Source organism: Burkholderia sp. Ax-1719 (genome assembly GCF_011753055.1).
In the GTDB taxonomy this organism is placed as follows: Bacteria; Pseudomonadota; Gammaproteobacteria; order Burkholderiales; family Burkholderiaceae; genus Paraburkholderia.
This window is the reverse complement of the sequence record NZ_VWWJ01000002.1, coordinates 461373-556858: the sequence shown is the minus strand read 5'-3', so window position 1 is coordinate 556858 and position 95486 is coordinate 461373. Positions and strand designations below refer to the sequence as shown.

Below are 95486 nucleotides of genomic sequence, written 5' to 3'. Positions count from 1 at the left end.
CTGGTGCTGATCGTGTTCCTGCCGCCTCTGCTGATGGACGGCGCCTACTTCTTCGTATGGGCCGACTTCAAGCGCCATATCACGCCGATCCTGCTGTTCGCGATTGGCGCGGTGGCGTTTACGACCTGGGCCGTCGGTCTTGTCGCGCACTGGGTTGTGCCCACGCTGCCCTGGGCCGTGTGCTTCGCGCTGGGCGCGGTGGTCTCGCCGCCCGACGCCGTCGCCGCACGCGCCGTGCTGGAGCGCCTCGCGCTGCCGCGCCGGATAATGGTGCTGCTCGAAGGCGAAAGCCTGCTCAACGACGCCGCCGGGCTGGTGCTGTTTCGCCTGGCCGTCGCTGCCGCACTCACGGGCGCGTTCAGCACCTCGGGCGCGGTGCTGAGTTTCGCGGGCCTCGCCCTTGGCGGTGTTGCGATCGGCTGGCTGATCGGCTATCTCGTCGTCAACCTGCTGCGCCTGCTGGAGGACGACTATCTGATCATCACGGTTGCCGTCTGTGCAGGCTGGTTCAGCTACATCGCGGGCGACATGGCGGGCGTGTCGAGCGTGATTTCCACAGTCACCTGCGGCATGTATCTGGGCTGGCATCAGCACGAAGTCCTGAGCGCACGCGTGCGCATGCGCGGCACCGCGTTCTGGCAAGTGATGGTCTTCGTGCTGGAGGCGATGGTGTTCGTGCTGATCGGGCTGTCGCTGCGCGGCGTGATCGTGCGCCTGGGCGGCGCGGGCGAAGCGCTCGCGCAGCTTGGCCCCGCTGCGCTGGCCGTGGTCGCGGCCGTGGTGCTCTCGCGCTGCGTCTGGACCTTCGGGCTCGAAGGCATCCGCACCGTGTTGCACCGCCTCGCGCCACGCCGGGTGCTGTGCGGCGATTTTCGCGCGGCGGCTGTGGTCAGCTGGGCCGGCATGCGCGGCGTGGTCACGCTGGCGATCGCGCTCACGCTACCCGAAAGCCTGCCGGGGCGCGACCTGATCCTGTTCGCCGCGTTCGCAGTGATCCTTTTCACGGTGCTGCTGCAAGGCGTGACGATCGGCCCGCTGATCCGTCTGGTGCGGCCGTTGCAGGACGCCCAGGCGGGCGCGGCGTATCTGAACGAACCGCAGGTCTGGGCGCGCCTGCTCGCCGTGCAGTTCGAGACGATCAAGCCACTCGTGCACGGGCCGGACGGCAGCGTCATCCACCCGCGCCTGCTGGAGCAATACACCTATCGCGCCACGCTTTCGCAGCAATTCGAACATGCGCCGAGCCTGCCCGTGGACGTGCGAACCGCGCACTATGACGTGGTGCTGGCCGCCGTGCGCGCTGGCCGCGCGGAAATCCTGCGCATGCACCGCGCGGGCCTCATCAGCGATGAAATGCTGCACGAAGTCGAACACGATCTCGACCTCGAAGAACTGGGCGCCGAACACGCGCGCGGCTAGGGCGCGGCCAGGTTTTCGTACCGCGCGTACGCATTCTGGCGGCGTTGCCGTCCTTATCCGTTAAAATTGCGCCACGCGCGGCGCGAATGTCCTCACGATCAGCGCCGCCCGATCCATTCCTGCCGCCTCAACGCGGCATCCGCCCCACCCGGGGCGCGAGACCCAGCATGACGAATACACCCACCGCTACGTCCTTCAGCGCGCTTTCGCTCGCTCCCGCCACGCTCGAGAACCTCAACCGGCTCGGCTATGTCGAGATGACGCCGATCCAGGCCGCCAGCCTGCCGATCGCGCTCGCCGGTCACGATCTCATCGCGCAGGCAAAAACGGGCAGCGGCAAGACCGCGGCCTTCTCGCTCGCGCTGCTCGCGAAGCTCGATGTGCGCCGCCTCGACGTCCAGGCGATGATCCTGTGCCCCACGCGCGAACTGGCCGACCAGGTCGCCACGGAAATCCGCCGCCTTGCGCGCGCCGAAGAAAACGTCAAAGTGCTGACGCTGTGCGGCGGCACGCCGATGAAACCGCAGACCGCCAGCCTCGAACACGGCGCGCACATCATCGTCGGCACGCCGGGCCGCATCATGGATCACCTGGAGCGCGGCATCCTCTCGCTTGACGCGCTCAATACGCTGGTGCTCGACGAAGCGGACCGCATGCTCGACATGGGTTTCCATGACGACATCGCCAAGGTCGCGCGCCAGTGCCCAAAGGAACGCCAGACGCTGCTGTTCTCGGCGACATACCCCGAAGGCATCGCCAAGCTGAGCCAGCAGTTCCTGCGCAACCCGAAGGAAGTGAAGCTCGAAGAGCATCACGACGACAGCAAGATCCGCCAGCGCTTCTACGAAGTCGAAGAAAACGACCGCCTGCACGTGGTCGGCCAGTTGCTCAACCACTTCCGTCCGGTCAGCACGATTGCGTTCTGCAACACCAAGCAGCAGTGCCGCGACCTGCTCGACGTGCTGCGCGCGCAGGGCTTTCACGCACTCGCGCTGCACGGCGAACTCGACCAGCGCGATCGCGATCAGGTGCTGATCCAGTTCGCCAACCGTAGCTGTTCGGTGCTGGTGGCAACCGACGTGGCCGCGCGCGGCCTCGATATCGCGCAACTGGAAGCGGTCATCAACGTCGACGTCACGCCCGACCCCGAAGTCTACGTGCACCGCATCGGCCGCACGGGCCGCGCCGATCAGGACGGCTGGGCGCTATCGCTGGCGACCATGAACGAAATGGGCCGCGTGGGCGGCATCGAGCAGGCGCTCAAGCGCGAAGTCGAATGGCATCCGGTCGCCGAACTGACGCCCGCCAGCAACGAACCGCTGCTGCCGCCGATGGAAACCGTGCAGATTCTGGGCGGCAAGAAGGAAAAGATCCGTCCCGGCGACGTGCTGGGCGCGCTCACGGGCGAAGCCGGCTTCACCGGCGCGCAGATCGGCAAGATCAACGTGACGGACTTCTCGACCTATGTGGCGGTGGAACGCAGCATCGCTAAAAATGCGGTGCGCAAGCTCAACGCCGGCAAGGTAAAGGGCAAGAAGGTGCGTGCGCGCCTGATGGAAGAGTAAAAGCGCTTAAATGCGTCTTATGCGCGGCTGACGCTTCAAACGAAGCTCAGCCGCGCGGCAACACCAGTTCGAAAATCGAGCCACCCACGGCCGAACTGCGATAGACCGCCTGGCCGCCATGCGCGAGCGCAATGGCGCGCACCACCGACAAACCCAGCCCCGACCCACCGAACTTGCGTGAACGCGAGGCATCGGCGCGCGTGAACGGTTCGAACACCTGTTGCGCGAATTCGGGCGCGAGACCCGGCCCATCGTCCTCCACGCCCAGCGCGAACATCGATTCGTCCAGCACGAGTGCAATGCGCAGCCTGCCCGGCACCGCGTAACGGCGCGCATTGTCCAGCAAGGCGAGCAGCGCCTGGCGGATGCGCGCGCCATCGCAGGCGACCACCACATCGGCGAGATCGACTTCCACCGCGAAACCCGCCTCGTGCAGCGTATCGCTCACCGAATCGACGGCATGACGGATTTCGACGTCGATACGCGTAGGCTCCACGCGCATCTCCAGCCGCCCGATGTCCTGCAGCGTGACGATATGCAGATCGTCGACCAGTCGCGTCAGCCCTTCGACCTGAAACAGCAGACCGCGAATCTGCGCTTCATCAGGCTTGAACACGCCATCCTTCATACCTTGCAGACGCCCGCGCAGAATCGTGAGCGGCGTGCGCAATTCGTGCGCGATGGCCGCATTCCACGCGGTCATATCGCTGGTCATGCGTTGCAGGCGCACCGCCATGGCGTTGAAATCGTCGACCAGATGCGCGGTTTCGCCCAGCGACCGGTCGCCCGGCAACGCACGCGCTTCGAGATCGCCTGCCGCGATGCGGCGCGCGCTTTCGGCGAGCGAATTGAGCGGCGCGAGAATGCGCCGCGCGAGCCGCGAAGCGATCACCACCGCGACCACGAGACCGATCAGCAGCAGAATCGCGAAGATCAGATAGTCGCGCGGATCGGGGATGAAGAGATCGTCGGGCGTCAGCGGACCGGACGGCGGCGCGAAAAGATAGAGCAGCCCGTAGATCACAATCGAGCCGACGAACGCGATGAGCATCGTGATGCTCGACACCAGCCCCATCGACAGAACAATCTGGCGGCCCAGCCGCCCGCGCTCTTTCTTCACGATGCGGCCAGCCGGTAGCCTACGCCGCGCACGACGGTGATGATGTCGGCGGCGCCGGCCTTGTCGAGCTTCTTGCGCAGATTGCTCACGTGGCTGTCGACGGTGCGCTCCAGGGCATCGCCGCCCGGCAGGCAGGCGTCGATCAGTTCGGCGCGCGTGAAAACGCGGTTGGGCCACTTGGCCATATGGGTGAGGACGCGGAATTCGGTGAGCGTGAGCGCGAGTTGCACGTTTCCGGCACCGGCTGTATCCGTCGCGCTGCGTACGCTGGCGACGTAGCTTTCGGTATCGATTTCGAGGCGGCCTACGCGCAGCACGCTTTCGGCGCGCGCGACGCCGGTGCGGCGCAGGACTGCGCCGATACGCGCCACCACTTCGACGGGATTGAAGGGCTTGACGACGTAGTCATCCGCGCCGATGCGCAGGCCCTGCAGACGGTCGATGTCCTGATCGAGCGCGGTGACGATTACCACCGGCGTATCACCGCGGCGGCGCAGCTCGGCGAGCACTTCCCAGCCGTCCTTGCCGGGCATCTTGATGTCGAGGAGCACGAGATCGGGCTTGAGCAGCGGCTGCACGTCGAGCGCGGCCTGGCCGTTGTTGACCTGATAGGTGCGGTAGCCTTCGCGGCTGAGGTAGGCGTCGAGAATCTCGGCGATTTCAGGTTCGTCTTCGGCGATCAGGATCAGCGCGTTCATGGTTCGTCGCGGGTGCGCGGCTTTGGGGATAGCGAATCGTGAACGTGTGCCGGCTGTCGGGCAATGTTCTCCATTGAATCTCCATCATAGCTTAATAGTTTGGGGTGGTTTTTTTTGGGGTTGGATTGGTGGGGGGTGTCGCGTTTTCTTGTTGTGGTGTCGGTCTATTAGCGTTGCCCCTGTGCGGGGCGGCACCTACTTTTCTTTGCCGCGGCAAAGAAAAGATAGGCAAAAGAAAGCCGCTCACACCGCTAATCTGACGCCGTCCACCACTAATCGTTTGACAGAGTGGTGACGGGGCATTGCTCGCACCACTCGCCCAATAACGAAGTGACAAGGCAGTCATTCATCCCGTTGCTCGCTGCGCTCGCAACGGTTGGGTCTGCAAAGGAAGGCGCAAACCACGGGTGTTAGCTATACCCCACGGGGCGCCTGCGCCCCCGGATGTGCGGGCGTTGCCACTCTCTTATTAGGCGCGTGGTGCGGGCGCTGCCCGGGCACCACTCTGTTTTATAGGCTGTAGATGTACTGCGAAGCACTGGCGGCGTGAGCGGCTTTCTTTGCCTACTTTCTTTGCCGCCGCAAAGAAAGTAGGTGCCGCCCCGCACAGGGGCAACGCTTGCATACCATAAGCAAATCAAGGAAACGCCAAAACCCCACGAACAACGACCCTGAAGCGAGCATTTCCCCACCAGCCAGCGACGCCGCCGGCGCGCCTTTTTCCGCCCATCCAGCGCGCGCAAGCCGCGCCCTCAACAAAACGTCCACACAAAATCCATCGTCCTCGAACGACGCAGCCTCACGATCCATGCTCTGCCATACCGCCAGTCCGGATACCTCAAGCAGACATGAATACACCGAAGATCAGAAAAACCGTCGCAGCCCTGCTGGCTATCACGGCGCTCACGGCCTGCAACCGCAGCCAGAACACCACGCCTCAAAACGCAGCCACACCACAAGTCAGCGTCCTCAAACTGCACCCTCAACCAGTGGCAGTCACAGCGGAATTGCCTGGCCGCATCGTCGCCTTCCTCGAAGCGGAAGTCCGCCCGCAAGTCGGCGGCGTCATCCAGCAGCGTCTGTTCACGGAAGGCGGCGAAGTCAAAGCCGGCCAGCCGCTCTATCAGATCGATCCAGCCAGCTACCGCGCCGCACGCGACAGCGCCGAAGCCGCGCTGCAACGCGCCCAGGCCGCTATTCCGTCGGCTCAGGCAAAAGCCGACCGCAATCAGGCACTGATCAAGCAGAACGCCATCAGCCGTCAGGATTACGAAGAAGCCATCGACGCGCTCGCTCAAGCCCGCGCCAACGTCGCTTCCGCCAAAGCGTCGCTCGAAACCGCCCGCATCGATCTCGATCGCACGACGATCCGCGCGCCCATTTCCGGCCGCATCGACCGCTCGTCGCTCACGCCCGGCGCGCTCGTGAGCGCAAGCCAGAGCACCGCGCTCACGACGATCCATCAGATCGACCGCGTCAATATCGATCTCACGCAGTCGAGCGCAAATCTGCTCGATCTCCGCGAGGCTATCGACGCTGGCCGCGTCGTCACGACGAATGGCAGCGTGCCAGTCAAACTCAAGCTCGAAAACGGCGCGACTTATCCGCTTGATGGCCGCCTCGAATTCGGCGAATCGAGTGTCGCGACCGGCACCGGCACTTACACGTTGCGCGCCACCGTGCCCAATCCGCGCCGGCTGCTGCTGCCTGGCATGTACGTGCGCGCGATCGTCGAGGAAGGCACGGTGCCGCAGGCATATCTGCTGCCGCAACGCGCCGTGAGCCGCAATACGCGCGGCGAAGCCACTGCGCTACTCGTGCGCGGCGGCAAGGTCGAGGAAGTCGAACTCGCAGGCGCTCGCGAGCACGGCAACGACTGGCTCGTTACGCAAGGTCTGCACGAAGGCGATGCGCTGATCGTCGAAGGCAGCCAGCAGGCGCGGGTGGGCGACGCCGTCGCCGCCACCGAAGTGACGCTCGACGCCGCCACCGGCAAGGTGCGTGCGCTGCCTGCGGCCAAAGCCAATAGCACCGCAGCAGACGCCAAAGAGCCTGCGAAACCCACGCAAAGGAGCTGAACGCCATCATGTCGGCATTTTTTATCAGGCGCCCCGTGTTCGCGTGGGTGCTCGCCATCGCCGTGATGCTCGCGGGCGTGCTGGCGCTCAAGCGCCTGCCCGTCGCACAGTATCCCGAGATCGCGCCCACCACGATTTCGATTTCCGCGACCTACGCGGGTGCGGACGCCCAGACCATCGAAAACTCGGTCACGCGCGTGATCGAGCAAGGTCTCACCGGTCTCGACAATCTGCTCTATATGTCCGCGAGTTCGGACGCTTCGGGCGAGGTCGAAATCCGCCTCACCTTCAGCAATAGCGCCAATGCCGATGTCGCGCAGATGCAGGTGCAGAACAAGCTGCAACTGGTCACCGCGCAACTGCCCTCGGTCGTGCAGAGCACCGGCCTCACCGTGACCAAATCGTCGGCCAGTTTTCTGATGGTCGTGGGCTTTGTCTCGACCAACGGCAAGCTCAGTTCGATCGATCTCGACGACTACGTGGGCAGCACGCTGCAGGATCAGATCCGTCGCGTGCCGGGCGTAGGCAACACGCAGTTGTTCGGTTCGAGCTACGCCATGCGGATCTGGCTCGACCCGGCGAAACTCCAGCAATACGCGCTGATGCCCGGCGACGTGGAGACCGCGCTGCGCGCACAGAATGCGCAGGTCGCGGCAGGCCAACTGGGCGCGCAGCCCGCGCGGCCCGGCCAGCAGCTCAACGCCACGGTCACGGCGCAAAGCCGCCTGCAAAGCGTTGCGCAGTTCGAAGACGTCATCGTCAAGAGCGCAACCGACGGCGCCGTGGTACGCCTCAAAGACGTCGCGCGCGTCGAGCTGGGCGCGGAAAACTACACCTACGCGTCGACCTATAACGGCAAGCCGGCGTCATCGCTGGGCGTGATGCTTGCCACGGGCGCAAACGCCATCGACACCGCCAAGGGCATCAAGACGCTGATCGGCTCGCTCAAGAGCACGCTGCCCGCGGGCGTCGAGGTGGTCTATCCGTACGACACCACGCCCTTCGTCGCGCTCTCGATCCACGAGGTCGTCAAGACGCTGTTCGAAGCCATCGTGCTCGTGTTCATCGTTATGCTGGTGTTCCTGCAGAACGTGCGCGCGACGCTGATTCCCACGCTGGCGATTCCGGTTGTGCTGCTCGGGACCTTCGGCGTGCTCGCCGTGTTCGGCTACTCGATCAACACGCTCACCATGTTCGCGATGGTGCTCGCCATCGGCCTGCTGGTGGACGACGCCATCGTCGTGGTGGAAAACGTCGAACGCGTCATGACCGAGGAAAACCTGGAGCCGCGCGAGGCCACGCTCAAGTCGATGCGCGAGATTACGGGGGCGCTGATCGGCATCGCCACGGTGCTTTCCGCCGTATTCGTGCCGATGGCGTTCTCGTCCGGCTCGACGGGCACGATCTATCGTCAGTTTTCAGTGACCATCGTTACGGCGATGCTGCTTTCGGTGGCCGTCGCGCTGATCCTCACGCCCGCGCTGTGCGCGACGATCCTGCGTCGCACGCAAGGGCAAGGGCACGGCCACGGCCACGGCGCGCAGCGCGGCTTCGCGGGCTGGTTCAACCGTCATTTCGAGCGCGGTTCGAACGCCTATCGCAACGGCGTGTCCGGCATGCTCGGGCGCGGCAAGCGCTTTCTGGCGATCTTCGTCGCGCTGGTGGTGGCAATGGGCTGGATGTTCATGCGCCTGCCCAGCTCGTTCCTGCCCGTCGAGGATCAGGGCATCCTGCTGACCGCCGTGCAATTGCCGCCCGGCGCGATGAACGCCCGCACCCAGGACGTGCTCAAACGCGTGACCGATTACTACCTGCACGACGAAAAGGACGCCGTGGAAGGCGTGATGGCGATCGAGGGCTACGGCTTCGGCGGCTCGGGACAGAACGCGGGCATGGTGTTCGTGCGCCTGAAGGACTTCGACCAGCGCAAATCCGCGAATCTCTCTGCGCAGGAAGTGGCGCAGCGCGCGAGCGCAGCCTTCGCCGCCATCGGCGATGCGCAGGTCTATGCGCTGCTGCCGCCCGCCATCGACGGCATGGGCAATTCGAACGGCTTCGACTTCTATTTGCAGGACACCAATGGCGCGGGACGCGAAAAGCTGCTTCAGATACGCGACAAGCTACTCGCCGCAGCGGCGCAAAACCCTGCGCTGGCCAACACGCGCCCGACAGGTCAGGAGCCTACGCCGCAGTTCGCCGTGGCGATCGATCAGGCCAAGGCCAGTTCACTCGGCCTGAGTCTCGCCGATATCAACCAGACGCTCTCGGTCGCATGGGGCAGCGACTACGTGAACGACTTTATCGACCGTGGCCGCGTGAAGCGCGTCTATGTGCAGTCCGATGCGGATTTCCGCATGCAGCCGCGCGACCTCGACAACTGGCACGTGCGCAACGCCAGCAACGAGATGGTGCCGTTCGGCGCATTCGCGCGCGGGCACTGGACCTTCGGCCCGACGCGGCTGGAACGGTACAACGGCAACTCGGCGCTGGAGATCCAGGGCGAGGCCGCGCCGGGCGTGAGTTCCGGCACAGCGATGCACGAGATCGACAAGCTGGTTGCAGCGCTGCCGCCGGGCTTTCATCACGAGTGGACCGGTCTTTCCTACGAGGAACGGCTCGCGGGCGATCAGGCGGCCGCCCTTTACGCGATCTCTGTGCTAGTGGTGTTCCTGTGCCTGGCCGCGCTCTACGAGAGCTGGTCGATCCCGTTCGCGGTCATGCTCACCGTGCCGGTCGGCATGGCGGGCGCGCTGCTGGCCGCGATGCTGTGCGGCCAGACCAATGACGTCTACTTCAAGGTGGGTCTGCTCACGACCATCGGGCTTGCAGCCAAGAACGCGATCCTGATCGTCGAGTTTGCGCTGGAGCGTGAGGCGCATGGCGCGAGCCTGATCGAAGCGACGCTCGACGCCGCGCGCCAGCGTCTGCGTCCGATTTTGATGACGTCGTTCGCCTTCATTCTCGGCGTCGCGCCGCTGGCCGTCGCGACGGGCGCGGGCTCGGGCGCGCAAAACGCGATCGGCATCGGCGTGATGGGCGGCATGCTCGCGGCCACGGTGCTGGGTATTTTCTTCGCGCCGCTGCTCTATGTGGCGGTCCGTATGGCTTTCAAGGGCAAGCGCACATGAACGCATTTCAACGCTTCATCATGAATCCCGGCGCGCTCACCGGCACGCTGACTGGCACGCTCGTCGGCGCGCTGCTCGCCGGTTGCGCGGTCGGTCCCGACTACCGCGCGCCGCAGGCGGATGCGCCCGCGCAATGGCGCACCACGCAAGCGGCCTCTGCCTCTACGCCTGCGACCCTCGCCGACGATCCCGCCGATCTCCAGCGGTGGTGGACGCGCCTGAACGACCCGCTGCTAGACGCCCTCGTGCGCGAAGCGGTCGCGGGCAATCTCGACGTGGCGACGGCCACCGCCCGCGTGCTCGAAGCCCGCGCCGTGCTGCGACAGGCAGGCGGCGCGCTCTATCCTTCGCTGAACGCCACGGGCGGCTTCACGCGCTCCGGTGCGGGCAGCAGCGCTGTCACAACAGGCAGCACCGGCAGCGCGACATCCACCACAACAGGCACGCTCGGTTCCAGCGGCCCGACCAACCTCTTCCAGGCAGGCTTCGACGCCAGTTGGGAAATCGATATCTTCGGCGCGAACCGACGCGCGCTGGAGGCCGCGCGCGACAGTTACGACGCCGCGCAGTGGGACCGACGCACGGCGCTGCTCACGCTGATCGGCGACGTCACCACGCGCTATGTTCAGGCGCGCGGCTACCAGGCGCGTCTCGCGCTCGCCCGCGAGACGGCGATCTCGCAGCAGGAAACCGCCCGCCTCACGCGCGTGCGCTATCAGGCGGGCGCGACGTCGGGCCTGGACGCCGCCAACGCCGCGGGCGAAGCGCAATCGACGCTCGCCACCATCCCGGCGCTCGAAGCCAGCTACGCGCAGACCGTGCATAGCCTCGCGGTGCTTACGGGCCGCACGCCGGACGCGCTGATCGAACGCATGGAAGCCCCTGCGAACGCCACCCCGCCCGTGCCCGCCCCCGCGCTGCCGGTGGCGCGCGGCGTGCCCGCCGACACGCTGCTCGCGCGTCCCGACGTGCGTGCCGCCGAACGCCGTTACGCGCAATACACGGCGCGCGTCGGCCAGGCCGAAGCCGCGCGCTACCCGCGCGTGACGCTCACCGGTTCGCTCAGCACCTCGGGCACGCAGTTCGGCGACCTCGCGCGGCATTCGTCGATTGGCTGGTCGATCGGCCCTTCAGTGACGATTCCGCTATTCGACGCGGGCCGTCTGAAAGCCGCCGTCGATATCGCCGACGCACAGCGCGAGCAATATCTGATCGCGTATCGCTCGGCGGTGCTGACGGCCCTCACCGATGTCGAGAACGCCAGCGTATCCCTGTCCCGCGAAACCGAGCGCACACAAAGCCTCCAGCTTTCCGCCGATGCCTACGGCGAGGCCGCGAAGCTTGCGCATGCGCGCTACGAATCGGGATCGACGGGTTTTCTCGACGTGCTGACCGCCGACCGCTCGCTGTATTCGGCGCAGGACACGCTGATCCAGAGCCGCGTGAGCGTGACGACCGATTACATCGCCTTGAACAAAGCGCTGGGCGGCGGCTGGGATGGCGACGCGGATACGCTAACTCGCTGAACGCTCAGGCCGGTTCAACGACAGGCGCCGCGTGCAGCGTGGGCGCGTGGCGCAACAGCTCGAAGATCGCGGCGACCATGCGCTCGCCATCACGCACGAAATCCAGCCGCTGCGGCACGAGCAGACTATCGCGGATCAACCCCGTGACCTGCGCGTGCAGCAACGCGGCGGCGAGGCGCACATCGAGCGTCGGCGGCAACTGATCGCGGCGCTTCGCATTCATGAGCCCACGCTCGAGATTCGCCACGCCTTCGCGTGCGTATTCACGCATGCGACCTGCCACGCTGGCCATCTCATCGACCAGTTCGCAACGATTGAAGACGATCTCGAACACGCGCCGCCTTCGCGCGTCGCATTGCGCATCATGCAGACAAACGAGAATCGCGCGCTGCATCGCGGCAAGCGGCTCCGGCGCAAGCGGATCGACGAAAGCGCCGATCAACTCTTCCAGCGGCAAACGCGTGCGTTCCAGCAGCGCTTCGAGCAGATCGGCCTTGTTGCGGAAGTGCCCATAGATCGCGCCGCGCGTGAGACAAGCTGCATCGGCGATATCGGCGAGTGTGGTGTGCGAAACGCCGTGGCGTGCGAACAAAGTTTCGGCACTATCCAGCAGACGGCTGCGCGTTTCCAGCGCGGCTTCCCTCGTGCGCTTCGCCATCAGCTTGCGCTTAACTGTGCGGGAATGCGATTGGGCGCGGGATCGTTTTCGCCCTGCAAAATGCAGGCCGTGCCTCCCGGCGTGTACATGCTGACCACGCAACGATTGCACGAAGTGCAGCCCGAGGCCGCATTCGCCTCGCGGCGCAAGCGCGCGACGAAACCCGGTTCGTACAGCAGCGCGCGCGCCATCGCCACGGCGTCGAAACCTTCCTCCATCGCCTGCGCCACATTCACCGCCGAACGCACGCCGCCCAGATAGGCGAGCGGCAGCGTGACGGCCTCGCGCACCTTGCGCGAATGCTCAAGAAAATACATCTCGCGAAAGCCGTCGAAGCGCGGTTCCGTGAACTTTTGCACATGCATCGCCATGCGGACAATGGGATTCGACACGTTCGCGCGCGCCTCATTCGGCAACGGACTGCCGAACAGTTGCCACACCGATTCGACGTTCATACCGCCGCTCAGCACGAGCATATGCGCACCTTCAGCTTCGAGCAGTTGCGCGATTTCAGCGGCGTCTTTTGCGTTGCCGCCGCCCTTCACGCCTTCGGTGACGCCGATCTTGCACAGCACTGCGCAGTCACGGCCGACCGCGTCCAGTACGCGGCGCAACACACGTAGCGGAAACAGCGCGCGTTGCGCGGCGTTGCCGCCATAGGCGTCGTCGCGATGGTTATAGAGCGGCGAGAGAAACTGGCTGAGCAAATAGCCGTGGCCCATGTGGATTTCGACGGCGTCGAAACCGGCCTCGCGAGCGTGACGGGCGGCCTGGGCGAATTGCGCGGCGCAGGCGTCCATATCGCGTTCGGACATTGCCTGCTTGAAGAAGCGGCCGCTCATCAGGCCGACTTTATTTAGCCCTCCGGATGCGCTTAAAGGACGGCGAGTCGAGAGTTCCGGAAGGAAGGTAAAGCAGCCGCCGTGGGTGATCTGCGCGCTGGCCGCTGCGCCGTGGCGATGAACGGCATCGGTGAGCGCACGGAATGGCGCGAGCGTGCTGCCATCGAGTTGCGCCTGATCGACGAAGGTGCGGGCGTCCGGGCTCACTGCGCAGTAGGCCACGGTGGTGAGTGCCGCGCCTCCGGCAGCGACGTTTTCGTGGAGCTTCAGCAAGGCTTGCGAAGGGACGCCTCGCGGCGTCATGCCCTCGTTGGTCGCCGATTTGATGAAGCGGTTGCGCAGGGTTAGTGGGCCTATCTGGAGTGGGCTGAAGGCCCTGACGATGGGGCTTGCGGGCGTTGGCCCACTCTCTGGCTTCATGTTGCGCTCGCGGTGTGGTAGTCGTCCGGGCCCCAGTAGGCGCGCATGCTGGTGATCTTGCCTTCGGCGTTGAATTCCATGACGTCGGTGACGTCGATGTGGGCCGGGCCTTGCTCGCTCTGGATGTGGACTTTGAAGGTGATGGTGGCGGCGTTTGAGTGGGAGCCGCGCGGGGGCGCTATGAGTTCGAGGCGTGCGCCTAAGTTTGTCGCGTGGGTGTAGAAGGCTTTTATTTCTTCGATGCCGTGTTTTTTAGGGGTGCCTACCGGGTCTTCTATCGTAGCCTCTGCGGCGAATAGCGCTATTACGCGTTGGGCGTCGCCTGCGTTGAATGCTGCTATGTATTCTTCGAGGGCTGATTTCATTTTGTTCATTTTGGTATCCTTATGTTTTTGGTTGGTGTTCGGGGGGTGTTGGCATTTCCTTGTTAGCGTGTCGGTCTATTAGTGTTGCCCCTGTGCGGGGCGGCACCTACTTTTCTTTGCCGCGGCAAAGAAAAGTAGGCAAAAGAAAGCCGCTCACACCGCTAATCTGACGCCGTCCACCACTAATCGTTTGACAGAGTGGTGACTGGGCATTGCTCGCACCACTTGCCCAATAACGAAGTGACAAAGCAGTCATACATCCCGTTGCTCGCTGCGCGCGCAACGGTTGGGTACGCGAGGGAAGGCGCAAACCTGCGGTTTGCGTTATGCCCTACGGGGCGCTTGCGCCCCCGGATGTGTGGGCGTTTCCACTCTGTTGTGGGGCGAGTGATGCGGGCGCTGCCCGGGCGCCACTCCGCTATAAGGCTGTAGATGTACCGCGAAGCACTGGCGGTTTAAGCGGCTTTCTTTTCCCCCCTTTTCTTTGCCGCTGCAAAGAAAAGGGGGTGCCGCCCCGCACAGGGGCAACCCTGGCATACCGAAGACAAATCAAGGAAATGCCAAGACCAGCATAAAACCAACAAAAAATCAACGCGCGGTATACCCACCATCAATAACAAGTTCCGCCCCAGTAACATACCGCCCCGCAGGAGAAACCAGATAAAGAATCCCAGCAGCAATATCCTGCGGATCACCGATTTTAGCCATTGGCACCATCAACTTCATCTGCCCAAAGATCTGCTCAGGATCGCCCAGCTTCTGAAATGCCTCCTCCAGCAAAGGCGTCCGAATAAACCCAGGATGCACCGAATTAGCCCGAATATTCTGCGCCGCATAAAGCATGGCATCGGTTTTAGCCATCAAGCGCACCGCGCCCTTCGAAGCATGATAAGCCGGCACATCCGGTCCACCCACCAGCCCATACATCGAGGAGACATTCACGATCGCCCCACCACCCGCCTCCTGCAAAGCAGGAATCGCATGCTTGGTGCAAAGAAAAACACCCGTCACATTCACATCCATCACAGCACGCCACTGCTCAAGCGACATCTGATGCGTAGGTAAATTAGCCCCTTCAATACCGGCGTTGTTCACCAGCGCATCAAGCCTTCCAAACCTCGCGACAATCTCCCCAAACACACGCTGAACCTCAGCTTCCTGAGTAACATCGAGCTTCCAGAAATACGCCTTCCCGCCCGCCGCCACAATTTCGGCCGCCAGTTCCTCACCATGCGGCGACACATCCAGCACCGCCACAGCAGCGCCCGCCGATGCCAATGTACGCGCCGTCTGCGCGCCAATACCACGCGCTGCGCCCGTAATTGCGGCCACTTTGCCGCTCATGTCGAATAGCTGTTGCGTGATTGCCTGCAGGTTGCTCATGCTGTCTCCTTGTCGTTATGTTCGGTGCTCTCAACGCCTTTATCGGCGTGAAGATCGGCCAGAAAATCCAGGCACTCGCGATTGAAATAGTCGCGGTGCTCCACCATTACCCAGTGTCCGCAGCGATTCATCAGCACGAAGCGCGCGTCCTCGCAGTGTTCGAGGAAATGCATCGCGCCGCTCACCGGATTGAAGCGGTCATTGGTGCCCCAGAAACCCAGCACCGGGCAGCGCAGTTCCGCCAGTCGCTCCGTGAGATTGGGCACGCGCATCGTAGAAAGCACTTCGGGCGGTTGCGTTTCGCACACTTTCAGGCGTTCTTCCACCAGCGCGTCGGTGACGAGCGCACGGTCGTGCACCAGCAGTTCCAGCAGATAACGCATCGTCTGCCGGTTCATCTGACGATTGGTGAACAACGTCACCATCTTCTGGATGCCTTCCATGCGGAAGTAGGTCTCGCGCTCCTCCACGCCGCCCGGCGCCATCATGATCAGCGCCGCCACGTCGTCCGGGTAGTCGAGCGCGTACTTGAGCGCGATCGCGCCGCCCAGCGAATTGCCGAGCAGCGTGGCGCGGCCCACGCCCAGCGCGTTCAATTGCGCGCGCAATGCCACGACGAAATAGTCGAGCGTGTAGTGCGCATCGGCCGGTTTCGACGATGCGCCGTAGCCGGGCAGGTCCACCACGATAACGCGGTATCCAGCCGCTGCGAACTGCGGATAGTTATGGCGGAAATTGCTGATGCCGCTCGCACCCGGGCCGCTGCCGTGGATAAATACCACGGGCTCGCCGCTGCCGGCTTCGAAATGATGCAGTTTCAGGCCGCCGGGGGCATCGGTGAAAGCGCCAATGGCACCAGCGGGCAAGGCAGTGTTCGAGGTCATGCGCGCATGTCTCCTGATTTTGCGGATCGTTCTCGATCGTTTGCGTGACCGGATCTCGGGCGCGTCTTCGCGGAACCGGTCTGTGGTCGATCATCAAGGGCGCGAGCACGCGCCGCATCGTCTTTTCAGACTAAGAAGCCACCCGGGCTTTTCTCTACCATCGGCCTCGGTCCTTCTTTCCACGGAGTCAGGCCATGACAAGTTTCGATTTGAGCGGCAGTTTCAGCGGTAAAACCGTGCTCGTGACGGGCGGCACGCGCGGCATCGGCGCAGCCATCGCGCAGGCGTTTCGTCTTGCTGGCGCAATCGTCTATGTCTGCGGTCGCAGCGTGCCCGATACCGCTCAGGACATCACTCCCAACCCGCTCCGCGTCATCGCCGCCGATGTGCGCGATATCGACGCCATTGACGCCCTTATCACCCGTATCGAAGCCGAAACCGGCCGTCTCGACGTGGTCGTAAGCAACGCGGGCGGCGCGCCTTTCGCGCTCGCCGCGCAAGCTTCACCGCGCTTTACGGAGTCCGTGATCCGCTTGAACCTGATCGCGCCGCTCTGGCTCGCGCAGCGCGCCAACGCCGTAATGCAGCGCCAGGCCGAGGGCGGCGTGCTGCTGTTTGTCGGCAGCGTGAGCGCTTTGCGTGCGTCGCCCGGAACCGCCGCTTATGGCGCGGCCAAGGCGGGTGTGCTCAACGCTGTGCGCTCGCTCGCAGTGGAATGGGCGCCCAAGGTGCGCGTAGCCGCCGTCAGCCCCAGCCTCGTGCAAACCGATTCGGCCACCGCCGACCACGTCGGCGAAGAAGGTCTGCAGGCAGCGGCGGCGACCGTGCCCGCCGGACGTCTCGCCACGCCCGACGACGTCGCACATGCGTGTCTCTTTCTCGCTTCCGGCTACGCGTCATATGCATCGGGCGCGAATCTCGTGCTGGAAGGCGGCGGCGAAGTGCCTGCCTTTCTCTCGGCGACTTCCGCAGGCAAGGTCTTCGAGCGTGCATAAGCACACGTCAATGGTCAGCACTGCAAAACCGGACTGAGGGGAATCAGCTAGTCCGTTTTGACGATTCTCGCCGCACGCGTGGCCCCTAACCTCTGAGCACCTGAACGCCACTGCAACGCCACAACGAAGCCACAACAAAACCACAACGGAGCCTCAGAGGAGACGCAATGAGAATCGACACCCCGCGCGCATTACGCCCCATCAACGCCGCCTGCCGGCTCGCGCTCGCAGCGGCATGCGTGAGCGCTGCGGCTCCGGCCTGGGCGGGCGACACGATCGCGTTCGGCGCGGACACCACGCTCGACTACAACTTCACGATCGGCTATGGACTGGGCATGCGGACGCGCGCGCCGAGCGGCAATTTGCTGGCGCCGGACAACATCAATGGCGACGACGGCGATCGCAATTTCAAGTCCGGCAAGCTGATGCAGAATCAGGCCAATATCCTCGGCGAAGTCAATCTGAAGCACGACGACTGGGGCGTCTTCGTGCGTGCCGATGCGTTCTACGATCAGGTCTACCATCGCCCGAATTACAACGACGCGCCGGATACCGTGAATCACTCGGGCGTCTACAACCAGTTCACCGGTGACACCAGCTATTGGGCCGGCGCGCGTCCGCAACTGCTTGCGGCCTATGCGTACAACACCTTCCACATCGGCAAGACCAACCTCAATGTGAAGGTGGGCGATCAGGTGCTGGCATGGGGCGAAAGCGTGTTCTTCCCGAATATCGCAGGCGCGCAAGGCCCTGCGGACGCCACCAAATCGTATGTCGCCGGGGCCGAAGTGAAGGACATTCTGCTGCCCGTTCCGCAGATTTCGGCGCAATGGCAGCTGGCCAATAATTTCAGCGTGCTCGGTTACTGGCAATTCGCGTTCGAGCACAACGATCTCACTGCGCCGGGCAGCTATTTCAGCTATTCGGATATCACGGGACCGGGCGCGCAATTCCTCATCGGGCCAGGCGGCACGCTGATTCCGCGCGGCGCGGACATCAAGCCGAACAATAACGATCAATGGGGTATTGGCGCGCGCTGGCGTGTATTCGGCGATACGGAAATCGGCGCGTATTACCTGCACTACAACGACATGAATCCGAGCGTTGTATTCAGCTATTACCCAACGCTCCAGTATCAGCAAAAGTATTTCGATCACATCAAGCTCACAGGCCTGAGCTTTTCGACCGAAGCAGCGGGCGTGAATATCGCAGGCGAAACGTCGTATCGCCAGGGCGCGGCCGTGCTCGTGAATGCGCCCACCGGCGCGACGGCCACGCGTGGCGATGTCTGGCAATCGAATCTCTCGGCGATCTATTCGATCGGGCCGACCTTCCTCGCCGCATCACAAACGCTGGTCGCGGAAGTCTCGTATGTGCACACCGGCAACGTCACACCCGTCAACGGTTCGACCACGCTTGCGAACACCCGCAACGCCGCCGCTTTTGAAGTGGCCTGGACGCTCAGCTACAAGAACGTGTTTAACGGCTGGGATATGGACGTGCCGCTCACCTATTCCGATGACTTCACTGGCACAACGGCACTGTCCGGCGCACTCGGTTCGCTCACTGGCGTGGGCGACCATCGTGTGACGGTAGGCGTCGATTTCACGCGCCTCTCGAATCTCAAACTCTCGCTCGTCTACGCGAAGTTCCTGGGCACGCCGAATCCCACCCTGCGCCCGCTCGCGGATCGCGATTATGTTCTCGCCACCGCTACGTACTCCTTCTGAATACCGCCGTATTTTCACTGCAAGAGGAATGGTCATGAGCAGAACCCTTCATCACGCCCTGCAAGTCTGCGCCCTCGCAGCAGGCGTTGCGCTTGCCGCCGGATCGCTGGCGAAAACCAGCGCCGCGGATCTCGCCAAACTCGACAGCACGCTCACGCCAATGGGCGCCGAGCGCGCCGGCAATGCGGACGGCAGCATCCCCGCCTGGACCGGCAAATACGTAGGCGCGCCCGCAGGCGTCAACTACAAACCCGGTGAGCGCTACCCTGATCCTTACGCGAGCGACAAGCCGCTCTTTACTATCACCGCGCAAAACATGCAGCAATATGCGGCCCGTCTGACCGACGGCGAAAAAGCGCTCTTCAAGAAGTATCCGGATACCTTCAAGATCACGGTGTATCCGAGCCATCGCGACTTCGCCTATCCGGACGCCGTGTACAAGGCTATCCAGACCTACGCGCCCAATACGGTGATGACGAAGGACCAGAACGGCCTGAAGGATTTCCCGCCCGTCACACCGTTCCCGGTGCCAAAGACCGGCGTGGAGGCAATGTGGAATTTGCGTTTCGCTTCGATGATCGAATCGGAAAACGCCACCTACGATCAGGCCGTGGTTTATCCGGACGGCAATATCGCCTGGGGCAAAGTCCAATATTCGATCTACGGACCGCGCGCCACGGTGCCCTTCCAGTCCGACAACAAGCTCAATGGCCGCAGCTTCTTCCGCCAGACCACGATGCTGCCGCTTTCGGATCGCGGCACCATTATTACGGGCTACGAAATGTGGGATCAGGAAGGCTCGGACACGCGTCGCACATGGTCGTATAACCCCGGCACGCGGCGTGTGCGCCAGTCGCCTGAATTTGGTTTCGATCAGCCGGAAGGCCCGGGCGGCTTCCGCACCGTGGACGACGACCGTCTCTTCAACGGCTCGGGCGAGCGTTACGACTGGAAGATCGCGGGCAAGCGCGAAATCTACGTGCCGTACGACAACTACCGCATGATGGACCCGTCGATCAAATATACGACGCTGCTTACCAAGGGGCATGAAGACATGCAGACCATGCGCTTCGAGCTGCATCGCGTGTGGGTGCTCGAAGCCACGCTCAAGTCCGGCTACCGCCATCAGTACGCCAAGCGCGTGCTGTATCTCGACGAAGACACCTGGAACGCCGTGGCCGCCGACAACTACGACGCACGCGGCACGCTCTGGCGCACCAACTTTGCGCCCACGCTCTACGCGTTCGATGCGAAGACGTTTTATTCGACCTCGGTGTTCTATCACGACCTGATTTCGGGTGCGTATTACGCGGACCGACTGACCAATCAGGAGCCGATGCCGAACCTCACGCCCACCACGCAAACCAACGAGGCGTACTACTCGCCCGATGCAATTCGCGGCGACGGCGTCTAGGTCTCGCCCTGCGTTCAACACGCCCGCCTGCCATCGCGCACGGCGGGCGCTCTCCTCTTTTCATCCGATTCCATTGCCATGACTTCAGCCCAACTCGCCGCGCTGGGCGACGCGCTCTACGCTGCCTGGCGCGAGCGCGCGCCCATCGCGCCACTCACTTCGCGCCTGAACGCCCTGCCGCTCGCCGACGCGTACCGCATCCAGCAGCACTACATCGCGCGCCGCGTCGCGGCTGGCGAAACCGTGGTGGGCAAGAAGATCGGCGTGACGAGCCAGGCCGTGCAGGACATGCTCGACGTGCGCCAGCCCGACTTCGGCATGCTGCTCTCCGGCATGCACCACGAGAGTGGCGCGGCGATTCGCGCCGATACGCTGATCCAGCCGCGCGCCGAAGGTGAAATCGCTTTCTATCTGCGCCGTGATCTGCGCGGGCCGGGCGTTGACCGTACTGAAGTGCTGGATGCCACCGAAGCAGTGGGCGCGTGCTTCGAAATCGTCGATTCGCGTATCCGCGACTGGGCCATCCGCATCGGCGACACCGTGGCAGACAACGCATCGAGCGGCGTTTATGTGCTCGGCCCCGAGCGCGTTCCCCCACATGCCGTCGATCTGGCCGCGTGTCAGATGCGTATCGAGAAAAACGGCGCAAATGCTGGCGAAGGCGTAGGCGCGGCCGCGCTGGGCCATCCCGCCGACGCCGTGGCGTGGCTTGCCAACACCTTAGGCGAACTGGGTATGCCCTTGCTTGCGGGCGAAGTCGTGCTATCCGGTGCGCTTGCCGCGCTGATTCCCGTCACAGCAGGCGACCGTCTTTCAATGCGTATCGAAGGAATCGGCGGCTGTGAGGTGAGCTTCGTCTGATTCACGGCTATGCAATTAGCTATCCGAATGATCTGAAAACTGCTTCAACAAGGACATCCCATGAGCAAGATTCCATGCGCGCTGATCGGCCCCGGCAATATCGGCACCGATCTGCTCTACAAATTGCGCCGCAGCAACGTACTTGATCCAGTATGGATGGTTGGCGTCGATCCCTCCTCCGAAGGACTCGCCCGCGCCCAGGCGCTCGGCCTCAAGACTACCGCCGATGGTATTGACGGGCTGATTCCGCATCTACAGGCGGACGGCATCCGCATCGCTTTCGACGCGACTTCCGCCTACGTCCACAAAGAGCACTCCGACAAACTCACCGCGCACGGCGTGCGTGTGATCGACCTGACGCCGGCCGCAATCGGCCCGTTCTGCGTGCCGCCCGTGAACCTGGGCGAGCATCTGGCCGATACGCTCAACGTCAACATGGTCACCTGCGGCGGCCAGGCGACGATCCCCATCGTGCACGCCGTGGCACGTGTGCAGCCGGTGGCTTATGGAGAAATCGTCGCCACGGTGTCGTCGCGCTCGGTGGGCCCCGGCACGCGCAAGAACATCGACGAATTCACGCGCACCACGGCGCGCGCCATCGAAACGGTGGGCGGCGCCCAGCGCGGCAAGGCGATCATCGTCATCAATCCCGCCGAGCCGCCGCTCATCATGCGCGACACCATCCATTGCCTGACCGTCGATGAGCCGGACGTCGAAGCCATCGCGGCATCGGTGCAGAAGATGGTCGAGGAAGTGCAGCGTTACGTGCCCGGTTACACCCTAAAAAACGGCCCCGTATTCGATGGCAAGCGCGTGTCCGTATTCATGGAAGTCGCGGGGCTGGGCGATTATCTGCCGCGCTACGCGGGCAATCTCGACATCATGACCGCCGCCGCTGCGCGCACGGGCGAAGTATTCGCTGAGCAGATGCTGGCCGCCGTTTAAATCGCGACACCGCACATAAGGAAACACGATGCAGAACATCACAGCGCACCCGCTCGCCGGCCGGCGCATCACCGTGCACGACATGACGCTGCGCGACGGCATGCACCCCAAGCGCCACCAGATCTCGCTCGACCAGATGCGCGCCATCGCGCGCGGACTTGACGCCGCGGGCGTACCGCTCATTGAAGTCACGCACGGCGACGGCCTGGGCGGCGCATCGGTTAACTACGGCTTTCCCGCTGAAAGCGACGAAGCCTACCTGGAAGCCGTGATCGGCGAATTGAAGCAGGCGAAAGTGTCGGCGCTGCTGCTGCCTGGCATCGGCACGGTCGATCATCTGCGCATGGCGCACAGCCTGGGCGTGAACACGATCCGCGTGGCGACGCATTGCACGGAAGCCGATGTCTCCGGACAGCACATTGGCCTCGCGCGCGAACTGGGCATGGACACCGTAGGCTTTCTGATGATGGCGCATATGGCGCCGCCCGAGTTGCTGGTGGAACAGGCCAGGCTGATGGAATCGTATGGTGCGAACTGCATCTACATCACCGATTCCGCAGGCTATATGCTGCCCGACGACGTGCGTGCGCGTCTGGTTCCTGTGCGTGAAGCGCTGCGCCCCGAGACTGAATTGGGCTTTCACGGCCACCACAACCTGGCGATGGGCATCGCCAATTCACTCGCGGCAATCGAAGCGGGCGCGTGCCGGATCGACGCCGCCGCTGCGGGACTGGGCGCGGGCGCAGGCAACACGCCGATGGAAGTCTTCGTGGCCGTGTGCGAGCGTATGGGCATCGAAACGGGCGTGGACGTATTCGCGATTTCCGACGTCGCCGAAGACCTCGTGCTGCCGATCATGGACGCACCGATCCGCATCGACCGCGATGCGCTGACGCTGGGATACGCGGGGGTGTATTCGTCGTTCCTGCTGTTCGCCAAGCGTGCGGAGGCGAAATACGGCGTCCCGGCGCGCGATATTCTCGTTGAGATGGGACGTCAGCGTCTGGTGGGTGGGCAGGAAGACATGATTGAGGATACGGCGATGACGCTGGCGCGCGAGCGTGGGGTGAGCCGCGCGGCCTGATTATTTTCTGGGGTTTGCTATTTTTCTGGACGTGCGCTGTCGCAGGATGGCGCGCGTTTTTGTGTTTCCTTTTCGCTATTCATATCGATGAAACGAACTTTGCTTGCGTTGAAGGTGGCTGGCGCCTCGATATTCATTGGGCTCGCGGCGGCGGGCAGCGTTTGCGCGCAGGAAGCCATACCTTCTACCGATACGGATCACCCTATTCACATGCAGCATATCCAGAACCTGCGTGACCTGGGCGGCATCGTCGCCGCCGATGGCAAGGTGATTGCGCCGGGTCGGCTTTATCGTAGCGGGAATCCCGCGCTGGGCACGCCTGATGATTTCGCCAGGCTGGACGCCATGCATCTGGATGATGTGGTGGATTTTCGCGCCGCCAGCGAGAAGACGTCTGCTGAGGCTGCGTTTGGTGAGCGCTTTCCGTGGCGCGCTGATCCAGTGCTGGCCGGCGATCTCTCGCCCGGGGCTATTGTGCCAATGCTCAAGCGGTCTACGCCTGCGCAGATGAAGCGGTTTATGGTTGATTTGTATCGGCAGTTTCCTGAGGTTTATCAGGACCAGTTTGCGCGGTTTTTGAGGCTCGCGGAGGCGGATCGGACTTTGCTTTATCACTGCACCGCTGGGAAAGATCGGACTGGGTTTGCTACGGTGTTGTTGCTATCGGCGTTGGGGGTGGATCGGGCGACTATTGTCACGAATTATCTGGAATCTAATCGGGAGAATGCTGGGTTTAATGCGCAGGTGTTGGTGCAGTTGCAGAAGATTGGTGTTGGCGCTGACGTTGCAAGGCCGTTGCTTGAGGTCGATGCTGACTATATTGGGGCGGCGATTGAAGTGATCGATACGCGGTATGGTGGTATGCAGCAGTATTTGCGGAAGGTGCTGCATGTGGATACTGATAAGATCCGGCGGAATTACCTGGTTGGTGGGCAGGTTTATGCTAAGTAGTGTCGCGTTTCCTGATTAAATGCCGGTGCGTACGCTCCGGCCACAAGAGCTACGATTACAAGAACCCGAGCGGGAAATATGGCTCGTCTATGATCTCGTTCGGGCGCGTCAACGCAATTTTCAGATCACCTCGGGGGCAGCTTGCCGGAAGCTCCCCAGATGCTCTGACCAGAGTGTAATAGTTTCATCAGCATTCCTGGAGCACAATCGGCCATGCACATTGCCCTTCCCTTTGTCACCCGACCATCGTCTCCAACGGGGAAATCAGAGTAGATCAGCGGCTTCACCGGCATGGTGCCGCGAATCTCTACACTAACAGCGGGCATGCGCTCTCCAAGATCGACCGTATTCTGCTCCATGATATTGATCCAGGGACGACCAGCCGTGTCAACTGACTTTGGAAAACCTTCGTATCCTGGCTCCTCACATTTAGTCAGGTACCTATATTTTCTAGGTTTCTTTTCCGTTGCCAGATAACAAATTCCTAAATAACCATAGAATCTATATCCAGTCCTCCTACCGCTGGCGACATCGATTTCGTATCCATTGCGATCCACGACCCAATACACGTAAACCTCGTTCTGACGATCGTACGGGAGATACGAGGGCGAAAGATCGGGGTCGGCACTCTCGTGTCTTGCAGTTATTCCAAAAAAGGCACGAAATGGAACCACGCCCTTCCATGGAGACAAATCATCTAAGGAGATGTAGTCGCTTTTTCTAACAGGTATCGATGGATGACCAGACGAAGCTGGAATCGTATCCACTATATCCTCGTCGTTCGCTCGATAAAATTTATCACACGCGTATGAACGACTTCCGGCAGCCGAAGCGCCAATTGCATGGCGTAGGAAAAGCACGCAAGTCATTTCGACGGACTTATTGCCTATAACAATATCATTAATATTAATAGATTGCGCGTCAGCTTGAGCGCACGAAATTGCTACAAATATCGCAATTGCCAGCCGCCAAAATAGTTGATAATTTTTCATAATAAATTAATCCGAAAGCTATTCACCCTTTGCCGTTATGTGCATGTGCGTGTCATGTGGCTCTACCCAGTTCACCCATGGCGTATAGATAGCACCATGCAACGTTTCACTATCGCCGTTCAATTCTGCATAGAGCTTCGCCAGCATTTGTCCACCCGAACTTGTCGGAAACGGGTGGAGTCGATCCGCCGCACCATGATTGCGGATGGTAAAACGAATGCCCTCCAGAGAGTCATCAAAGCTCGTGACATCCAGTCCGTCCCCCATCTTGTGCAAACGCGAGCCAAGCATCGGACGCCACGAACTAGAGAGGCCGAGTTTGTCGATATGCAATCGCCACGCCGCCTTCAGAACCGCAGCGAAGGTGCGGGGCGATGTGCGGCGAATAGCTTGTTGAACTGTCGTGTCGTCACTCGTATTAATAGCGTTAGCAAGTGCCCTTGCGCCAAATGCAAGCGTAATTCCGAGGTTGGGAATCTCTATCGTAAACGACGCCATCGAACGGGAACCGGCACCAGCAGCGTAAATCGGCGCGAGCGTAGCACGCCAGTCGACGGCTACGGTTTCTACATTCCCTGCAACCTGTGGCGGCGCAGCCACTACGACGGGAATCGTTACCGTGGGCGATGAACTACCCACAGTAACAGGTCCGATGTAGACATGCGGGCCTTCCGAGTGAGGCGCCACAGTAGCTGCCGGCGCAGACACGGTGGCAGAGGGCGGATGCGCAGCAAGAAGATTCGGCACGCCACCTGCAAGTGCGTTGCGTGAGATCGTTTCAGGAGGGCAGAGCCTGCCGATGTCGGCGTCTGTAAACTCGTGACTGACCTTTCGCCAAAGGTCACCTGTTAGAAAGCCATAATACTCATCGGCCGACGCTGTTTTGACAGTCAACGTGTTTTCCGAAGGAACCGATGGAAGATCATTTCTCGCTCTAAACTCTTCCTGCACGTCTGATCTGAGTTCAAAAATGTGAACCTTACTGTGCGCGGCGTCAGGAACGGTCCAAGGGAAGAGCTGAAAATTTCTATGGTAACTAAACGCATCATTTGCAATATGCAATGCGATCCGCCTTACACCATCTGGAATATGAACGACCTCCAAAGTATGCACAGATCGTTTTCCGTCGTGCAATGACTGCGTATAAGTTCGGTCGGGAAATTCTTTGTACGCGCCCGACAAAGGATATATTACCCTCTTCGTATCGGCATCAACCACAACATATGGAAGCCGCTTCAAAAACGAGGCTGAATCTGTCACTCCTCTCCTCGAACTATCATTCGGATGTACCGCTGCGTATATAAGATTTGCATCCAGATCATCTCTCGGCGCACAATAGACGACAAAAGTCACAAGTCGGTGAATAACCGTTACGCTCTGAGTCGGCATGTTCGCCCCACTAGACATTGAACCAATGGGGCCTTGTGTAGAAGCAGTCATTTTTCAACCTTCTGAATTATCTACATCGCAGCAACTGTCTGGTGGGATGCCGCTGTCATTCTTTTCATCCTGTAACTGGTGCGGATGTAATTTCACCTTCTGCGCCCTCCCAGTCCAGATCCGCTCGGTCAACCCGTTCTCATCGGTGCGGCCATACCACATCGAACCGTTTTCTGCTTCGAGTCGATATGGATAGTTTTTAAGAATGGCTCCACTGGTATCCCGGACGGTAAATTGCGCGCTGTAGTCTTTGTCGCCTGGCAGATCAGGCAACGGTGTACGCATCGACTCCTTACCTTTTTTCTGGATCGTAATGACCTTAAAGAACAGGTCAAATGGGGCACCGAGCGTAATATTGCCGTCTTTGATCTGGATGAACGCACCGCCGCATTCAAGGATGATTTCTTTCGCCGCTGCTACGTGGACCTTGCCGTTGACGCTTGCGATCGATACATCCCTGTCAGCGGTAAGAGACATCGGACCGTTCTGGGCCTGCACATCGACGGGCCCCTTGCCTGCAAAAACTTTGAGACCAGCCCGCGCAAACAGCGATGCCTTTTCACCGGCCGCGACTGTAAAGCGCTTCAATACGCTCCAATCGGCATTCTTTCCTGCCACCGCGTTAACGTTGTCCTGTGCCGCGAACTGGATACCTTGCCCCGCCACGAGCGCGACCGATGCGGGCGTGCTCATGAGCAGCCCCGGTTTCTTCAGACCGTCCAGATCTTCCTTCATCTGACGCTGTGCTTCGGTGTCGGCGGGTTCGGCCTTCGCGCTGCCGGCACACGTCGCAAGCGCCTTTGCGGTTGTCAGCGCGCTCTCAAGCTGCGCGATGGTCTCCTGCATGTCGAGCTGCTTGCCGGTCGCTGCGGGGCGATCGTAGGCGGTCACCATCACGCCTTTGCCAGCCCTCAGTGCCCCCCAGCCGGAAGACCTCAGCTCATAGCCTTCACCGCGGTATTCGAGCTTGTTATTGACGAGGTAGCCAAGATTCAGTTGCGATTTACCCGAGTGCTCCGTGCTAAGCTTCGCACCTTCCTGACCCGACCAGTCCTCAAAGCGCAGTTTGTTGTTTTTCTGCGTGCGGATCATGTTGCGCGAGAGCCATCGCCGGTCACTCGTCACGAGGTCGCTCGCCTGTGAATGGTGGTAGAAGCCGCTGATTTCGGGCTTATCCGGGTCCCCATCTCTGAATGTGATTATTGCCTCGTCATGATCCAGCGCGACGAAGTGCATGCCGGTTTGCAGTTTCCCGGCGAAGGGCTTCGCCAAACGCAGCCGCACGCTCTCACCCCCCTTCGGCCAAACGCCGAAGTCGGCGTCCAGCCGTACTATGTAATACCCCGCTGAATTCAGGTAGCCGTAGGCGTATTTATCAGGACTGCAAACCCGTGCCGAGAGCGTACCGCCGATTTTCGCCCACTTCATCGGTTCGAGCTGGAGAAGGAAGCGGCGATCGGCAGGGATCGCCTTGTATGTATTGGAGTAAGCCTTGTCACGTGCACCGCTGTGTGTGATCTCAACGATTACCTGCCCCTGCAAAGCGTCAGGCAGCACGATATCGGTTTCGAGGACACGCGCGCAATGCAGCGACAGCACGTTACTCCCACCCTCGTAGATCACCTGGCGCGCGAGTGCGGCCTCGTGGCGCAACTGCGCTTCCCGCTTCGCACCTTGCTGATCGAGGTGGCCGGTGCCGTAAATGTAAGGCTGGCCGTAGGTCGTGGGATCCTGCGGGGCGATGTTCGCAGTATCCCTGAAGCGCTCCCACGCGCTTTCCGGGTTGTAGTCCGCGACTATGAACGACTGCGGCACAATCTCAGTGTGCGTTTTTAACGCCGTGACTGCTTCCATTCCACCTGCTTCGAGCCCAGCCGCTTCACGGTACGGCACGATGAGGCGCGGGTCGTAGACATAGTGATCGATGTCGTCACCAAAGACGATATGGTCGCCGTGCTTCGTCTCGACCGTGTAACAATAAATGCCGGCCTTCTCCATGAGCATGTGCACATAATCGAAATCCGACATCTGGTATTGGAAACGCCACAGCACCTTGGGATAGCTGCCTCGCAGGCGGAATAGCATCTGATGATCACGGATGCCGTGGGCGCGCAGAATTTTCTGGATAATCTGCGGGATGGAGAGGTGCTGGAAGACCTGAGTATTGGTGCCTGCTTGAAGCCGTCCGAAGTGCGACTTGAGAGCCAACTCGTACTGCGTATAGTCTTTCGTGGTCTTCATCATCGAGAAACGTTCGATGTAGCCCGAGAACGTTCTCGTCATGCCGTCATCTGCGACAATCCTGAATGTTGCATCGCGGTTCAAATAGTCAGCGCGTGCAAGCTGCTGCGGATGCGTCAACGTAATGCGCACTGCAACCGGTGCGCCCATCTTCTCAGTGGCTTCGAATGACACAACTGAAAGCAGTGCCGCGCTTTCGATTCCGGGAATATTCAGGAAATGCGGCTGCCTGCCCGGTATGGCTTGAAGCGCGTCTTGCAGGTCCGCCATAGGCTGGCCTCCTCGCTTGGGTTCTGGAGACGCGGCCCGACACATCAGGACTGCAAAGGTTGGGTACGGCCGCGCTGCGGGGCCAGTTCAGCCCGTCAACGCTTTTACCCTCACGAGCCCCTGCTAATCAATACAGCAATGCCCGAAAATCTATCAACCATTGCCACAGCGCAACATCTCGAGACGAGAAGCTGTTTCCCAGTGGATCAGTGTTAGTCGATCTTCCGATGGATTCCATGGCGTGGCTGGCCCTAGGCAACCACTCGTCTAAAGTGTTGCTTATGCCCCCGCACACCTGTTGCCTATGTCTCCGGTCCATACACCGCGGCAAAGAAAGTAAGTGCCGCCCCGCACAGGGGCAACACTCGCAAACCACTAACAAATCAAGGAAATGCCAACACCAAAAAAATCACCCCTCAAAAACATGATGCAACGGCGGCACAACACCGCCCTCTCTCACAGTAATCTCAAACACCTTCCTCAACCGACTAGAAGGCCGCACATCTCCAGCATCCAGATAAAACTGCCCATACCAATCCCGCATCTGATAAAGCGGCCCATCCCCCTCACAAAGCAGCGGATTATCGATCCGCGTCTTGCTATCCCAGATCGCCACATCCTCATAAAACGCCGCCTGCGCCTGCTCCACATAAGCCCGCGCAATCTCCAGATTCTGTTCCTCCGAGACACCCGGAATCTTCTTCACCATCACCCCATAGCGCAGCTCAAAGCTATTCATATCAATCGGCACATGGCAATTCAAAAGAATCGAATGAATCGGATGCCCACCGCTTTGGCCAGTCATTTCGGTGATGTGATAAGCCGGTCCAAAGTATGTCGATAGCGCAACAAGCTCATCCCCACCCAACCGTTCGCTGCGCCCCACCAGCAATTGCGTCGCCTTATGATCCTCGAATAGATTCGCAAAGTAATCGACCGGCGCGCCATGCACAGTCGCAAAATGCGCCATATCCGAGATGTTATCCACCAGCTCGCGACAATTCGTGCCGATCACCATCTTGTCGACGATCCAGTCCGACCACTCATCGGATTCGCAAGCTGGAATCGAGGGAATCGCAACATCATCAGGCGGCGCCGCGCCTTCCGGATCGTGCCAGACGAACAGCAAATGATTTTGCACACACGTATGCCACGCACCGATCTTCGCTTTGGGCGGAATACGCTTGCAATAGGGAATCGACTGGCATTGCCCGTCACCGTCCCATTGCCAGCCATGAAACGGGCACACGAGCGTGTCACCTTCTACGCGGCCGGTGGAGAGATCCGCGCCCATATGCGGACAAAATCCATCGACGATACGGATACGTCCGCTCGAATCGGCGAATGCGGCAAGGCGGCGGCCAAATACGTTGAGCGTATGCGGCTGGCCGTCCTGATAGTCGCTCGCGAGGCCCAGGCAATGCCAGCCTCGCGCGTAGCGCTGCACGAGCGGCTGGGCTTCAATCTTGTACGGACGTGCGGACATGGTTCTCCTCCTGTTTGAATGGAACGTGGGGCTCCTGCCACGTTAGTCGGGCAGCGCACGCCATTCATCGTCCCGACGGACTAGGGACGAACGAGGAGATATTCCAGATGAGCCGGATGGTGCCGCGATGGGCTCATGCCATCAGTCGTCGCAGGTGATGTCCTGCTTGCGCACCACGATGATGACCGGATAAGTGCCGTGCTCAAGCTCGACGCGCGCCACCACGGTGGTCGTGGTCGGGTCGCTGTCGTCGTACACGCTCACCTTGTCCTTGCGCAGATTGACGAGGCCTACGCAGCGTGTGGCGTGCCCGTCGTCGTCCACCTGGCAGTCGATCTGGTGGTCCGAGAAATAACGGTAGCGGTCACGCTCCGGCAGTGCGAGATATTCGCGCATGCTGGCCGCCGCGCCGCCCACGCCGCTCACACGGCCAATCGAGCATTCCTGTTGCGGGGCGGCGGCGTCGCTCGCGGTTTGTGCCTGCGCGAGCGGGCTGGCCGCGACAACCAGTGCGGCAAATGCCGAGGCGAAGAGAATTTTCATAGCGCGAATAACGGTAATCGAAGCAAAGCCCCGATTCTAGCCGGATCGCGCCACGATGGCCGTCAGTTCCGCAGTGGTCAGGACCGCGCCTGCGCCACCGCCGCGCCGCGCAACGCCGCCTGACTTCCTTGCACCGCGCGCCGCTCGGCACGCTCGACGCCCAGCCAGGCGGCCAGTGCCGGCAGCAGGAACACCGCGCCAAACAGGTTCACAAGGAACATGAAAGCCAGCAGCACGCCCATATCCACCTGGAATTTCAGCGCCGATCCCGCCCACGTTCCCACGCCGATAAACATCGTCACCGCCGTGAAAAGCGCCGCCGTGCCGCGCTGGCGCATCGCCGCGCCGAAAGCTTCGGGCAGGCTCGCCCCGGCGCGCAGTTCGTGCTGCAAGCGCTCGTACAGATAGATGCCGTAATCGACGCCCACGCCAACGCCCAGCGTAATGACGGGCAGTGTCGCCACCTTCAGGCCGATCCCCAGCCACGCCATCACCGCATTACAGAGAATCGAAACCAGGGTGAGCGGCACGATGATGCACAGCACGGCGCGCCACGAGCGGAACGTGACAAAGCACAGCAGCGCAATCGCACCGAAGATCGACAGCAGCATCGCGATTTCCGCATCGGCGACCGCCTCGTTGGTGGCCGCCATCACGCCCACATTGCCGCCCGCCAGGCGAAAGGCCACGCCCTGCGTCTCGTCCTCGGCGGCGAAGCGCTTGATTTCATCGACGATATGCGCGATGGTGCGGCCTTCGTGATTGTCGGTGTAGATCAGCACCTGGATCGCCTGGCAGTTCTCCGTATTCATGCCATTGTCCGGGTCGAACGCGCCCGCGCCTTGCGTGAGGCCGTCACTCGAACGCGGCAGCGCGGCCCAGCGCGGATTGCCCTCGTTGAAGGCGGCAATCGACACCTTCGCCAGCGACGGCACGCTCACCACCGACTGGACGCCCGCCACGCCGCGCATCTGCATTTCGAAGCGCTCGATCGCGCTCATTACCGGGTAATGCAGGCAGGCATCGTCATAACCTTGCGTTTCGACGATCACGGCGAGCGCATCCACGCCGATGTTGTACTGGCTCGTGATGCGCGCGTTATCCAGGTTGTAACGCGATGTCGCGCGCAGCTCGGGCGCGCCCGATCCAATATCGCCAATCTGCAGCGCACGCGACGCCTGCGCGCCAAACGCGAGCAAACCCAGCGCCACCGCAAACACGCCAAGCGCCGGCAGCGGCCGCGCGAATACGCCAAAGCGCGCCCAGCCGTCCGCCTTGCCGCCGTTCTGACGCTGCGCCACACGGCGCTGCGCATGCGCCAGCGCGCCGCGTTCGAGCCGCGTATAGGAAAGCAGGATCGGCAGGAACACCTTGTTGGTGACGATCATCAGCAGCACGCCCAGGCAGGCGGTAATGCCCAGCTCGCGCACGATATCGATGCGAATCCGCATGATGACCATGAAGCCCAGTGCATTCGTGAGCAACGCCACGGTGCCCGGCACGAACAGCTTGCGGAAAGCATCGCGCGCCGCATCCGCCGACGATAAGCCGGTGGCGAGCGCCTGTTTCCAGGCGTTCGTCATCTGCACCGCATGCGAAACGCCAATCGAGAAGATCAGGAACGGCACCAGAATCGACATCGGATCGATGCCCAGACCCAGCATCGGCAGCGCGCCCAGCAGCCACACCACCGGCAGCAGCGCGACGCACAACGCGAGCGCCGTGGTGCGCCACGAACGCGTGTAGGCGAGCAGCAGCACGGCCGTAATCGCAAACGCAATGCCGAAAAACACCATCACACCCGCAATGCCGGCCTCCACATCGCCCACCAGCTTGGCAAAGCCGATGATGTCGACCTCGACATTCTGGCTCGCGTAGCGCGTGCGAATCTGCTCCAGCTGCTTCGCCACCGCGCTGTAATCGAGCCGCTTGCCCGTCACCGGATCGGTCTCGCGCAGTTCCGCGCGAATCAGCGCTGCTTTCAGGTCGTTGCTGACGAGGCGGCCGATCTGTCCCGAGCGCGCCACATTGCGGCGCACCTTGGCGAGATCGTCGGGATTATTGCTGCTGAACTGTCCGGGCACCACCACGTCGCCGCGAAAACCCGCTTCGGTCACTTCCGTGTAGCGCACATTGGGCGTGAAAAGCGAGAACACGCGCGAGCGGTTCACGCCGGGAATGAAGAACACATCATCGGTCGCGTGGCGCAGCGCATCCATGAAGGGCTCGTTGTAGATATCGCCCTGCCCCTTCCAGCGCAGGCTCACCAGCACCGTATTCGCGCCCGGAAAAGCGCTGGCGTAGCGGTTGAACACCTGCATATAGGGGTGTTCCATTGGGATCATCTTGTTGAATCCCGGATCGAGCCGCAGCCGCGTGGCCGAGTAGCCGAAGGCGGCAGTCAGCGCCACGCAGAGTGTAAGCAGCACGAGGCGATGGCGCATGATCGCGCTGGCGCAGCGATCCACGAAACGCGCGAGCGAGGAAGTGCGGGGAGTAGCGGTCATGGGCAAGCCTTTTATTTCGCAGTACGATTCGGTTGATGACGACGAGGAGGCGTCAGGATGGCGCGTTGGTCTTCGCTACGGACACGGGCAGCGTCCAGCGCATCACGCCCGCTTCGCCCGCTACGAGCAGATGACCCTGGCCTTCATTTAGCACGGCCGCCAGGCTTTGCACGCCGCCCGCCTTACGTACGACGTAATGCGCGCCGCCATCGCTCGAAGTAACGATCGCGCCGCCCTGACCGACCAGCACGAGCGGGCCGCCCGGCAACTGCGTCGCGCCGAAATACGAGGTGCCCACGCCGCTATCGATATGTACCCACGTCTGCCCATCGTCATCCGAGCGCAGCACGTTGCCGCGCATGCCATAGGCAAGCCACGCATGCGCGCCCAGCGGCAACACGCCGAACAGTGAGCCCGCGTATGGCGAGGCGCGCTTTTCCCAGTTCGCGCCATCGTCGTTCGACACCAGCAGCGTGCCGGTCTCGCCCGCGATCACCACATGACCTTCGGAATCTCCCGCGATAGCGTTTAGATGCCGGTCATCCGCAGGCGTTTTTTGTGCGCTCCACGTCGCGCCTTCGTCGTGCGATACGAGCAACTGCCCGAAGCTGCCCACCACGAAAAGCGGTCCATTGGCGCGTCCCCAGACTGCCAACAACGGGTCGGAATGCCGATGATCGAAACGTACTTCCTGCCAGTGCTCACCGCCATCGACGGTACGCACGATCCAGCCGTCGTGCCCCACAGCTACGCCCACGCGCGGCGAAACGAAGAACACCTCCGTCAGCGTCGACGCTTCATCGGGCGTGATGGCGGCGCGGCGCCAGCTTGCGCCCGCATCATCGCTAAGCAGGATCACGCCGCGCTCGCCCACCGCGACGGTGCGCGCCCCTGCCTGCGCCAGACCGTTGATCTGCAGCCGGTTGGCCGCAATGGTGCTCGCGGGAAACGCGGGTAAAGGGCGCGGCGCAAACGCGAAGAGCGCCGCGCCCAGCACCGCCGCCGACATCACCAGGCCCGGCAACGAATTTTTCATGGGTGTCTCCTCGATGTTGTCGTGTGCTGCTTTTTTGTGGCGCGCAGCGTTTTATGCGGGAATCTCGAACAGCGCCGCCGCACCCATCCCGCCGCCGATGCACATTGTCACCACGGCCAGGCGCGCGCCGCGCCGCCGCCCTTCGATCAGCGCGTGCATCGTCATTCGCGCCCCCGACATGCCGAACGGATGCCCGAGCGAAATAGCTCCGCCATTCACGTTAAGCCGCTCCATCGGGATACCTAACTGATCGCGACAGTAAATCGCCTGGCAGGCAAATGCCTCATTGAGTTCCCAGAGACCGATATCGCTCACGTTCAAGCGATGTCTCTCAAGCAGACGCGGCACGGCGAATACGGGGCCGATGCCCATTTCGTCGGCTTCGCAGCCCGCCACGGCCAGTCCGCGAAAGATGCCCAGCGGTGCCAGGCCGCGCGCGCGGGCGCTTTGCGCGCTCATCACCACCACGGCGGCCGCGCCATCCGAAAGCTGCGAGGCATTGCCTGCCGTGATGTATTCACCTTGCGTCACGGCTTCGCCGCCACTCCAGACCGGTTTGAGCACCGCGAGGCTTTCGGCGCTGGTATCGGCGCGATTGCATTCGTCGCGGGTGGCGCACAGGTCTTCGTGCCCCGTGACGTTACCTTCCTTGTCGAACAGCGCACGACGCACATCCATCGACACGATTTCCGCGTCGAAGCGCCCTGCCGCCTGTGCTGCCGCCGTGCGCCGCTGGCTTTCCAGCGCAAACGCGTCCTGGTCCGCGCGGCTGATGCCATAGCGGCGCGACACCACTTCGGCGGTTTCGATCATCGCCATATAAGCGGCGGGTTGTTGCGCGAGCACGCTTTCGGCCCGTGCGCGATAGCTGTTTTTATGGCGATTCTGCGTGAGCGTGATCGATTCCACCCCGCCCGCCACGACGATATCGGCGTCGCCGCACGCAATGCTGCGCGCCGCCACCGCAATCGACATCAGCCCCGACGAACACATGCGGTCGAGCGCCATGCCCGGCACGCTGGCCGGCAGCCCCGCCGCAATTGCCGAAAGCCTTCCGATGTTGTAGCCCTGGGTGCCCTGCTGGGCGGCGCAACCCATGATGACGTCATCGATCTCGCGACCTTCCAGGCCCGCGCGCGCCACCGCCTCGCGCACCACATGGCCGCCCAGCGCCGGCGCTTCGGTATCGTTGAAAGCGCCCCTAAAGGCCTTGCCGATGGGCGTGCGCGCCACCGAAACAATCACGGCTTCGTTCATCGAATGCTTTCCTGTTGCGATTCAGATCGCGTTGAAATCAGAGGTATCAGAAGTAATAACGGCTGATCGTATCGGCGACGCAACCCGGCTTGGCTTCGCCTTCGATCTCTACGGTCACGCGTATCCAGGCCTGCACGCCGCCCTCGATCGCCTCCGCGCGCAGCAGTTCGCCCACGCCGCGCACGCGCGCGCCCACCCGCACCGGCGCGGGAAAGCGCACACGATCGCAGCCGTAATTCACGCCCATGCGCGCGCCGTCGATGCGCACGATCTGCGGCAGAAAATAGTTGACGAGCGAGAGCGTGAGATATCCATGCGCAATACAGCCGCCAAACGGGCCGCTGCACGCGCGTTCGGGATCGACATGGACCCATTGATGATCGAGCGTGGCATCGGCGAACTGGCCGATGCGCGCCTGATCGATCGCGAACCACGGACTCGCGCCCAGGTGTTCGCCCACGGCATCGATCAGCGCGCCCGGCTGCGCGAACACGCGCGCCGGAACGCTTGCCACGTTGAAGTCGAGCGTCTCCATCATGCGTGCTGGCTGCTCACGGAGAGCACTTCGCCGGTGAGATACGACGCGTAGTCGCTTGCGAGGAACACCATCACGTTTGCCACCTCCCAGACTTCGGCGGCGCGCCCAAACGCTTCGCGCGACGCCAGTTGTTCGAGCAGATCGGCCGGGGCCGACTTCTTCAGAAAATCGTGTAGCGCGATGCTGGGCGCCACCGCATTGATGCGCACGCCGAAAGACGCAGCTTCCAGCGCCGCGCAGCGCGTGAGCGCCATCACCCCGGCCTTGGCCGCCGCATAGTGCGCCTGTTCGGCCTGCGCGCGCCAGCCCAGCACGGAAGCGTTATTGACGATGGTGCCGCGCCCGCGCGCCTGCATCGGCGGCAGCATGGCGCGCATCATGCGGAACGTGCCGGTGAGGCTAATGTCGAGCACGCGCGACCATTGCGCATCGTCCATATCGACTAGGCGGCACGACCCGCCCAGGCCCGCGTTATTGATGAGCACGTCCACGCCGCCCGTCTGCGCTTCGGCGAAGGCCACGAGCGCCTGCACCTGGGCTTCGTTCGACACATCGCAAATCTGGCCGTGGATGGCGGCGAGGCCGGTTTCGTCGCGTAATCGTGCGACGGCATCGTTCAGTCGCTTTTCGTGGATATCGGAGACGATCAGCGCGCGGCAGCCCTCTTCCGCGCAGCGCTTCGCAGCGGCGAAACCGATGCCCGCGCCAGCGGCGGCGGTAATCAGCACGGCCTTGCCTTCGAGCAGTTGATGGCCCGCCACATAGGGCGGCGCGATGGCGAGACGATGTTCTGCGTTCATGCTTGACCTCGTGGTTCCCTGGGCATGCCGAGCCCACGCTCGGCCATGATGTTGAGCTGGATTTCGTTGGTGCCGGCATAAATGGTGTCGGCGCGCGAAAACAGGAAAACGCCTTGAAGGCGACTGCGTTTCGTCATTTCCGCCCCGTTGCTGGCGACATCGACAAAATTCGCCTGATCGCCCAGCACGTCCATTGCCAGTTGCCCTAGATCACGATGCCAGTTCGACCAGTAGTACTTATAAATAAGCGCCGATTTGTCCTGTACGGCGGAAGCGCCTTGTGTGCCTGGTGTGCCTTCTACGCCCAGCATGCGCAACGCGTTGTGGCGCATGATGCGCAGCCCTGCCCATGCCCGCGCGATGCGCGCGCGAATCGATGCATCGCCATCCACCCCGGCTTCCTTCGCCGCCTCGATCACCCAGTCCAGTTCGCGGATGAACTGCATTTGCTGGCCTAGCGTAGAGATGCCGCGCTCGAAACCCAACAGCGTCATGGCGATACGCCAGCCGTCGCCGGGCTGGCCGACAAGATCGGCGGCTTCGGCGCGTGCGCCGTCGAAAAAAACTTCGTTGAATTCCGCGCCGCCGTTCATCTGGCGGATTGGCCGGATCTCTACGCCTGGCTGTTCGAGTGGCACGAGGAAAAAGGACAAGCCCTTGTTGCCGCGCGATTGCGCATCGCTGCGTGCGAGCACGAAGATCCATCCGGAATCGTGCGCCAGCGAGGTCCAGACTTTCTGGCCGTCGATACGCCACGCGCCGTCCGGCTGACGTTCAGCACGCGTGCGCACGTTGGCGAGATCCGAACCCGCGCCTGGCTCCGAATAGCCCTGGCACCAGAACTGCGTGCCCGCGAGAATACCGGGCAGAAAGCGCGCGCACTGGTCTGCGCTGCCGCATGCAATCAGCGTCGGCCCTAACAGCCCTTCGCCGATATGACCCATGCGACCCGGGCCGCCCGCGCGCGCATATTCCTCATGGAAGATCACCTGATCTGCCACGCTCCAGCCGCGTCCGCCCGCCTCCACCGGCCAGCCGAGTCCGGTCCAGCCGCCCGCGGCAAGTTCGCGCTCCCAGTCCTTGCGCAGTTCGGGAAACGCGTCTTCGTCGCCGGGGCCGCCGCGATAGCGCAGGCAGGCGAATGCGCCGCACAGATGCGCCTCCATCCATGCGGCAATGTCCTCGCGCAAACGGGCTTCGCGTTCGCGCGCGTCATCCAGCTTTACGTCGTTGCGTGCGTTCATGCGAATGCTCCTGCAAGCGTGGTGTCACGATCCATCACATGACTGGCAAGCCAGCCGAGCATCCCGGGCGTCGAACCGAATAGCGCTCCACTGGCCTGAGCGCGCTTGAAATAAAGCTGTGGATCGTACTCCCAGGTAAATCCCACCCCGCCATGTAGCTGGATTGCTTCCTGGGCGCAGAACCGCAGGGCATCGTTCGCGCTGGATTTAGCAACGGCGATATCGGCAAATTCGACGTCGGTGAGCGCGTTCTGCGCGGCGTCCCAGCCCGCCGCCGCGCCCAGCACCGCCGAGCGCGCGGCTTCCACGGCGACGAGCATTTCTGCGCAACGATGCTTGACCGCCTGAAACGAGGCGATCGGACGCCCGAACTGCACGCGCTCCGAGGTGTAGGCGAGCGTCAGATCCAGGCATTGCTGCGCGCCGCCCAGTTGTTCGGCGGCCAGCGCCAGTGCGGCGAACCATGCTGCGCGGGTGAGCGCAGCACGCATGGTCTCGCCTTGAGCCAGGCACGCGTGGCACGCGACGCTCACCGCCTCCAGTTCGATGCAAGCAAAAGGCCGTGTCGCGTCGAGCGTCGGCAAGGGCTTGCGCGAAACGCCAGCCTGGCTGGTCTCAACCGCGAATAGCGCAATATCGCCGCCCACGCGCGCGGGCACGAGCAGCAGATCGGCCATGACGCCGTCGATGACCGCGCTAAGCGTGCCGCTCAGGGTGTAGCCCTGCGCCGTTTCTTGCGCTTCGATGGGCCACGCCTGCGCATTCGCTACGTCAAACGGCGCGGTGCGCGCGAGCGCCAGCGTCGCACGCGTTTCCCCCGCCGCGATGCGGGCGAGCCAGCGCACGGTCTCCTCGCTCTCGCCATCGTCGCGCAGACATTGCGTCAAGGCCTGCGCGGCCAGCACAGCCGTGCCAAAGTAAGGCACGCACGCCAGCCGTCGCCCTATCTGCTCCATCAACAGCACCAGTGCCGTTGCGCCCAATCCCGCACCGCCCGCCTGCTCCGGTACGCTCAAGCCGCACCAGCCCAATTCCCCGGCCATCGTCTGCCAGAGCGCGGCGTCATAGCCCGCGTGGCGTTCGATGGCACGGCGCACCTCGGCGGAGGCGCTCTGTTGCGCCAGCACCTCGGCGGCGCTGTCGCGGATCAGCACCGCTTCTTCGCTCAGGACGAGATCCATAGCCTCAGCTTCCGTAGACGCGCTGCGCCGGGCACGCCTGCGCCAGCAGATCCTTGACCGCAACGCCGACTTCAGCAGCGGGCCAGCGCGCGCCACGATCCACGCGCGGCCCGGTTCTCCAGCCTTCGGCCACGGCGATCATGCCGCCCGCCACCTCAAACACCTGGCCCGTCACTTCGCCCGACGCCTCGCTCGCCAGCCACACGACCAGCGGCGCAACGTTGGCCGGATCGAAGGCGTCGAAGCTGCCGTCCTCAGGCTTCTTCATCATCTGCGCGAACACGGTTTCGGTCATCGCCGTGCGCGCCGAGGGCGCGAGCGCGTTCACGCTCACGCCATAGCGCTGTAATTCGGCGGCCTGCATCAGAGTGAGCGCCGCGATGCCTGCCTTGGCCGCGCCATAGTTCGACTGGCCGATGGAGCCTTGCAGGCCCGCGCCAGAACTGGTGTTGACGATGCGCGCCGCTACCGGCGTGCCCGCCTTTGCCGCATCGCGCCAGCCGCGTGCGAGAATCTGCGCGAGACAAAAGTGGCCGCGCAGATGGACGTTCATGACCGTGTCCCAATCGTCTTCGGTCATGCTCGTGAACATGCGGTCGCGGCATACGCCCGCATTGTTCACCAGCGCGTGCACCGTGCCGAATGTCACCTGCGCGGCATCGACGATGCGTTGCGCGGTGTCCATGCGCGTGATGTCGTCGGCGTTGGCGAGCGCGCGTCCACCTGCATGCGCGATCTCTTCGCAGACTGCTTGCGCCGCATCGGCGCGCAGATCGTTGACCACCACCGCAGCGCCCTGTTCTGCGAGTGCAAGCGCATACGCGCGCCCCAATCCCCCGCCCGCACCCGTGACGATCACGGTGCGTTCCTTGCAGATTCCCATACCTGACCTCTTGCTTTTAGCGTTCAAAGTCGCTCGATAATCGTTACGTTCGCGAGTCCGCCGCCTTCACACATCGTCTGGAGTCCGTACCGTCCGCTCGTGCGTTCCAGCTCATGGAGCAGCGTCGTCATCAAACGCGCGCCCGTCGCACCGAGCGGATGACCGAGTGCGATTGCGCCCCCGTTAGGGTTGGTGCGCGCGGCGTCGTAGCCCGTTTCCGCGAGCCACGCCAGCGCCACCGAGGCAAACGCTTCGTTGATCTCCACGATATCGATATCGTTCATCGACAAACCGGCCTTCTTCAGAGCGTGACGCGTGGCCGGAATCGGTGCGGTAAGCATCCAGAGCGGGTCGTCGCCCAGCACGCTCAGATGATGGATACGCGCGCGCGGCACGAGTCCATAGCGGCGCAAGGCGTCTTCAGAAACGATCAGCAGGGCGGCAGCCGCATCGCAGGTCTGGCTCGATACCGCTGCCGTGAGCGAACCGCCCGGCATCAGGGGCTCCAGCGACGCCATTTTCTCCAGCGAGGTATCGGGCCGAGGCGTCTCGTCGTGCGAGAGGCCAAAGCACGGTGCGATCTCGCGTTCGAAGCGCTTCGCCTCGATGGCGGCGACTGCACGCCGGTGGCTCTCCAGCGCATAACGCTCCATCGCATCGCGCGAGACATTCCAGTGATCGGCGATACGCTGGGCCGCGTCAAACTGCGAAACCGGCGCGTCGCCAAATCGCGCGCGCCAGCCCGCGCTGCCCGAAAACGGATCGCTGAAACCCAGCGGCGCCGCTGCCGTCATCGCCGATGAAATCGGAATCTGCGTCATGGTCTGCACGCCGCCCGCGATCACTACGTCCTGCACGCCGCTCATCACGGCTTGCGCCGCGAAATGCACGGCCTGTTGCGACGATCCGCACTGGCGGTCCACGGTCACGCCCGGCACGGTGAGCGGCAAACCCGCAGCAAGCCAGCAGGTGCGCGCGATGTTGCCCGCGAGTGGGCCGAGGGTGTCCACGCAGCCGAACACCACGTCGTCATAGTCTGCGGCGGGAATGGCGTTGCGCGCCACCAGTCCTTTCAATACGAAGCCGCCGAGATCGGCCGCATGCACCCCGGCGAGCGCGCCCTTGCGGCGGCCGGTGGGCGTACGCAGCGCATCGACGATATAGGCTTGTTTCATGGTCACTCCTGTACGAACGTGCTGGCTGGTCCGATCGATGCGCGCGCATCGATCACCGTGCGCGCGACGCGTTCGCGGTGGTAGGTGGCGTCGCCCCAGTTGCCGGCCAGCGCCCAGATGCGCTTGACGAATATCTGCAGATCCAGCTCCCAGGTGTAGCCCATCGCGCCGTGAACCTGGATCGCGTGGCGTGCTGCGAGTTGTGCCGCCGACAAGGCTGCGAGCTTCGCGTGCGAGACATGGAGCGCGCGTTGCGGGTCGTCGGTGGCAAGTGCGCAAGCCGCGCGATAGACCACTGGCCGCGCGAACTCGTAGCGGATCGCGACATCGGCAAGCAGATGTTTGACGGCCTGATACGCGCCGATAGGCTTGCCGAACTGTTTGCGCTGCGAGGTGTAGTCGATAGCGGCGTCCAGCACGCGCTGCGTGAGGCCGAGCAGTTGCGCGGCCACGGAGAACGCGCCGTGATCGAGCATGAGATCGAGCAAGGGCGCTGCGTTGGAGGCGTCGGCGATACGTGTCGATGCATCGGGCGTCCAATCGAGCGAGAACAAGCGCCGCGACGGGTCCACGCTTTCCACAGCGCGATGCGAGCAGGCCGAGGGCGCCAGGCGGTGCAATTCGCCATCGCGTTCGCACAGCAGGACGTGGGCAACATGCGCGTCCGCCACATACGGATTCACCGGATGCGACAGCGCCACCCGCGCGCCGCCTGTCGCGATCTGCGCAAGCAAGGTATCGCGCCAGTCGCTCGCAGGCAGCCGTTGCAGCAACGCCACGGAGACGAAAGCGGTATCTATCAGCGGATCGGGACCGCCAAAGTAACCCCAGGTCTGCGCAAGCAGCGCCCATTCCATCGCGCTCAAGCCCAGACCGCCCTGCGCCTGCGGCACCGACACCGCTGTCATGCCCTGCTCCGCAAGCTGCGCCCAGTGCCGCTCCGAGCGGCCAGTTTCGCTCTCCCACAATTCGCGGATCAGTTCCGGCGTGAGCTCGGTCATCAGGAAGCGGCGGGCGCCGTCGGCGAGCGCTTCCTGGTCTTCGTCGAATGAAAAGTCCATTTTTTCTTCAGGAATCCATATCGAATTGAATATCGGGTTATCCGCTTGTTGTGCGACGCCCTAGCCGCGCGGCATACCCAGCATGCGCTCGGCGACGATATTGCGCTGGATCTCGTTGGTGCCCGCGTAAATCGGCCCAGCCTGCGCGAAGAGGAAGCCGTCGAGCCAATGACCCATGCGCGCACGCTCGCCTGCGCTTTGCGGCACGATTTCGGCCTGCGCGCCAAGGATGTCCAGCGCCGTCTGATGCATGCGCAAGTCCAGTTCCGACCAGAACACCTTGTTGGTGCTCGATTCCGCGCCAATATGACCGCCCTTGTGCAGGCGGCTCGCCGTCATATAGGTCGAGAGCGCATAGGCCTGTGCGTCCATCCACGCAGCGCTTACCCGTTCACGCAGCGATGGATCGCGCTGCGCCGCTTCAGGATGGGCCAGCAGCAGATCGCGCAGCGCCTCGGCGGTGCGCTGGAAGCGCGCGGGCGAACGCAACATCAGACCGCGCTCGAAACCCGCCGTCGCCATCGCCACATGCCAGCCCATGCCTTCGCCGGCGATGCGGTTCGCCGCGGGCACACGCACATCGTCGAAAAAGATTTCCGCAAAGCCGGTCTGCCCGTTCAACTGGCGGATCGGGCGCACCGTCACACCCGGCGCATTGAGCGGCACCATCAAGAACGTCAGGCCGTGATGGCGCGTGGATTGCGGATCGCTGCGAAAGAGGCCAAACAGCCAGTCCGCCCAGACCGCGCGCGTCGACCAGATTTTCTGACCGTTCAGAATGTAGTCGTCGCCGTCACGCAGCGCGCTTGCGCGGATCGCGGCCATATCCGATCCCGCATTTGGTTCGGACCAGCCCTGTGCCCAGACGTGCTCGCCCGAAGCCATCGCAGGGAGAAAGCGCGCTTTCTGCTCGTCGGTGCCGAATTCCATCAGCGTGGGTCCGAGCAGGAAAATGCCGTTCTGGTTCACGCGCATGGGGGCATCGGCGCGCCAGTACTCCTCTTCGAAGATCAACCACTCGATCAGATCGCAGCCTCGCCCGCCCAGTTCGCGTGGCCAGGTGACCATGCTCCAACGGCCCGAATGCAGTGTGCGCTCCCATTCTCGATGCGCGGCGAAGCCCGCTTGCGTATCGAAACTCGGTAGCGGATCGCGCGGCACGTGATCGGCGAGCCACGCGCGGATTTCCGCGCGAAAGGCCTGTTGTTGCGGCGTATAGTCGAGCTTCATGCGCGGCCCTCGGCTAGCGTACGAGCGTCGTCGAACTGCGCAGCGCGCTTTTCCACGAAGGCGCTGCGTGCTTCGGTCGAATCGTTGGTCATATAGGCCTGCAAGGTGAAGCCCTGTTCCCAGCGGTATTTATCTTCGAGGTCGCCGTCTTCCACGCCGTTGAGCGCTTCCTTGGCAAGCGCGAGCATTGCACCGCTTTTCCCGGCGATGCGCTGTGCGAGTTCGAGCGTCGCTTCGCGCAACTGCTCGCGCGACACCACACGCTCCACAGCACCCAGACGCCACGCCTCGTCTGCGCTCACCATGTCTCCGGTGAAATACATCGCACGCACCTTCTGGACTCCGAACATTCGTTGCAGATGCGCGCCGCCGCCCATCGCGCCGCGATCGATCTCCGGCACGCCAAAGCGCGCGCAAGACGCAGCGATCACGATATCGGCGGCCCCGCAGATGCCGATGCCGCCGCCCAGCACGAATCCATGCACGGAGACAATCACCGGCTTCGGGCTGCGATGGACCGCGCGGAAGGTCGCGTAGTTGCCCGCATTCACCGCGACGATGCGCTCGGGATGCGCCGCCAGTTCCTTGATATCGACGCCCGCGCAGAAGCCTTTTCCCTCGCCGCGCAGAACGATCACGCGTACGCTTTCGTCGCGGCCCAGCGCGTCGATGGCGGCGGCGAGCGCATACCAGTCCTCGCAATCGAGTGCATTCACCGGCGGGCGGTCGAGCGTGAGTTCCGCCACCGCGCCCTGATTGCCGACGCGTGCGATGGCAAATGCCGGTCGACGCGCGGATACACCCTTATCCTCATGGCTCGCTTGTGTCATGTTCCCCGTCCCTGTGTCTTGAAGTGCATTAATCCACGCCGGCCATCGCTGCGTCGCGCAGCGCGCTCAGCGCGTCTAGGCGTTCACCCGCTTCCCGAACGATTCGTTCGATCACAACCGCGCATGGCTCGATCGCACCGATCATTGCCGCCGCTTGACCACCCGGCAGCACGCCCTCATCGGGCACGCCATCGACAATCGCGCGCTGGATCAGGTAAGGCGCGTTCGCGGCCATGAGCGTCTGGCTGGCCGTATAACCGTGCTCGCGCAGCGCCTTCATGCCAAGCGACGCCATTTGCGCAAGCGACAGCCCGTTCTGCCGTCGCCACGCCTGTGCCGTGCGCAGCGCGAAGAGCGTGCGGCGCAGCGGGCCCAAGGCTTCCAGATGCAGCAGATACGGGTTGTCGATCATGCGTTGCGGCAGCCCGTCGAGCGCGGCCGAGACGCGGATTTGCGCGGCATCTTTTACGGCCAGATAGCGCGCGAGCGTTTCCTGAGGCACCGGCGATTCTTCGGTCATGAGAAAGCGCGTGCCCATGGCGATACCCGCCGCGCCGTAACCCAGCGCCGCCGCCAGGCCGCGCCCATCGAAGAAGCCGCCCGCTGCGATAACAGGCACCTGGACGGCGTCCAGCACGCGCGGCAGCAACAGCGTGGTGGGCACCGAGCCTGTGTGGCCGCCGCCTTCCGCGCCCTGCACCGTGACCGCATCTGCGCCCAGTTCGACCGCTTTTGCCGCATGCTTTGGCGCGCCCACGGTGGGAATGCAGAGCACGCCCGCGTCCTTGAAGCGTCGGATCGTGGCCGCATCGGGGCCGCGTCCGTAACTCACCGCGCGCAGCCGGTGGCGGATCGCCAGATCGACGACCTGCGCCGCGTTCGGCTGGAACATGTGGAAATTGATGCCGAAGGGCCGGTCCGTTAGCGACTTTACGCGCAGGATTTCCGCTTCCACGTGCTCCGGTTCGAGCGTCGCGCCCGCGAGAAAGCCAAAACCGCCCGCATTGCAGGTGGCGGCGACCAGCTTTGCATCGGCCACCCAGCCCATTGCGGTCTGCACGATCGGATAACGGCAACCCAGCAGATCGGTGAGCGGCGTGCGAATGGTCGATATCATCGCACTCATGATCTGGATTCCTTATCGTCAGATGGAGCGCGCTGAGACTGCGCCATCTTGCGCGCGTCGTAACCGCCCAGGCGGTCACCGCTCACGAGTTCGTTATGCGCATGCGCGAAGTGATGCCAGGCGAACGCGGCATCCATCGCCGTGCGTTTTCCCTGCAATTCTTCGACATGGTTGATAGCCTGCTTGGTGAGCGCCAGTCCGAGCCGCGGCATCGCGGCGATCTTCACCGCCATCTCCCGCACAGCGCCCGGCAATGCTTCGCGCTGCACCACACGGTTGAGCATGCCCATCTGCTGCGCCCGCTGCGCATTCATGCGCTCGCCCAGAAACAGGAATTCCTTGGCGATACGCGGATTCAATTCGTAGGCGTGCGCGAAATACTCCACGCCCGGGATCCCCATCCGCACGACAGGATCGGCAAAGAACGCATCGTCCGAGGCGACAATCAGATCGCATACCCACGCGAGCATCAGGCCGCCCGCGACGCACGCGCCCTGCACCATCGCGATGGTCGGCTTGGGCAAGTCGCGCCAGCGGCGGCACATACCCAGATAAACCTCCTGCTCGCGTGCATAAAGAAACTCGCCGCCTTCCTTGTCGACGTGGTCGTACCAGAGCGACTGACGCTCGAACGACTTGTCGATATCGCGGCCCGGCGTGCCGATATCGTGCCCCGCCGAAAAATGCTTGCCCGCACCCGCAAGCACGATCACCTTGACCGCGTCGTCGTGCGCCGCGCGCCGGAACGCGGCATCGAGCGCATAGGTCATCTGCGAATTCTGCGCGTTGTGATACGCGGGGCGGTTCATCGTGATGGTCGCGATACCGTCTTCGACGGCGTAGAGCACCACGTCCTCGGTCTGCGCAAGCGTCTGCTGCATGATGGCCTCGCTCGCGTTATGCGCGCCGGGGCGCGGGGTTGTCGCGCAGGATCGACGCACGCAGATTGTGCGGATCGAGCGCGCGCACGATCTTGAGATCCTCCGCCGATGGCGCGGCCGTGATGCCGATATCGTCCGCCTGCAGCAGCGCGAAGCCGGTCGCCGCCTGCACCTCGTCGAAGCTCACGCCAGGGTGCAGCGAGCGCACGCGCACCGTATGATCGGGGCCGCCAAAATCCATCACGCAGAGATCCGTGACGATCGCACGCAGATCCGTGAAAGCGCGCATGCCTTCGATCTCGCGCGCCGGGTTGTAGCCCACGCTGCACACCATATCGACCTCGCCTTCCACGAAGGTGCGCGCCGTATGGCTCGTCACGAAGAACGAATTCGCGTGGTTGATGCTGTTGCCAGGAAAGCCGCGTGCGCCCAGTAATTGCGTCTTCGGCTTCGCATAGTCGCGGCCCAGCCAGGAGATATTGGCCTGCCCGTAGCGGTCGATCTGCGTGGGCATCACCAGCGCATGGCGGCGGCCATGCCACACGCAATCGAAGACGCGCTCGTAGGTCATCCAGCCGCTCGCAGCCACGCGGTACGCAGCGTCGCGCGGGCCGAGCGGCACGGGCGTCTCCACGAGATACGCTTCGCCGTCGGTGAGCATGAGGCCGGGGTTGTAGGCGAGGCGCGCAAGACCCGCCGCCAGGCGCGGCCCGGTGCCGATGCCGGTGGCCAGCACTTCGCCGTCGTTGCGCCAGAGCCGGGCCGAAGCGACGATCATCAGTTCGGCGAGGGAGTAATCCAAAGCGTCGTTCACGCGCGCTCCTTCAAAGAATCGGCAGCGGCAGCGCCGCTACGTGAGAGGGACCGCCCGCGCCCGCCAGGTACGCGGCTTCGTCAGCGCCAACCACGTCGCGCAGGTAGGCAGCGGTTTGCTGGGTGTCGGCGGCGGCCGCGCAATACGCTTTCAGATGCGGCAGATCCCATCCATAAGCGGGCGCGCAGGAAGTAGGATGCGCACCGCACGGCGCATGCACCACGCCCGTCACGAGCGAACGCTCGAAGCTGTTGCGGCGTGCGGCTTCGAGGTCGACGCTGGCGAGCGACGTTTCCAGCGCCTCGCAACTCACATAAGTGCGCTTTGCGGCGCGCGCGAACCAGGCGTCGAAGAACGGATCGGGACCGTCGATGCGGGTGTTGCCCATTGCGTCGGCGGCATTGACGTGCAGAAGTGCGGCGTCCAGTTCGATCGCAGGCATCGCCAGCAACGTCTCGCCGTCGGCATAAGGCGAGCGAACCGTGCGCAATTGCGGCGCGTGGCGCAGCAGATCGGTGCCCAGACCCACGCGCGTGGGCAGGAACGGCAGGCGCGCAGCAGCGGCACGCAGGCCGAGTTGCAACAAACCCTCGTCCAGTTCCCACACGTCGATAGCGCCGGTTTCCCGCGCACGGCGGAAATGCGGCTCCAGCGGAATCACATCGAGCGAGACAAAGCCGAACACCACCTTCTTTACTTTTCCGGCTGCGCACAGCAGGCCCACATCGGGGCCGCCGTAAGCGACCACGGTAAGATCGCGCAGCGGCGAGCGCGCGATCTCGCGCACCAGCGCCATCGGCTTGCGGCGCGGTCCCCATCCGCCGATGCCGATCGTCATGCCGTCTTCGAGCTGCGCGACCACGTCGCGCGCGCTAAGGCGTTTATCGAGCGTTTTCATTCGTTATCCAGATTAAATCCCAGATTAAGCTTCGGAGCGGAATCCGATGCTGAAATCGTGACCCCAGAGGCTCACGCGCGTGGCCTCGTAGACGCTATGCTCGTTCCAGTCCACCTCCAGGCCGCCATAGCCGTATTCGAGGTCGAAGCCGCCCGGCGTTTTCATATAGAACGAAGTCATGCGGTCGTTGCAGTGACGGCCCAGGGTCGCCGACATCTTCACGCCATGCGCGCTGACGCGGTCGAGCGCGCGGCCCACGTCGTCCATCGAGCCCACTTCGGCCATCACATGGATGCAGCCCGACGGCACCGCGAGATCCATGATCGCGAGGCTGTGATGACGCGCGTTGCCGCAATGGAGGAAGTGAATGCGCTTTTCCGGTTCGGCGGGATCGTCGGAGAAACGCACGCGATAGATGTCGGACAGACCAAAGCCCAGCACGTCGCGCAGGAAGGTATCGGTGGCGTCAAAGGCCGGTGCGGGCAGCACCGTGTGGCCCAGCCCCATCGCGCCGGTCACGAAACCGGGCACGCCCACCGGCGAGACGAAGCGGCGGAAGTCGGCGCGCACGCCCCAGAAGAATTCATGGCGGTTGCCCGAGGGATCGAGGCACCAGACCATCGACTGGACGCGGCGCAGCGCGATATCGTGCGCGCTGCCGCGATGCGCTTCGACGCCCGCTTTTTGCAGCTTTGCGGTGAGCGCGGCGAGCGCGGCTTCATCGGCCAGTTCCCAGCCCGAGGCGAAGTAGCGCTCCTCTTTGCCCGGCACGATCAGATAGCGGAAGTCGCGCTCGTCCATCTTGAGGTACAGCGCGCCGCCATCCGCCGTATCGACGTCGTGCGTCTGCATGCCCAGCACGTCGCGCGCATAGTCGCGCCACTTGCCCGCATCCGCCGACTGCACGACGACGTAGCCCAATGCCCGCACATCGCTCATCTTCGCCCCTCCAGATAACCCGTTGTAGTGAGGTCTATTCTGGCCGCGGGGGGGAGTCCCAACATCGTCTGTTGGGACTATGAAGTGCATGGCTTCTTCAGGCGCTCGCGCCCTCCGCGAAGGCTGCGCGCAGGCGGTACTTGAGCACCTTGCCGGCAGCGCTGGTGGGCAATGCGGCAACAATCTCGATGCGGCGCGGCACCTTGTAATTGGCCATGTTGCGGCGCGCCCATTGCACGAGCGTATCGGCGTCTGTTTGTGCGCCCGCGCGCAGCACCACCCACGCGTGCCCGACTTCGCCCAGCCGCTCGTCCGGCACGCCCACCACGGCGATCTGCGCCACCGCGTCATGCGCCGCGAACAGCCGCTCGATCTCCGCCGGATAACAGTTGAAGCCGCCGACGATAAACATGTCCTTGATGCGATCCGTCACGCGCAGATTGCCACCCGCATCGAGCGAGCCGATGTCGCCAGTATGCAGCCAGCCTTGTGGATCGACGGCGCTGGCCGTGGCCGCCGCGTCGCCCAGATAGCCGCGCATGACGTTATAGCCCCGCACCCAGACTTCGCCGGTCTCGCCTGCGGGTAAGGCATCGCCGTTAAGGGCGGCAATGCGCAATTCGACGCCGGGCATCGCGCGGCCCGACGTCTGCGCGACGGTTTGGGCATCGTCGCCCTGGCGGCAAAGCGTGGCAAAGCCGCAGCTTTCCGTGAGGCCGTAGCCCGTCAACACGGTTTCGAAACCCAGCTCCGCACGCATGCGTTCGATCAGGCTCGGTGCGATGGCGGCTGCGCCAGTCACGGCTACGCGCAGGGAACTGAGGTCGAGATGCGCGAGATCGGGCGCGTCGAGCAGCGCGTAATAGAGCGTGGGCGGCCCCGGCAGCACGGAAATTCGCTCGCGCACCACGCGTTCGAGAACCGCCTGCGGATCGAACACCCGATGCGGCAGCACGGTTGCGCCGCTCGCCAGCGCCGCCAGCCAGCCCGCCTTATACCCAAAGGCATGAAAGAACGGATTGACGATCAGATAGCGATCGCCTTCGCGCAGCGTTGCTATCTGCGCCCAGTCATGCGCGCCGCGCAGATTCTGGCCATGCGTGGTCATCACGCCTTTCGGGCGGCCCGTCGTGCCCGAGGTGAACATCACGTCCATCAGCGTGTCGGGGCCGACTTCCGCCTCACGGGCATGGAACGCTTCGAGGGAAGTTTGATCGGCGCGCGCGATAAACGACGACCAGCTTTCGCAGGCATGTTCAAGCGCACCGTCGAACACAATCACGCGTTCGAGCGACGCAGGCCGATACGGCGCAAGCATCGACGGATACTGCTCGCCAAGGAATTCGCCGCAGCAGAACAGCACGCGCGCGCCGCTATCGGCGAGAATCGCGCCCGCCTCCAGTCCTTTCATGCGGGTATTGACGGGCACGAGCGCCGCACCCGCGCTCTGGATCGCCAGCGCCGCGACGATCCATTCGGCCACGTTCGGGGCCCAGACCGCAACGCGGTCGCCCGCTACGATGCCGCAGGCCATCAGCGCGCGGGCCGCTTCGATGCGTGCTGCGTCGAGTTGCGCATAGCTTAGGCTCAGCGCGGGCGATTCGATCGCCAGACGCGCGCCGTAGCGCGCCGCGCCGCGGGCGATCAGCGCGGGCGTGGTGAGAATGTCGTGAGGCGTCATATAAGGACTCCAAAAAGACGAGCGCCGCCGCGCGAATCGCTGCGGCGGCGCTGAATTGAGCAACCCTGCGCGGGCCATACAGGCGCGTAGCGCGCTAGTCTGGAAACACGATGCGGATTTCGGCGCTTGCGGGCCGTGCGCTGCACGCAAGCGTCCAGCCGGCCGCGCGTTCGTCGTCGTCGAGCGAGGCGTGATCGTCGAGTGTGACAGCACCCGCTTCGACCCGGCACATGCACGCGCCACACAGACCGCTGCGGCATGAACTGGGCGGCGCGAGACCGCTGCGCTCCATCGCATCCAGCAGGGTTTCGCCGGGCTCGCAGACGAAGCGATGGTTCGCGCCGTCCAGTTGCGTTTCGACATTCGCCGCAATGCCTTCGCCAGTTGTTGCCCGCGCAACCGGTTCGGCAGGCAGATCGGGCAACGAGAGAAACCGCTCGACATGAATCTTCGCGCGCGGCAGACCCAGCGCCAGCAGCGCCGCGAGCGCACTTTCCATAAACAGCGCGGGACCGCAAATAAAGGCGCTCTGCTGACTCCACGGGCGCGCCAGTTCTTCCAGATGGCGCTGCTGCGGCACGCCCTGCACGCTGTCGAGCCAGTGAATCACCCGCAATCGGCCCGGGTGACGCTGCGCGAGTTCACGCAGCGTCACGCCGAAAATCACCGACGATTCGTCGCGATTCGCATAGATCAGCGTAAGCATGCCGCGACCGCCCACCAGCGCCGCCTTGAGGATCGACAGCACCGGCGTAATGCCGCTGCCGCCTGCAAACAGCAGCAGATCGTCGTCGAGCGAGCGAGGCGTGAAGACGCCTGCGGGCGCCATCACGTCGAGTTCGTCGCCGGGCTGCACGGCGTCGCATAGCCAGTTAGACGCGCGTCCGTCGCGCACGCGCTTGACCGTGATCTTCGGCGCGACGTCAACGCCTGGCGCGCTGGAGAGCGAATAGCAGCGCTGCAGCGCGGTCTCGCCGTGCGGCAGGCGCAGCGTGAGAAACTGCCCGGGCCGATACGCGAACGCATCGGCGAGCGCGCCCGGCACGTCGAACACGAACGAGCGCGCATCGGCGCTTTCGGCAATCACCTCGGCCACACGCAGCCGATGAAAACGCGCTTCGGTCATGGCAGGACTCGCGTGCATGCGTCAGGCGACGCCCATGATCATCTGGGCGTTGTCGATGCGGTACTCGCTGCCGTTGATGAAGCGCGATTCATCGGAGGCGAGGAACAGCACCAGCTGCGCGATGTCTTCGGGCAGGCACATGCGCGAGGCCGGATCGACCGACTCCGTGAGCTGCGCGCGTCCCGCTTCGGCAGAGCCAAAGAACGGTTCGGTCATCGGCGTGAGGATGCCGTCGGGGTGGATGGTGTTGGCGCGAACCTTGTAGCCCTGGGTCTTGCAGTGCGCGGCGATGGCGCGGGTGAGCGCCGTGACCGCGCCCTTGCTGGCCGAATACGCGCAAAACATCCCCAAACCGCCCAGCGCCGCCACCGACGACATATTGACGATCGCACCGCCCGTGTCCTTCATCGCCCGCACGGCCGCCTGGCAGCCGAGGAAATAGCCTTCGGCGTTGATGCGCATGATGCGCTGCCATTGTTCGAGCGTGGCGTCTTCGATGCTGCCGAGTTGCAGAATGGCCGCGTTGTTGACCAGCACGTTGGGTGTGCCAAAGTGCTTCTGCGTCGCGCCGAACACATCATTCCAGCCTGTTTCCGAAGCAATGTCGTGACGAACGAACAAGGCCGCGTCGCCGATCTGCGCGGCCACTTCGCGCCCTGCCTCCTCGTTCAGATCGGTCAGGACTACACGTGCGCCCTGCGCCGCGAACAGCAGCGCGTCGGCCTTGCCCACGCCGCTTGCGGCGCCCGTGATAATGGCGATCTTGCCCTTGAGTCTGTCTCCCATCTTCGTTCTCTCTTTATCAATGTGTCAGTGGATGAAGGGGTAATACGGTTGCGCCTGCAACGTTTATTCTTTGCGCTTCCTGCGCCTGCTTTGCCGCGAGGACTTCGCGCGCGGCGGCCCGTCCTGCCTGGCGGCCCGACCACACGCAGTCAGCCAGCGAAAGGCCGCTAACGTAGTGATGCGAGGCCATGCCGCGCGCTGCGCGGCCCGCTGCAAACAATCCGGGAATGACAGCCCCCGTTTCGCGCAGCACGGCATTCGTGCTTTCGTCGACGCGCAGCCCACCTAAGGTGATCGCCGGACATGGAAATACCCGGCTCGCTGCGGAAATATCGAGCGCGTAGTAAGGCGCACGCGCCAGCGGCGCGAGCATCGCCGCGGACTTGCCGAAGGCTTCGTCATGGCCCTTCGCGTTGGCAGCGCGATAGTCGGCGAGCGTGCGTTCGAGCGTAACGGGATCGGCATCGATCAGTGCGGCGAGTTGCGCTGGCGTCTCTCCGCGACGCCGGTTTGCGAGCATCAGCATCAGTGCAGGCACGCTCTGGAAGGCCCACAAGCGCCCGCGCAGACATTCGCGCAACGCTTCGCGCACCAGCGCGGCGTCGAGGATCAGCCACGCTCGCCCGTCGCGCGTTTCGCACATCGCATGGCCGAGCGTCGCGCCATAGACTTCTTCGTTGCAGAAGCGCTCGCCGCGCGCATCGACCACGCAGCCACGCGCCCATGCGAAGGGCGGATTGATGAAGCGCCACGCGGAAACACGTTCCATGCGATCGGCGATACCGCCCGCCGATACGCCCAGACGAATGCCCGAGCCATCGCAGGCCGTGGTGCCCAGACGCCAGTTGGCGAGATAGCGCGGCGCATGCTGGGCCATCATTTCGCGGTTGAAGATGAAGCCGCCGGTGGCGAGCACGACCGCATCGGCGCGAATGTCGAGCGCTTCGCTCTCGCGCATTTCCAGCCGGTGCAACGCTGCGCGCAAGCGGTCGGCCAGCGCGGGCATCCCGTTGTGGAGTTTGTCTGCCCAACGCGCGAGGCGTGCATGACGGCGTTGCGCGCTGCCCGCCTTGACGCGCCAGATCTGCGCGCCGATCACGCGCCCCGTTGTATCGACGATCAATCTGCGCACGCTCGCATGGCGCACGATTTCGACGTTGGGCTCCGCTTCAACCGCATTACGCAGTGTGGCGAACAGCGCGCGCCCGGACATCCCGCGCGACACCACGCGATGACCGCGCGGCGCAGGTGGCACGGCAGGCGCATCGCCCACTGCCTCGTTGCCCGAGTAATAGAGAAACGCGCGCTCGGGTGGATAGGAGGTCTTGCGCGCGGGCATCGCCGCGTTGAAGCGCACACCGTGGCGTTCGAGCCACGCGAGTTGCGCCACGCTGCCCTGGCAAAAGCGTTCGAGCGCGGCGGGCGTGACCGCGTCGCCCACTTCGCCACGCAGATAGGCTGCCATTGCTTCGGGCGTATCCGTATAGCCCGCCTCGCGCTGATACGGTGTGCCGCCGCCCGCATAGACAACGCCGCCGCTTTTCGCGCTCGCGCCGCCGCCATCGAAGCGTTCGACGATGCACACGCGCGCGCCCGCCTGCGCCGCTTCGAGCGCCGCGCACGCGCCTGCCGCGCCAAAGCCTGCGATCAGCACGCCGCAGCGGTCGTGCCAACAATGCGCATCGGCATCGGCGACGACGAGCGGAGGTTCGACTGGCGTGGCGCCCGTGTTCATACGCTTGCCGCAGCGGCAGTTGCCGCCGTCGTGTAAGCACCATCGACATAGAGCAACGGTTCCACCTCGCCGCTCAACTTTACTTCGCGCAGCTTGCCAATAAACACCGTATGCGTGCCGTAATCGAAGCGGCCATCCTGCGTGCAGATGAGATTCGCCTGCGCATCGTGCAGATAAGGCACGCCCTGTTCGCAACGCTGCCAGTCGCCGCTCGTGAAGCGCTCTTCGCCCTTGAGGCGGCCGCTGCAATCGATGGCGATGTCTTGCTGGCGCGCGGCCAGCAGATTCACGCAAAAGTCCGCGCCTGCCGCCAGCGGCGGATAGATCGACGACGACTGGTTGATGCAGATAAGCAGCGATGGCGGCTCGGTCGAGAGCGAATCGACCGCCGTGGCCGACATTGAATAGCGTCGCTCGCCGTCGCAGCAACTGATCACGGCGACCGAGCGCGCGAGGCGGCGCATCGCGAGCAGCATGTCGGCGCGCAGCGGTTCAAGGGAAAGGTCGGTCATGATGTGACTCCACGAAGCTCGGGTTGCGTTTGCGCGGTTATGTTCTGTGAAGCGCGGGCGCTGTGTGCCGCGCAGTGATCGGCGGCGCGATAGCCGAAGGTCATCGCGGGGCCAAGGGTCGAACCCGCGCCCGGATAACTCGCGCCCATCACCGATGCACTGGTATTGCCGATCGCATAGAGACCCGCGATGACGCTGCCGTCCGCGCGCAGCACGCGGGCGTTCTCGTCGGTGACGAGTCCGCCTTTGGTGCCGATGTCGCCAGCGTCGATGCGCACGGCGTAGAACGGCGCGTCGCCAATCGGCGCGAGGCACGGATTGGGCTGCACGGTGGGATCGCCGTAGTAGGTATCGAAAACGTTGCCGCCCTTGCCGAACTCTTCATCCACGCCGCTTGCGGCATAGGCGTTCATGCGCGCGATGGTGTCTTGCAGCCCAGCTTTATCGACGCCGATTTGCGCAGCCAGCGCTTCGAGCGAATCTGCGCGATGCAGAATCGATTTGAAGGAGTCCGGAATACGTGCATCGGGCATCATCGAAGCGGGCATGATCGGCCCACACGGATAACGCTTGCGAAAGCACGCATCAAAAATCATCCACGCGGGCAGGCACGCGCCGGTCTTCGCATGATCGCGATACATCGCGGGCACGAATTCTGAATATGGCGCGGCCTCGTTGACGAAGCGCCGCCCGTGGCCGTTGACGATCACGCAGCCCGGTAGATTGCGCTCCACGAACAAGGCGCGCTGCTTCTCTTCGTCCGCTACGCGCAGCGTCGGCGCGCCCCAGACGTGCTCCATCAACGCCAGTGCGCCGCCTGCGCGCTCGCCCGCCATCATCGCGTCGCCGGTGTTGTGCGGCGGCGTGGCGCTCCATTGCGCGTTGGTCGGTTGCGGCAGATAGCGCTCGCGCAACGCCTGGTTGCGCTCGAATCCGCCCGCCGCGAGAATCACGCCGCGCCGCGCCAGCACGCGCAACGGCCTGCCCTTGCGTTCAGCCAGCACGCCTTCGATACGGCCATCGAATTCGATCAGATCACGCATGGGCGTATCGAGCCAGAGCGGCACCTTGCGTTCGAGCAGCGCGTAACGCAGACCACCCACCAGCGCATTACCCAGCGTAAGCCGCCGGTCGCGACGCGAACGCAGCCGCGCGCCGATATCCAGCCAGTAGCGCCCGAACTGGCGCAGCGCGAGCGTCATGAAACCACGCTCTTTCGACAGCAACGTATGCGCTTCTTTCGACGTTACCGCCACCCGTCCGCCAATCAGCGTGCCAGGCGACGGCGCGCGCAAGCGCCGGAATTCAGCGCCTAGACGCCCGCCATCAAAGGGCAGCGGATCGAGCGCGCGATAACCCGGCATCGCGCCTGGCCGGTCCTGGAAATAATCGGCGTAACGCGGCAACGACTGGTAACGCACCGGCGTGCGCGCTTCCAGATAACGCAGCATTTCAGGCGCGCTGTCCAGATACGCATCCACGCGCGCGGGCGAACTCGCGCCTTCGATGCAGGCGTTCATATAGATGCGCGCCGTTTCGCGCGAGTCCTGGCCGCCCGCTTCGGCGATGTGGTGATTGCACGGCACCCAGATGCCGCCCCCCGACACCGCCGACGTGCCGCCATATTCCCCACTCTTTTCCAGCACCACCACGGAAAGCCCCTGATCGGCAGCGCGGCACGCGGCGAGCAGGCCGCCCGCGCCGGAGCCGACGATCACCACGTCGAAGGTTTCCGTCTGTATTTCGCTCTGCATGGGCTGCTCGCTCATGATCGCCGCCCTCAGATGAAGAAGTCCGTGTTGGGACGGCCGAGCATCACCGCGCCCAGGTTCTGCCCGAAGCGGTCAACGTTGTTGGCGTAGTGCGCGCGCGCTGCGTGCAGATCGAGAAAGCGGCGCACCAGCGGATTGCGTCGATAGATGCCATTGCCGCCGGCGTAGCGCAGCAGCGTATTGGCTGCCTGCGCGCAGCGCTCAGCCACCTGCGCGGACTGATAGCGAAACAGCACGCGGCGTTCGATCGGTACGTCCGGGCCGCCTCGCGCAGCGGCCAGCAACTCCGCGAAATTGCGGCGCAACAGCACCTGCATTTCGTCGATGGCGGTGGAGGCATTGGCGCACGCACTCTGTGCGCCCAGATCGTCGCTGGTCTTTGCGCCGCTATTGGCGCTCACGCGATTCGCCGCATAAGCGGTAAAGTCGTCCACCGCGCCTTGCAGCGCGCCGATGCACGCCGTGCACACCGCCCGCACGAAAATCTGCGCGAACGGCAGGCGAAACAGCGGCGCATCGTTGACAGCCAGGCCCGGGCTCGTGCCCATCATGCCGTCCACGGCCTTGTGCGTGCGATACGCGGGCACGAACACATCATCGACGACGATATCGTGGCTGCCCGTTGCGCGCAGCCCCAATACATCCCAGTCGCGCTCGATGCGATAGGCGCTCTTTGGCAGCAGGAAAGTACGGTACTCGGGCGGTTCGCCGTCACGCGCGGGCGGCACCAGCGCGCCCAGGAAAACCCATTCGCATAGTTCGCTCCCGCTCGAAAACTTCCAGTGGCCCGAAAGCCGGAAGCCGCCTTCAACGGGCGTGACCTTGCCCACCGGCATGTAGGTGGACGCGATCAACGTCGAGGGATCGTCGCCCCAGACATCGCGCTGGGCCTGCTCGTCAAACAGTGCGATCTGCCAGTTGTGCACGCCCACCACGCCGTACACCCACGCGGTGGACATGCAGCCGCGCGCCAGCGCCATCTGGATTTCGAAGAACACCTGCGGGTCCAGTTCATAGCCGCCGTAGCGAGCAGGCTGGAGCACCTTGAAGAAGCCCCCCGCCTGCAGATCGGCGAGCGTTTGGGCGGGAATGCGCCCTTCGGCCTCGGCGGCGTCCGCGCGCTGCGCCAGCACGGGCGCGAGCGCCTGGGCGCGCGCGATCAGGTCCGCCGCGAGAGCGGCCGAATCGTTTGAATCGTGTTCACGCTTTTGTTCTCGATACACCGCTGTCTCCTTGTTTCTTCTTGATCTCGATGTCGATGGCGCTGGCTTGACGCTTACGCGACGGCGCGCGCCTTCACGCGGTTGAAGTACGGAATCACGTGTTCGCCGATATTGCGGATGGTTTCGAGCTGCGCTTCGTGCGGCACCGTGCCCATCTGGCAGAGGAACAGCACCTCATCCACACCCGCTTCCATCAGTCGTCCTACATAACCGATGCAGTCATCCACCGTGCCGTAAGAGTGATTGGGGTTCATCATCGAAAGCGCGGGATCGCTGAAGTCCACCACCACTTCTTCCGAGGCGAAGCGCGAGCGGATCACCATCTGGCCGCTGTCGGCCTGCACGAGATCGTCGCCCCAGTTAGCCGGGTCCGGACGCTCGCCGCCCGTGTACCAGTACGCCAGCGACTCCATGAAATAGCGCTGGCCGCGAATGCCGATCTTGCGGGCCTGCTGGCCGTCCGCCATGACGATGGCCGGGCACAGCGCGGCGAGATGCTCGGTCGGGCGAAAACCCACTTGATCTTCGGCCTTGCGGGTGCGCCACGCTTCGCGGTAGAGCGCGTTTTTCTTCGCCACTTCGTCCGGGCCGCCAAAGCCCAGCACCAGCGCGCCCAGACCGCGTTGCCCCGCGCGCAGCAGGCCGTCGCTATTGGTACAGGCCATGTACATGGGCGGATGCGGATCCTGATACGGCTTCGGGTGAATCGGACGCTTAGGAATCTTGATATATTGGCCGTTGTGCTCGATCTCGTCCTGCACGAACATCTTCGGCACGAGATACATCGATTCGTCGATCATCGGTTGCAGTTCTGCGAGGTCGTAACCAAACGCGCCCGCTTCCTGCTGGCTGCCGCCCTTGCCGACGCCGAAATGCACACGACCCTGCGAAAGAATGTCGAGCATCGCCACGCGCTCCGCCACCTTGATCGGATGGTTCATGGCGGGCGGCAGGCAGATCACGCCATGCCCGAGGCCGATGCGTGTGGTGCGGCCCGCGAGATAGGCGAGAAAGGTTTCCGGCGCGCTCATGTGCGCGTAATTCGTCAGCGAGGTGTGCTCGACGCACCAGACGGTGTCGAAGCCCATCTGCTCGGCCAGCAGCGCCTGTTCGACGGTCTCCTTGAAGACGCGGTGGTCGCCCTCGCGCGACGCATCGGTGGTCTGGGCTTCGTAGATCAGGGAAAACTTCATCGCGGGTGTCTCCTTGTTGTGTCGGTCTTGCCGCCGTGCCGCGCCGTGGATGGGCAAGGTGGGCGAACTGGGAACCGCGTGACGGTCCACGAAACGAAGTGTCGGCGCGCAGGGCTCGTGCTGCATCGTCTGTTTGGATTAACGCGTTGAAGCAGGCATTGAAGCCGCCACAGAAAGGCTTTGCGGCCTAGTCCAATCGGACATGGCGCGCGGCGATGCGCGCGTTAGGATCGCCTCGTGGCATGACCACACAAGACATGAATCAAGGGGAAAAAAGCGATGAAGGCTTCGATGATGCTGTACCCGGTGGAGACGATCGACACGGCGCTGCCGTTCTTTGTCGACGGTCTCGGGCTGACGGTGAAAATGCGAGATGGCGAGCGCTATTGCGCGCTGGAAGGCGGTCCGCTCACGATCGCGCTGGTAGCGGGCGACGAGCGTATCGTCGAGCGTCCCGCGCTCACCTTCAAGATTGCTGAGGATGACGATTTATATGCGGCGATGGCGCGCGTGGTGGCGGCGGGCGCGTCGGTGCGCGTGCCGGTGCAGCAAGGACCACACGAATTGCGCGCGGTGCTGGAGGATCGCAACGGCGCATTGCTGGTGCTCACGCAAAAACACCTTGTTTAAGGCACGAAAGGCGACGCTGAGGCCGCCTTTCGTACGCCGCTTCATCACGGCGGGTTAGCCCAGCGGGACCACGCTGCCCAGCAGAATCCGCACGAGCGTGGCCTGACGCGTCACACCCGTCTTCGAAAAGATCGAGCGCAGATGCGCGCGCGCCGTGTTCTTGCTGATGCCCAGTTCCTCGGCAGCTTCTTCGAGCGTGAGGCCGTTGGTGAGCAGCAGCGCAAGCGAGGTCTCGGCGGGCGTGAGGTCGAACAGCTTGCGCACAATCTCCTGCGAGCGCTGCGATTTGCGGTCCGGGTCGCGCAAGAACAGCACCGTTGCGGGACGGCGGCGATTGTCCTCGGACCAGTCGGACAGCGGCACCGTGCGCACCAGCACGCCCAGCTTCGGCCGGTCGCCGCTGCGCGTGACCGGCATCGCCTCCACCAGCGGCCCGGCGGTGCCGAAATGCCCCATCATCGCGTGGCGGATCAACCGCTGCAGCGTGCGGTTTTCGTGGCTATCGGTGGCTTCCACATGGCCGTGCGCGATGCGCATGCCATCGGCTTCCGCGAGGATTTCATCGGCGACGCTATTGGTGCTCATGATCGCGCCGCTTTCGTCGAGCGTGACCGTGCCCACCAGCATGCGGTCGATGGCGCTGGCGTAGAGCGTGCGCTCGGACTCCACCACGTCCAGGCGCGAATGCAGTTCCACTGCACGGCGCAGATGCGGCAGCAGCAGTGCGCAAAACGCCTTGTCACGCGCGGAAAAATGCGCGACGCCATGTTTGCGGCAGACGCGAAAGCGACACTCCACGCCGGTTTCGGTGCGCAGATCCGCGCCCATGATGTAGCGCACATCGGCGGGTTGCAGGAACTGCTTGTATAGCTCGCTAGAGAGCCAGCCGGTTTCGCCGAATACCTCGTCCACGGTCACCACGCGCTCGGCGGGCAGGCCCACGAACGGATCGAGCGAATAGTAATAGTCGTTATACGACGCGTCGTTGGGCGCGCCCGCGCCGCTTTCGGCCGCGTGAACCATCAGCCCACGCCGGTCGCTCGAAGGCGAGCGCAGGATCAGCGTGGTATAGCTCGCGTCCAGATGGACGCGTATCAGTTCCAGCGCGGCCTTCCAGGGCACCGTTTCGAGCGGCCCCTGGTAGATGCGCGCGAGTAGCGCGCTGAACTGCGGAACGTCGATGCCCGCCACGGCGCTCGCGTCCTGGCCCTCTTCCGGGGCCCATCTCGTCTCCATCAACACGGTCTCCGTCCTCCATGCCGCCTGCTCGTCGCTTTTTGCGACGGCCAACTTTACGGGGCTGTCATGCGATCGGCATCGGGAGATTCCCCTGGCCGGTGCATCGCCTCGCGTCTCCTGAGTTTTCTACGTATCCCGCGCCTCATTGCTGGACGCGTTGTGTGGGGGGAATGCGCGCATCGAATCGCCCGCCTTGCCCCTTACCAGACATTACGCCGTTCAGCACGCCTGCCCCTCGTCTGATCGGACGATGCCACCGACGTGCCGAAACGCTCCAATGCGCTCAATGACGCCGTCTGGCGCTGTTTCAGCCTCGATTGACGCGTTTTTATCGCTTATCCCGTTCAATACCAAGGAGAAACCCGCATGGCGCTCGATCCCCAGGCCGCCGCGCTGATCGCCTCGCTGGCCGGCGCGCCCGCGCCTGACTACGCCCTGCTCGACGCCGCCAGCTATCGCGCCGCGCTCGCAGCGGGCGGCGCGGCCAACGCATTCGGCCCCGGCGACGCCATCGCCGCCGAAGATGACCTGACGCTGCCAGGCGATGTTGGCCCGCTCGCCGTCCGGCTCTATCGTCCGATCAATCACGGCGGCGAAGCGCTGCCGCTCACCGTGTTCTTCCACGGCGGCGGCTTCGTGGCCTGCGGGATCGACTCGCACGCCAATCTCTGCCGCACGCTCGCTGCACGCGCCCGCACGCTCGTGCTTTCCATCGACTACCGGCTCGCACCCGAGGCACGTTTCCCCGCAGCCGCGCAAGACGCGCTGGCCGCCGTGCGCTGGGCCGTAGCCAACGCCGCTCACCTTGGCGCACGCACGGGTGCACTGGCCGTGGCCGGTGACAGCGCAGGCGGCAATCTGGCCGCCGTGTGCGCGCAGCAATTGCGCAGCGAAGTGGCCATCGCGCATCAGCTCCTGCTTTATCCCGTGCTCGATTGCGCCCACGAGCATCCTTCGTACGACACCTACGGCCAGGGCCATCTGCTCGATACCGGCTTGATGCGCTGGTTCAAGAACCAATATTTCGGCGCCGACGAAGGCAGTACCGACCGCGCCGCGCCGCTCGCCAGCCCGCTGGGCACCGAGCGTCTCGACCACGTTGCGTCCGCAACCATCGTAAGCGCCGAATGCGACCCGCTGCGCGACGAAGCCGAGCACTACGCCGCGCGTCTCGCCCAGGCGGGCGTGGCCGCAACGCTGGTGCGCTGGCCCGGCCAGATCCACGGTTTCGCCAGCTTCCTTGGCGTGCTCGACGCCGCCGACGCCGTGCTCGACTTCAGCGCCCGCGCCCTGCGCGCCGCGTTTCATCGCTGATCGCGCCATGACCGACTCCCTTCGCGACTCCATTCTTCTCACCCGGGCCGACGGCGTGGCCACGCTCACCTTCAATCGCCCCGATGCGCTCAACGCGCTCGACAACGCGATGGCTGTCGAGCTGTGCGCGCAACTGGAACGCCTCACGCAGGACCGCACCGTGCGCGCCATCGTGCTGACCGGCGCGGGCCGCGCCTTCATGGCGGGCGGCGACGTGGAGGCCATGCGCAGCGCGCTCGACCTGCCGGAAGCGCGCCGCACGCGCGCCATCGGCAAGCTGGTGCGCCACGCGCAGCTTGCGGTCGCAACCCTCGCGCGCTCGCCCAAGCCGGTGATGGCCAGCGTCAACGGCGCGGCGGCGGGCTTCGGTCTCGCGCTGGTCGCCGCGTGCGACGTGGCAATTGCCGCCGATCACGCCACGTTCACCTCCGCCTACAACAAACTTGGCGCATCGCCCGACGGCGGCGCAACCTTCAACCTGCCGCGCCTGCTGGGCGCACGCGTGGCCGCGCAATGGCTCTATCTGGATGAGCACCATAGCGCCGCCGACGCCTTGCGCGTCGGTCTGGTGAACTGGGTCGTGCCCGCCGCCGAACTGGCGAGCGCCACGCGCGAGCGCGCTGAGCGCCTGGCCGCACTTTCGCCAGCCGCCTTCACGACCACCAAACACTTGATCGCCGATGCACCGGGCCGCACGCTCGATGCGCAATTGCTCGCCGAGCAACGCGGCTTTCTCGCCTGTACGTCCCAGCCCGATTTCCGCGAAGGGAGCCGCGCTTTTGTCGAACGCCGCGCGCCGCATTTCGTTGCGCGCGCCACCATCGAGGAGCCCAACCCATGAAACTGGCCGATACCGCCACCATCGTTGCGGAGCTGCGTGCGGGCCGCATGGTGATCCTCGTCGACGAGGAAGACCGCGAAAACGAGGGCGATCTGGTGATTGCCGCCGATTGCGTCACGCCCGAGGCGATCAACTTCATGGCGCGACACGCACGCGGCCTGATCTGCCTGACGCTTACCGCTGATCACGCCGCGGACCTGCAACTCGCGCCGATGAGCGCCCGCAACGGCACGCAGTACGGCACGGCCTTCACGGTCAGCATCGAAGCCGCGCAAGGCGTGACCACCGGCATCAGCGCCGCCGACCGCGCTCACACGATCCGCACCGCTATCGCCCGAGGCGTGCGCGCCGAACATCTGGTGCAGCCAGGCCACGTTTTCCCCATCGTCGCGCGCGACGGCGGCGTGCTGGTGCGAGCGGGCCATACCGAGGCAGGCTGCGATCTCACGGCGCTTGCAGGCCTGACGCCCGCTGCCGTGATCTGCGAGGTGATGAACGACGACGGCACCATGGCGCGCCTGCCCGAGCTGAAACGCTTCGCGCTGGAACATGGCCTGAAGATCGGCACTATCGCCGATCTGATCCGCTATCGCAGCGAACGCGAATCGCTGGTCGAGCGCGTTCAGGCGCGCTCGATCGATACCGCATGGGGAACGTTCGAGGCGATCCAGTATCGCGACCGCGTGAACGGCGCGGCGCATCTCGCGCTGGTGCGCGGCCAGCCGGAAGCCGATGTGCCCACGCTCGTACGCATGCAGGAACGCGCGTCGTTGCTCGATTTGCTCGATGCACAGCCGCACGCGCACGCCGATGCCCACATCCAGACCCTGCACGCGGCGCTCGCGCGCATCGATGCCTGTGGCCGAGGCGTGGCGGTGCTGCTCGATTGCGGTTTTCATGAGCGGCGCGATGCGCCATCGGCATCGGCAGCCGGCAAGCGGCATTACGGCATCGGCTCGCAGATCCTGCGCGATCTGGGTCTGCGTCGGCTGAATGTACTGTCCAGTCCGCTGAAATTGCCGGCGTTGTCGGGGCATGGACTGGAGATCAGCGCGTTTATTCCGCTCGGCGATCTGCCGGATATGGCCGATATGACGGAAGAAAGCGTCACGGCCTCCGTCGAGACCATTCGGGCCGCTGCCTACGCAACGTTCAGCGCGCGCCCGCTAATCGAAGCATGAACTTCAAGGAGCAAGCCAGCATGGCCAATTATGTCGCGCTCGTCACCGGCGCCTCGCGCGGCGCGGGCAAGGGCATCGCGCTCGCACTCGGCGCAAGCGGCGCCACCGTCTACGTGACGGGCCGCTCGCAAAACGAAGGCGATGCGCCCCTGCCAGGCACCATCCACGCCACTGCGGCGGAAATCGATCGTCTGGGCGGGCGCGGTATCGCCCTGCCCTGCGATCATGCCGACGACGCCCAGGTCGAAGCCGTGTTCGCGCGTATCCGCGCCGAATCCGGACGCATCGACGTGCTGGTGAACAATGCGACGGTCCTGCATGACGAATTGATTCGCCCCGCGCCGTTCTGGGAAAAGCCGCTGGAAATGGTCGATATTCTCAACGTGGGGCTGCGCTCGGCGTATGTGGCTAGCTGGCATGCGGCGCGGATGATGGCGGCGCAGCGAGACGGGCTGATTGCGTTCACGTCGTCGTTTGGCGCGAGCTGCTATATGCACGGCGCGGCGTACGGCGCGCAAAAAGTAGGCGTGGACAAATTCGCCAAGGATATGGCGGTGGATTTACGGCCCTTCGGCGTAGCGGCCGTATCGATCTGGATGGGCATGCTGCAGACCGAGCGCACGGCACGCGTGATTGCGGCGCACCCCGAGCAATATGCGGGTTTCAGCGAACTGGCGGAAAGCCCGCAATTCACAGGGCGGCTCGTCGATGCGCTCTATCGCGACCCGCAGCGCGCGACGAAATCTGGTCTCGTGCTGGTGGGCGCGGAACTGGCGCGCGAGTATGGCATCGCGGATATCGACGGTCGCCAGCCGCCTTCGCATCGCGAACAACTGGGCGGCCCAGTGCAGGCGCATCCGGCAATCGTGGCCTGATCGCCGGCTTCAGTGGTAGGCTGCGCGCATGACGACTCTCGCCCCATCCGCGCTTGCCTCGCTGCGTGCTTCGTGCGACGCGTGTTTCGGCACGCCCGCCGTCTGGCCGTTGATCCAGGGTGCCTACAGCGAGCCGCAGCGCTTCTATCACACGCTGGCGCACCTGCACGAATTATTCGCGCACCTCGCGCCGTTTCGTGACGAAGCGCTCTGGCCCGCCATCGAACTGGCCGTGTGGGGTCACGACGTCGTGTACGCCACCACGCTCCCCGCTTACGCGGACAACGAAGCACATAGCGCTGCGTGGCTGCTACGCACCACGCAAGTGCATTGCACCAACGCCTGGTTGCACGCGCACGCATCGCATCTGGCATTGGCGGAGCAGTGGATACGCGCAACCAAGGCGCATAAACTGCCGCCCGAATGCGCAAGCGATCCCGCGCAAAAGCGCGCTGCCCTGCTATTTCTCGATGCCGATCTGGCCATCCTGGCGGCGCCGCTCGAACGTCTGATCGACTACGATCGCGGCATCGCGCAGGAATCGGCGCAAGACCCCGACCATCCGGCTGAGGTATTCCGCGCCGGGCGTTTGCAGGCGCTCAAGCATCTGCGTGAGCACACACCTTTGTTTCATACTGATGAATTCGCTTCTTTTGATCCGCTTGCGCGCGCGAATCTCGATGCGCTAATCGTGCGCTATGAATCGATTCATCAGTAATGCCAGGCATATAGCGTATTGCGCGCTGATGCGTACTGCATCGTAACTTGTTCGGGAATTCGTACGATGGCATTATTTGCCGCACTCGAATTCAAGAACCTACCAGCCATGGCGTCTGCCAGACAACAACGTCGTCACCAGGAGCACGTGCGGGCGGTGCAAACACCCGCCCCCGTGTCGCTCCAGATCGTCCCGCCGCCCGTACCCGAAGCCCCCACGCGCGTCATCGCTTTACCCGCACGTTTCGCTGGCGCACCCACGCACGTGGAAGGCGTGCCGGACCTGTTCACGACGCGCCTCGTCAGCGTCCTGATGCTGCTGATGTGCGCTGGCGTCGGCGTCAGCCTCGCCTGGGCAATGGCGATCGACAAAACCGTGAAGATCGGCCCCGTGCTGGGCCTGCTGATGCTGTTGATTTACGCCGTGCTCGTCTGGATTGGCGCAATCGCCGTGGACGCCCTGATCCATGCGGGCGCATGGTTCGTGGTCGACGAAACGGGCTTTCGCTATGGATTTGGCCGCAAGCACGGTGCGGCGCGCACGGCCGTGGAAACGCGCGTGGACTGGCAGGATATCGTCGTCAACCCGCGCGAGCGTTACGACGTTTCCACCGACTTCGTCTCGCGGCAGGCCATCGTCAAGAACCTGCTGCTCTGGCAACGCCGGCCTTCCGGTGAGATCAAGCAGACCAGCCTGCGTCTGGGCCTGGCCGGCAATGACGTGCTTTGCCTGCGCTTTCACAATCGCGCCGAAGTCGTCACCGCCATTCTCGCCGGTCTCGCGCGCCGCCCGGGCCTACGTTTCGACCCGGAGGTATTCGTCGATGCGGGCGTCAATCCCGAGACCTTCGAGCCGATGAATAGCCCGCGCCGCATCGAATACGCGCTCGTCATCGCCTGCTGCATCGCCATGTTCGCGTTTATCTACCGCTTCGCCGATACGCTGCCAGCGTGGCTGCTGATCGCGGGCAGCCTCGGGATCGTTTTTGGCGGTTGCGGCGTGCTGGCGCTCGCATGGCAGCGACGCTATCCGGGGCTCAGCGGTATTATCGGCTTCAGCAACGGGACGGAAACAGCCTGAATTCGCCGCCATACCTGTGCGCCACGCCGATGGTAGGATTTGCGCCACTTCCTACGCATTCGGGTTACACATGGCGCGCGAAAATTTCAACGACCTGCTGGCCTTTCTCGCCGTCGCGCGCGAACGCAGTTTCACGCGCGCGGCCGCGCAACTGGGCGTGTCGCAATCGGCGCTCAGTCACACGATACGCGCGCTGGAAACGCGTCTCGGACTGCGCCTGCTGACACGCACCACGCGCAGCGTCTCCACCACGGAAGCGGGCGAGCGCCTGTTTCAGGCGATTGCGCCGCGCTTCGAGCAGATCGACACCGAACTCGCGGCGCTCGCCGATCTACGCGACAAGCCCGCGGGCACGATCCGCATCACGGCCACCGACCATACCGTCGATACGGTGATCTGGCCGAAGCTCAAGGATTTTCTGCCCGCGTATCCGGATATCAAGGTGGAAATCAGCGTGGATTACGGGCTGCGCGATATTGTGGCCGACCGCTTCGATATTGGTGTGCGTACCGGCGATCAGGTCGCGAAAGACATGATCGCCGTACGCATCGCGCCCGATCTGAAGATGGCAATCGTCGCCTCGCCCGCGTACCTCACGAAAAAGAAAGCGCCGAAATCGCCGCAGGATCTGCTTCAGCACGACTGCATTTCGCTGCGTCTGACTAGCGCGGGCGGTCTCTATGCGTGGGAACTGAAGAAGGATGATCACGATCTGCAGGTACGCGTGGACGGTCAGCTTATCTTCAATACCGTCCCGCAGATGCTCAACGCCGCGCTGGGCGGCTTCGGCCTGGCTTTCATGCCCGAAGACGTTGCACTGCCTTATATCCGCGCGGGCGAACTGAAAAGCGTGCTCAAGGACTGGTGCCCGCTGTTTCCCGGCTATCACGCGTATTACCCGAGCCGCCGACAATCGTCGCGCGCGCTCGGGCTGGTGATCGATGCGTTGCGTTATCGCGGGAAGGTTTGAGGCGGGATCAGAAAGCCACGCGTCCTTCGACCGGGTAGTTCGGATCCGTATAACCCGGCGTCGATGCGTGACCGGGCGGCACGAGGCTGTCGATAAAGCGCTCGTCGTCCGCATTCAACTTCAGGTCGAGCGCCTGCATATAGCTGTCCCAATGCGCCTCGGTGCGCGGCCCGGCGATCGTCGAACTCACGATGCGATTGTTGAGCACCCACGCCAGCGCGAACGCAATCGCGTTCGTGCCGCGTTGCGTGGCATGGTCGGCAATGCGTTGCGCGATATGCAGCGACTCGGTGCGCCACTCGGTTTGCTGGATACGGCGGTCACCCCGTCCCGCACGGCTATCGGCGGGCGGCGGCGCATCGGGCGTGTATTTGCCGGTGAGCACGCCGCGAGCCAGCGGGCTATATGGCACGACGCCCAGCCCATAGTGCGCGGCGGCGGGTAGTTGCTCGACTTCGGCGCTGCGATCCACGATGTTGTAGAGCGGCTCGCTTGCAACCGGGCGGTCGATGCCCAGTTGATCGGCAATGCGGGCGACTTCGGCAATGCGCCAGCCACGGAAATTCGATAGCCCGAAATAGCGGACCTTGCCCTGGCGGATCAGATCGCCCACGGCGCGCACGCTCTCCTCCAGCGGCAAATCGGGCAGCGCGCGATGAAAATAAAGCACGTCGATATAGTCGGTGCCCAATCGCTTGAGACTTTCTTCGACGCTCTGGAAAATCCATTTACGCGATTGCCCCTGGCGGTTTGGGCCTTGCGCGGGACCCGCGGGGTAGCCGAACTTGGTCGCCACGACCCAGTCGTCGCGGTGCGCGGCGATGGCGCGGCCCACGATTTCCTCTGAACGGCCAGCATGATAGACATCAGCGGTGTCGATGAAATTCACGCCTTGCTCGAAGGCCTTATCGATGATGCGCTTCGAGGTGGCCTCGTCAGTTTCGCCGCCGAACATCATGGCGCCGAGGCACAAGGGCGAGACTTTCAGGCCGCTGCGGCCCAGATTGCGATATTCCATCTGCTCTAACTCCAGAATGACTGCGCGTCGTTGCGACGTCCAGATCGCATTAGAAACCAGATACGGCACGGGATAAAGGCGCTGGATCGGCATGCTTTCATGAATCAACCTCATTAATACTTTCGTCTAATTTAATTCGTCATCCTGTTTATATTTTGGTCTCCCGTTACGAAATCCCTCTCCCTCACAACGAGATTTACCACCCTGCTTTTCGCCTCGACAACAAAGGCGCAGAATGGAGCGAACGCAGGAAACCGTCGTAAGCATGCATTTCCCACACTCTGGGCGAATACACAAAGAACCAGGAGACGAGATGGACGACAAGCTTGTTGCGAACGCTGCCGCTGCCCCCACCACTACACGCGCCAACTTCCGCTGGCATGTGCTGACGTGGCTGTTGATCGGCGGCATCATCAACTATCTGGACCGTGCGAATCTGGCGATTGCCGCGCCCGGCATGATTCACGATCTTGGCCTCACGCGCACGCAGATCGGTTTGCTCGGCACGGTGTTTTCGTGGACTTACGCGGTCATGCAATTGCCTGCCGGCTGGATCATCGACCGCTTTGGTGCGAAACGTGTCTACGCGATCGGCATGATCTGGTGGAGCGTGGCCACACTCCTCACTGGCGTAGTCGGCTCGGTCGCGGGGCTGGTGGTCATGCGCGTGTTGCTGGCCGTGGGCGAAGCGCCGTGCTGGCCCACCTCGGCCAAAATCACCGCCGCATGGTTTCCCGCCAAGGAGCGCGGCTTTGCCACCGGCATCTGGGATTCGTCGTCGAAATGGGGCCCTGCGCTCGCGCCTGCCGTGCTGGTGGCGCTGATGATCTCATTCGGCTGGCGCTCGCTCTTTCATGTGACGGGCCTGCTCGGCATCGTATTTGCCGCGCTGTTTCTGCTGCTCTATCGCAATCCCGCGCAAAGCCAGCGTCTGTCACGCGAGGAATTCGCCTATATCGAAGCGGGCGGCGGCGGGCGCGAACACTCGCTAGCAAACGCGCCAATCAAATGGCGTGCGCTGTTTGCCTCGCAAAGCGTGTGGGGCATGATACTCGGCTATTTCTGCGCGATCTGGCTATGGAATCTTTTCCTCGTGTTTCTGCCGCTTTATCTGATTGACCGCTTTCATATCTCGCTCGTGCAACTCGGGTTCTACGCGAGCATTCCGTGGTTCGGCGGCGCGGCGGGCGAGATCCTCGCGGGCTTTATCGCCGCGAAACTGGTGGATCGCGGCGTCGCCTCGCCGATGGTCGCCAAGCGCGTGTTGATCGTGATCTGCTCGCTGGGCGCGGCGCTCTGCGCCATCGCGCTTCCCTTCGTGCATACGATCGGTGCGACGATTACGCTGATGACGCTAGGCCTTGCCTGCATTGCGGCAACCATCGGCAACGCGTGGGCGCTTGCGGGCGATATCGCACCGCGCTCGATGATCGCATCGGTCAGTGCGATCCAGAATTTTGGCGGCTATTTTGGCGGAGCATTCTCACCGGTTGTTGCGGGCTTCATCGTCGATCGCACTGGCTCGTACACGCTTGCCTTCGTGATCGGCGGCGCAATCGCGGGCTGCGCCGCGCTGTTCTACTGGGGCATGGCGCGCCGCGCCGTCGCGCCCGAAGTTGCGCACTGAGTCCTTATTCACGGCGTCCTCACCGTATACTGCCCCGCTCCAGCAAAAAAACACGGCGGTGCGCATCATCTGCGCGCCGCCCGCAAAAAAGGAAAAACAGGATGGGACCGTATGTGGACGCCGTACCTTCGGCTGAATCGCTGCCTGCGCGCGCGGATGTCGTGATCGTCGGCGGAGGCATCATCGGCGTATCGGCGGCGTGGCATCTTGCTTCGCAGGGCGTGAGCGTCGTGCTCTGCGAGAAGGGTTATGTCGCCGGCGAACAATCGAGCCGCAACTGGGGCTGGTGCCGCCAGGCGGGCCGCGATATGCGCGAGATGCCGCTCATCACCGAAAGCATGCGCCATTGGCGCGCGATGGCCGATAAAGTGGGCGCCGATGTGGGCTATCGCGAATGCGGCGTGCTATATATCGGCGAATCGGAAGAAGACGAGGCGGGTTTTCAGCAGTGGTTCAGCGATGCCGCTGCTTACGACACCGGCGCGCAAATGCTGCGCGGCGCGGATCTCGCAAAGCTCTTGCCTGGTGCGTCGCGCACGTTTCGCGCGGGCCTGTTCGTGCCGACCGATGGTCGCGCCGAACCTCAGCGCGCCGCACCCGCCCTCGCCCGCGCAGCACAGGCGCGCGGCGCGACCATCGTGGCGCATTGCTCAGTGCGCGCACTCGAACGTTCTGCGGGGCGTGTTTCTGGCGTCGTGACGAGCCGTGGCCGGATTGCCTGCGATGCCGTGATTCTCGCGGGCGGCGCGTGGTCCAGCCTCTTCTGCGCGCATGAGGGCATCCGCCTGCCGCAATTGAAAGTGCTGGGTACCGTGCTACGCACGTCGCCTGTCGAGAACGGGCCGCCCACTTGCGGCTGGCTCGGCGATATCGGCTACCGCAAGCGCCTGGACGGCGGTTATACCATCGGCTACAGCGGTCATCGCTATACGCCGGTCAGCCCCGACGGCTTGCGCTTTCTGCGCGAATACACGCCATTGCTCAAGCAAAGCTGGCGCTCGATTCGTCCGCGCTTCGATGCCGCCGCGCTTCGTGAGTTTCGCGATCGTCCGGGCTGGAACGCCAACGAGCGCAGCCCGTTCGAGCGCACACGCACGATGGACCCCGCGCCCTCGCAGCGTGGTGTGGCGGCCGCGATGGCCAGCATGTCGCGGCTTTTCCCTGCCTTCAAGGACGCGCAGATCGTGCAGGAATGGGCCTGCTATATGGACGTCACGCCCGACATCATTCCGTATATCGGTGCGTGCGCAACGGTTCCTGGTTTGACCGTTGCAACGGGATTTTCGGGCCACGGCTTCGGCATCGGACCGGCTGCGGGACGCGCTGCTGCCGATATTGCCATCGGTCGCGATGCGGGCGTGGATCTCGCTCCGTTCTCACTCGAACGCTTCGCCCCCGGCATGCCGATCGTACCCGGTGGCGAAATCTGACTGGTGGGCTGCGCTAGCTGAATCGGCGCATAGTTGGCAGAAAAGGCGGTGCTACATTTCGGCGCACCGCCTTTTTTCTTTTGCAACGGCCAATTCTCCGATGAAATGTGAAATCCGGAAAATCATACGCCCACCAATTATTTCGCTATCCCTATTAATTACCCGATCTGACGCAATGTGACGCTTTTATAGGCATATTTCAATCGATTGCAATTCATTATGATCGATCCCTATGGTAGACGCGCTTTATTGATTGCTCTATACTCGGTTCAACTTCATTACAAAACGCACGATCTTGTGCGGAACGGAATGCAAGTTCGCGCTTCTCTAGCGCGTTCACGGGCGCATCCGTTTCGCCACCTCAAAGGGGTCTCCGGCTCCAGCGGCTTTGATATCCGGTCTAGCATCGGTTTCCACCGCACTCATGTCGTCTTTATAAGGACGACGCCTTGCCCAGGCACGCTTTTCGCTACGCCTGGCTGAACATGACAACCAGACGAACGCTCTAACGCGTTCAATCGACTGCTGGCCGCGTGCATTTGCGGCTGGTACGGACTGTTTCCGTCAGTTCAATCGCGGCCTTGCCGGGATCACGAACTTCCATTCGCGACGCCATCTGGCGTCATCGCAGCGTGTCGTCTTTTTTACGCGCTGCATCGGGTTTGAGGAGGCGTATCTTCATGAATCGACGCACTGTCCAGCTTGTGGGCAGCCTGATCGCCATCGCCGTCATTGCCTGGGCTCTGGCCCGCGGTATTGGCGCCGAAACTTTCCGCAATCATGCGGGAGATCTCGCTTATTACGCGGGCCAGCATATGCTGCTGGTCGGCTATTCGATGGTACTGGCCATCCTTGTCGGCGTGCCTGCCGGGGTGCTGCTGAGCCGGCCGCGTTTCCAGCGCCAGGCCGAGCGCTTCATGCAGATATTCAATATCGGCAATACGATTCCCTCGCTGGCCGTACTGGCGATTGCGCTGGGCATCTTCGGCATCGGCAATATTCCGGCCATCGTCGCGCTGTTTCTCGCTTCCCTGCTGCCGATTACGCGTAATAGCTACGAAGGCGTGAAGAACGTGCCTGCGTCGCTGCGCGAGGCCGCCAAAGGCATCGGCATGACGGGCTGGCAATCCCTCACGCGGGTGGAACTGCCCAATGCGCTGCCGATCATCGTAGGCGGGATCCGCACTGCGCTCGCCATCAACGTAGGCACCGCGCCGCTGGCTTACCTGATTGGCGCAGATAGCCTGGGCTCGCTGATCTTCCCCGGCATCTATCTCGACAATGAACCGCTGCTGTTGCTGGGCGCCGCCTTCACCGCCATTCTGGCGCTCGTGCTCGACGGTATCGTTGCAACCAGCAGCCGTCAGTGGCTCCTTCGTCATGGGGGCGTCGTATGATGTTTCGTAGAACGATTCGACGTTTCGCCAGTGTTTGCGCGATTGGCGTATTCTGCGCCGTCGCAAGCAGCAGTGCCTTCGCCGCCAAGATCGTGCTGGGTGCGAAGAACTTCACCGAGCAATACGTGCTGGCCGAAGTCACCGCGCAGTATCTGCGTTCGCGCGGCTATGACGTGGAAGTGCGATCGGGCCTGGGCAGCACGCTCATGCGCAGCGCGCTGGAAAACGGCCAGTTCGATCTCGTGTGGGATTACACCGGCACCGCCGCGCTGGTCTACGACAAGATCACCGACAAGCTCGGCCCAGAAGAGATGTATCAGCGCGTAAAGGCGCTCGACGCGCCGCGTGGTCTTGTGTGGCTCAATGCGTCGTCGCTCAACGACACCTATGCGCTAGGGTTGCCGAGCCAGTTTGCAGAGACTTCGGGCATCAAGACGGTTTCACAACTGGCCGATTACCTGAAGACGAACCCCGATGCGAAGCATGTGGTGTTCGGCATGGACGCCGAATTCGCCAATCGTCCCGATGGCCTCAAGCCGCTGCTCGACACCTACGGCATGCATTTCAAGCGCTCGCAGATGAAGCAGATGGACCCAGGCCTCGTCTACACCGCGCTGCATAACAACCAGTTGAAGATTGGCCTGGTCTACACCACCGATGGGCGCGTGAAGGGCTTCGGCATCGTTCCGCTCGACGACGACAAGCACTTCTTCCCGCCTTATAACGCCGTGCCGGTCGTACGCAAGAGCGCGCTGGACCAGAATCCAAAGCTTGCGGCGCAGCTCAATGCGCTGTCCGCTGCGCTCAACAACGAAGTGATGCAGGACATGAACAAGGCCGTGGACCTCGACGGCAAGCCGCCACGCGAAGTGGCGCAGGATTTCCTGCGCGCACATCCTCTGCCTTGAAGGAGACCGTATGAGCGTTTTCGACTATCTCGCTTCGAGCTGGCCCGACCTGTTGCAACTCACCTTGCAGCATATCTACCTCGTCGGCATTGCCGTGGGTTGCGCAATCATCGTAGGTGTGCCGCTTGGCGTGCTCATCAATCGTCACCAGTGGCTCGCCGGGCCGCTGCTAGGCGTCGCAACCATTGTGCTCACGCTGCCGTCCATCGCGCTGTTCGGGCTGATGATTCCGTTCTTTTCGCGCTTTGGCCAGGGGATCGGCGCGGTGCCTGCAATTACAGCCGTGTTCCTCTATTCGCTGTTGCCTATCATGCGCAACACGTACCTCGCGCTGCATAACGTCGATGCGGGCATCAAGGAGGCCGGCACAGGCATCGGCATGACGTCGTGGCAGCGTCTGCGTCTGGTTGACCTGCCGCTCGCGGTGCCCGTGATTCTCGCTGGGGTGCGTACCGCGGTTGTAATGAATATCGGCGTGATGACGATTGCCGCCGTCATTGGCGCAGGCGGTCTGGGCACGCTGATCCTGCGTGCGATTGGCCAGAGCAGCATGATGAAGTTGCTGGTAGGCGCGGTGCTCGTGAGCATCCTCGCCATCGTTGCGGACCTGTTCCTGCAGATTCTGCAGCGCGCATTGACACCGAAAGGAGTACAGAAGACATGATCGAACTCGACCAACTGACCAAGACCTTCACGCAAAAGGACGGCCAGCCTGTCAAGGCGGTCGATGCAGTGAGCCTTTCGGTGCAGGAAGGGGAAATATGCGTGTTTCTCGGCCCTTCGGGCTGCGGCAAGACCACCACGCTCAAGATGATCAACCGGCTGATCGAGCCCACGTCGGGCCGCGTGCTGATCAATGGCGAGGACACCACCGGCCTCAATGAAGTGGATCTGCGCCGACACATCGGCTATGTGATCCAGCAGATCGGTCTGTTCCCGAATATGACGATCGAGGAAAACATCACGGTGGTGCCGCGTCTGCTGGGTTGGGACAAGAAGCGCTGCGCGGAGCGCGCCAAAGAACTGATGTCGATGGTGGCGCTCGATCCGAAGCAGTATTTGAAACGCTATCCGCGTGAACTTTCGGGCGGCCAGCAGCAGCGTATTGGCGTGATTCGCGCGCTTGCCGCCGATCCGCCCGTGCTGCTGATGGACGAACCGTTTGGCGCGGTGGACCCGATCAATCGGGAGACCATCCAGAACGAATTCTTCCAGATGCAGCGCCAGTTGAAGAAGACCGTGATCATGGTGAGCCACGACATCGACGAGGCGATCAAGCTGGGCGACCGCATTGCCGTATTCCGTCGCGGCCAGCTCGTGCAATACGATCACCCCGATACACTGCTTGCCCGCCCGCGCGACGAATTCGTCGCGCAGTTCGTGGGCCAGGACAGCACGCTCAAGCGCCTGCTGCTTGTGAAGGCAGGCGACGCCGCCACGCAGCCGGAGACGGCGCGCGTAGATACGCCCCTCACGCATGCGTTCTCCGTGATGGATGAAACGGATAATCGCTACCTGACGGTGCTCGACGAAGCGGGCCATGCGCTCGGCTTCGTGACGCGCCGCGCGGCGCGCGCGGGCGACGGCGTGTGTGGCGATCGCGTGACGCCCTTCCCGGTCAATGTATCCGCAGAAGACAACCTGCGCGTGGTGCTGTCGAAGATGTACCAGTTCAGCGCTTCGTGGATGCCGGTTCTGGACGCGGAAGGCGCCTATATTGGCGAAATCACGCAGGATTCTATTGCTGCGTATTTGAGTTCGGGCCGCTCACGTCAACAGACCGGCCAGCCGCCTGGCGCGGCAATCAAACTCGCACAAGCTGCCGCTTGATGCAAACGCGCCGGGATCTGTTTTCAGGCCCCGGCGTGATTTCTTAAGCGTTTCCTAAGTTGCATGCGAGCATAATCGAGGCCTGCGCAACACGCCGTATTCTTCGGCGACCCGAGCCTCAGTATGAAACGCCTCTATTTGCATCGCGGCCATGCCATCGACGTCAGCGTCGAAGCGCAATGCCCTGCCTTTCCCACCCAGGACAATCGCACCACGACGACCGACTATATCGCCATCCTGACGATTTATCAGATGAATCGAAGGGTGAGACGTTATTCGGTCCGGTACGGGTCGAACGCACGACGGAACATGTTTTCGCGTCGGAAGCCGAGGCATTGATGGGAGGATTTAGCGAGGGCCGTCGTCTTGTCGACCACCACATCGAAAGCGACGAAACAAGTTTGCAGAATACGCTCTGAAACGGCTGTGCACCGAATGCGCTCAATAGCGCGGGCGTGAATCCATCGCGTCGAGCGGATTATTCGGATGATTTGTCGCACGCCGCTCGAACCGGCGCGCGACCAGCACCATCAGCGCCACAACGGCAATGACGCCATATCGGAAACCCGGCGTGGCGAAATCGTACTGTGGTACGCGCAACCATTCGATCGCAACAAATACCGCTGCCTGAATGACTATCGCCGTGAGGGCGATAACGGCAAGGTCCGCGTGCAGCTGGGCGAAAATCGGCGGCTTCATGGCGGGTTTGACTCCATTACGCGAAAACGGCATGCCGATCTTAGCGAAGCCTCGCTGAAGAGAAGCTTAAGCGCCGCGCATCGGCATGCCCTGCGTAATACCGCTTATTACTGAAAGCCGCCTGTTGGCGGACTGTATTGTTTGTCGCCCAGATTCGTTACGCTACGAGGAAGCGTTGCGCCAGTCTCACCCATGCCGCCGCGCCCAGCGGTAACACACGATCGTTAAAATCATAACCGGGGTTGTGTACCATGCAGCCGCCGAACTCGCCTTCGCCATTGCCCAGCAGCAAATAGCAGCCCGGCACCTCCCTGAGCATCCACGCAAAGTCTTCGCTGCCGTTCAAGCCCTTCGGCGCCTGCACGACGACGTTTTCCGCGCCGACCAGCTCAGTGCAAACCTGTTGCGCAAGCAACGTTTCCTGTGGCGTGTTGACCATCGGCGGCGTGAGCTGACGATAATCGATCTGCGCCTCCACGCCGTGCGCTTGCGCCGTTGACGTGACAAGCTCGCGCACGCGCTGCTCGACCAGTTCGCGTGTTTCCGGACGTGCCGCGCGAATATTCAAACCTAGCGTGACTGTTTCGGGAATCACGTTGTGCGTGGCCCCACCGCGAATGAAACCTACCGACACAACCGCCGTATCGTCAGGCGCGACGTTGCGCGCCACCACCGTCTGCAACGCGGTGACGATCGCCGCCGCTGCGACGATGGGGTCCTTCACGCGATGCGGCATCGCCCCATGTCCGCCCACACCTTTGAGCGTAACGTCGGCCACATCCGACGAAAGACTCACTGATCCTTCCAGCACGCGGAAGGTGCCCGCAGGAACGCCAGGCATGTTGTGCAGGCCATACACGGCATCGCAAGGGAAACGTTCGAACAGGCCATCGTCGATCATGGCCTTCGCGCCGCACAGATTCTCTTCGTCGGGCTGGAAGATCAGATTGAGCGTGCCGTTGAAATCACGCTGCTGCGCAAGACGCTTGGCCGCCGCCAGCAAGATCGCAGTATGGCCGTCGTGGCCGCAGGCGTGCATCTTGCCCGCGTTCTGGCTGGCATACGGCAGGCCGGTGTTCTCGACGATGGGCAGCGCATCCATATCCGCGCGAATCCCCAGACGTCTCGTGCCGTCGCCCACCTTCAACTGCCCCACTACGCCACTTCGGCCAATGCCCGTTTGCACCTCGTAGCCCCATTTCTCCAGCAGCATTGCGACCAGCTTCGCGGTCGCTCCGACTTCGAAACCCAGTTCGGGCTGCGAATGAATCTGCCGTCTGATGCCGACGAACTCCTCGGCGTCGATTTCGATTTCCGGCAGCAGCGTGGGCAAAAGCTGGAACGGCGTGAGCGAGGGTTCGCGCTTCATGTGGGGTTCCTCCTTGAGTGTCTCGATGGATTATTTAGCTGATACGGCGTTCGCGAATGCTCCAGACCGCGAGCAGAGTCACGACACCGCACGCGAGCATGTACAGCGCAGGAGCAAGCGGATTGCCGGTTTTTGCAATCAACCAGGTGACGATGAACTGCGAGCTGCCGCCGAACACCGTCACGCCAACGCTATAAATCACGGAAAGCCCGCTCGCACGCACCGATGTCGGCAACATCTCCATCAGCACGAGCAACATGGGCGTGGAGCCAAGATTCGAGGCCGCAGTCAGGATCACCGAAAGCAGCAGGACGAGCGGCACGCTGGGATAGCGCGTCATGAGCCAGAACGCGGGCACCACGGCCAGCAGGTTAAAGACGAGTGCGGCCATCACGAGCGGCTTGCGGCGCGAGAGACGGTCGGCGAGACGGCCCGAAACCAGCGAGGCGATCAGCATCGTGATGCCTGTGGCGCAGCCCGAGAGCAATGACAGCGAAGGCGGCATCTTGAGCACGCGGATCATGTAGGTCGGCATGAAGAACACCACCAGATACATACCGACCGTACCCGCCGTGACCGCGAGAATACCCTTGACCACCTTGCCGCCATGCTCACGCATGAGCGTGCCCAGTGGGCTGGGCGCGTCGGGTTCGGCTTCGTGCGTTTCATCGAGCTTGGAGCGGATATACAGGCCCACCGGCGCGATCAACAGGCCACCCAGGAACGGCAGGCGCCAGCCCCAACTTTCCAGCGTGGCGGGCGCCATCGTGGCGTAGAGCGTGGCGCCCGTGAGCGCGCCCAGCAGCGCCGAAATCCCCTGGCTGCCCAGTTGCCAGCTCACGCGAAAACCGCGCCGGGAGACCGGGCCGGACTCCATCAGCATGGAGGTGGAAGCGCCAATCTCTCCGCCCAGTGAAAAACCCTGCAAAAGTCGGCCCGCCAGCAGCACAAGCGAGCCCGCCACGCCGGCTTGCCCGTAGGTTGGCGCGAACGCAATGCAGAGCGTGCCGACCACCATCAACGCAATGGTGAGCGTCATGGCGGCTTTGCGGCCGCGCCGGTCGGCGTAGCTGCCGATCACGACGCCGCCCAGCGGGCGCATTACGAAGCCAATGCCGAAAGTCGCCACGGCGAGCAGCAGCGAACCATAGGGGCTATCGGAGGGAAAGAACAGTCTGCCGATCAGCAGCGCAAAGAAACTGTAGACGGTGAAGTCGTACATTTCGAGCGCATTGCCGATCGAGCACGCGGCAATCAGGCGAAACTGGCTCTGGCGCGCCGGAGTGGGGACGGCGGCGGCAGCGCTGAGCGTAACGTCATTCATGGCGGATCTCCGCGGGCAAGGTTGAACGTCGCGTTCGTGCGAGGTGGGGAGCGCTGAATGCCCGGTGAGTCTGGTGGGGCCTGGCGCGAATCGATATTCAGGCCAGGTGGCTTTTTGAAAGAAGTGACAAATTTTTATTGTGATAACCAGATGGAATCACTTTGCTTACTGGGGGATATCTTGAGGGTTGAATCGCCCTTTTTCGGGGCACCTCATGCATGCTGGGAGACGCTCAAAGCGCCACCAGACAAGGATTTCTGGCCTCTCGCCGAAAATTTCGGCTGGCAACACTCCACACCCGGAACGGCAAGTCAATAGAGGTTTATCTTGCGCGAGGCGCAACGCTTCGCTTGGGGCTGGAAACTCCCCACGGCGGTTTTTAATTGTTTTATAGCGGAAACACTCCAGCCACCGTCAAAGCATTAAATCGGCGAATAACGTAGTGTTCGCCAGTCGTTCCAGATATCGATTAAAGACAGAATCAACGCCATGAGAAAAAATCCAATTGAAGCGCTAGCTCTACGGACTTTAATTGGCTTGTTGTGCCTGTCAAGCGCCCACAGCGCACTGGCCGACTCGCAGTCGAACTACGAGGATTGTTTGCTCAGCAGTTTGCGCGACAGCCGCAATGAAGCGACCTCGCAACTCATCAGACGCTCGTGCTACGCGCTCTATCAAAATGGCGAGATGCTGTTGCCGCGCGAGAGAAATTACCATCTCTGCATCTTGCAGAATCTCCCCGGCGCAAGGGAGCCTTCCGCAATATCCCAGATCGTTTCGATTTGCTCTCGGCGCGGGCAAATGTGAGCCTGACCGGATTATTTAGCCCCACTCGCCCCCTGCGCGGCGGCGGCTTTGTCCTTCTTCTTGGCCTCATGATGACCGATGGCGCAGCCGCCTGCTGCGCCAACCACCGCGTGATGGCCGGCCACATGCCCCACCACGCCGCCAGCCGCCGCCCCTTTCATGCAGCCCTCCGCCAAAGCCGGTTGAGCCACGCCAGTCAAACAAGCTGCGAATACAAAAGCACCCAATAGCGTACGCATTTCATTCTCCTTGAATATGATTAATGGCTGCGATGCCTGCGTTTCGAGGCAGCCGATTCCGCAAGCCCCGTACCCGCATGCCTCGATCCTGATGAAGGACCAACACGTCATGAACCGCCGTGATGTTCTGAAAGGCGTTGCTGCCCTGCCGATCCTTGCGGGCGCCGCAACCTTCGCCAGCGTGCTTCCCGCTGCAACACGAGCAGCCCGAGTGCGCCCAATGGATCCGGCGTGGCCTCCAGCATCGGAATGGGATGCGTTGAGTCAGGCAGTTGGCGCAAAGCTTTTGCGACCAACCACGATCTGGCAGGCCTGCGCGCAAATACCCCAGGCGCAGAATTGCCCTGCGAGACTGAAGGAAGCACGCAATCCGATTGCGCTGGGCGACGACCCAGGCGGTACGCAGATTTCCGGCTGGCTCGATGCGTGGACGCCGCAAGCCAGCGCTTACGCCATAGAAGCCCGCTCGACTGCCGACGTGGTCGCGGGCGTCAATTTCGTCCGTCAACATAATTTGCGCCTCGTGGTGAAAGGCGGCGGTCACAGTTATCTCGGCGGTTCGAATGCGCCGGACTCGCTGTTGATCTGGACGCGCGCAATGAACCACATCGAGTTGCATGATGCGTTCGTGCCAGTGGGCTGCACGACACCCGCGGTGCCGGCCGTGACGGTGGAAGCAGGCTGCATGTGGATCGACGTCTATAACGCTGTCACCACCGAGGCTGGACGTTACGTTCAGGGCGGCGGCTGTACGACCGTCGGCGTGGCCGGACTGATTCTCGGTGGTGGCTTCGGCACGTTCTCCAAGCAATTTGGCCTCGCGGCCGCAAGCTTGCTTCAGGCCGAAATCGTCACCGCCGATGGCGTCGTGCGCACGGTCAACGCATCGCAGGAGCCGGATCTTTTCTGGGCGCTCAAAGGCGGCGGTGGCGGCAGCTTTGGCGTGGTAACTCGGCTCACGCTGCAAACTTATGCCCTGCCTGACCACTTTGGATGGGCGATGCTCAAAGTCAGCGCCACGTCACCAGAGGCCTGCAAGCGTCTGGTTGCACGCCTGGTCGACCATTACGCCGACAATCTTTTCAACCCGCATTGGGGCGAGCGGTTCGTCTTGAGCGCCTACGGGATTGAAGTGTCGATGGTGAGTCAGGGGCTCGACGCACGCGAGGCGAAGGCGGCCTGGGCGCCGTTCATCGACTGGGTCCACGCTTCGCCAACCGATTTCACGTTCAGTGAAAGACCGCGCATCGGCGCGGGGCCGTCGCAGCACTGGTGGGACCTCGACAACAACCCGACGCTGGTGCCGGACCCTCGTCCCGGCGCCGCGCATACGCACGGCTGGTGGCAGGGTAATGAGGACGAGACGTCCTTGTTCCTTCACGGCTACGAATCGCAATGGCTGCCTGCGACCCTGCTCGAACCGGCGCAACGCGGTCGGCTGGTCGATGCGCTGGTTGCAGCGGCGCAGATTCAGACCGTTGAACTGCATTTCAACAAGGGACTTGCTGGCGCGCCGCCAGACGTCAATGCTCTGGCGCGTCAGTGCGCGACCAATCCGAAAGTCGCCGATGCTTTTGCCTTGATGATTGTTGCCACCGGCGGCGCGCCACCGTATCGCGGCTTGCCCATTGCGCCACCCGACATGGTGCAGGCGCAGCGCGACGCCAGGAATGTGGCAAGCGCTGCGGCGCTACTCAAGGCGCTGGCGCCCCAAAGCGGCGCCTATGTTTCGGAGACGGACTTCTTCCGTGAAGACTGGCGCGAAGCATTCTGGGGCGTCAACTACGCGCGGCTCAAAACCACCAAGGATCGCTACGATCCGCAAGGGCTCTTTTTTGTCCATCACGGTGTCGGCAGCGAAGACTGGAGCGCCGACGGCTTCACGCCCTTGCGTTCATGATTTGCGGAGCGCGCAAAACCCCCGACGCAATGTATCGAACCTTGCCGAAAGCCACTCCCTGCACCAATACTCTGCGTCAGACCCGGCAACGGAGAGCACCATGTCCCTGCAGAGCATCAAACACGTCGTCGTCGTGATGTTCGAGAACCGCTCGTTCGATACCATGCTCGGCGGCCTCTATCCCAACGGCGCAAACGGCGCTGGCCCCGTGAACTTTCTGCCCGCATCGAGTGCGGGGCAAGCCTTCGATGGCCTCACGCCGGGCCTGAGCAATCCGTCGAAATCAGGCGCGACCATCCCCGCGAGCATGCCCGCTTCCTCAGCCACGCTCCCCGATCCCGACCCGGAAGAAACGTTCGCAAACGTGCGCATTCAGTTGCTCGGCAACACGGCAGGCGCGACGCCCATGTCCGGTTTCGTGGTCGACTACGAAATGACCGCGACAACGGACGCGAGCCAGGTCATGCAGTGTCACAGTCCCCAGCAGTTGAGTGTGCTCTCCACGCTCGCGCGCGAATATGCCGTATCCGATGCGTGGTTTGCCTCCGTGCCAAGCCAGACCTGGCCGAACCGCGCCTTCGTTCATGCCGGCACTTCGAATGGTCATGTGGACAACGGCACGCCGCCCGATCCGTTCGACTGGCAGGTGCCCACCATCTTCAACGTGCTCAGCGAAGTGGGCGCGAGCTGGGCCGTGTATAGCGACGCGCTCATCGCGCCTTCACTCACGCTCACGATGTTCCCAACGTTATGGAATGCGAAATATAAGCCAAACTTCCAGCGCTTCAGCGCCTTTGTTTCGGATTGCCAGAACAACACCTTGCCGCAGTATTCGTTTATCGAGCCACGCTTTCTGCTCAATCCCAACGATCAGCATCCGCCGCATGATGTCTATGCGGGCGAGAGTTTTCTCTTCGATATCTGGCAGGCGCTGAGCACATCGCCCGCGTGGCCCGAGACGCTGCTCGTCATCACCTACGACGAACACGGCGGCACTTATGACCATGTATTGCCACCCGCCAACGCCGTCACGCCCGATGCCGCCAGCAATCCAGGCGACCAGAACTTCGCGTTCGACAGCTTTGGCGTGCGCGTGCCGGCCGTGGTCGTTTCGCCCTGGATCGCAGCAGGCACCGTGTTCCGTTCGCCCATCGCAACGCCTTACGACCACACGTCGATACTCGCGACCTTGCGCGACTGGCTGGCCATCGCACCCGCCGACATGCTCACAAGCAAGCGCATTGCCGCCGCGCCCACGCTTGCACCGCTGCTCACCCTCACGACGCCGCGCACCGATCTGCCCGCCATCAGCGCGCCACCCTCCACCGGCTTTATCGCAACCAGTCTCGCGCGCCCGCTCAACGATCTGCAGAAGAGTCTCGTGAGCGGCACGGCGCGTCGTGCGGGACTCGACCCGGCGGCCACGCTCGGTTCGATGGCCACGCGCCAGCATGCGCTGGACTTCTTCCAGAACTTACCCGGCAGCAATAACCTTGCTGGGCAAGCGGGCAGTCCCTCGACCACAACTGGACCCGCAAGTCAGCCGTCCCAGCAGTAACACAGCATTGCGCCGCCAGGCGCCCAATTGCGCTTGCACTCGACGGGGGAGCCCTTGTAGTATTTGGCGCCCTTCGTCGCGCGTCTGCGAGTCGCTTCAGAGCCCGATGCGCTGCTGGCCTCGTCGACGAAACTGACCGTGAAATCGACGATGAAATTGTCGAGACACGATAGTCATCATTTTTCAGTAGAATGCTGCAATCGCAAACATTCGTATCGTTTCGAATTCGGCCTTCCGGACCAGAAGACTAGCGCGCCACATCAAGATCGCAATGCAATACGCATAGACGTTATCGCGATGTGACACGGTCAAGGCAAACATCACGTTTGTGCTGCCGTTGCGGTTCGAAACGAAATATCGATAGCGACGCTTCATCGCCTGGATTCAGGGGGAAACGATCGACGCCAAGCCGGTCGACCTGCCGCCCGGGTATTGCATAAAAAGAGCCGACGCCGAAAACGTCGGCGGGACGTCGCACTCAACTCCTGGCATTCTCGTCAGTACTTACCTGGCCGCAATACTGTGTATTCCAGAACGCAAATCGATCCGGTAGTGAGCTTCCGTAACTCCCAGGGCGAGCAGGTGCGGGGCACGATCATCAATCTGCAGCGCAAGTCGCTGGTGATGGAGGTCTATAACCCGTACTCGATTGTCCAGGTCAGCGAGGTGTTGAGCGAACTGACGGTCAAGATGGGCGTGGAACACGCCTATTCGGGCAAGGCCGTCGTCATCAGCATGGTGAATACCGGCCTGACCGCCATCGTGTCGGTGACGCTGATCGACGAATGGCTCGAACTGAGCGGCGACGCGCTGGAAGCGCCCACCGTGGGCGAAGAAGCCCGCCGCTTTGTGAGCGAATGGGCCGAGCGTTTCCAGATCCGTCCTGACTATCAGATCGCGGTCAATCAGATCCGCGCCTTTCTGACCGACATGTCGCGCTGGGTCGAGCAGGCCGACCTCGCCAACACGCTGCCCAAAGACGGCAAGAGCCTGCGCGAAGACTTCTTCCTCGAACTGGCCACGCCGCTGATGGAGCGCACGAAGGTTTTCTTCGACGACTTCGAAGGCGAAGCGCGCAGGGTTGAAGAAGAGCTTGCGCCGGCGCATCGCGCGTTTGCCCAGGCGGCGCTTCATCCGCTGCTGCTACGCTCGCCTTTCGTGTTCCGCACCTTCACCAAGCCGCTGGGCTATGCCGGCGACTACCAGATGGTCAACCAGATGCTCGACGACCCGCGCCAGGGCCCGAGCACGTATTTCCAGATCGTCAACGCGGCCTTCCTGCAAACGGCCGTGGCGCGTGCGCACCGCAACCGCATCGATCTGCTGGTGGACTATCTCACGCGCGTCGCCAACGACGCGCGCGCCGCGCGCCGGCCGTTCCGCGTGCTGAACATAGGCTGCGGCCCCGCGCAGGAAATCCAGCGCTTCATGCACGAATACGACGAGCCGGAATGGCTGTCGTTCGAACTGCTCGACTTCAGCCAGGAAACGCTGGACTGGACCCGTGCACGCCTTGGCTCCATCGCGCAGGAAACGTCCAAGCGCATGGCCATCAGCTACACGCACGATTCTGTGCACCATCTGCTCAAGCGCCGCATGGACGAGGATTCGCCAGATGCGCGCGAGTTCGACGCGGTCTATTGCGCGGGCCTGTTCGACTATCTGTCCGACAAGGTCTGCGCGCGCCTGAACCAGTATTTCGCCAGCCGCACCCGTCGCGGCGGTCGTCTGCTGGTCACCAACGTTCACGCCGATAACCCCGAGCGCTTCAGCATGGAACACGTGCTGGAGTGGTATCTGATCTATCGCAACGAGGCGCAGATGGCGTCGATCATGCCGGAAAACTGCGGCGAGCCGCGTCTGTACACGGACGTGACCGGGGTGAACGTGTTCGCCGAGGTAACGATCGGCCAGCAACAAGTGGGCTGAAATGACAACATCCCTGGTTGGGCTGCAGTCGACCTATCGCGAAGAGCTGCGCGACTACCGGCTGCTGTGCAGCAAGGCAGGCGGTCTCACCGTGATCGTGCTGGTGCTGATGGGCGCGGCGATGGATTACGTCGTCTATCCGGCCGAGCAAAAAGGCTTTGCCCTGCTGCGCGGGCTGACCAGTCTCGCCATCGCGCTGGCCCTGCTCTCGCTCTATACGGAAGCGGGCAAGCGCCACGTGCAGGTCATCACCTTTTCCTGGCTGCTGCTGCCGCAGGCCATGATTTCGTGGATGATTTACGCCACGCAGGGCGAGCAGTCGCTGTTCTATGCCGGGCTCACGCTGACAATCTTCGCGGTCGGGATTCTGTTCGCCTCCGGCTACTGGCAGACACTGGCGTTCGGCGTGGTCACCGTGGCGTTCTACTACCTCGCCTGCACGGCGCATCCCGGCGGCATCAACGACCCGGCCAAATTCCAGTTCCAGCTCATTCTGATCTTCTTCTGCGCGCTGGCCAGTTCCGTCTACACCTTCTTCAATGAGAAAGGCCGTTTTCAGCTTTTCCGGCTCAAGGACGAGATCGCGCACAAGAACGAACAGCTCGCGCGCTCCAATGAAAGCCTTGCGCAGATCAAGGGGCAATTGCTGCAACAGGAAAAGATGGCGGCAATCGGTACGCTGTCCGCGGGGCTGCTCCACGAGGTCAACAACCCCGTGAACTTCTGCCTGATGGCGATCGAGATCGCCATGGAAGAACCGCAGGTCAAGGACAGCGAGTCGCTGCAGGAGTGTCTGACCGATGCCAAACAGGGCATGCAGCGCATCCAGCACATCGTGTCCGACCTGAAGACTTTCGCCTATCGCAAGCCCGGCGCGACTAGCGAGGACGTGCCCTTCCTGTTCGAAAAGGCGCTCGATTCGTCGATCCGGCTGGACGCGCACGAATTGCGCGGCGTAAAGCTCACGCGCGAATTGCCCGCCGATACGCTCGTGCTGGGCGACGAAGCCGCCATTGTCGGCGTGCTCATCAATCTGTTCTCGAATGCCGCGCTGGCGATGCAAAAAGCCGGCACCGCTTCACCGCAGGTCCATGTCAAGGCGCACTGGCAGGACGGCCGTCTGCACGTCAATGTGCGCGACAACGGCCCGGGGATCGCCCCGGAAAATCTCGCGCGGGTGTTCGAACCGTTCTTCACGACGCGCGAAGTCGGCCAGGGCCTGGGCCTTGGTCTGTCCATCAGCTATGCGGTGGTGGAGCAGCACGGCGGCACACTCTTTGCAGAAAGCCAGTTGGGCGAGTGGACCGCATTCAACTTCGATCTGCCGCGTGCCGAGTGAGGTCGAGATGAGCGAGAACCCGCAGGCGCAGTACACCGTCGTTTATGTCGACGACGAAGAGTTAGCCCGCAAGTATTTTGCGCGTTCGGCTGGCAGCGACTACGAAGTGCTGCTCGCCGCCAGCGCGGACGAGGCCATCTCGATCCTGCGCAGCGAAGGCGCGCGGGTCGCGATCCTGCTGACCGACTTCCGCATGCCGGGCCGGCACGGCGGGGATCTGTTGCGGCAGGTCGCGCAGGAGTATCCGCATATCGTGCGCATCCTCGTAACCGCCTATGCGGACAAGGATGCGCTGCTGGAAGCGGGCAATTCCGGCGAGGTGTTCCGGATTCTCGAGAAACCGCTAGGCGTGAGCAAGGTGCGCGAAGTGCTGGCAGCAGCGGCAACGGCTTCGGGATTGCGACCGGACTGATGCCGCGCCTGCAGATTGCACTGATTACACACGCTCCGCCGCCGACACGACCGCGACGCAGACATTCCCAAAAATTCAAGGATCGAAAGTACAGGAGTTACCAATGAGCAATGCAATTGCCAACCAGACACCGCCCCCGGCGATTTTGTTCGTTGATGACGAAGCCACCGCGGTCAAATATTTCGAGCGCGCCATTGGCGCGATCGCACCGGTCATTACGGGCGCGTCCGTAGAAGACGGCAAAGCGCTGCTGGACGCCCACGCCAGCAGTCTGGCCGTGCTGGTGTCCGACCAGCGCATGCCGGGCGAATACGGCAACGAGCTGCTGCGTTATGCGCGCGAGCGTTATCCGCACATCGTCCGCATTTTGACGACCGCGTATTCCGAGCTTGACCAGACGGTCGAAGCCGTCAACCAAGGCCAGATCCATCGCTACATCAAGAAGCCGTGGGACATCGCGGCACTGCGTATGGAGATGAAGCAGGCGCTGGAACTGTCGGGGCTGCGCAAGGAACGCGACCAGTTGGTGCGCGAAAAGCTGGGCGTGCTGCAGACGCAGACGGTGGCCACCCGCATCGGCATCGTGCATACGCTGTGCGCGAGCCTGATCGGTCCGGGCCGCTTCCAGCCGGTGGAAACCTGGCTGGCCGGCGCGCAACTGGCGGGCACGCGCAATGTCGAGCCCGACTGGCATCGCATGGACTACGCTGATCTGGTGCGTGCGGAAAGCGAATGCAGCGGCAGTTTTGGCCACGCCGTCAGCACGCGTCTGGCGGAGTTGCGCACGAAGAATGCCGGGCGTGGTGCCGCCGATGCCCTGCCGGTATTCACGGAAGTCCTGGGCGCCAATGTGCGCGGCGGCGGCGATGCGCTGATCTGGACCACGCCCGCCACGCTGAGCGAATTCCTCACCCGGCCTGTGGGTCAGGCGGTCTCGGCAGAACACGCGGCCTGGCTGGCCGGTCTGCTGTGGCTCGAAGAAGCGGGCGGCGCGCTGCAGTTCGTGCGTGAAGGCGATGCCATTGTCTGCCGCGCAGGCACGCGCGCAGACAGTTTCGCCGCCGACCGCCTCGCGCTCTGGATCGAGCGTTTCTCGGAGCCGGCAATCGGCTGAGTAGCATTAACGCGGCAGCCGTTTCAAACGCCCTTCCGGTTCACCGGCAGGGCGTTTTGTTTTGGTGACCGGAATAATACGGCCGGGAGCGTTTATGATCAGCGTTGACCAGAAACCTTCGACGCTGATACGGAGATGCCATGCCGATTTCGATGACCCGCCTGATCCTCTATGTTCACGATGTCGATCGTCTCCAGGCGTTTTATCACGATCACTTTGGACTGCCTATCATCGAAGAAGTCGCAGGCGAATGGGCGGTATTGCAGGCGGGAGCGGTGGAGATTGCGTTGCATCGCGTGGGTGAACCGTATCGTCGGCATGCAGGCGCAGCGGGCGGTTCTGGTTCCAATGCGAAGATCGTTTTCCAGGTGACGCAGGCGCTTGCCGCGCTGCGTACCAGGCTGATCGATGCCGGCGTCCAGATGCGCGAGATCAAGCGCTACGATGGCTTACCCTATCAGATGTGCGATGGGTGCGATCCGGAGGGCAATGTGTTCCAGCTTTGCCAGCCGGATTAACGCTACGCAAACGTCTGATCAATCAGTAAGCGGCTCGCTCCCGCCCTCGCCGCTTCAGTTCCCCGCCCCCTCGCCGTTAACCAGTTGGGCGCGCACAGCCGCAGTACGCGCGCCCGCCAAGACCACCCATCCCCAATATTCGAAATATCGCCCCATAAGGGTGCCTGGAGCTAACGTCGTGTTTGCCCGACTCTCTATTTCCGCTCGCCTGCGTATTGCAGTCGGCGTACTGGCCGCGCTGATCGTGGCGTCCGGCGTTGCCGGTCTGGTCGGCATGTCGCATTCGAATGCGGCGCTCGGCTATGCCTATTCGAACCAGCTTGCCGCCGCCATCGATATCGGCAAATCGAATCTCAATCTGACCATCGCGCGCACGACGCTCGATCGCATCCTGCTGCACCCGGATTCGCCCGACGTGCCGCAACTGCTCGACAAGGCGCAAACCTACCTCGACACCTCGCACAAGGCGTGGGAAAGCTATCGCGCCCTGCCGCACGACGCCGATGAGCAGGCGCTCGCCGATCAGGTTCAGACTGCCCTGGGCGCGATGCTAGAACAAGGCATTCAACCGCTCATGGCCGCCATCAAGCAAGGCGACCGCACAGCGCAGGACGACATTGCGATGAAGCAGATTCCGCCCTTGTCGGTCGCGCTCACGAAGGCGTCGACGGCGCTGGAACAATGGCAGAAGGCGCACGGCCAGCAGACCTTCGACGGCGCGACGGACTTCTACGCAGCATTGCGCGCAGGCAGTATCGCGTTGATCGTGCTGGGCCTTGGCGTCGCGCTGGTCTGCTCGGTTGGGCTGCATCGCGCCATCGCCGCGCCGCTCGCGAACGTGCTGGGCGCCTTGCAGCGCATCGCCGCGGGCGATCTGACTGCGCGCCTGGATGTGCGCTCGCAGGACGAAATGGGCCGCCTCGTGGCCGGTTTGCAGACCATGCAGGAAGAGCTTGCACGCACGGTGCGCAAGGTCTCGCATAGCTCGGAATCGATTGCATCCGCGACGCGCCAGATCGCCGCTGGCAACGACGATCTCTCGCAACGCACCGAGGAACAGGCCGCTTCGATCCAGCAGACCGCCGCCAGCATGGAGCAACTGACCGCGACCGTGAAGCAGAACACCGAACACGCGCGCACCGCGCAATCGCTCGCGGGCAGCGCGCAGGAAGTGGTCGAGCGCGGCGCGCTGGTGGTGGGCGATGCCGTGCAGACGATGGACCGTATCGACCGCAGTTCGCAAAAGATCGCGGAAATCACGGGCATCATTGAAGGCATCGCGTTCCAGACCAATATCCTCGCGCTCAATGCGGCGGTCGAGGCCGCGCGTGCGGGCGAGGAAGGACGCGGCTTCGCGGTGGTCGCGGGCGAAGTGCGCTCGCTTGCGCAGCGCTCCGCAGCAGCGGCGAAGGACATCAAGACCTTGATCGGCGAGTCGGTCGAACACGTCGCGTCGGGCGCGCAATATGTGCGCTCGGCGGGCACCACGATGAACGAAATCGGCGAATCGATTGGCCGCGTGACGACCATCATGACCGAAATCGCCCACGCCTCCGAAGAACAGCGCGACGGCATCGAGCAGGTCAATCTCGCGGTTTCGCAGATGGATCAGGTATCGCAGCAGAACGCGGCGCTGGTGGAAGAAGCGGCGGCGGCAGCGATGTCCTTGACCGAGCAGACCGATGCGCTGCGCGAGGCTGTCAGCGTGTTCAAGGTTGCCTGAATCTCTGTTTAAGCGCCCGGTTCGGAAAGATCCGGCACCGGGCGCTTGATCGGCTTTTAAACCGGATTTAAAGCGCTCCCGCCGTCGAGGACGGCAGCGATGTTATCCAGCGCGGTAAAACCCATCTGATCGCGCGTTTCGATTGTGGCGCTCGCCATGTGCGGCGAGAGAAACACATTGTCGAGACCTGCAAAACGGGCATCCACGTTTGGCTCGTTACGATAGACGTCCAGACCGGCGCTAAAGAGTTGACCTGAAGTCAGCGCGGCATAAAGTGCCTCTTCATCCACTAATCCACCGCGCGCGGCGTTCACAAACACAGCGCCCTTCGGTAGCAGTCCGAATTCTTTGCGGGTCATGATCGGCACACCGCCACCCGGCACGTGCAGCGTCAGCACCTGGCTGTGCGGCAGCATCGCTTCGAGACTTTCGTAGTACGTGGCGCCGTTTTCCAGAGCGGGCGCGGCGCGCTGGATATCCGTGTAAATCACCCGCATCCCGAATCCCTGCGCACGTCGCGCCACTGCGCGACCGATGCGGCCGAATCCCACGATCCCGAGTGTCTTGCCATTCACGCGCGTGCCGAGCATATCGGTCATGCCGAACGATTTGCCCCAACCGGCGCGCATGATGCGCTCGTATTCCGAGGCGCGACGGCACGCCGCCAGCACGAGCAACAGGGTGAAATCCGCGGTGCATTCGGTCAGCGCATCAGGCGCGTTCGTGACGACAATGCCGCGTTCGCGCGCCGCCTTCACGTCCATATGATCGACGCCCGCACTCGCATTCGCGATGATCTTCACTGAGGCCGGCAACGCAGCGATGTGCTCGGCCTGAAGTCCCGACTTCTTGCCGACCAGCACAGCCGGCAAGGCATGCTTCGTACAAAAGTCGACGACTGACCACGAGTCCATATCGGAGTCGGTCACGTAGGCATGAAATTCACTTTCCGCTCTTTGGGCGACGGCGGCGGGAACCTTGCGTGCGATGAGCAGCCTGGTGCGATGAGTGTCCGGCATGGTGCGTTCCTTTGGTCGAGAGACGTCGAGAGACTACGAACGCGCACGCTGGTGCGTCAATCTTGATTCAATCAATCAACTTATTCTTCGCACTCGTTTCGGCCCTTAAAAAAATGAGCTGGATTGGTATTCGCCCTGGTGCCTGATGGCGCGTTCCGCGCGCCTCACCTCAAATCGACGCATCAGGACAATCCCTGATGGGCGTCCCGGCTGTAAAGCCCTCTGATGTTGATTCAACCAATCAAGATTGCTTGCCAGATTGCGCGAGTGCAATTCTTTTTCCGTGTTCAACCGAATCGACGAGAGGACGGGAAATGCCTGCATCGAAGCCAATTGCCGTAGTCACGGGCGCGGGGTCCGGCATCGGCCGCAGCGCGGCCATCGCGCTTGCCAAAGCCGGATTCGCGCTTGCGCTGCTCGGGCGCAGAACCGAACCCCTGCTGGAAACGAAGGAAGCCATTGGCCTGATCGGCGGCGAAGCACAGCCATTTACCGCCGACGTGACCGATGCGGATTCCGTCGACGCGGCATTCGCGCAGATCGCCCGATCCTTCGGACGCGTCGATGTGCTGTTCAACAATGCGGGCCGCAACGCGGGCGCTGTGCCGCTGGAAGACTACACGGTCGATCTCTGGAACGACGTCGTGGCGACCAATCTCACAGGCGTCTTTCTGTGTGCGCGCGCCGCATATCGACTGATGAAAGCGCAAACGCCGCAGGGCGGCAGGATCATCAATAACGGTTCGATTTCCGCGCATTCGCCGCGGCCCAATACCATCGCTTACTCGGCCACCAAACACGCGATCTCGGGCATCACGCGCTCGATCGCGCTGGACGGCCGCGCATTCAATATCGCGTGCGGACAGATCGACATCGGCAATGCCGCCACGCCGCTGACCGAACGTATGAATCAAGGCGTCCTGCAAGCGGACGGCCGCACCGCGCCCGAGGCACGCATGGACGTAGAGCATGTCGCCAACGCGGTCGTGCATATGGCCATGCTGCCGCTCGACGCCAACATCCTCAATATGACCATCATGGCGACCACCATGCCGTTTGTCGGCCGCGGATAGTTCGTCAATTCAAGCGGACTACATAACAAAAAGCCGCCCTGGACATGGAGACACCGATGAAATACGCAGAGGAACAACCGTTGCCGGCGGGCACTCCGGCCTACGCGCACAGCGCGAAACGCACGAAAGTCCGCTATTTTGTGCTCTCGATGCTGCTCGTCGCGACCATTCTCAATTACGTCGATCGATCCGCGCTCGGCATTGTTGCGCCTGGTCTGTCGAAGGATCTCGGCCTCAACAAGATGCAGATGGGCGAACTGTTCGCGGCGTTCGGACTGGCCTATTCGATTGCACTTGTGCCCGGCGGCGTGTTGACCGACGTATTGGGTTCGCGCATTGCATATGCGCTATCACTCGTGGGCTGGTCATTCGCCACGCTCACTCAGGGTTTTGCAAACGGCTATCACATGCTGCTGGGCTCGCGCCTGGCGATGGGCGCGCTCGAAACACCCGCTTTTCCTTCCAATACGCGTGCCGTAACGTTGTGGTTTCCGGTTCAGGAGCGCGGCTTCGCAACCAGTGTGTATGTGATGGGCCAATATATCGGCACGCCGCTTTTCACGGGCTTACTGCTGTGGATTTCGTCGGTGTATGGCTGGCGCTCGGTGTTCTTCGTAACCGGCGGCTTTGGCATGCTCTTTAGCGTGCTGTGGTATCGCACCTATCGCGATCCCTTTAAACATCGCGCCGTGAATGCTGCGGAATTGCAGCACATCAATGAAGGCGTGCCGCCTGCCGCCCGCAAACCGCGCGACAAATTTAACTGGCGCATGGCCCTAAAACTGCTTGGCTACCGCCAGATTCTGGCAATCTGTCTGGGCAAGTTCTGCAATAACACCCTGCTGGTTTTCTTTACGACGTGGTTCATGACGTATCTGATCGAGGCGCGTCACATGTCGATGATCAAGGTCGGCATATTCCAGGCGATGCCGTTTCTGGGCGCGACACTGGGTATTCTCAGCGCAGGCTTTCTCTCGGACTTTTTCATTCGGCGTGGCGTGTCGGTGTCCACTGCGCGCAAAACCCCGCTCATTATCGGCACCTTGCTCGGCGCGTCAATCGTACTCGTCAATTTTGTCGAATCGAACGAACTGGTGATTGCGATCCTCACCATTGCGTTCTTTGCACAAGGCGTGGGTTCGATGTCGTGGGCGGCCGTGGCAGAAATCGCACCGCGCCAGTATGTGGGTTTGACCAGCAGTATCACCAGTCTCGCGGCCAATATCGCGGGCGTCACCACGCCGCTCATGATCGGCTATATCACGCAGCACACGGGCCACTTCTACTGGGCATTGAATTTGATGGGCGCGATTTGCCTTGTCGGCACGCTGGCGTATTCGGTACTGTTAGGCAAGCTGTCGCGCATCGAACTGTGAAGCGTGCGCATGTCTGACGCCCCCCGCAGAGATGACTTTTCGCTGAAAAGCCGTCAAGATGAGTGCGGGCTGCGCCGTTTCCGGCCCAGCCCTTATCGAGCTTAGCAAGCACGCGCGCCCTCCTATGCGAAACTGGATTACCCTCACGGAAGCCACCCGGCAACTCGGCGTTCAGGCACAAACGGTTTATGCGTACGCGAGCCGCGGCAATATCGCGGTGATGCCCGACCCGAACGATCCGCGAAAAAGCCTCTATCGTGCAGACGATGTTGCGCGGCTGTGCCGCAAGAAACAGGTGGGACGCAAGCGCGAGGCGCTCGCAGCGGGCACGATATTCGGCGCGGAGCCCTGCATTTATAGCGGTATCACGACGTTCGCGAAGGGGCGGCCCTACTATCGCGGGCGCGACACCATCCGGCTTGCGCAACATGCCACGCTGGAAGACGTCGCCACGCTGCTGTGGAATGCCCGCGAGCCTGTCGTTTTTCCCTTTGAAGCCAACGATCCTGCGCAGCCCTATGAAACTCGCGGCAGGCAATGCGCCTTCACGTCACTGGCGGCGC

At 62.9% G+C, this 95486-nt stretch carries 81 protein-coding genes and 1 pseudogene (1 of these 82 only partly in view); 38 read left to right on the top strand and 44 right to left on the bottom strand.

Annotated elements, in window-relative coordinates; genetic code table 11:
* The coding region (locus F3J17_RS07500; protein WP_167055476.1) for a cation:proton antiporter at nucleotides 1-1419 on the top strand (1419 nt) is incomplete at its 5' end.
* Nucleotides 1420-1586: 167 nt separating this feature from the next.
* Nucleotides 1587-2984, top strand: a complete 1398-nt coding sequence (dbpA, locus tag F3J17_RS07495) for an ATP-dependent RNA helicase DbpA (protein WP_167055473.1) — start codon at nucleotides 1587-1589, stop codon at nucleotides 2982-2984.
* 46 nt (nucleotides 2985-3030) lie between these two features.
* Here dbpA and F3J17_RS07490 read toward each other — a convergent pair whose 3' ends face one another.
* Together F3J17_RS07490 and F3J17_RS07485 are read right to left on the bottom strand one after the other, a co-directional pair.
* Nucleotides 3031-4059, bottom strand: coding sequence for an ATP-binding protein (locus F3J17_RS07490; protein ID WP_167055597.1), 1029 nt, complete (start codon nucleotides 4057-4059; stop codon nucleotides 3031-3033).
* A 41-nt stretch (nucleotides 4060-4100) separates the two neighbouring features.
* The gene (locus tag F3J17_RS07485; protein ID WP_167055470.1) at nucleotides 4101-4802 is read right to left on the bottom strand and encodes a response regulator; all 702 of its coding nucleotides are present in this window, start codon (nucleotides 4800-4802) and stop codon (nucleotides 4101-4103) included.
* Nucleotides 4803-5650: 848 nt separating this feature from the next.
* Here F3J17_RS07485 and F3J17_RS07480 point away from each other — a divergent pair.
* From F3J17_RS07480 to F3J17_RS07470, 3 genes are read left to right on the top strand one after another with little or no spacing between them, the layout of a single operon-like run.
* Nucleotides 5651-6880, top strand: a complete 1230-nt coding sequence (locus tag F3J17_RS07480; RefSeq protein ID WP_167055467.1) for an efflux RND transporter periplasmic adaptor subunit — start codon at nucleotides 5651-5653, stop codon at nucleotides 6878-6880.
* 8 nt (nucleotides 6881-6888) lie between these two features.
* Complete coding sequence (locus F3J17_RS07475; protein WP_167055464.1) at nucleotides 6889-10008, top strand: efflux RND transporter permease subunit; 3120 nt, start codon at nucleotides 6889-6891, stop codon at nucleotides 10006-10008.
* Nucleotides 10005-11534 carry an efflux transporter outer membrane subunit gene (locus tag F3J17_RS07470; protein WP_205194667.1) on the top strand — a complete coding sequence of 510 codons (1530 nt, stop codon included), beginning with the start codon at nucleotides 10005-10007 and terminating at the stop codon, nucleotides 11532-11534. Before F3J17_RS07475 ends, F3J17_RS07470 begins: the two co-directional genes overlap by 4 nt.
* A gap of 4 nt (nucleotides 11535-11538) precedes the next feature.
* Here the strand turns inward: F3J17_RS07470 and F3J17_RS07465 are convergent, their stop codons facing one another.
* From F3J17_RS07465 to F3J17_RS07445, 5 genes are all read right to left on the bottom strand, one after another.
* Nucleotides 11539-12192, bottom strand: a complete 654-nt coding sequence (locus F3J17_RS07465) for a TetR family transcriptional regulator (protein WP_167055461.1) — start codon at nucleotides 12190-12192, stop codon at nucleotides 11539-11541.
* Complete coding sequence (locus tag F3J17_RS07460) at nucleotides 12192-13454, bottom strand: NADH:flavin oxidoreductase (protein ID WP_167055458.1); 1263 nt, start codon at nucleotides 13452-13454, stop codon at nucleotides 12192-12194. Before F3J17_RS07460 ends, F3J17_RS07465 begins: the two co-directional genes overlap by 1 nt.
* Nucleotides 13451-13828, bottom strand: coding sequence for a nuclear transport factor 2 family protein (locus tag F3J17_RS07455; protein ID WP_240160842.1), 378 nt, complete (start codon nucleotides 13826-13828; stop codon nucleotides 13451-13453). Before F3J17_RS07455 ends, F3J17_RS07460 begins: the two co-directional genes overlap by 4 nt.
* Nucleotides 13829-14407: 579 nt before the next feature.
* Nucleotides 14408-15202 (bottom strand): SDR family NAD(P)-dependent oxidoreductase, encoded by a 795-nt coding sequence (locus F3J17_RS07450; RefSeq protein WP_167055456.1) that lies wholly within the window; start codon nucleotides 15200-15202, stop codon nucleotides 14408-14410.
* Nucleotides 15199-16086: an alpha/beta fold hydrolase gene (locus tag F3J17_RS07445; RefSeq protein WP_167055454.1), complete on the bottom strand. Its 888-nt coding sequence runs from the start codon at nucleotides 16084-16086 to the stop codon at nucleotides 15199-15201. Before F3J17_RS07445 ends, F3J17_RS07450 begins: the two co-directional genes overlap by 4 nt.
* Nucleotides 16087-16280: 194 nt before the next feature.
* On the opposite strand from F3J17_RS07445, the gene F3J17_RS07440 reads away from it, so the two are divergent.
* The 7 genes from F3J17_RS07440 to F3J17_RS07410 all read left to right on the top strand — a co-directional run bounded on the left by F3J17_RS07440 (nucleotide 16281) and on the right by F3J17_RS07410 (nucleotide 24066).
* A complete protein-coding gene (locus F3J17_RS07440) occupies nucleotides 16281-17081 on the top strand; it encodes an SDR family oxidoreductase (protein WP_167055452.1) in 801 nt (266 codons plus the stop codon).
* 167 nt (nucleotides 17082-17248) lie between these two features.
* Nucleotides 17249-18811 carry a DUF1302 family protein gene (locus tag F3J17_RS07435; RefSeq protein ID WP_167055450.1) on the top strand — a complete coding sequence of 521 codons (1563 nt, stop codon included), beginning with the start codon at nucleotides 17249-17251 and terminating at the stop codon, nucleotides 18809-18811.
* Nucleotides 18812-18845: 34 nt separating this feature from the next.
* On the top strand, nucleotides 18846-20225 hold the full coding sequence (locus F3J17_RS07430; RefSeq protein WP_167055447.1) for a DUF1329 domain-containing protein: 1380 nt from the start codon (nucleotides 18846-18848) through the stop codon (nucleotides 20223-20225).
* A gap of 78 nt (nucleotides 20226-20303) precedes the next feature.
* Nucleotides 20304-21086 (top strand): 2-oxopent-4-enoate hydratase, encoded by a 783-nt coding sequence (gene dmpE, locus F3J17_RS07425; RefSeq protein ID WP_167055445.1) that lies wholly within the window; start codon nucleotides 20304-20306, stop codon nucleotides 21084-21086.
* A gap of 60 nt (nucleotides 21087-21146) precedes the next feature.
* Nucleotides 21147-22031, top strand: a complete 885-nt coding sequence (locus F3J17_RS07420; RefSeq protein ID WP_167055443.1) for an acetaldehyde dehydrogenase (acetylating) — start codon at nucleotides 21147-21149, stop codon at nucleotides 22029-22031.
* Between the two features lie 28 nt (nucleotides 22032-22059).
* Nucleotides 22060-23115, top strand: a complete 1056-nt coding sequence (gene dmpG, locus F3J17_RS07415) for a 4-hydroxy-2-oxovalerate aldolase (protein WP_167055441.1) — start codon at nucleotides 22060-22062, stop codon at nucleotides 23113-23115.
* Nucleotides 23116-23202: 87 nt separating this feature from the next.
* Nucleotides 23203-24066: a tyrosine-protein phosphatase gene (locus tag F3J17_RS07410; RefSeq protein WP_240160841.1), complete on the top strand. Its 864-nt coding sequence runs from the start codon at nucleotides 23203-23205 to the stop codon at nucleotides 24064-24066.
* Nucleotides 24067-24191: 125 nt separating this feature from the next.
* Here the strand turns inward: F3J17_RS07410 and F3J17_RS07405 are convergent, their stop codons facing one another.
* The 30 genes from F3J17_RS07405 to F3J17_RS07260 all read right to left on the bottom strand — a co-directional run bounded on the left by F3J17_RS07405 (nucleotide 24192) and on the right by F3J17_RS07260 (nucleotide 59466).
* Entirely contained in the window at nucleotides 24192-25058 is an 867-nt protein-coding gene (locus tag F3J17_RS07405; protein ID WP_167055439.1) for a hypothetical protein, read from the bottom strand.
* A gap of 18 nt (nucleotides 25059-25076) precedes the next feature.
* Nucleotides 25077-26318, bottom strand: a complete 1242-nt coding sequence (locus F3J17_RS07400; RefSeq protein WP_167055437.1) for a hypothetical protein — start codon at nucleotides 26316-26318, stop codon at nucleotides 25077-25079.
* Nucleotides 26319-26501: 183 nt separating this feature from the next.
* Nucleotides 26502-29009, bottom strand: coding sequence for a type VI secretion system Vgr family protein (gene vgrG, locus F3J17_RS07395; protein ID WP_167055436.1), 2508 nt, complete (start codon nucleotides 29007-29009; stop codon nucleotides 26502-26504).
* A 409-nt stretch (nucleotides 29010-29418) separates the two neighbouring features.
* On the bottom strand, nucleotides 29419-30495 hold the full coding sequence (locus F3J17_RS07390; RefSeq protein ID WP_167055433.1) for a Rieske 2Fe-2S domain-containing protein: 1077 nt from the start codon (nucleotides 30493-30495) through the stop codon (nucleotides 29419-29421).
* Between the two features lie 141 nt (nucleotides 30496-30636).
* Complete coding sequence (locus tag F3J17_RS07385) at nucleotides 30637-31038, bottom strand: hypothetical protein (protein WP_167055430.1); 402 nt, start codon at nucleotides 31036-31038, stop codon at nucleotides 30637-30639.
* Nucleotides 31039-31115: 77 nt separating this feature from the next.
* Complete coding sequence (locus tag F3J17_RS07380) at nucleotides 31116-33545, bottom strand: efflux RND transporter permease subunit (RefSeq protein WP_167055426.1); 2430 nt, start codon at nucleotides 33543-33545, stop codon at nucleotides 31116-31118.
* Nucleotides 33546-33597: 52 nt separating this feature from the next.
* Nucleotides 33598-34581 carry a YCF48-related protein gene (locus tag F3J17_RS07375; RefSeq protein ID WP_167055423.1) on the bottom strand — a complete coding sequence of 328 codons (984 nt, stop codon included), beginning with the start codon at nucleotides 34579-34581 and terminating at the stop codon, nucleotides 33598-33600.
* Nucleotides 34582-34632: 51 nt separating this feature from the next.
* On the bottom strand, nucleotides 34633-35838 hold the full coding sequence (locus F3J17_RS07370) for an acetyl-CoA C-acyltransferase (protein WP_167055419.1): 1206 nt from the start codon (nucleotides 35836-35838) through the stop codon (nucleotides 34633-34635).
* 46 nt (nucleotides 35839-35884) lie between these two features.
* The gene (locus F3J17_RS07365) at nucleotides 35885-36376 is read right to left on the bottom strand and encodes a MaoC family dehydratase (protein ID WP_167055416.1); all 492 of its coding nucleotides are present in this window, start codon (nucleotides 36374-36376) and stop codon (nucleotides 35885-35887) included.
* Entirely contained in the window at nucleotides 36373-37176 is an 804-nt protein-coding gene (locus F3J17_RS07360) for an SDR family oxidoreductase (RefSeq protein WP_167055413.1), read from the bottom strand. The genes F3J17_RS07365 and F3J17_RS07360 overlap by 4 nt, the downstream gene beginning before the upstream one ends.
* The gene (locus F3J17_RS07355; protein ID WP_167055410.1) at nucleotides 37173-38420 is read right to left on the bottom strand and encodes an acyl-CoA dehydrogenase family protein; all 1248 of its coding nucleotides are present in this window, start codon (nucleotides 38418-38420) and stop codon (nucleotides 37173-37175) included. Before F3J17_RS07355 ends, F3J17_RS07360 begins: the two co-directional genes overlap by 4 nt.
* The gene (locus tag F3J17_RS07350) at nucleotides 38417-39601 is read right to left on the bottom strand and encodes an acyl-CoA dehydrogenase family protein (RefSeq protein WP_167055407.1); all 1185 of its coding nucleotides are present in this window, start codon (nucleotides 39599-39601) and stop codon (nucleotides 38417-38419) included. Before F3J17_RS07350 ends, F3J17_RS07355 begins: the two co-directional genes overlap by 4 nt.
* 4 nt (nucleotides 39602-39605) lie before the next feature.
* On the bottom strand, nucleotides 39606-40484 hold the full coding sequence (locus tag F3J17_RS07345) for an SDR family oxidoreductase (protein ID WP_167055403.1): 879 nt from the start codon (nucleotides 40482-40484) through the stop codon (nucleotides 39606-39608).
* Between the two features lie 23 nt (nucleotides 40485-40507).
* Nucleotides 40508-41659: an acetyl-CoA C-acetyltransferase gene (locus F3J17_RS07340; RefSeq protein WP_167055399.1), complete on the bottom strand. Its 1152-nt coding sequence runs from the start codon at nucleotides 41657-41659 to the stop codon at nucleotides 40508-40510.
* A 2-nt stretch (nucleotides 41660-41661) separates the two neighbouring features.
* Nucleotides 41662-42720 carry an acyl-CoA dehydrogenase family protein gene (locus F3J17_RS07335; protein WP_167055396.1) on the bottom strand — a complete coding sequence of 353 codons (1059 nt, stop codon included), beginning with the start codon at nucleotides 42718-42720 and terminating at the stop codon, nucleotides 41662-41664.
* Nucleotides 42721-42780: 60 nt separating this feature from the next.
* Nucleotides 42781-43950, bottom strand: a complete 1170-nt coding sequence (locus F3J17_RS07330; protein WP_167055393.1) for an acyl-CoA dehydrogenase family protein — start codon at nucleotides 43948-43950, stop codon at nucleotides 42781-42783.
* Nucleotides 43947-44780 carry an enoyl-CoA hydratase family protein gene (locus F3J17_RS07325; protein WP_167055389.1) on the bottom strand — a complete coding sequence of 278 codons (834 nt, stop codon included), beginning with the start codon at nucleotides 44778-44780 and terminating at the stop codon, nucleotides 43947-43949. Before F3J17_RS07325 ends, F3J17_RS07330 begins: the two co-directional genes overlap by 4 nt.
* Nucleotides 44781-44808: 28 nt before the next feature.
* The gene (locus F3J17_RS07320) at nucleotides 44809-45906 is read right to left on the bottom strand and encodes a nitronate monooxygenase (RefSeq protein ID WP_167055386.1); all 1098 of its coding nucleotides are present in this window, start codon (nucleotides 45904-45906) and stop codon (nucleotides 44809-44811) included.
* On the bottom strand, nucleotides 45903-46787 hold the full coding sequence (locus tag F3J17_RS07315; protein ID WP_167055383.1) for an enoyl-CoA hydratase: 885 nt from the start codon (nucleotides 46785-46787) through the stop codon (nucleotides 45903-45905). Before F3J17_RS07315 ends, F3J17_RS07320 begins: the two co-directional genes overlap by 4 nt.
* Nucleotides 46788-46803: 16 nt before the next feature.
* The gene (locus F3J17_RS07310; protein ID WP_167055380.1) at nucleotides 46804-47601 is read right to left on the bottom strand and encodes a ketoacid CoA transferase; all 798 of its coding nucleotides are present in this window, start codon (nucleotides 47599-47601) and stop codon (nucleotides 46804-46806) included.
* A 10-nt stretch (nucleotides 47602-47611) separates the two neighbouring features.
* Entirely contained in the window at nucleotides 47612-48499 is an 888-nt protein-coding gene (locus tag F3J17_RS07305) for a CoA transferase subunit A (RefSeq protein WP_167055377.1), read from the bottom strand.
* 24 nt (nucleotides 48500-48523) lie between these two features.
* On the bottom strand, nucleotides 48524-49438 hold the full coding sequence (locus F3J17_RS07300) for a VOC family protein (protein WP_167055374.1): 915 nt from the start codon (nucleotides 49436-49438) through the stop codon (nucleotides 48524-48526).
* A gap of 97 nt (nucleotides 49439-49535) precedes the next feature.
* On the bottom strand, nucleotides 49536-51119 hold the full coding sequence (locus F3J17_RS07295; RefSeq protein ID WP_167055370.1) for a FadD3 family acyl-CoA ligase: 1584 nt from the start codon (nucleotides 51117-51119) through the stop codon (nucleotides 49536-49538).
* A gap of 94 nt (nucleotides 51120-51213) precedes the next feature.
* Complete coding sequence (locus tag F3J17_RS07290; protein WP_167055367.1) at nucleotides 51214-52245, bottom strand: ferredoxin--NADP reductase; 1032 nt, start codon at nucleotides 52243-52245, stop codon at nucleotides 51214-51216.
* Nucleotides 52246-52266: 21 nt separating this feature from the next.
* Nucleotides 52267-53031 carry an SDR family oxidoreductase gene (locus F3J17_RS07285; RefSeq protein WP_167055364.1) on the bottom strand — a complete coding sequence of 255 codons (765 nt, stop codon included), beginning with the start codon at nucleotides 53029-53031 and terminating at the stop codon, nucleotides 52267-52269.
* A 16-nt stretch (nucleotides 53032-53047) separates the two neighbouring features.
* Nucleotides 53048-54766 (bottom strand): FAD-binding protein, encoded by a 1719-nt coding sequence (locus tag F3J17_RS07280; RefSeq protein WP_167055361.1) that lies wholly within the window; start codon nucleotides 54764-54766, stop codon nucleotides 53048-53050.
* Nucleotides 54763-55278 (bottom strand): flavin reductase family protein, encoded by a 516-nt coding sequence (locus F3J17_RS07275; protein ID WP_167055359.1) that lies wholly within the window; start codon nucleotides 55276-55278, stop codon nucleotides 54763-54765. The genes F3J17_RS07280 and F3J17_RS07275 overlap by 4 nt, the downstream gene beginning before the upstream one ends.
* On the bottom strand, nucleotides 55275-57047 hold the full coding sequence (locus tag F3J17_RS07270) for an FAD-dependent oxidoreductase (RefSeq protein WP_167055356.1): 1773 nt from the start codon (nucleotides 57045-57047) through the stop codon (nucleotides 55275-55277). Before F3J17_RS07270 ends, F3J17_RS07275 begins: the two co-directional genes overlap by 4 nt.
* A gap of 11 nt (nucleotides 57048-57058) precedes the next feature.
* Nucleotides 57059-58273, bottom strand: a complete 1215-nt coding sequence (locus F3J17_RS07265; RefSeq protein WP_167055352.1) for an acyl-CoA dehydrogenase family protein — start codon at nucleotides 58271-58273, stop codon at nucleotides 57059-57061.
* Nucleotides 58274-58326: 53 nt separating this feature from the next.
* Nucleotides 58327-59466, bottom strand: coding sequence for an LLM class flavin-dependent oxidoreductase (locus F3J17_RS07260; protein ID WP_167055350.1), 1140 nt, complete (start codon nucleotides 59464-59466; stop codon nucleotides 58327-58329).
* 279 nt (nucleotides 59467-59745) lie between these two features.
* On the opposite strand from F3J17_RS07260, the gene F3J17_RS07255 reads away from it, so the two are divergent.
* On the top strand, nucleotides 59746-60096 hold the full coding sequence (locus tag F3J17_RS07255) for a VOC family protein (protein WP_167055347.1): 351 nt from the start codon (nucleotides 59746-59748) through the stop codon (nucleotides 60094-60096).
* 54 nt (nucleotides 60097-60150) lie between these two features.
* Here F3J17_RS07255 and F3J17_RS07250 read toward each other — a convergent pair whose 3' ends face one another.
* Nucleotides 60151-61332 (bottom strand): helix-turn-helix transcriptional regulator, encoded by a 1182-nt coding sequence (locus tag F3J17_RS07250; RefSeq protein WP_167055344.1) that lies wholly within the window; start codon nucleotides 61330-61332, stop codon nucleotides 60151-60153.
* 369 nt (nucleotides 61333-61701) lie between these two features.
* Here F3J17_RS07250 and F3J17_RS07245 point away from each other — a divergent pair, with 369 nt between their 5' ends.
* The 7 genes from F3J17_RS07245 (at nucleotide 61702) to F3J17_RS07215 (ending at nucleotide 68314) form a co-directional block, all read left to right on the top strand.
* On the top strand, nucleotides 61702-62649 hold the full coding sequence (locus F3J17_RS07245) for an alpha/beta hydrolase (RefSeq protein WP_167055341.1): 948 nt from the start codon (nucleotides 61702-61704) through the stop codon (nucleotides 62647-62649).
* 7 nt (nucleotides 62650-62656) lie between these two features.
* Nucleotides 62657-63490: an enoyl-CoA hydratase-related protein gene (locus F3J17_RS07240; protein WP_167055338.1), complete on the top strand. Its 834-nt coding sequence runs from the start codon at nucleotides 62657-62659 to the stop codon at nucleotides 63488-63490.
* Nucleotides 63487-64671, top strand: coding sequence for a bifunctional 3,4-dihydroxy-2-butanone-4-phosphate synthase/GTP cyclohydrolase II (gene ribBA, locus F3J17_RS07235; RefSeq protein WP_167055336.1), 1185 nt, complete (start codon nucleotides 63487-63489; stop codon nucleotides 64669-64671). The genes F3J17_RS07240 and ribBA overlap by 4 nt, the downstream gene beginning before the upstream one ends.
* 20 nt (nucleotides 64672-64691) lie before the next feature.
* A complete protein-coding gene (locus tag F3J17_RS07230) occupies nucleotides 64692-65546 on the top strand; it encodes an SDR family NAD(P)-dependent oxidoreductase (protein WP_240160840.1) in 855 nt (284 codons plus the stop codon).
* A 28-nt stretch (nucleotides 65547-65574) separates the two neighbouring features.
* Complete coding sequence (locus F3J17_RS07225) at nucleotides 65575-66264, top strand: hypothetical protein (protein WP_167055330.1); 690 nt, start codon at nucleotides 65575-65577, stop codon at nucleotides 66262-66264.
* Between the two features lie 156 nt (nucleotides 66265-66420).
* Nucleotides 66421-67344: a hypothetical protein gene (locus F3J17_RS07220; protein WP_167055327.1), complete on the top strand. Its 924-nt coding sequence runs from the start codon at nucleotides 66421-66423 to the stop codon at nucleotides 67342-67344.
* 70 nt (nucleotides 67345-67414) lie between these two features.
* The gene (locus tag F3J17_RS07215) at nucleotides 67415-68314 is read left to right on the top strand and encodes a LysR family transcriptional regulator (protein WP_167055324.1); all 900 of its coding nucleotides are present in this window, start codon (nucleotides 67415-67417) and stop codon (nucleotides 68312-68314) included.
* A 7-nt stretch (nucleotides 68315-68321) separates the two neighbouring features.
* Here F3J17_RS07215 and F3J17_RS07210 read toward each other — a convergent pair whose 3' ends face one another.
* Complete coding sequence (locus F3J17_RS07210) at nucleotides 68322-69332, bottom strand: aldo/keto reductase (RefSeq protein ID WP_167055588.1); 1011 nt, start codon at nucleotides 69330-69332, stop codon at nucleotides 68322-68324.
* Nucleotides 69333-69645: 313 nt separating this feature from the next.
* Here F3J17_RS07210 and F3J17_RS07205 point away from each other — a divergent pair, with 313 nt between their 5' ends.
* The 6 genes from F3J17_RS07205 (at nucleotide 69646) to F3J17_RS07180 (ending at nucleotide 76524) form a co-directional block, all read left to right on the top strand.
* Nucleotides 69646-70959 (top strand): MFS transporter, encoded by a 1314-nt coding sequence (locus tag F3J17_RS07205; RefSeq protein WP_167055322.1) that lies wholly within the window; start codon nucleotides 69646-69648, stop codon nucleotides 70957-70959.
* 101 nt (nucleotides 70960-71060) lie between these two features.
* Nucleotides 71061-72389, top strand: a complete 1329-nt coding sequence (locus tag F3J17_RS07200; RefSeq protein WP_167055319.1) for an FAD-binding oxidoreductase — start codon at nucleotides 71061-71063, stop codon at nucleotides 72387-72389.
* A 680-nt stretch (nucleotides 72390-73069) separates the two neighbouring features.
* The gene (locus F3J17_RS07195) at nucleotides 73070-73786 is read left to right on the top strand and encodes an ABC transporter permease (RefSeq protein WP_167055316.1); all 717 of its coding nucleotides are present in this window, start codon (nucleotides 73070-73072) and stop codon (nucleotides 73784-73786) included.
* A complete protein-coding gene (locus tag F3J17_RS07190; protein ID WP_167055314.1) occupies nucleotides 73783-74694 on the top strand; it encodes a glycine betaine ABC transporter substrate-binding protein in 912 nt (303 codons plus the stop codon). The genes F3J17_RS07195 and F3J17_RS07190 overlap by 4 nt, the downstream gene beginning before the upstream one ends.
* 10 nt (nucleotides 74695-74704) lie before the next feature.
* Nucleotides 74705-75358 carry an ABC transporter permease gene (locus F3J17_RS07185; protein WP_167055311.1) on the top strand — a complete coding sequence of 218 codons (654 nt, stop codon included), beginning with the start codon at nucleotides 74705-74707 and terminating at the stop codon, nucleotides 75356-75358.
* The gene (locus F3J17_RS07180) at nucleotides 75355-76524 is read left to right on the top strand and encodes an ABC transporter ATP-binding protein (protein WP_167055308.1); all 1170 of its coding nucleotides are present in this window, start codon (nucleotides 75355-75357) and stop codon (nucleotides 76522-76524) included. The genes F3J17_RS07185 and F3J17_RS07180 overlap by 4 nt, the downstream gene beginning before the upstream one ends.
* A 441-nt stretch (nucleotides 76525-76965) precedes the next feature.
* On the opposite strand, the gene F3J17_RS07175 is transcribed toward F3J17_RS07180, so the two are convergent.
* The 3 genes from F3J17_RS07175 to F3J17_RS07165 form a co-directional block, all read right to left on the bottom strand.
* Nucleotides 76966-77223 (bottom strand): hypothetical protein, encoded by a 258-nt coding sequence (locus tag F3J17_RS07175; protein WP_167055305.1) that lies wholly within the window; start codon nucleotides 77221-77223, stop codon nucleotides 76966-76968.
* Between the two features lie 157 nt (nucleotides 77224-77380).
* Nucleotides 77381-78592, bottom strand: coding sequence for a M20 aminoacylase family protein (locus tag F3J17_RS07170; protein ID WP_167055301.1), 1212 nt, complete (start codon nucleotides 78590-78592; stop codon nucleotides 77381-77383).
* A 34-nt stretch (nucleotides 78593-78626) separates the two neighbouring features.
* Nucleotides 78627-79916 (bottom strand): MFS transporter, encoded by a 1290-nt coding sequence (locus F3J17_RS07165; RefSeq protein WP_167055298.1) that lies wholly within the window; start codon nucleotides 79914-79916, stop codon nucleotides 78627-78629.
* Nucleotides 79917-80405: 489 nt separating this feature from the next.
* Here F3J17_RS07165 and F3J17_RS36555 point away from each other — a divergent pair, with 489 nt between their 5' ends.
* Entirely contained in the window at nucleotides 80406-80723 is a 318-nt protein-coding gene (locus F3J17_RS36555; protein WP_240160839.1) for a VF_A0006 family four-cysteine protein, read from the top strand.
* A gap of 11 nt (nucleotides 80724-80734) precedes the next feature.
* Here F3J17_RS36555 and F3J17_RS07160 read toward each other — a convergent pair whose 3' ends face one another.
* A complete protein-coding gene (locus F3J17_RS07160; RefSeq protein ID WP_167055295.1) occupies nucleotides 80735-80962 on the bottom strand; it encodes a hypothetical protein in 228 nt (75 codons plus the stop codon).
* A 286-nt stretch (nucleotides 80963-81248) separates the two neighbouring features.
* On the opposite strand from F3J17_RS07160, the gene F3J17_RS07155 reads away from it, so the two are divergent.
* The 8 genes and pseudogenes from F3J17_RS07155 (at nucleotide 81249) to F3J17_RS07120 (ending at nucleotide 91455) form a co-directional block, all read left to right on the top strand.
* The gene (locus F3J17_RS07155) at nucleotides 81249-82862 is read left to right on the top strand and encodes an FAD-binding oxidoreductase (RefSeq protein WP_240160838.1); all 1614 of its coding nucleotides are present in this window, start codon (nucleotides 81249-81251) and stop codon (nucleotides 82860-82862) included.
* Between the two features lie 100 nt (nucleotides 82863-82962).
* Nucleotides 82963-84333 (top strand): annotated as a pseudogene (locus tag F3J17_RS07150) (alkaline phosphatase family protein); the annotation flags it as partial.
* A 609-nt stretch (nucleotides 84334-84942) separates the two neighbouring features.
* Complete coding sequence (locus F3J17_RS07145) at nucleotides 84943-86349, top strand: class I SAM-dependent methyltransferase (protein WP_167055287.1); 1407 nt, start codon at nucleotides 84943-84945, stop codon at nucleotides 86347-86349.
* Between the two features lies 1 nt (nucleotide 86350).
* On the top strand, nucleotides 86351-87688 hold the full coding sequence (locus tag F3J17_RS07140) for an ATP-binding protein (protein ID WP_167055284.1): 1338 nt from the start codon (nucleotides 86351-86353) through the stop codon (nucleotides 87686-87688).
* Between the two features lie 7 nt (nucleotides 87689-87695).
* Nucleotides 87696-88100, top strand: a complete 405-nt coding sequence (locus F3J17_RS07135; protein WP_167055281.1) for a response regulator — start codon at nucleotides 87696-87698, stop codon at nucleotides 88098-88100.
* Nucleotides 88101-88203: 103 nt separating this feature from the next.
* Nucleotides 88204-89214, top strand: coding sequence for a response regulator (locus F3J17_RS07130; RefSeq protein WP_167055278.1), 1011 nt, complete (start codon nucleotides 88204-88206; stop codon nucleotides 89212-89214).
* A 140-nt stretch (nucleotides 89215-89354) separates the two neighbouring features.
* Nucleotides 89355-89732, top strand: coding sequence for a VOC family protein (locus tag F3J17_RS07125; protein ID WP_167055275.1), 378 nt, complete (start codon nucleotides 89355-89357; stop codon nucleotides 89730-89732).
* A 178-nt stretch (nucleotides 89733-89910) separates the two neighbouring features.
* The gene (locus tag F3J17_RS07120; RefSeq protein WP_345891146.1) at nucleotides 89911-91455 is read left to right on the top strand and encodes a methyl-accepting chemotaxis protein; all 1545 of its coding nucleotides are present in this window, start codon (nucleotides 89911-89913) and stop codon (nucleotides 91453-91455) included.
* Nucleotides 91456-91511: 56 nt separating this feature from the next.
* On the opposite strand, the gene F3J17_RS07115 is transcribed toward F3J17_RS07120, so the two are convergent.
* Nucleotides 91512-92474, bottom strand: coding sequence for a D-glycerate dehydrogenase (locus F3J17_RS07115; protein WP_167055268.1), 963 nt, complete (start codon nucleotides 92472-92474; stop codon nucleotides 91512-91514).
* 314 nt (nucleotides 92475-92788) lie between these two features.
* Between F3J17_RS07115 and F3J17_RS07110 the strand changes: the two genes are divergently transcribed.
* The 3 genes from F3J17_RS07110 to F3J17_RS07100 form a co-directional block, all read left to right on the top strand.
* Nucleotides 92789-93547: an SDR family oxidoreductase gene (locus tag F3J17_RS07110; protein ID WP_167055265.1), complete on the top strand. Its 759-nt coding sequence runs from the start codon at nucleotides 92789-92791 to the stop codon at nucleotides 93545-93547.
* A gap of 56 nt (nucleotides 93548-93603) precedes the next feature.
* Complete coding sequence (locus F3J17_RS07105) at nucleotides 93604-94923, top strand: MFS transporter (RefSeq protein WP_167055262.1); 1320 nt, start codon at nucleotides 93604-93606, stop codon at nucleotides 94921-94923.
* A 124-nt stretch (nucleotides 94924-95047) separates the two neighbouring features.
* Nucleotides 95048-95486 carry the start of a citrate synthase gene (locus tag F3J17_RS07100; RefSeq protein ID WP_167055259.1) on the top strand. 812 nt of this gene lie beyond the right edge of the window, so only the first 439 of its 1251 coding nucleotides appear in the window; it begins with the start codon at nucleotides 95048-95050; the stop codon falls past the right edge of the window.

Coding starts and splice junctions, on each gene's coding strand:
- F3J17_RS07490 (WP_167055597.1), bottom strand. CDS start 4,059: ATGGGGCTGGTGTCGAGCATCACGATGCTCATCGCGTTCGTCGGCTCG.
- F3J17_RS07420 (WP_167055443.1), top strand. CDS start 21,147: ATGAGCAAGATTCCATGCGCGCTGATCGGCCCCGGCAATATCGGCACC.
- F3J17_RS07455 (WP_240160842.1), bottom strand. CDS start 13,828: ATGAACAAAATGAAATCAGCCCTCGAAGAATACATAGCAGCATTCAAC.
- F3J17_RS07300 (WP_167055374.1), bottom strand. CDS start 49,438: ATGAGCGATGTGCGGGCATTGGGCTACGTCGTCGTGCAGTCGGCGGAT.
- F3J17_RS07285 (WP_167055364.1), bottom strand. CDS start 53,031: ATGGGAGACAGACTCAAGGGCAAGATCGCCATTATCACGGGCGCCGCA.
- F3J17_RS07450 (WP_167055456.1), bottom strand. CDS start 15,202: ATGAGCAACCTGCAGGCAATCACGCAACAGCTATTCGACATGAGCGGC.
- F3J17_RS07185 (WP_167055311.1), top strand. CDS start 74,705: ATGAGCGTTTTCGACTATCTCGCTTCGAGCTGGCCCGACCTGTTGCAA.
- F3J17_RS07355 (WP_167055410.1), bottom strand. CDS start 38,420: ATGAACGCACGCAACGACGTAAAGCTGGATGACGCGCGCGAACGCGAA.
- F3J17_RS07360 (WP_167055413.1), bottom strand. CDS start 37,176: ATGAACGCAGAACATCGTCTCGCCATCGCGCCGCCCTATGTGGCGGGC.
- F3J17_RS07245 (WP_167055341.1), top strand. CDS start 61,702: ATGGCGCTCGATCCCCAGGCCGCCGCGCTGATCGCCTCGCTGGCCGGC.
- F3J17_RS07260 (WP_167055350.1), bottom strand. CDS start 59,466: ATGAAGTTTTCCCTGATCTACGAAGCCCAGACCACCGATGCGTCGCGC.
- F3J17_RS07210 (WP_167055588.1), bottom strand. CDS start 69,332: ATGGAATATCGCAATCTGGGCCGCAGCGGCCTGAAAGTCTCGCCCTTG.
- F3J17_RS07340 (WP_167055399.1), bottom strand. CDS start 41,659: ATGAAACAAGCCTATATCGTCGATGCGCTGCGTACGCCCACCGGCCGC.
- F3J17_RS07365 (WP_167055416.1), bottom strand. CDS start 36,376: ATGATGGAGACGCTCGACTTCAACGTGGCAAGCGTTCCGGCGCGCGTG.
- F3J17_RS07295 (WP_167055370.1), bottom strand. CDS start 51,119: ATGACGCCTCACGACATTCTCACCACGCCCGCGCTGATCGCCCGCGGC.
- F3J17_RS07325 (WP_167055389.1), bottom strand. CDS start 44,780: ATGACACAAGCGAGCCATGAGGATAAGGGTGTATCCGCGCGTCGACCG.
- F3J17_RS07445 (WP_167055454.1), bottom strand. CDS start 16,086: ATGACCTCGAACACTGCCTTGCCCGCTGGTGCCATTGGCGCTTTCACC.
- F3J17_RS07240 (WP_167055338.1), top strand. CDS start 62,657: ATGACCGACTCCCTTCGCGACTCCATTCTTCTCACCCGGGCCGACGGC.
- F3J17_RS07180 (WP_167055308.1), top strand. CDS start 75,355: ATGATCGAACTCGACCAACTGACCAAGACCTTCACGCAAAAGGACGGC.
- F3J17_RS07305 (WP_167055377.1), bottom strand. CDS start 48,499: ATGAAAACGCTCGATAAACGCCTTAGCGCGCGCGACGTGGTCGCGCAG.
- F3J17_RS07315 (WP_167055383.1), bottom strand. CDS start 46,787: ATGCAGCAGACGCTTGCGCAGACCGAGGACGTGGTGCTCTACGCCGTC.
- F3J17_RS07195 (WP_167055316.1), top strand. CDS start 73,070: ATGAATCGACGCACTGTCCAGCTTGTGGGCAGCCTGATCGCCATCGCC.
- F3J17_RS07165 (WP_167055298.1), bottom strand. CDS start 79,916: ATGAATGACGTTACGCTCAGCGCTGCCGCCGCCGTCCCCACTCCGGCG.
- dmpG (WP_167055441.1), top strand. CDS start 22,060: ATGCAGAACATCACAGCGCACCCGCTCGCCGGCCGGCGCATCACCGTG.
- dmpE (WP_167055445.1), top strand. CDS start 20,304: ATGACTTCAGCCCAACTCGCCGCGCTGGGCGACGCGCTCTACGCTGCC.
- F3J17_RS07390 (WP_167055433.1), bottom strand. CDS start 30,495: ATGTCCGCACGTCCGTACAAGATTGAAGCCCAGCCGCTCGTGCAGCGC.
- F3J17_RS07410 (WP_240160841.1), top strand. CDS start 23,203: ATGAAACGAACTTTGCTTGCGTTGAAGGTGGCTGGCGCCTCGATATTC.
- F3J17_RS07430 (WP_167055447.1), top strand. CDS start 18,846: ATGAGCAGAACCCTTCATCACGCCCTGCAAGTCTGCGCCCTCGCAGCA.
- F3J17_RS07330 (WP_167055393.1), bottom strand. CDS start 43,950: ATGAAGCTCGACTATACGCCGCAACAACAGGCCTTTCGCGCGGAAATC.
- F3J17_RS07290 (WP_167055367.1), bottom strand. CDS start 52,245: ATGACCGAAGCGCGTTTTCATCGGCTGCGTGTGGCCGAGGTGATTGCC.
- F3J17_RS07170 (WP_167055301.1), bottom strand. CDS start 78,592: ATGAAGCGCGAACCCTCGCTCACGCCGTTCCAGCTTTTGCCCACGCTG.
- F3J17_RS36555 (WP_240160839.1), top strand. CDS start 80,406: ATGAGAAAAAATCCAATTGAAGCGCTAGCTCTACGGACTTTAATTGGC.
- F3J17_RS07280 (WP_167055361.1), bottom strand. CDS start 54,766: ATGAACACGGGCGCCACGCCAGTCGAACCTCCGCTCGTCGTCGCCGAT.
- F3J17_RS07385 (WP_167055430.1), bottom strand. CDS start 31,038: ATGAAAATTCTCTTCGCCTCGGCATTTGCCGCACTGGTTGTCGCGGCC.
- F3J17_RS07130 (WP_167055278.1), top strand. CDS start 88,204: ATGAGCAATGCAATTGCCAACCAGACACCGCCCCCGGCGATTTTGTTC.
- F3J17_RS07440 (WP_167055452.1), top strand. CDS start 16,281: ATGACAAGTTTCGATTTGAGCGGCAGTTTCAGCGGTAAAACCGTGCTC.
- dbpA (WP_167055473.1), top strand. CDS start 1,587: ATGACGAATACACCCACCGCTACGTCCTTCAGCGCGCTTTCGCTCGCT.
- F3J17_RS07370 (WP_167055419.1), bottom strand. CDS start 35,838: ATGAACGAAGCCGTGATTGTTTCGGTGGCGCGCACGCCCATCGGCAAG.
- F3J17_RS07135 (WP_167055281.1), top strand. CDS start 87,696: ATGAGCGAGAACCCGCAGGCGCAGTACACCGTCGTTTATGTCGACGAC.
- F3J17_RS07475 (WP_167055464.1), top strand. CDS start 6,889: ATGTCGGCATTTTTTATCAGGCGCCCCGTGTTCGCGTGGGTGCTCGCC.
- vgrG (WP_167055436.1), bottom strand. CDS start 29,009: ATGGCGGACCTGCAAGACGCGCTTCAAGCCATACCGGGCAGGCAGCCG.
- F3J17_RS07460 (WP_167055458.1), bottom strand. CDS start 13,454: ATGAAGCCAGAGAGTGGGCCAACGCCCGCAAGCCCCATCGTCAGGGCC.
- F3J17_RS07480 (WP_167055467.1), top strand. CDS start 5,651: ATGAATACACCGAAGATCAGAAAAACCGTCGCAGCCCTGCTGGCTATC.
- F3J17_RS07465 (WP_167055461.1), bottom strand. CDS start 12,192: ATGGCGAAGCGCACGAGGGAAGCCGCGCTGGAAACGCGCAGCCGTCTG.
- F3J17_RS07215 (WP_167055324.1), top strand. CDS start 67,415: ATGGCGCGCGAAAATTTCAACGACCTGCTGGCCTTTCTCGCCGTCGCG.
- F3J17_RS07115 (WP_167055268.1), bottom strand. CDS start 92,474: ATGCCGGACACTCATCGCACCAGGCTGCTCATCGCACGCAAGGTTCCC.
- F3J17_RS07225 (WP_167055330.1), top strand. CDS start 65,575: ATGACGACTCTCGCCCCATCCGCGCTTGCCTCGCTGCGTGCTTCGTGC.
- F3J17_RS07160 (WP_167055295.1), bottom strand. CDS start 80,962: ATGCGTACGCTATTGGGTGCTTTTGTATTCGCAGCTTGTTTGACTGGC.
- F3J17_RS07270 (WP_167055356.1), bottom strand. CDS start 57,047: ATGAGCGAGCAGCCCATGCAGAGCGAAATACAGACGGAAACCTTCGAC.
- F3J17_RS07205 (WP_167055322.1), top strand. CDS start 69,646: ATGGACGACAAGCTTGTTGCGAACGCTGCCGCTGCCCCCACCACTACA.
- F3J17_RS07105 (WP_167055262.1), top strand. CDS start 93,604: ATGAAATACGCAGAGGAACAACCGTTGCCGGCGGGCACTCCGGCCTAC.
- F3J17_RS07375 (WP_167055423.1), bottom strand. CDS start 34,581: ATGAAAAATTCGTTGCCGGGCCTGGTGATGTCGGCGGCGGTGCTGGGC.
- F3J17_RS07230 (WP_240160840.1), top strand. CDS start 64,692: ATGGCCAATTATGTCGCGCTCGTCACCGGCGCCTCGCGCGGCGCGGGC.
- F3J17_RS07140 (WP_167055284.1), top strand. CDS start 86,351: ATGACAACATCCCTGGTTGGGCTGCAGTCGACCTATCGCGAAGAGCTG.
- F3J17_RS07110 (WP_167055265.1), top strand. CDS start 92,789: ATGCCTGCATCGAAGCCAATTGCCGTAGTCACGGGCGCGGGGTCCGGC.
- F3J17_RS07190 (WP_167055314.1), top strand. CDS start 73,783: ATGATGTTTCGTAGAACGATTCGACGTTTCGCCAGTGTTTGCGCGATT.
- F3J17_RS07275 (WP_167055359.1), bottom strand. CDS start 55,278: ATGACCGACCTTTCCCTTGAACCGCTGCGCGCCGACATGCTGCTCGCG.
- F3J17_RS07125 (WP_167055275.1), top strand. CDS start 89,355: ATGCCGATTTCGATGACCCGCCTGATCCTCTATGTTCACGATGTCGAT.
- F3J17_RS07250 (WP_167055344.1), bottom strand. CDS start 61,332: ATGGAGACGAGATGGGCCCCGGAAGAGGGCCAGGACGCGAGCGCCGTG.
- F3J17_RS07350 (WP_167055407.1), bottom strand. CDS start 39,601: ATGGATCTCGTCCTGAGCGAAGAAGCGGTGCTGATCCGCGACAGCGCC.
- F3J17_RS07200 (WP_167055319.1), top strand. CDS start 71,061: ATGGGACCGTATGTGGACGCCGTACCTTCGGCTGAATCGCTGCCTGCG.
- F3J17_RS07485 (WP_167055470.1), bottom strand. CDS start 4,802: ATGAACGCGCTGATCCTGATCGCCGAAGACGAACCTGAAATCGCCGAG.
- F3J17_RS07435 (WP_167055450.1), top strand. CDS start 17,249: ATGAGAATCGACACCCCGCGCGCATTACGCCCCATCAACGCCGCCTGC.
- F3J17_RS07175 (WP_167055305.1), bottom strand. CDS start 77,223: ATGAAGCCGCCGATTTTCGCCCAGCTGCACGCGGACCTTGCCGTTATC.
- ribBA (WP_167055336.1), top strand. CDS start 63,487: ATGAAACTGGCCGATACCGCCACCATCGTTGCGGAGCTGCGTGCGGGC.
- F3J17_RS07405 (WP_167055439.1), bottom strand. CDS start 25,058: ATGAAAAATTATCAACTATTTTGGCGGCTGGCAATTGCGATATTTGTA.
- F3J17_RS07335 (WP_167055396.1), bottom strand. CDS start 42,720: ATGGACTTTTCATTCGACGAAGACCAGGAAGCGCTCGCCGACGGCGCC.
- F3J17_RS07320 (WP_167055386.1), bottom strand. CDS start 45,906: ATGAGTGCGATGATATCGACCATTCGCACGCCGCTCACCGATCTGCTG.
- F3J17_RS07345 (WP_167055403.1), bottom strand. CDS start 40,484: ATGGGAATCTGCAAGGAACGCACCGTGATCGTCACGGGTGCGGGCGGG.
- F3J17_RS07255 (WP_167055347.1), top strand. CDS start 59,746: ATGAAGGCTTCGATGATGCTGTACCCGGTGGAGACGATCGACACGGCG.
- F3J17_RS07470 (WP_205194667.1), top strand. CDS start 10,005: ATGAACGCATTTCAACGCTTCATCATGAATCCCGGCGCGCTCACCGGC.
- F3J17_RS07380 (WP_167055426.1), bottom strand. CDS start 33,545: ATGACCGCTACTCCCCGCACTTCCTCGCTCGCGCGTTTCGTGGATCGC.